Below are 115,343 nucleotides of genomic sequence, written 5' to 3' on the forward strand. Positions count from 1 at the left end.
AAGTGTTTTATGTCTAAATTCTTATTAGTAATCCGTTCTCTTAAATAATATAGTACTAATTCATGAAATGCTTTGACATTAATTTTATTCTTAGATAGCATCTCAGATTTATTTGTTGGCTTTTTTGTTTCAATTAAAACGCCAACACTACTTTTCGCCTTATCTCCGTTATGTATTACTAAATCTGTTTTTCCTTTAGTATTTACAAAATGATTCGGTTCGTAATATGTTTTTTTTAGAAAGTCAATAACTAAATTTTTGTGGAATTCCTCTGATTCAGTATCATTAGTTCTGTCAAGTAATTGAATCAAGTTAATCTTAAAACTTTCAATTTCAGTTCTTTTTGGTTTTATTTTTAGGAAGGCTTTATTAATGGCCTTTCTTGGTTTTAAGATTTTTAATTCCATATAAAGTATTCTCAGTAAGTTTTAAATTTAATTATTTCTTATCGTTATTAGTGGAGTTTATCGATTGTTAAACGAAGTTATCGTTTTTTTCTGGCAAAGTCAAGTGCTACTTAAGCTAGGTTAAAAATATTAAAAACTCAAAGCTCATCTTCTTTAAAAGGATTCAGTTTATCAATAGATAAAATAGTAGCATTAGCCTTTACAAACTGAAATTTACCAAAATCCTTTCCTTTAGGTATAAACTCTCCTTTTTTAAAAAATTCTTCACAGGATATCCACCCAAGAATCCAGCCTTTACTGTAATCATTTAAAATTCTCAGAAATATATAAAAATCGGCGTTTTGTTTGTAAACGCCAGACAAGTCATGCGAATTAACCGTACACCAATAATCGTCTTTTGGTTTAAACTTGCATGTAATGGTTTTAACCTCAAGCCTTTTTCCTTTGTTTGATATTAAATCATAATGGTATTTATCTTCGTCATTTTGAAGTTTTAGATACTTCATGATTATTCTTTCGCCAATATAGCCAACTAAAATTCTATTTCTTTCAGAACCAAATTTGCTAAGGCCTAAGTTATCACGGGTGTTTACATGCTCTAATTTGTTATTGGCATAATCAATAATATCCTGTGTTATTGAAATTTCAATCATAGATTCTTAAACAGGCTCTAAATAACTTTTAATTGCCAACGCAACAGCTTTTGCCAACAAGGGAGGTACGGCGTTACCAGTTTGAACCCTGGCTTGAACCGTTCCGCCCTTCACAACAAAGTCATCTGGAAAACTCTGTATTCTGCATCGTTCTCTTATGGTTAAACCACGATGATCTTGTGGGTGTCCAAGTTGAAACTGAGGTCTAATCCCCCCAGAAACCTGAGTAGGACTTTGAATATCCCAAGCTAAACGAATACGTTGCTTAAACCTTTCATACATGGGTTCTCCGGGGGTTGTGTTTTTAATTTTTTCAATTGTAGTTAACGGATGATTTGGAGCAGTATGCCCTGTTACACTTCCATTGGTGTTTAATCGCATTAACTCTTGAAAATCGCTAAAAGGTTTTTTCTGATATTTGGTTTTGGTTTCTTTGGTTTTTAAGGACGGTAAATCGCCTATAGCATCTTTTATGGTTACATACTCTTTTTCTGTTTCAGGGCCGTGTGTTTTGAGGATATCCTCAAAATCAAATGCTGCATCTCTAATACCAACAAATACGAGTCGTGTTCTTTTTTGGGGGACACCATAATCTGGAGCATAAAGCAATTTGCTTTTAACGGTCATTTGTCCAATTTTACTGAGATGAGTTTCTATATCTGTTACAAAATTGCCTGTACTTTTCATTCCAGAAACGTTTTCAAGAACGACAACTTTTGGTTGTAAAACCTCGACAAAACGCGCAAATTCCTTGTACATAAAATTTCTATCGTCATTCTCGTGTCTTTTTCTGTTATTTAGTGAAAACCCTTGGCAGGGAATCCCGCCAATAAGCACATCCAATTGTCTGCCATTCAATAATTCCTTTATGACTTCCGGATTCACCTTTTTTACATCTCCTGTAATTGTTGCGCAATTTGGATGATTGGTTTGAAACGTTTCAATAGATGGCGTATGAATATCACAACCAAGAACAGTTTCGAAACCAGCCATTTCAAAACCCAAAGATGTACCTCCACATCCGCAGAATAATTCTGCTACAATTGGTTTTTCAGTACCAACATTGTTCCCTTTTTTAAATACAGGTTCTTTATTCCAATAATATCCGTTTTCCTCGACTTTTACTGAAGTGTCCCATGCACTTTTTTCAACAACATCAATTTTTTTTAGTTCTGGCATGTTCTGTTTTCTTTTGATAATTTTGTGCTGCTAATTTTAAAAGTGTTCTAAAAGTTTCAACAAAAACCAAATGTAATAAAATAATCGATTTGCTTTTTTATTAAAACTCAAACCGCAACTGCACACTAACACTTTTCTTAACTTCTGGTTTTTTCTTTTTTTCAGTATTCAAATTAGACATAGAAATTCCCAATAAACGCACAGAATTACTTAACTTTTCTTGATACAATAACTCTTTGGCTGTTTCTAAAATTACACTTTTATCACTCAAAAAATAGGGCAAAGTTTTACTCCTGGTCTGTAATGTGAAATCGCTATATTTTATTTTTAGCGTAACTGTTTTTCCAGCAACTTTACTTTTATTTAATCTGCGCGATACCTCTTCAGCAATATGTTCTAGCTTTTCGAGCAGAAAGATTTCCGAAGATAAATTTTCACTAAATGTCCGTTCGGCAGCTAAACTTTTTCTTGTGCGGTGTGGTTTTACTTCGCTGTTATGAATCCCTCTCACAATATGATAATAATAGCGTCCAGATTTCCCGAAGTGTCCATCCAGATATTCTAAGGATTTTTGCTTTAAATCCAATCCCGTAAAAATCCCTTTTTGGTACATTTTTTCGGCGGTCACTTTCCCAACACCGTAAAATTTTCTGATATCAAGCTCCTCTAAAAACTCTAAAACTTCCTCAGGATTGACTGTTTTTTGTCCGTTAGGTTTGTTATAATCGCTCGCTACCTTAGCAATAAATTTATTGATAGAAATACCTGCCGAAGCCGTTAAACCAACCTCATTAAAAATCCGCTCTCTAATTTCTTTAGCCAATAAAGAAGCACTCGGGTTTCCCTTTTTATTTTGCGTTACATCAAGATAAGCTTCATCCAGAGAAAGCGGTTCCACCAAATCGGTATAGTCATAAAAAATGGTTCTAATTTTCTTTGAGATTTCAGAATAACGTTCAAAATTAGGGCGCACAAAAATAAGTTCTGGACATAATTTAGCCGCCAATCGTCCAGCCATGGCGCTCTTTACACCAAACTTTCTAGCTTCATAGCTTGCTGCACTTACAACCCCACGTTTTCCACCACCACCAACAGCAATAGGTTTCCCTTTTAAATCGGGATTATCCAGTTGCTCAACAGAGGCATAAAATGCATCCATATCTACATGAATAATTTTTCGTTTTGGTAAATCGGCAGTCATACTTAATTCTTGATTCTATCAAAAATAAGATATCTTTGATAGAGATTATGCCAAAGGATGAAACTAATTTATACACTACTTGTCTTAACTATTTTATTGCTTATTTGGTCCGCTATAAAACCTTTTGAATATTTTACTTGGTTTTTAGAAGTCTTACCTGCAATTATTGGCATATTAGTTTTGGCTTTTACATTTGAGTCATTTCGATTTACAAATCTTATTTATGCTTTAGTCTTTGTGCATTGCGCTATACTGATTATTGGCGGGCACTACACTTATGCTGAAGTTCCGTTGTTTGACTGGATTCAAGACACATTCAATCAAACCCGAAACAATTACGATAAAGTAGGCCATTTTGCTCAAGGTTTTGTTCCAGCTATGATTGCTAGAGAATTATTGTTGCGTAAAGAAGTGGTGTTGAAAAACAATTGGCTAAATTTTATTGTTGTGAGTATTGCGTTAGCAATTAGTGCTGCTTACGAATTTATAGAATGGGGTGTGTCTTTATCCACAGGAGAAGGTGGTGACTCTTTTTTAGGCACGCAAGGCTATATTTGGGATACCCAATCTGATATGTTGTATGCAACTATTGGAGCAGTAATAGCATTAGTTGTATTGAGTAAAATCCATAATAAACAATTAAAAGCGATTAAAAATTGATAGAAATAGAACGTAAATTTTTAGTGGTTTCTGAGACATTTAAAACAGATGCGGTTAAATCTTCCAGGATAGTCCAAGGCTTTTTAAATACGCATAAAGAACGAACTGTTCGTGTAAGATTAATAGGTGAAAAGAGTTTTTTAACCGTAAAAGGATTGTCTTCAAAAAACGGATTATCTCGTTTTGAATGGGAAAAAGAAATCACAAAAGAGGATGCCCTAGAATTATTAAATTTGTGTGAACCTGGAGTTATAGATAAAATACGTTACGAGGTAAAAGTTGGTAATCATACTTTTGAAGTAGATGAATTTTTTGGAGACAATGAAGGTTTAATTATAGCGGAGGTAGAATTAGAAAACGAAAATGAAGCCTTTGAAAAGCCAATTTGGTTGGGAGAAGAGGTGACCGGAAATATAAAATATTACAATTCGCAATTAAGTAAGCAACCCTATAAAACTTGGAAATAATGAAAAAAATCATAATACTATTAGCAGTTGTGGTGTTGCAGATAAGCTGTAAAGAAGATCCAAAAATAGCAGTACCAGAAACAAAAGAAGACCCTAAAGAAATTTCAAAAGAAATAGAAGATTCAACACCAATAGAACCAGAGAAAGCAATTGAAAAAGTGATCCCAAAGTCAAGAAAACAAATCAAGGAAGAACTGACTGCAAAAGGTTTTAAAACCTTTGATTACGTAGATGAAAAAACTCAAGACACCATTTTAATGCAACAGTACTTTATGGCGTTTTTAAAAAGAGGGCCTATTCGAGGGCAAAATGAAGAAGAATCCGCAGAACTTCAAGAGTTACATATGGCACATTTAAAAAAGATGTATGATTTAGGTTATGCCGATATTTCTGGACCTTTTGGAGACGATGGAGATATTCGAGGGGTTACAATTTATAATGTCCCTACATTTAAAATGGCGGATAGTTTAGCAAAATTAGACCCAATGGTAAAAGCTGGACGTTTAGAAATTGAAATTCATCCTTGGTGGGCTGGTAAAGGGTTTTCGTTGCGCTAGGACATTATTCCGAAATCACAAACCGTCGTTTAGCTTCATTCCCAAATTCATCAACTACGGTAATCATATGCTTCCCCTGTCTTGGTTTAACTCCAAGTTCATGAATATCTTTTGTGCTCCCGATATAGGTTTCATCAACATACCAAAACACGGTGCTTTCTGGTTTTGAGTGCGCTATTTTTAAAATGAGGTCGTTGGTTTGTCCATCAAAGTCTTTGGGTAAAAAGATGCTGTTATTTGCTTTCGGATAAATAAATTCAATCGAAACAGAATTTTCCCCAATACAATCTGTCCTAAATTTAGGCAATGGTTTGTAAAACGGATTTTTAGTTTTATAATAATATGCCATTAATGGCGGTAAAATAAACCATGATTTATGTTCAATATTACTCAAATCTTCACAAGAAGAATTCACTTGAAAGCTTTTAGTTTTATCCAGATGAATTAAAACATGATACGGACAAGGTTTCGTTTTCAATCCACTTAATTGCACAAATTTGTCTTCAATGTCATCACAGTTTTGAGACGCTCTATGCCCGCTTTGTTTACAAATTGAAACTTCCTGCATTTCATCAAAAGGTTTCGCAAACCAATCGCTATTTGGTAATACATCAAACACATCAAATAAAATGGGAGCTGCTGTTTGCACGCCTACTAAACCCGGGCGTCCTTCTCCATCGGCATTGCCAACCCAAACACCAACCACATAATCTTTTGTGGTGCCAATGGCCCAAGCATCCCGAAACCCAAAACTTGTTCCTGTTTTCCAAGCTATTTGTTTTGAGCCATCAAAAAACTCCCAACTTTCATCACTTTCGGGCCTATTTACCTCTTTTAAACTTTCATAAGTTAAATAAATGGAAGCGGCATCAAAAAGTGTTTTATCAGCCGTTTTAGTGCCAAAATCAATAGTTTCCGAAGTTAAAAAAGTAGGTTCACAAAACTCATTTGAAAAATAGGCACTAGAAGATTCAGAAAAATGATTTAAGGTTGAAGATAGTGCCGCATAACTTTTACATAAATCCCAAAGGTTACTTTCAGCACCACCCAAAACCAAGGATAATCCATAATGATTCGCGCCGTATTTTAAATCTTTAAGTTTTAAACGTTTTAGATAATGATGAAACCGATCTAATCCGAATTCCTGTAACATCCTTACCGCAGGAACATTTAAAGACCTTGACAAAGCCTTACTTGCGGGAACAGCTCCATCATAGGTTTTATTGTAATTTTCTGGGTTATAACTTCCAAATTGCGTAGGTACATCTGCCACTAATGTATTGGGTAATAAATCGCCACTATCTAACATGGCGGCATATAAAAAAGGTTTTAAAATACTGCCAGTACTTCGAGGTTTATCAATAATATCAACATCTTTTTGATGTGCTTTATCGGTTGGTGTATTGCCTACATAGGCTAGAACTTGTCGCGTTTTAACGTCTAAAACCAAAACAGCAGCGTTGTGAATTTCATTCTGACTTAATTGATTATAGTGCGTTTTTATAATGAAGTTTACTTGTTCTTGAAGGTTTTTGTCAACAGTTGTCTCAATGCGCTTTCCATAGTGAGATTTGGCTACTCTCTGTAATAAATGCGGCGCTATTTGCGGTAAAGGATACGGTTTTTCAGGCAATCCTTCAGCAATAGATAATTCATAAGTAAGTGTATCGATAATTGAATTGCTTAACAGTTTTTCTAAAAGTCTATTTCGTTTCTTTAATAAGCGTTGTTGATTTTTCCCAGGGTAAATTAGGCTAGGCGCATTTGGTAAAACGGCAAGTGTTGCACTTTCTGCCCAGGAGAGCTCATTAGCATTTCTATTAAAATACCGCCATGATGCAGCATCCAGTCCAACTACATTTCCGCCGAAAGGCGCATTGCTGCTATAATATCCTAGAATGTCATCCTTAGAATCCCGTAATTCCAATCGAGTGGCAAGAATAATTTCCTTAATTTTTTCAAAATAAGTTCTGGATTGTCCTTTCCTAGATAGTCTTATAACTTGTTGGGTTAGTGTACTTCCGCCTCGTTTTATGGTATTCGATTTTAAATTGTCTCTTAAAGCCTTAAAAATAGAAACAGGGTTAAAACCGGGATGTTTATAAAAATATTCATCTTCAAACTGAATGATGCAGGTTTTAAATTTTTGTGGAATAGAATCGTTATGAGGAAATCGCCATTGGCCATCTTTTGCAATTTGAGCACCTAATAAGTCGTTTTTTGAACTTGTTATAACTGTTGCCGTTGGGTCTTTAAAAAGTTGGTTTGGTAAACAAAAAAAGTAGATAATTAGTAAAACGGCAATTATCGCTGATTTAATTTTATGCCTAAATATGAAGTTTTTTAATCTTTCCACTAAAGTATATACTAGCCCATTATTAATTTAGATGCTTTTTAAGAAAAATTTATGCTTACTAAATCAACAACGTAAGGAATTAGTTCTACTGTTTTTTGTGCAGTTTCTGCTAAAATACGTTTAATTTTCAGGTTAAATTATGGTACTATAGCTATTCATAAATTATAGTTATTTGAATTCGATAATGAGCTACCTCGACCCAAGGGCACGTGTCATTATGCATTCACTTTGTCCACAATAGATTTACAAGCATCATAATAAATACCAACATCCACGCCATAAGAAATATATTTAACCCCAAGTTCTATCCATTGTTTTGCGGATTCTGGACTTTCAACAAAAGTTCCTACTACTTTACCAAGAGGTACAGCTTTTTCCACAATTTCCTTAATCGTTGAAATCACTTTTGGATGATTTATTTGTCCGGGCACACCACAAGATTGAGACATATCATAAGGGCCAATAAAAATAACATCAACACCTTCAACTTTAAGTATTTCATCTATATTATTAAAGGCTATATTTCCTTCAATATGAATGATAACACCTGAGTTTTTGTTCGCATTTCCGAAATAATTTTCCTTTGGCATTGACGCATAATCTGCGGCTCGAACATATCTACAAGCACCTCTTGCGCCTTCTGGAAAAAACTTAGCAGCTTTAACAGCACGTTTTGCATCTTCTGCCGTTTCAATTTGCGGCACTTGTACATAATCGGCTCCAATATCCAAAGCTTGAGAAATTATATTTTCATTAATTTCAGGCACCCGAATTACAGATACAATATGCTTAGCTTGAGCAGCTCTAACATGATTTTGCACCGTTTGAATGGTGTTTGGCCCATGTTCCAAATCTATAATAACAAAATCGAAACCTGCAAATGCAGCAACCTCAACCAAAGCAGGATCGCTCACTTTCATAAATGGTCCCACAACAAATTTTTTATTTTCGAACAATTTCATTTTTCTATCTATAATTTGAGCTAAATTAAACTTTTGTAGTCAATTTTTCTTGAATTTCTTCAATGGTCAGGTTTTTGTTTCTGGTAAAGATTTATAGCGTATAATTAAACCGGCAAATACAAAACCTCCGTAAAACATAAATAGTGAACTAGCCCCCTCCTTCTTTTGAGATTTCCTGAATATTTCATAAATAGGTTGAATTTGTGTCCACTTATTTCAGGACAAGACAAGAAAACAAAAAAGCCTTCACATTTCTGCAAAGGCTTTACAATTTCTAGTAGTGGTCCCACATGGACTCGAACCATGGACCACCTGATTATGAGTCAGGTGCTCTAACCAACTGAGCTATAGGACCGAAATTGGAGTGCAATATTACTACTTATTTTAATTGTTAGCAAGAAAAATTATTCCTTTATCTCTTGACATAGTTCTATTAATACACCATTGGAAGATTTAGGATGCAAAAACGCTACCAACTTATTATCAGCTCCTTTTTTGGGTGTGTCATTTATCACTTTAAAACCTTCTTTTTTCAAACGTTTTATCTCAGCTTCAATATCATCAACATCAAAAGCGATGTGATGAATCCCTTCGCCTTTTTTATCAATAAATTTTGCAATGGGACTGTCCTTTTTTGTAGCCTCAAGTAATTCGATTTTATGATCGCCAACCTTAAAAAACGAGGTGTTAACACCTTCGCTTTCCACTTCTTCAACTTTATAATGCGGCTCGCCAAAAAGTTTAGAAAACAAGGCATTGGAATCTTTAAGATTTTTTACTGCAATTCCTATATGTTCAATTTTGTTCATCGAAAAGCTTTTTTGTCATTCCCTCGAAGGAGGGCATCTTTTAAATAATTCGTTTTTTTATTTCTTACCACGTCTAGATAGCAGACAGGAATACCAATACTTACTAAAAAATACTCTAAAATTGAGTTTTCACAACTAAAATCAATTTTTCAATTCCATATCAAAATACGAAAATCAACATTAAAAGTAACATAATGTTTAAATATCCGTTATTTTTGTACCATAAAACTTAATAATGAGCAACGTAGAGGAAAGTCAAAGACAAAAAAAAATAGGTTCGGTCTTGCAACGCGATTTGGTAGATGTACTGCAGAAAGCAGCAACACAAGGCGGTATGCGTGGCATTATCATATCTGTTTCTAAAGTAAAGGTTACGGTAGATTTATCGGTAGCTAAAGTGTATTTAAGTATTTTCCCAAACGATAAGGCTAAAGAACTCATTGTAGGCATAAAAAGTAACACTCCTTTAATTCGTCACGAATTAGCACAGCGCACAAGAAATCAACTCCGTCGTATGCCGAATTTAGAATTCTTTGTTGATGACTCTTTAGAGTACATCGACAAGATCGAAAAATCTTTAAAAGGCAAAGAAAACCCCATTGAGAATCCAGATTTATTAGACAAAAGAAAAAAATCGTAATTGGATATTTCTTTATATATAGCCAAACGTTACCTGCGTTCTAAGAGCAGTAACAATGCTATTAATTTTATTACCATAATCGCACTTATTGGTGTGGTTTTAGGTGCTGCTTCTCTATTTATTGTACTCTCTGGTTTTGCAGGATTAAAAGATTTTACATTACAATTCTCTAGCGTTGTAGATCCCGATCTTAAAGCCGAAACCACCATCGGGAAATCCTTTATTTTAACAGACGAACAAAAGAAAAAACTCAACACTATTGAAGGTGTCGCCCTCTATTCTCAAGTTATAGAAGAACGTGTGGTGGTGTATGCCGATGGTAAAAACTATTTGGCAAGCATTAAAGGCGTAGATGGTAATTTTAATAAAGTTAACGCTATCGATTCTGTAATTCCTCAAGGGAGTTGGTTAGCACAAAAAACCAATCAAATCGTTTCAGGTTGGGGTGTTGCCCAAAATTTATCCTTCGGTGTTTTAGATTATGGCAAAACAGTAAACATATATGTGCCAAAACCAGGAAAAGGGCAAATAACGTCCACGAAAAATGCCTTTAATACCGTTAGTGCCATAAATGTTGGCATTTTCGATATCAACGAAAAACTCAACGATACTTACGTTTATGCCTCAACGAGTTTAGCACAACGTCTTTTAAATTATGAGCCCAATCAAATTTCGGCAATTGAGTTTAAGCTGAAAAACGGTGCCGATGAAGCTGTAATAAAATCAAAAATTCAAGACATTTTAGGCGAAAACATCGTCCTAAAAAACCGCATGCAACTTAACGATGCACTTTATAAAATGCTCAATAGCGAAAATTTGCTTATATACTTGTTGCTCACATTGGTTTCGGCACTTTTAATCTTCAACGTCATCGGGTCTATCATCATGATGATTTTAGAAAAAAAACAGTCGTTAAACACACTATTCAATTTAGGTGTTCCCATAAAAAACATGCGTAAAATTTTCTTTTTGCAAGGGTCTGCCATCACGCTAATAGGTTGTATTATTGGTTTGTTTTTGGGTTTTATAATCGTACAAGTACAACAAACATTTGGGGTAGTACCCATCACACCATCGCTGGCGTACCCTGTAAGCCTAAAGTTAGAAAACTTTATTATTGTGTTTTTAACCATTTCGGTTTTAGGTGTGGTGTCCTCTAAAATAAGTGCGACTAGAGTTACTGAGAAACTGGTTACTGGTTTTTAAAATTTTTTGAACGAGTTTGCCAACTTTCTTTTCGATGAATAAATTCTGTTTGTTAGGACAATGCTTTACATTTGCTGAGCTTCATGCGGAAAAAATATTTCAAGAATTAAACAAACAGCATGCTTTTTAACTCTATTGACTTTGCTATATTTTTGCCAATTATATTCGTGCTCTATTGGTTTGTAACAAACAAAAATCTCAAACTTCAGAATTTTTTAATAGTTAGCGCAAGCTATCTGTTTTATGGCTGGTGGGATTGGCGGTTTCTTTCGTTGATATTATTCAGTACCATTGTTGACTATTCCATTGGAATTCTACTTTCAAAAGAAAATAAGAAAAAAAACAGATTAATATTACTTTGGGTAAGCATCCTAATAAATCTAGGGTTTTTAGGTTTCTTTAAATACTACAACTTCTTTCTAGACAATTTTAGTACTGCATTTACCTTTTTTGGTGCTGATATAAAAACAGACTCTTTAAATATCATATTGCCAGTAGGAATAAGCTTTTACACGTTTCAAACTTTAAGCTATACAATTGATGTTTACAAACGGAAACTAGAGCCAACAAAGGATTTTATTGCCTTTTCTGCTTTCGTGAGCTTCTTTCCACAATTAGTCGCTGGACCCATTGAAAAAGCTACAAATTTATTGCCTCAATTTTATAAAAAAAGAACTTTCGAATCCGAAAAAGCAATTGATGGCATACACTTAATACTTTGGGGATTATTTAAGAAAATTGTTATTGCAGACTCATGCGCTATCTATGTGAATGAAATTTTCTCTAACTATGAAAGCATGAATTCATTGAGCTTACTATTAGGAGCCATCTATTTTGCATTCCAAATTTATGGCGACTTTAGTGGCTATTCTGATATAGCCATTGGAACTTCAAAATTATTTGGAATAGATTTAATGCGGAATTTTGCCTTTCCCTACTTTTCAAGAGATATTGCTGAATTCTGGAGAAGGTGGCACATCTCTTTATCAACATGGTTTAGAGACTATTTATATATTCCCCTAGGCGGAAGTAAAGTTTCAAAACTATTAAGTTTTAGAAATATATTTATAATTTTTATCGTTAGCGGATTTTGGCATGGTGCCAATTGGACTTTTATTATTTGGGGATGTTTAAATGCTATCTATTTCATCCCATTATTTCTAACAAAACGAAATCGAAATAATCTAAATATAGTCTCACAAGGAAAAATATTTCCGAGTTTTCATGAGTTAATTTCTATGCTAACAACATTCGTTTTAGTTAGTATAGGTTGGATATTTTTTAGGGCAGACGCCATATCAATTGCTATAAATTACATTAAAAAATTATTCAGCTTCAATTTTGATAACGGTTTACAATATTTATCAATTGAAAGATATGCTCCTGAATTAATGCTATTAATTTCTTGTTTTATACTCGTAGAATGGCATTCAAGAGCACAAGAACATCCGTTTTTTGGAACCTGGAGAAATTTTAAATTAATTTCTGCTTTGGTGGGACTAATTACACTCGGTGTGTATTCCAATGTAACAGATTTTATTTATTTTCAGTTTTAGGTTTATATGGCACATTTTACAAAATATTTAATTTCAATTTTAATAGGCACTTTATGCTTATTGTATGTATGTGATTTTATATATACTCAAGTTTATTTACACAGTAATCCAAGAAATAAATTACAATATATTTTAAATACAACGGGAGAGCATTTTGATACCGTATTTATGGGTTCATCTAGAGTTGCAAATCACGTTGACACTAAATTATTTGATAGTAAATCAAATAGCAAAACAATTAATTTAGGAGTTGAAGGTGCTGGGCTAAATGACAATTTACTGCAATTAAAACTTCTTATTTCCAACAACACCATTTCTAAGGTTTTTTTACAAATTGACACCAATTTTGAGTCCGATACACCTTCTAACATAGCGATATCAGAAGCAATGCCTTTTTTGAATCAGAATAAAATAATTAACAACCATATTAAAACGTATTTAAATAATTCCACAAAATTAGAATGTATTCCTTTTTATAGATACGCCATAAATGATCCAAAAATTGGCTTTAGGGAAATGTTCTTTTCGGTTTTTAATAAAAAGCCGAAGACTGATCCTAGCATAGGGTTTACGCCTAAACTTGGAAATAGACGTCCTTTAATTCAATATAAGCTTCCTAAAGCTATTAAAAATAAAAATAGTGTACTTGAAGAAATAATTCACATTTGTTTAAAAAATAAAATTCGATTAATTACTTATATTTCTCCTTACTGTAGCAAAATTGAGAATAGAGATTACATCGCTAAATTGAAAACAAAAATCCCCAATCTTATTGATTTATCAAAAGGTTATGATGATACATTATTTTTTAATTGTGGTCATTTAAACAATGAAGGCGCAAAAATATTTACGAATAATTTATATGATGTAACGAAAAATAAGTACTAGTATCTGGGCGAGTTGCCAGTTGCCCAAAAAATCAAGAATTTAATCTGTGAAAATCTGTGTAATCCGTGTCCAAACTTACTCCATAAACTGATAGCCAGCAAACTTCTCCAACACGGCATCAAAAGCAGCAAAAACATCCTCGGAATGATCGCTAGTTACCATTTTCATACGGTATTCCTTAAAATGTGGAATGCCTTTAAAGTAATTGGTGTAATGGCGTCGGGTTTCAAAAACACCTAAAATTTCGCCTTTCCAATCAATAGCCATTTGTAAGTGTCGGCGGGCAGCTTCCACACGTTCTTCTAAAGAAATGGGCGCTAAATGTTCGCCTGTATTAAAAAAGTGTTTTACTTGTTTAAAAAACCAAGGATTGCCGATACTGGCACGACCAATCATGGCACCGTCCAATCCATAAACGTCCCGCATTTCCATCGCCTTTTCTGGGGAAACTATATCGCCATTTCCAAATACGGGAATGTGCATGCGTGGATTGTTTTTTACGGCTGCAATAGGTTTCCAATCGGCATCGCCTTTATACATTTGTGCGCGCGTACGCCCATGAATCGCTATGGCTTTACAGCCTACATCTTGGAGTCTTTCGGCAACCTCAACAATTTTTATGGAATCGTGGTCCCAACCTAAACGGGTTTTTACGGTAATGGGCAAATTGGTGCGTTTTACCATTTCTGCAGTCAGCTTTTCCATCAAACAGATATCTTTTAAAATACCAGCTCCTGCGCCCTTACTCACTACTTTTTTTACGGGACAACCGAAATTAATGTCAATGATATCTGGATTTGATTTTTCAACAATATCAATGGTTTGCAACATGCTATCCAAATTGGCTCCAAAAATTTGAATGCCAACTGGTCGCTCTTTTTCATAAATATCCAATTTCATGACGCTTTTTGCAGCATTACGAATTAAGCCTTCACTAGACACAAACTCTGTATAAACCACATCGGCACCTTGCTCTTTGCATAACGCCCGAAACGGAGGATCGCTCACATCTTCCATAGGCGCTAAAAGCAATGGGAAATCAGGAAGTTCTATGTTGTCTATTTTTACCAAAGGGTTTTATTTTGGCGCAAAATTAAGAATTATTTCTTGATAATCTTTTTGATGATTATTCTGTTCGAATTAAGCCAGATTTTAACAATATATATACCAGGACTAAAAGAAGACATATCAAGTGAGGTATTGGTATCGTTTCCTGCATAAAGCCGCGTCATTTTGGTATCAAATAGTTCTATAGAAACCATTTCTAAACTTTTAACTTTTAAAATATGGCTTACAGGATTTGGGTATAATACAACCTCATGTTTATCTTTAAAAAATGGGTTAGATAATTCAACATCGCTAGTTGAAAAAGCCATGAGCTTTGCTGTATCTGTGAACGTAAGCCCACCAACCATTTTATTAAAAAATTCAGAGGTTATTAAATACCTGTTGGCGTCAACATGTGCTATTGCTTCAATTTGTTCTTGTCCAAGAGAGGACAGCATGGTCTTTATATTAGTTCCAGAAAAAACTTCATTAGCATCAAAATTAGAGCATTCCCATACAAAAGGCAATAACAATTTGCTATAACCAACTAAATATAGTTTTCCTGTAAGTCTGTTAAATGTTCCTCCTGTAGTGAGACCATCGCTTTCCAAAGTTTGAGATAACGGACTTACAGTATATGTTCCGGCAGTTTTTGGAATTACATAACCTTTTGTAACACCATCAACCCAATTTTTTGTGAACAGTATTAAATTATTGTCGTCAAAAGAAATTAAGGCTTCCGCATCCCAAATAGTGTTATTTGGATTTGAGGTAAAATCTGTTTGGTCTGAATAATTAAACGCAATAGTTTCAGCCATTATACCTGTGGAACTCGTGTAATCAGACTTACTAATTTTGTAGATTTTTAAATCGGTTCTAGTGCCGTTATTGTTTCCAATATCGCCGATATATATTGAGGTGTCGTCTTGCGTAATGGCTTCCCAGTCACTATTTGTTGCGTTGGTAATGCTAACTGCTCTTGTTACCAAACCAGAAATAGTGTCTAGTTCATACAATTTATTTTCGCCTCCAGAATCGGTATGCGTTATCAAATTGTCATTAAAAAAAATAGCACCGGAAGATTCAGTTAAATTTACAGGTAAGTCAAACTTTTCGGCAATATTTGCTATTTGACCAAAAGCACAATTTATCCCTAAAACAAAAAGCAATATTGAAATACCTGTTTTCATAAATGCAATTTCCGCTAAATTATAAATGTAATATAAAAACGGTTATATTTAAGAAAATTTCTAGTATTTGGATATTCCTTTTGAACCTCAGGTTTTTGGCTACAACATAAACATTCATCTTGTTTTAGAATACCTGGCATTTTTTATTGCTTATAGGTATTATGTGTTTTTAAGACGGAAATCTAAAGACCATATTTCATCAAACAACCGCTTATCTATTATTTTAGGAGCTGCTTTAGGCGCATTAATAGGCTCTCGATTGGTTGGTTTTTTGGAAAACCCTATAATTGAATTTTCACAAGAAAATTTGATTCAGTTACTAAACACAAAAACAATTATGGGCGGTTTGTTTGGTGGTTTATTAGGTGTAGAATTTGCTAAAAAGCGCATTGGAGAAACACAATCTTCGGGGGATTTGTTTGTGTTTCCTATTATTTTGGGAATTTTTATTGGGCGTATTGGGTGCTTTTTATCGGGTGTAAACGAATTTACTTATGGTGCCAAAACCACATCAATCTTTGGAATGGATTTAGGCGAAGGTGTTTTACGTCATCCAACATCACTTTACGAATTGGTGTTTTTAATACTGCTTTTTTTCAGCCTAAAACACATCAAAAAAACTTCAGACTTAAAAAATGGCGACCTCTTTAAATGGTTCATGATTTTATATTTCGGCTTTCGATTTTTTATAGAATTCTTAAAACCTAATGTGTTTTACGTGTTTGGATTGAGCACCATTCAAATATTATGTATAATTTGTTGGCTGTATTATAAGAGAACAATATTGAAGCCCCTCCTAGCCTCCCCAAAAGGGAAGAACAACGGCGGGTATAAAAATTAAACCAAGCTACTTATTCCCATCCTTTGGAGGGGTTAGGGGAGGCTTTAAAACTAAAACATGCCCGTTAGAAAATATACCTATTACGATTTTACGCTAAGCCTCTGTCCTGAATGTTTAAAGCGCGTGGATGCCAAAATTGTATTCGAAAACGGCAATGTTTATATGCTAAAACGCTGTAACGAACACGGCAATTCCAAAGTATTGATTGCAGATGATATTGAATACTACAAAAACATTAGGAACTACAATAAACCTAGTGAGACGCCTTATAAATTCAATACGCAAACGCATTATGGTTGTCCGTATGATTGTGGGTTGTGTCCCGACCACGAGCAACATTCTTGCTTGACGGTTGTGGAGGTTACCGATCGCTGTAATTTAACCTGCCCAACCTGTTATGCAGGATCTTCGCCAACATACGGGAGGCACAGAACTTTAGATGAAGTTAAAGCCATGTTGGACACGGTTGTGGCGAATGAAAAAGAGCCTGATGTGGTGCAGATTTCAGGTGGAGAGCCGACTATTCATCCTCAGTTTTGGGCCATTATGGATTATGCAAAATCACTTCCTATTCGGCATTTAATGCTGAATACGAATGGGATCAAAATTGCAAAGGATCTCGCTTTCGCGGAACGACTAAAAACCTATGCACCAGATTTTGAAATTTATTTACAGTTTGATTCTTTTGAAAATAGCGTGTTGCGCGAGCTTCGTGGTGCAGATTTAAATCATATTAGGAAACAAGCCATTGCAAATTTAAATGCTGTAAATCTTTCCACGACTTTGGTTGTAACACTTCAAAAAGGATTGAATGACCATGAAATTGGAAAGATTATAGATTATGCCTTAAAGCAGAAATGTATTAGGGGTGTAACATTACAACCTACACAAATAGCTGGACGATTGGAAAATTTTAATCCAGAAACGGATCGGATGACGCTTACCGAAGTCCGTAGAAAAATCATGGAACAAACCGATATCTTTAATCCGGATGATTTATTGCCCGTACCTTGTAATCCTGATGCTTTGGTTATGGGTTATGCTTTAAAATTGGATGATGAAGTGTTTCCGTTAACACGGTATATTAATCCGAATGATTTATTGGACAATAGCAAAAACACCATTATTTACGAGCAAGATGCCCAGTTACAAGATAAAATGATTGAATTATTTAGCACGGGAAATTCGGTTGAAGTTGCAGAAGAAAACCTAAAAAGTATCATGTGTTGCTTGCCAAATATTGATGCGCCAAATCTGGGTTATGATAATTTATTTCGTATTATTATCATGCAATTTATTGATGCTTATAACTTTGATGTGCGTGCCATTAAAAAATCGTGTGTGCATATTGTTGACAAAGACAATAAAATTATTCCTTTTGAAACCATGAATTTGTTTTATAGAGATGATAAAAAAGCGCGATTGGAGGAACTTAGAAATGAAATCATATGAATACCTTATTAATAGAAAGTGATGCCCTAGGCAGGTATATTCTCCTAATGATTTTCCTCATATTTGGAGTGCCAATACTTTTATTGATTCTCGGTCTTGCTATACGGCCTAAAAAGAAAAAAGTGTCTAACGTCATTCTTATTATAATAGCTGTTTATGCCATCGTCGGTTTAGGCATATGTGGTGCTTTAATGATTTAAAACTATAAAAAATGACATTGCTTTTAGAACCAAATTTAGATGGTTTGCTTTATTTAATCATTGCCATCATGTTAGGGCCTGCTATTTTACTGGCTCTTATTGGATTTTTGGTGCGTGGTAAAAATAAAAAAGCAGCAAAAGTATTGTTTATTCTTGCGGTTGTTTATGTCCTTATCAGTCTAGGTGTTTGTGGTGCTTTGGTCTCTGGATTTTAAAACCCAAAGCCCGTAAAACCCTAATACTAATTCGCCTAGTGTTCCAAATACATAACCACTAGTGGGTATGCCGTCAATAAGTAAGCTTAAAACCCTACCAAACCCCAATCCTAACATAAAAATCATGTTACTTACCAAGGCCAGTTTAAGGTAATCTTTCTTAAAAAGTCCCAAAATCCATAATGCCGAAAACCCCAAATACAAACCCATAATCGCTTTAAAAGCATTGTGTTCGTCAATAGTATTCAGTTGAATATCGAATTGGGAATCTGGACAAAACCCATATACAATTGCAATGGGAATAACTACGGCTATGGAAACCACTAAATGAATTTTTGTAATAAAATCTCGTTTTGTTTTTAGCATAGCCACGTTTCAACTGAATAAAAGTAGTGAAGATTCTAAAAACACCTCATTTAAATCTTCTATATTTGCACAATCTTTTTGATAGAGATAATTGACTATGAAGAACATCCGAAATTTTTGCATCATTGCACATATAGATCACGGTAAGAGTACGCTTGCAGACCGTTTATTGGATTTTACGGGATCGGTAACCGCTAGAGAGCAACAGGCGCAACTGTTGGATAGTATGGATTTAGAGCGCGAACGTGGTATCACTATCAAGTCGCACGCCATTCAAATGGATTATGAATTTGAAGGCGAAAAATATGTTCTAAACCTAATTGATACGCCTGGACACGTAGATTTCTCATATGAAGTATCTCGTTCCATCGCTGCTTGTGAAGGTGCATTGTTAATTGTAGATGCTGCACAAAGTATTCAAGCGCAAACTATTTCTAATCTCTATTTGGCTTTAGAAAATGACTTGGAGATTATCCCGGTTTTAAACAAAGTGGATTTACCAAGTGCCAATCCTGAGGAAGTTACAGATGATATTGTTGACTTGCTAGGTTGCGACCCAGAAGAAGTGATTCACGCTAGTGGGAAAACAGGTTTTGGGGTCGATAATATTCTAAAAGCAATTATAGAACGTGTTCCGGCACCAAAAGGAGATCCAAATGCGCCATTGCAAGCTTTAATTTTCGATTCTGTTTACAACACGTTTAGAGGTATTGAAACTTATTTTAGAGTGTTTAATGGTGAAATTAAAAAAGGACAAAAAATTAAATTCGTCGCTACAGATAAAGAATATTATGCCGATGAAGTTGGAACTTTAAAATTGACTCAAGTTGCAAAACAATCTGTAAAAACTGGTGATGTTGGTTATTTAATTACCGGTATTAAAACCGCTAAAGAAGTAAAAGTTGGGGATACCATTACAGATTTTGACAACCCAACCACAAATATTGTTGAAGGCTTTGAAGATGTAAAACCAATGGTGTTTGCAGGTATTTATCCCGTGGATACTGAAGATTACGAAGAGCTTCGTAATTCCATGGAGAAATTGCAGTTAAATGATGCCTCCTTGGTATTTCAACCAGAAAGTTCTGCGGCACTAGGATTTGGTTTCCGTTGTGGGTTTTTGGGGATGTTGCATATGGAAATTATCCAAGAGCGTTTAGAACGTGAATTTGATATGACGGTAATCACAACTGTACCAAACGTATCTTACCATGCTTTCACGAATAAAAATCCAGATGAAGCTTTTATAGTAAATAACCCCTCGGATTTACCAGAACCATCTTCTGTTAATCGCGTTGAAGAACCTTATATAAAAGCAACCATCATTACAAAATCAGATTTTGTGGGTAATGTAATGTCGCTTTGTATTGAAAAACGTGGCATGATTATCAATCAAACCTATTTAACACCCGAACGTGTTGAATTAACGTTTGAAATGCCTTTAGCGGAAATTGTTTTCGATTTTTATGACCGATTAAAAACAGTTTCAAAGGGCTATGCTTCTTTTGATTATCATCCAATTGGTATGAAAGCCTCAAAATTAGTACGTTTGGATGTTTTATTAAACGCGCAGCCAGTTGATGCACTTTCGGCTTTGATACATGCTGATAACGCACACAACATTGGTAAAAAGATGTGTGAAAAGTTGAAGGAACTCATTCCGCGTCAGCAATTCGATATTCCAATTCAGGCTGCTATTGGTGCCAAAATAATCGCAAGGGAAACTGTAAAAGCGCTCCGTAAAGATGTAACCGCAAAATGTTACGGTGGTGATATTTCCCGTAAACGTAAACTTTTAGAAAAGCAGAAAAAAGGTAAGAAACGGATGCGTCAAGTGGGTAATGTAGAAATACCCCAACAAGCGTTCATGGCTGTTTTAAAGCTGAATGATTAACCAATTCCTTTGAAAAAAGGTATCTCCTGGTCAAAAAAACAGAGCTTATCAATGCCTAAAAAATTATAACCTTTTTTCTGAATTTTAAATTACAATATGTCGCCATTATTGAGATTCCTGCCTGTGTAGAAATAGTAATGTAGAAATACCCCAACAAGCGTTTATAGCAGTTTAAAGTTGAATGATTCATTCAGGTAAATATTCTCACCATAAAACCATATTTAATCATTTATTTTTGTCATAAATATCTGTCTTTCAAATAAAAAGAATTGTTTCCTAAATATTTTTATTGTAACTTTTCAAAGTAATTGCTTCAAATTATCATGTGTTCTATCCTGCTTAGTTAAAAAAAAGTAACTAATCAACCCACATATAATTATGAAAACAAAACACCTTAACTTCGTTTGCGTTTTATTACTATTTCTTTTTTCCAGTAGCCTGTTCGCTCAAGACAGTATGTTCAAACTCATAGCTGATGCTACTGAAAACACATTTACCATTGAACCTTACATCGCAGAAAATTTAGATACTGCTCAAGAGGATTTATTTGCGATAACTGATGAGTTCAGGGAGTCTTATACTCTAGAGCCACATGACATTGATGGAGCGCGTACTCTTGCAGCCACTATGTTGGCAATTGGAGCTGGATTTGGTTTTGGGAGCGACCAATTTCTATACTGCCTGCATGCTGCATATTACCTTCAGCTTGCAACTATGGGCAACTCTTTTTTATATGGTGCTTTAGGCTTGGCCTTTAATGGCTTAAGCAATGACTTTTTGACAAGGTCGTTTTTAGAGTTTCAATTGCGGCTTTTGATGTTTTCACCCATTACGCAATTTAGCCAAGTCTATTTTCTTTACGGATTGCTCTTAGCCTATGGTATTGGAACAGAAAAATTTGATAGTGGAGGCAAATATGACCTTACTGCATTTACCGCTGCCTTTGTAGTTGGTTTAGCCATTATTCTGACTTCTCAATTAACCTTTATGGTGCAAACAAATGCATTGGCGCATGTAAGGCAAACCCAAAAACCTGATAATGGCGGGGCTAAAATTGAAAACAACAATACTTGGGGCGCAATCAATCAAAACAACCTCATCTTAATGTCTTTAGTTTTTAGATTTTAGTCTATGACCAAGACCTAACTTTCGATACATATAATTCTAACAAAAGCCTCCATATGTTATATGGGGGTTTTATGTTGCCTGAACTTATCTAATAAATAAGGCATACAAAGGATAAATTAATTTTCTTTAACCTTTTTCACTACCTTTCTTAGAGTAGATTGCTAGCATGGAAAACCAACCAAAAAAAATTCTCATATGCGAAGACCATCAAATTGTTATTGATGGGCTACTTTCTATATTCAAAAATCAACCCGATTATCAGGTATTAGGCCACATTACCAATGGCGATAATGTGTTGCCAACAGTAAAACTTAATACGCCTGATGTGCTTTTATTGGATCTTAATCTTCCAAATAAGAATGGTATTGATATACTTCAAGAATTAAAACAGTCTTTTCCTCAAGTAAAAGTTATAATTCTTACCATGTACAACAAAGAAAGCATTTTAAAAAAAGTAAAGCAATTTCATGCAAACGGGTTTTTGCTAAAAAATTGTTCTTCTGATGATTTACTAAATGCTTTGGATGCTGTTTTTGAAAGTAACAAATTCTACATAGGTAAAGGTGTAAAGCATACTGTAATTGAAACTGATGGCTTTCTTGAAAAAATCAAAATTACCCGTCGTGAAAAAGAAATAATTACAGAATTAATGAAAGGACATAATGTGCCTCAAATAAGTGAAAAATTGTTCATTAGTGCTCATACGGTTGAAACTCACAAGAAAAATATTTTCAAAAAATTAGATATCCACAATTCCATTGATCTTGTAAAACTTGTAAATGAAAAAAATCTATTGTCATAAGTGCATTGTTTTTTTGTTGCTTTTATACTTTGGGTTTAGCATAAGTTTAAAAGCTCAAGGAGACACCTTATATATTGGTTCAAATTTCTCAACGGTTAACCTTAAACCATTTTCAGAAGTAAATAAAGGTTCCCAAAATCAGATTGTCGATGAAAGAAGTTACTATTATTTCAGTTTTAACAAAACAATCAACACCATTGATTTCACACTTAAAAACAAAGTTGATGTTCCAAAAAAAGTCATTTTAGAACTATCGAACGCCTTCATAAAAGAAATTGTTTTTGGCAAAGTAGAAAACAACATATTTATACCAATAGCCACCACAGGCATAGAACATCCTATTTCAACAAAACCACTTGAAAACAGACTCTTTTCTTTTCCAATTAGTTTAAATGCAAACGAAACGGCTTCATTTCAATTGAAATTAAAAAAAGAAGGTGGCAAACCTTTAGTAACAACTGCTTGTATAAAAAGCGAAAACACATTTGTAAAGCAAAGTTTTGTTCAGCAAATTATTATAGGTTCTTATTTTGGGGTTAGTGTATTATCTGTCATTTTTAGTTTGTTCATCTTTTACTTTTTGCGACAAAGTATTTATCTAATCTATGCAGCTTATGTTATCTCATTAGGGCTTTTTATCAGTTCTTATATTGGGGTATTTTCACAACTATTTTTAACAGAAAATGATTTTGTAAACAAGTACACGCATTATGTGTTGTTTAGTGAAATCTCATTACTATTATTCGCATTATTATCACAAAAAATACTTGAAGCTGAAACCTATATGCCAAAATTAAAACGAGGTATTGATGTGCTTTTAACCGTTCTTATTGCCTTAAGGTTGCTGCTTCATTTTGTATTCACAAAAGTTTTTGAAAGTGCAGTATCTGTTTTCATGAATATTTGGTATGCCATATTTTTAATTTTAATAATTATAATTGTTATTGAAATCACCATATACTTCCGCAAAAACAATAAACGCACTTCCTTTTTTGCCTTAGCCTATCTTTTTATGATTATTGGCACTTTGGCAAGCATACTCTACCACAGCTACGGTTTGGTAAACACATATGTTTATGATTTGCCGCTACTATTCTACTCATCATTTTTAGAAATATTGTTCCTAACCTTTACCGTTGTTTTAATGGTGAAAGACATTTACGATGAACGCAATATCCTATCGGAAAAAATAGTGATTGAAGAAAAGAAAAATCTAACCGCATTTATAAAAGGGGAAGACCAAGAACGCAAACGCATCAGTAAAGAGCTGCACGATAATATTGGAAGTCAACTCAGTTATTTAAAACGTTTTGTTTCAGATAAATTTAAAGATGAAGACGTCACCGAGACCATTGATAGTATTTGTAACGATGTTAGAAATTTATCGCACGATATTTCGCCTTCAGATTTAAAAATTGTGGGGTTTAAAAATGCCGTTGAAGATTTATCACAAAATATTTCCAGTCAAACAACTCTTAATGTAGATTTTAGTAGATATCATTTTCCAGAAACATTGGATGATGATATTGCTACACAATTGTATCGTGTCGTTCAAGAAGCATTCAATAATATTTTAAAGCATGCCAATGCAAAACATATCGATTTGCAACTCATGGGGCATCAAGATTCCATTACCATTTCTATAGAAGATGATGGCGATGGATTTGATACCAAACATAAAAAAAGTGGTATTGGATTGAAAAACATGCAATCGCGAATTCATCAAATTGGTGGCACGCTTTCTATAGATTCTCAAATTAACAGAGGCACTTCCCTACTTATTACACTTCCTATCTAAAACACAAATCTACCTGAACTCTGGTATTGCGCCTTAGTAACCTAATGTTATAGTTTTACTGTAATCAATTTAAAACTTTATATCATGAAAACGAAATTACTTTTAGCAGCGCTACTTTTTTTCTGCTTTCAAACCCATGCACAAACAAATGGTTGGTACCAATATCATAGACCAACCCAAATAATTAATCTTGATGTAGATGCCTCTGGTAATCTGCATTTAGCAACCAATGGTGGGTATATGAAGTACAACACCACAACCAATATGGTTGAAGATTATGCTAACCTTACTTCCCAAAGTGCACCAATAGGACAATGTACTTCAGTAAAAGTAAATCCAGTAAATAACCATATAACTTTAGGCTTTCCGTCAGGTCAAGGTATTGCTATTTATGATGGTACAAACTATACCATTTACTATTCTGGCAATTCCAATTATGATGATTTTTCAAACCCACAATTTCATTATACAGATAGCGGCTTACTTTATATTTTCGATACAGGGGATACAAAATACCAAACCTTTGAAAATGGTGTTTTTAACCCCGTTCAGAATATTACATTTAGACCACAAGCTATTATTGAAAATGCTGCCGGTAACAAAGTATATTTTGCAGGGCAAACTCCTGGAGGTTTAATTGATGGCTTATATATGCTTGATAAAACTACCGATACGTTTACCAAATACACCACCTCAAATTCTGGTATTCATTCAAACGGGCCAGCGTGTTTTTTTAGGGACACCAACGATTTGCTTTACATTGGTGGCCACAGAGGCATTAGCACTTTAGATGCTATGGGGAATTGGACAACCTATCAAGAACCATTACCCATAAACCCATCACTATTTTATAGTGTTTACAGTATCGACAAGTTTAGCGATGGTACATTTTTGGTTAACAATTCACAACCAAACACGTCTTCTCAAAATGGGTTTTCAACAGTAGATTTTTCAACAAATACATGGACGCATTTTGATAGTTCTGTTTTTTGCGATAGTGCCAACGATGTACAAAATTTAGTTATCGCCAATGATATGGTTTATACACATTTTAGAAAATTTGGTTCAATAACATTCAATAATAGACTTTGGGCTTTTGATACGTCAAACAACACCTGCGAAGAACAAAACATCAATCATTTAAATGTAGATGATTTAAATCCATATGGTCCAGCAGGATTAGCCATGAGACAAAGTTCTACTAACGCAAATGCTATAGAACTATTATGGACTAACAACAGTGCATTAATAAGCATGGATGTAATGCCAAATGCAACATTTTCTAATGGATTCCCAAGCACTAATACGCTTTTAACATCTACAAAGCAACTAAACAATATCAACCCTGTTACTATAGAAGATGAAGCTGTTCTGCTAGTAGGCGATGATGATGGTGTATGGTTTGTTGATGCGTCCAATGCTTCCACTCACGTACCGCATGGTTTAGATTTTAGAATGACTACTTTCGATATTGGTTTCAGTTTAAATAATGGTACAAAATCTTTAGGCGTAATAGGCGGCTGGAACAGTAGTACTTTTGATTTTGAAGTGCGAACAATAGAAGCGAATGGTGTAGCTGCAAATGCTGGAAAAACATCAAAAACAGGTTTTAATAATAACTCAATTCGTATTTCTGGCCCAACAAGTTTTGGTATTGAATATGATGGTGTGGTAAAAACGGACTGTACTGAAGATGAAAACGGAAATCTTAAATGTACAGCTTCTGGACAAACCTCATTACCTGAAAGATATTTGATTGATTTTACCGCTACACCTGAGGATAATACAAACAACATGCTGGCAAACCCGACAATATTTGATCCTGTAGAGCTAGACGAGACTTTTCCTCCCGATCCCAATCATAGCGATCTTGATAAAGATGGGAAAAAAGACCTTTGGTTTCAAGACGAACTTGGTAAAATAAATTATTATAAGAGAGACCCTGACACAAAAAATATAACAGTTCAAAATTATTCAGTAAGTCTAACTAATGATAGTGAAAATGATCAAATTCAATTACCAAGAATTAGCAAAAAACCCAATCCTGATTCTGGATTCTATGCCACAATAGATGAAAACGAAATTGCTGCTGTATTAAACAACCAGATACAAAACGACCCAAATATAGACGAAAACACCAAATTTCTATATCAAGCAGCTTTTGATTTAAGGGATGAGGCATCTCCAGGTTCAAAAAACAACCAAATGGTCTTGAATTTTGATATAATACCAGACGCAACCCTTGAAAATCTCCCCTCAGATTTTTATGTATTGAACTCAATAATTTTTGTTTACAGTCAAACACATTACGCCTCAGTTTTAAGCACCACACATGGTTTACTTATCAATACAGCAATAGACTATTCGTCACTTGCATTGGGTGTTGATGAATTTGCCTCAAGCAATAATCTTAAATTATTTCCTAATCCCGCAAACGATATGGTGTCTTTTTCAGATGGAAACATAAAGAACATAACTGTTTTTGATATAAATGGTAGAAAAGTTTTGAGTGATTGGTCAAACTCAATCTCAATAAAAACGCTTTCAAACGGCATTTATATTGTAAAGGGCATCACTTCTGAAGGTATATCAATTTCCAAAAAACTCATTAAAAATTAAAAGATGCTATTAATCAATTCTTAACCCAGTTAAGTTAACCAACCTTCAAGATGTATGTTTTAAATTGATTGAATATTATCTTGAAAATGAGAGGTTTCAATGTAAGTTGAAGCCTCTTTGTTTTTAAAAAAACTTCATATTCAAACCTAAAATCTACCTGAACTCTGGTATTGCGCCATAGTCTAATTGTGGTGTAGTTTTACTTCAATCAATTTAAAACCATATATTATGAAAACCAAACAAGTACCCACACGTCTTATAGTTTTTTTGCTTTGCTTATCCATGTCAAGTATGTACGCGCAAGTAGCTAATATAAACAACGCCGAAAAATATAATAAGGAACTGGAAGAGGCATTTAAGTACATGGTAAAAAATGCTAAACTCTTAACTTTAAATAGTGGAAAAGAATGTAAAATTCAGGAGATCGTGGACAGACTTGATGTCCCATCCTATATGTATGCGAATATTCCATTTCTTACGCATTCCAGCTTAACACTTGCAACCAATTTTGAAGCTGATTTAAACTATATTAAAGAAGATACTTTTAACAAAGGAAATTTTAAAACAATTAGCGAAAAATCACTTAATGCTTTTAGCAATGCTAATAACTTTAGTGATTATGTAAAGGGTTTAACAGGAAAAGATATAGGAGATATAAAAGGGGAGCATATTTTTGCCCGTATTGATGAAAATGGTAACGACATAGACCCTTCAATAAAGGACATTGACACTCTTAAGCGTATTTATGATTTTTACAAACGCCTATTTAATTCAGAACATATTATTGAAAAACAAACCCCATTTACATCAAACGGATGCTGGGTTTATCCGATATCTAAAATAAAAATTGAAAAAATTGACTATCCGAACATTACTTATACAATTAAAACAGAAGGCAGATTAGACTGCGAATGCGAATTTCTTGGAGAAAACAGAACTCTTAGAAAAGGAACATTTGAATATAAAGCTACTGTTACAGGACTATATACGCATTCTAAAACATCTATAAATTTACCCAAAAATCCTACACTTACAATTACTTCCATTGATTGTTGCCCTAAAAAAGAAGAACCCACCGAAACCGCACTTGCCGATGATGGAATTCAAGATGTAATGCCAGATCAATCTATAGGTGGAGGGGCTGGTTTTGGTGCTACCCAAGATTTCGAAGACATTTCATATTGTGTATTCGCTGAATATCTTAAAAGAATAAATTATGGAAGCGATAATGGTCTGTACTGGGGGCTTGAGGGATCTTATTCTAATTTGAGTTTTAATGACGCTAGTTCCAACAGGTTTAATATTGGTACAAAACTACAATATCACATACCTGCCACTCCAAGTCAACAAACACAATTTGTTGCCGGAATAATGGGTAGTTATAACTTTGGAACCAATGATAATGGATTCTCTAAAGATGACGTATCCGGAATTATAGCTTGTGTATATGGCGGTATTAATATACGTGTTTGCGAAGATTGGTCGTTTTTTTGTCAGTTCCCAGTCTTCATCTATGAAACCTTTACGTTTAAACCAGAGTCTGGTGGCGAGTTTAAAACAGATGGTACTTCTTTATTGTTAAATAAAGATAATCCCGTAAAATTAGGTTTACGATATCATTTTTAAGTTTAGTTTCAAAACAGCAGTCCTTTATCATTAATTAAAGGGCTGCTTTTTTTCTACAGTATTATAAAAAATTCGTTTATTAATTTTAAATGCCACTTTTTACCCATTCTAATTATTCAACTTAAAACAAACCCAAATAGTACCTACTAGATACTTCATTCAAATTCTTTGAATGATTTAAACCAAACTTAGGGATTTACACTTTTTTTTGTTGATAATGTCCTATTATCTAAAAAACACCTATTTTTTCATAAAAGTTTAACATCACCAAATTTGTTAATAATTATTTTTGTAAGTTTATAACTGTGATACCGAAGTGTTAAAAACCACTTACTCAACCCTTAAAAACATTAAGGTTGGCACAAGTCTAATTTTTACATTAATTTTAATTATATTTCGTAATTGTTATTAACAATTTTGCGAATTTTAGACTGTAAATTGCTTCATTTCAAATGATTATAACCTGCAAAAATGATTTTTATAATTTTTTAAAGTTCCATTCAAATGGAATTTAGAGGGTCTATCGATTCTTTTTTTAACATGAATTAAACCAAAACTGACAACAATTTAAATATGAAAGCACTTTTTTACACTAGAGAATTCCCGCCATACGTTTATGGTGGTGCAGGAGTACATGTTGAATATTTAGCTGGAGAATTGGCTAAATTAATGGAAATGGATGTAAGATGTTTTGGTGATCAGGATGATAAATCTGACAGCTTAACAGTAAAAGGTTTTCCGTTTGATGATGGTGTTTTTGAAAACTCAGATGATAAATTAAAATCGGTATTTAAAACATTGAGCACCTGTTTGCATATGAATGCAGATCCTATTGATGCAGATATTGTACATTGCCACACATGGTACGCACATTTTGCAGGAATTGTAGCCAAACTGTGTTATGGCACGCCTTTGGTGATTACAACGCACTCCCTTGAGCCTTTAAGGCCTTGGAAACGTGAACAATTAGGGAGAGGTTATGATGCCTCTTCTTGGGTAGAAAAAACAGCTATTGAAATGGCCGATGCTTTAATTGCTGTATCTGAAGAAACAAGGGAAGATGTCATCAAACATTTTGATGTAGATGAAAGTAAGATTCATGTCATATATAATGGTATCAATCTTCAACAATATATTAAAACGGCAACATCATCAACCTTAGACGAATATGGCGTTGATAAAGACAAGCCTTACGTACTTTTTGTGGGAAGAATTACGCGCCAAAAAGGAATTATACATTTGGTAAACGCTATAAAATATATAGATCCGGATACACAAATCGTATTGTGTGCCGGCGCACCAGATACCAAAGAGATTGGTAAAGAAATGGAGGACGCTGTTAACGAAGTCAAAAAGACCAGAGACAACGTTATTTGGATTGATAAAATGGTAACCAAGGAAGAAATTATTGAGCTCTATTCTCATGCTGATGTATTTTGCTGTCCTTCAATTTATGAACCTTTCGGAATTATAAATATTGAAGCCATGGCTTGTGATACGGCCGTTGTAGCAAGTGCTGTAGGAGGTATAAAAGAGGTTGTTGTTCACGGCGAAACAGGTATTTTAATTCCTTTAGAACAACAAAAAGAAGCCCCTTTTGAACCTATTGACCCTGATAAATTTGCAAGAGATTTAGCAAACGGGGTAAATAAAGTAATTGGCGATAAAGAGCTTAGGGAAAAAATGGCAAAAAACGGACGAAAACGTGTTGAAGACTACTTTGATTGGGTTGCTATTGCAAAACAAGTTGAAGAACTATATAAATCATTAATATAAACTAACTTAAAAAACTAAAAGATATGATTAACAATAAAGTTTTATCCATAATATTAGGTGGTGGTCAAGGATCAAGGCTATATCCATTAACAGATAGACGTTCAAAACCAGCAGTATCAATAGCAGGGAAATATAGATTAGTAGATATCCCTATTTCAAATTGTATCAATGCAGACATCAAACGTATATTCGTACTGACACAATTCAATTCTGCCGGACTAAATAAGCATATAAAGAACACCTATCACTTTAGTTTTTTTAGTTCTGCTTTTGTGGATGTACTAGCCGCTGAACAAACTCCTGAGAGCAAAACCTGGTTTCAAGGAACGGCAGATGCAGTAAGACAGAGCATGCACCATTTTTTACAACACGATTTTGAATATGCCTTAATTTTATCTGGTGATCAATTATACCAAATGGATTATGATAAATTAATTGAGGCACATGAAAAAAGTGGTGCCGAAATTTCTATTGCAACCATTCCCGTAAACGCTAAAGATGCTCCAGGATTTGGGATTCTAAAAGCTAATGACCACAATATTATTACTTCATTTATAGAAAAACCAGATACTGAACTTTTACCTGAGTGGACATCGGAAGTGAGTGCTGAAATGAAATCCCAAGGACGTAATTATCTGGCTTCAATGGGTATTTATGTATTCAATAAGGATTTATTGGTAGAATTAATGAAAAACCCTGATACAATTGATTTTGGTAAAGAAATTATACCACAGTCCATTAATTCACACAAAACGTTAAGTTATCAATATGAAGGCTATTGGACCGATATAGGGACCATAGAATCGTTTTTTGAAGCTAATCTAGGATTGACCGATGATATTCCTCAATTTGATTTATATAATAGAGAGAAACGTATCTACACGCATGCTAGAATGCTACCCACAACAAAAATTGCTGATACTGTATTAGACAGAACTGTAGTTTCCGAAGGTTGTATTATAAGTGCTACAAGAATAGAAAAATCAGTAATTGGTATTCGCTCAAGAATAGGTAAAGATTCCACGATAGTTAATACTTATATGATGGGAGCTGACTATTATGAATCTCTAGAAGACATGAATAACAATAAAATTGAAAACCTAATGGGTATTGGAGAGCGTTGTTCCATTAAAAACTGCATTTTAGATAAAAACTGCCGAATTGGTGACGATGTTAAAATTGAAGGAGGAAAACACTTAGAAGATACAGAAACAGACACCTACTGTGTTAGAGATGGTATTGTTGTTATTAAAAACGGAGCAACAATCCTTAAAGGAACCAAGATCTAAAATCACATAAATTTTTATTTTTTTATTATACTAAAAAGAATGCAAGACCAAAGAAGAGTTGTAATTGATTATGTTTCGCCTAGTGTAAATTGTGGTGAGTATTATATAAAACGCGTAGTAGACGAAATTGTAAATGTTAGAGCACATATTCTTGCCGACGGACATGATGTTTTAGGAGCATCTGTTTATTATAAGCACGAAAATGGAAGGGCCTGGAGAAACACCAGAATGGCGCTTGATTTTAACAATGAATGGCAAGCCGCCTTTACTGTTGAAAAACAAGGGTTTTACAATTATAAAGTTGAAGCCTGGGTTGACTATGCATTAAACTGGAGACACGGCATTATCCGAAAGATAGACGATGGACAATATGTAAGTTCTGAACTCTTAGAAGGTGCCGATTATGTTGCGGCTATTATAGATAAAGTAGCTTCAAAAGAAGACAAAGCCTATTTAGAGAAAATCCATGCTATTTTTAAAGATGAAGACAGATATGGCGAAGCTATAAACGAAGCGACTTCAGAAAAACTCTATACTATCTTTTACAATAATCCTGTAAAAATTCTTGAGAATGTTTCAAAAGAATATCAGGTTTATGTAGATAGAAAAAAGGCGCGATTCAGCACCTGGTATGAATTTTTTCCACGTTCAGCTTCAGAAAAAGAAGGTGTTCATGGCACATTTAAAGATTGTGAACGTTTATTGCCACGTATTAAAAATATGGGATTTGATGTGGTTTATTTGCCGCCAATCCATCCTATTGGAGAAGTAAATAGAAAAGGTAAAAACAACACTACTGAGGCAAAACCTGGTGATGTGGGTTCTACATGGGGCGTTGGTTCTAAACATGGCGGACATAAAGCCATTCATCCAGAATTAGGAAATCTCGATGATTTTAAATCCTTAATCCAACGTGCTAAAGACAACAACTTAGAAATTGCAATGGACTATGCCCTACAAGCCGCACCAGATCATCCTTGGGTAAAAGAGCATCCATCATGGTTTAAATGGCGACCGGATGGTACTGTGCAATATGCCGAAAATCCCCCTAAGAAATACCAAGATATCTTGCCTATATATTGGGAAAGCGAAGATTATCAAGCCCTATGGAACGAGTGTTTAGATACTTTATTTTATTGGATCGATTGCGGTATCGAAATCTTTAGAGTAGATAATCCACATACCAAACCTTTCTATTTTTGGAATTGGATCATCACTAAGGTCAAAGAGAAAAATCCTAACGTTATCTTTTTGGCAGAAGCATTTACCGCACCAAAAGTAATGCAACAATTAGCCAAACAAGGCTATACGCAATCTTATACTTATTTTACATGGCGGAATTCTAAACATGAATTAACCGAGTATGTTGAAGAATTGACCCAAACCGAGTTAAAGGAGTACATGCAGCCTAATTTTTGGCCAAATACCCCAGATATCAACCCGTTTCATTTACAAGCAACTGGAGAATCCAAACACATGCAGCGTTATGCACTTGCCGCAACACTAAGTTCCAGTATCGGTATTTACGGCCCTGTTTTTGAATACATGCTATCGGATTCATTGCTCGGAAAAGAAGAATATTTAAATTCTGAAAAATTCCAAATCACACATTATGATTGGGAAATTAAAAATAAACTCATTACAATTATTGCCAAGATAAATTATGTAAGGCATCATAACGAAGCCTTACAGCAAACCAATAATATTAAGTTCTGTCATGTAGATAATGATAATATAATGGCATTCTACAAATGGAACGATGCAAAAACAAATCATATTCTTGTAATCATAAGTTTAGATGCCCATAACTCGCAACAAGGTACTGTACAACTGCCGCTTCAGGAACTGGGAGTGCATCCTGGTCACCATATTGAAATGCATGATGTAATAACAGATAGCCGTTACACTTGGCATAACGAATGGAATTTTGTAGAATTACATCCTACGTTACCATTCCATATTTTTCATATAAATAAATAATGTATGACTGAAACTACTTCTGAAAATACCTTAAAAAAACCTTTAGTTTTTGATGGCACCTGGGAACAACTCTTGGATGACACAAACTTTCTATCGGTTTTTTTATCTGATGTTTTAGAAGAGTATGTACAAAAACAACGCTGGTATGGCGGAAAAGCAAGCAAATTAAAATATATTGAACTCTCCGAATATTTTAGAATTCAGCAAAACGAAGAAGTCTATTATGGTTTAATTTTAGAAGTTAATTTTGTTGAGGCTTTTTATCAACATTACTTTTTGCCCATTGCTTTTGTAACAGATGATTCTTTTGCAGAACAGGATAAAATATTACCGGTAAGTATCGATGGTAAAAGCGGCCATATTATTGATGCCATCAATCTTGAAGCATTCAGGAAATTGGTGTTTGAACGGATCATTACTTCAGAACCCATAGACCGCACAAAAGTACAATACCATAAAAGCAATCTTCTTGAAGATAATGCTTATGAGTCCTCTAGGTTTATGGGGCTAGAACAGAGCAATACCTCTATCATCTATAATGAAAAATATGTTTTAAAATTTTTCAGAAGAATTTATGCCGGTAAAAACCCTGACTATGAAATGAGCAGGTATTTATCTGAAAAAAGAGACTATAAAAACACACCACCATATCTAGGAAGCATAAACATTGATGATGCGGGAAGGGAGATTATTACCATAGCTTTGATGCAAAAATTGATTCCAAATCAAGGCGATGCCTGGGATTATATGCTGAAGGAATTCGACAGAATATTCAGGGCTTTAGACACAAAAAAACTAAACCTCAAAGAAATTCCAGAAACGGAACGTTTTTTAAAATTAAATATAAACGACATCCCTCCCGTTTTAATAGATTGGGTAGGTTTAGATTTTCTAAAAAAAATACAGACCTTAGCAAAACGAACCGCTGAAATGCACATTGCGTTAGGTTCAGAATTTGAGGAAACCGCTTTTACACCTGCGCATTACAATGGCGATTACGAAGTTTGGTTAAAAAATCGATTATTGTACCAATTTCAAAACAGACTAAATACTGTTGAAAACAATTTGGATAAGCTGGACGATTTAGCACTAAAAATGGCAAAAGAATTTTTGGATAAGAAAAACTTAATTAGAAAACGCTTTGTGAATTTTGATTGGACCAAACTTAAAGGCCAGCGCATCCGAGTTCATGGCGATTATCATTTGGGCCAAATCTTGGTGAAAGACAACGATTTCTATATTCTGGATTTTGAAGGAGAACCAGAAAGCACCATTCGTGATAGAAAAGTTAAACAACCTCCCTTAAAGGATATTGCAGGCTTGTTTAGAAGTTTCCATTACGCTATTTACACCACTATTTTTAACAATTTAAATAACTATAACAACGAATCAGAAAAACTTTTTGAAGCAGGCGAATTATTGTATAATTATAGCATCGGATTATTTTTAGGAACCTATGTTTCCCAAGTAAGAGATGCCAATTTAAATATAGGTTATAATCAAGAACGTATTTTTCTGTTGAAATATGCGCTGCTCGAAAAAGCCGTTTATGAATTGGGTTACGAATTTAATTCACGTCCGCAATGGGCAATCATTCCTCTTAAGGGAATTTCTAATATTATTAACAACTAACAAACTATGGCACACGTTAAACCTTTCAGTTTATTCACAGAATTTGATATTAATCTTTTTAAGGCCGGAAAGCACTTTAGACTTTACGAAAAATTTGGATCGCACCTCGTTACCGTTGACGGTATAGATGGCGTTTATTTTGCGGTTTGGGCTCCTTCAGCAAAACAAGTCTCGGTAATTGGCGACTTTAATTATTGGATGGAAGGCGAACACCAATTAAACGTTCGCTGGGATTCAAGTGGTATTTGGGAAGGCTTTATTCCTCTTGTGGAAAAAGGTGCCACCTATAAATACAAAATACAAAGCCATAACAACGATATAAAAACCGAAAAGGCTGATCCTTACGCAAGACGTTACGAGCACAATCCAAAAACGGCATCCATAGTTTGGGATGATAACTATAAGTGGAAAGACAAAAACTGGATGAAAAACCGTAAAAAGAATAACGCCATTGATGCGCCTTTTTCTGTTTACGAAGTGCATTTAGGCTCTTGGAAAAGGCACGCCGAAGAAGACCGATTCTTGTCTTATTTTGAGTTGGCCGATGATTTGGTAAAATATGTGAGCGACATGAATTTTACGCATGTAGAATTTATGCCAATTATGGAATTCCCATATGATCCGTCTTGGGGCTATCAAGTTACAGGTTATTTTGCGCCAACATCACGTTTTGGATATCCTGAAGAATTTAAATATTTAGTGGATAAATTGCACGAAGCGGGCGTTGGAATCATACTGGATTGGGTACCATCACATTTCCCAGAAGATGCACACGGATTAGGGTTCTTTGATGGATCGCACTTGTATGAACACCCAGACAAGCGCAAAGGCTATCACCAAGATTGGAAAAGTTTAATTTTCAATTATGAACGTAATGAAGTGCGCTCATTCTTAATAAGTAATGCCGCTTTTTGGATGGACCAATACCATGCAGATGGTTTACGCGTAGATGCCGTTGCGTCCATGTTATTTTTGGATTATTCCAGAGAAGACGGAGAATGGGAACCAAATATGTACGGAGGCAGAGAAAACCTAGCCGTTATCAGTTTCTTAAAAGAATTGAATGAAGAAATATATGCATCGTTTCCTGATGTGCAAATGATAGCTGAGGAATCCACAGCGTTCCCAATGGTTTCTAAACCAACTTTTGTAGGCGGTTTAGGCTTTGGAATGAAATGGATGATGGGCTGGATGCACGATACCCTAGAGTATTTCGCTTTAGATCCTATATATAGAAAATACCACCATAACGAAATTACATTCAGTTTAGCCTATGCATTTACTGAGAATTTTATGTTGCCATTATCTCATGATGAAGTGGTGTATGGTAAAAATTCTATTTTGGGAAGAATGCCAGGTGATGAATGGCAGCGCTTTGCAAATTTGCGTTTATTATACGGTTACATGTTTACGCACCCAGGTACAAAACTCTTGTTTATGGGTGGGGAATTTGGACAATATAACGAGTGGAATTTCCAAGAAAGCCTAGATTGGAATTTATTGGAATTTAAGCCACATCAAGACATGCTAAACTATTATAAATCGTTAAATGCTGTCTATAAAAATACACCAGCATTATACGAAAAAGGCTTTAGTGGCGAAGGTTTTGAGTGGATAAGTTACGACGATCATGAAAACTGCGTGATTTCATACATCAGAAAAGGTTATAAAGAAGCACAAAATGTAGTGGTGGTTTGTAATTTAACGCCGGCAGTAAGAAAAGACTATAAAATAGGGGTAACCTCAAAAGGGAAACTCGTGGAGATTTTTAATAGTGATTCAGAGGAGTTTGGAGGAAGCGGTATTGCTAACAAAAAACAAATTACCATTAAAAAAGAATCTTGGAATGGTAAAGATTATTCAGCAGTAATAACATTACCCCCACTGGCAGTTACTATTTTTGAGTTTAAATAATAACTCTTAAGTTTTACATTTTTTCGGTTATTGAATGAGACATCATATTCAATAACCGAATTTTTTTTTTTTGTTGAAATCTGATATAGCGCTTTTCACTCCAAAGCTTTTGACGATAATCATGTTAAATTTTCATATTTAAAACTCATTTCAAATTTAAAAAAAGAGGTTTATGTACACTTTATTAAAAATTAAGTAATTAGAAGGCTGATTTATTAAATTTTATATAATTAATTAACCGTTTTTTTAATAAAAATAAACCAAACAAGCACTAAAATTTTAGTAATTTCGCTGATTAATTTTAGTACCTGTTTTTTTATGATATTAAATACTGAATTAGAATATAAAGGAAATCTGTTTCCTTCAAAAATAATTAAATACGAGAAAAACCTTAACGTTCTCTCTTTTACCACTGCAAACGGTGTAGTTTTAGAGGTTACGGTTCGTAGAGATAGTATTCTTCGCTTTAGATTTACAACTACGGGCATTTTTGAAAATGACTTTTCTTATGCCATTACAAAATATGCAAGTAGAGGTTATAACCACCTAGAAGTAACTGAAGACGATAAAAATTACATAATTACAACATCAAAACTTATTTGCAATATTTCAAAATTAGATTTAAGAACGTCTATTTTTGATGCCAAGGACAAAACTTTAATTTGTGAAGATGAATTGGGGTTCCATTGGGAAGAAAGTTACGAGCATGGTGGCGATGTTGTAAAAATGTCCAAAACTGCCCAAGCAGGTGAGAGTTATTTTGGTTTAGGAGATAAACCAGTTGATAACAACCTAAAAGGAAAACGTTTTGAAAACTGGGTAACAGACTCTTATGCCTACGGCAGGGATACCGATCCCATTTATAAGGCCATTCCTTTTTACACCGCTTTACACAATAAAAAATCTTACGGTATATTTTTCGACAATACATTTAGGTCGTTTTTTGACTTTTGTAGTGAACGCAGAAATATTACAAGTTTTTGGGCGCACGGAGGCGAAATGAATTACTATTTCATATACGGTCCCGACATGTCAGATGTGGTAGTGAACTATACTGATTTAACGGGAAAACCACATGAAATGCCTGCGCTTTGGACGCTTGGTTACCACCAATGTAAATGGAGTTACTACCCTGAATCTAACGTAAAAGAAATCACTTCTAAATTTAGAGAACTAGAAATCCCTTGTGATGCTATTTATTTAGATATCGATTACATGGAAGGATTTAGATGCTTTACTTGGAGTAAGGAATATTTCCCTGACCCTAAACGCATGGTTAAGGAACTGGCTGATGATGGCTTTAAGACCATCGTTATTATTGATCCGGGAATTAAAATAGACATGGACTATTCGGTGTTCAAAGAAGGGCTTGATAAAGATTACTTCTGTAAACGTGCCGACGGTCCATACATGAAAGGTAAAGTTTGGCCAGGTGAATGTTATTTCCCGGATTTCACAAATCCAGAAGTAAGAGAATGGTGGTCTAATTTATTCAAAGAATTAGTAGAAGATATAGGCGTTAAAGGTGTTTGGAACGATATGAATGAGCCAGCAGTAATGGACGTTCCCGGAAAAACCTTCCCTAACGATGTCAGACACGATTACGATGGCAACCAATGTAGCCACAGAAAAGCGCATAACATTTACGGAATGCAAATGGCACGCGCTACCTATCAGGGTTTAAAAAAGTTTTCATACCCAAAAAGGCCTTTTGTAATTACAAGAGCAGCTTATTCTGGAACACAGCGTTACACTTCTAGTTGGACTGGAGATAATATTGCAACTTGGGATCATTTAACCATTGCAAATTTACAAGCCCAACGTATGTGTATGTCTGGATTCTCGTTTATAGGATCTGATATTGGAGGATTTGCCGAACAACCAAACGGTGAGCTATATGCACGTTGGATCCAGTTAGGTATTTTCCACCCATTTTGTAGAACGCACTCTTCTGGAGACCACGGAGATCAAGAACCTTGGGCTTTTGGAAAAACCATTACCGATGTCGTAAGAAAGTTTATTGAAATAAGATATCAATTACTACCTTACTTATACACCGCATTTTGGAGATATGCCGAAGATGGTGTTCCAATCTTAAAGTCTTTGGTACTTTACGATCAAGAAGACACTCAAACACACTATAGAAATGATGAGTTTATTTTTGGTGAAAAAATACTAGCTTGTCCTGTTACCGGTCCTAACCAAAAAGGGAGACGAATGTATATCCCAAGAGGGCAATGGTACAACTACTGGACTGATGAAGTTGTAATCGGAGGTCAAGAAGTTTGGGTTGATGCCGATTTAGATAGCATGCCAATTTTTGTAAAAGAAGGTGCTATTATTCCTAAATACCCAATTCAACAGTATGTAGGCGAAAAAACCATTAATGAGTTATTATTGGATGTATATTATGCAGAAGGTAAAGAAGAATCCATGGTTTATGAAGATGCCACCGATGGTTATGATTATATTAAAGGTAGATATAGTTTAAGAAACTTCAAATTGTCTGGAAAGAAAAAAGAATTGATTATTCAGCAGCACAAATCCGGTAAGTTTGTAACCACTTATAAAACCTTTAAGTTGAATTTACACGGCTTGCCATTTAAAATCTCTAAAGTTGAAGTAGATAACGTAGAAATTCCACTAAAAGATTTAAAACTAAAAGGAGACGATACATTAGTATTAACCAAGGAGTTTAATGAATTGCATATTATAGGTTAGAAAAAGACCTTTTTCCAATTATACAAAAGCCTCGTTTTTTTAAAAAAGTGAGGCTTTTTTTGGCTATAATAAAATCACGAAAAGAGGAACGAAACCTCCTCTTATCATCCCAAAACGAAACAAAATTGTGAATAAAACCTTATATTTATCTTCATTTAATAAGTTACCCTAAAAACATAGGGCTTTGCCCCATGCGTTTATATGACATCCCTTTGGGATTAGTGTTAACCAGTCCCGAAGGGATGCAGCATAGTAAGGATGGAAGCATTCCATCCGATAAGGAAACAACCAATAAAGACCCTGAAAGGGTGCTATAATTATCCGGGACTAATAACACATCATGGTTATAACGCCCCTTTTGGGCTAGGACTAATTTCCTTAATTAAAAGCGTAGGGCTTTGCCCCATGCGTTTATATGACATCCCTTTGGGATTAGTGTTAACCAGTCCCGAAGGGATGCAGCATAGTAAGGATGGAAGCATTCCATCCGATAAGGAAACAAACCAATAAAAACCCTGAAAGGGTGCTATAATTATCCGGGACCTAATAACACATCATGGTTATAACGCCCCTTTTGGGCTAGGACTAATTCCCTTAATTAAAAGCGTAGGGCTTTGCCACATGCGTTTACATGGCATCCCTTTGGGATTAGTGTTAACCAGTCCCGAAGGGATGCAGCATAGTAAGGATGGAAGCATTCCATCCGATAAGGAAACAAACCAATAAAGACCCTGAAAGGGTGCTATAATTATCCGGGACCTAATAACACATCATGGTTATAACGCCCTTTTGGGCTAGGACTAATTCCCTTAATTAAAAGCGTAGGGCTTTGCCCCATGCGTTTATATGACATCCCTTTGGGATTAGTGTTAACCAGTCCCGAAGGGATGCAGCATAGTAAGGATGGAAGCATTCCATCCGATAAGGAAACAAACCAATAAAAACCCTGAAAGGGTGCTATAACCATGGGACAATCACTCGTAAAAAACTATGTACATATCGTGTTTAGCACCAAGTATAGAGAAAAATTAATCTTTCCACCTTACGAGCAAGAGCTACATGCGTATTTAGGTGGCGTATGTAATGAGCTAGAGTGTCCTGTTTTAATCGTTGGTGGTTATACAAATCATGTACATATTCTATGCATGCTATCCAAAAAAATAGCTTTAATGACCATGGTACAAAAAATAAAAGCCAGTTCATCCAAGTGGTATAAAACCAAAGATAAAAGTTTAAAAAACTTCTTTTGGCAAGATGGCTACGGTGCATTTTCAGTAAACCCAAGTGAAGTAGATGTAGTGATTGGTTACATTAAAAATCAGCATGAACACCATCGTAAAAAAGGTTTTAAGGAAGAATACAGAGGTTTTTTAAAAAAGTATAAAGTTGCATATAATGAAGACTATGTTTGGGATTAATTATAGCGCCCTTTCAGGGCTTCATTATTGCACATCCTATTCGGCAGGACTTCGCCCTTACCTCAGCGTATCTCATCCCTTCGGGATTAGTCCTGAAAGGACGGGATATTTTAGGGTTGGATGCAATCCTTCCCGTAGTAGAAGCCACGCCCCGTTTTGCAGATTACGTTTTAGAATACAAAAACAGGAGAATAGGTGCTGTAGAAGCTAAAAAAAGAGATGAATACTAAACGCAAGGCGTTGGTCAAGCCAAAGACTATGAAGAACGTTTAAATATTCGTTTTACCTATGCTACGAATGGGTTGCAAATCTATGGTATAGACATGGTCGAAGGTACGGAAGGTGATGTATCTAAATACCCAACACCAGACGCCCTTTGGGAAATGACCTACCCAACACCAAAAGAAGACTATAAAGTTGAGATTGCTGATTGGGCAGCACGCTTGTTTGCCATTCCTTTTGAAGATAGAGGTGGCACTTGGCAACCCAGATATTACCAACAAAATGCCATTGCCAAAGTTTTAGAAGCCATTTCAGGGAAAAAGGACAGATTACTTTTAACCTTAGCTACAGGTACAGGAAAAACAGCCATAGCCTTTCAAATTGCTTGGAAATTGTTTCATGCCAAATGGAATTTAAGACGTGATGGGTCTAGAAGTCCTAGAATCTTATTTTTGGCGGATCAGGCCTTTAATTCATTCAATGCTTTTGATGAAGATGCTTTCGTACGTATATCGCCCTTTGAAATTAGAAAGAAAGGTAAAGTGCCCAAAAATACATCTCAGAAATTGGAAAAAGATAACAGGTAAAACTGTTGCCAAGCCGTATATAATTCATTACTATTTCTAGCATACTTACGGAAAATCCATAGGGTTTTCCCCTGATTCGTTTTCTTTTACTAATTTAGTTGCTGACCAACGCAACGAGCGAGCACATTAGCGCCAATCAATTCAAAATCAAATAAAAATGAAAGTTACCGCCGAAAAAAATGAAAATGTTGCCAATATGATCTTTGCATCCATTTATCCTCTTTACCTGAACAGGTTGGAGAAAAACGGAAGAACAAAAGAAGAACTCAATCAAGTAATTAAATGGTTTACTGGTTTTGATCAAGATGCTTTACAAGCACTTATTGATGAAAAAGCAACCTTTAGAACATTTTTTCAAAAAGCTAAAATAAATCCAAACGCACACTTGATTAAAGGAGTCGTTTGCGGTTATCGAATTGAAGAAATAGAGGACGAATTTGAATTGTATAAACAATGTAGGCGTATGGAAAAGCTGATTGATGAATTGGCAAGAGGTCGTAAAATGGAGAAAATTTTTCGGAAAGAAGAGGAATAAAACTGGTGCCAAAAAAGTGCATCAATAATAGTTGTTTAACCGATAAAACGAAAATATAAACTTAAAACCATAAATGTTATCATTATTCATACGAAATCTACTTTTCACAATCCTGCAACCTGGATTAGTAGCAGGACTGATACCACTATGGATTACAGGTTTCAGGATAAATAATTTGTTTGGTAAAGTTTGGCAATTGCATCATTATATCGGGATAATTGTATTTCTGATTGGCTTTGTAATAATGCTTTGGTGTATCATAAGTTTTGCCATCAAAGGACGAGGGACGCTTTCTCCTGCCGACCCAACAAAGAGATTAGTTGTGGCTGGACTTTACAAATTTTCACGTAATCCAATGTATGTTGGCGTGACATTGATACTGATTGGGGAAGCCATCTTTTTTCAATCAGTTGAGTTATGGATTTATTTACTCTTAGTCTTTATTACTTTCAACATTTTCGTAATACTCATTGAAGAACCTCGTTTGAGAAATGATTTTGGAGAGGAGTATCAAAGGTATTGTGAAAAAGTAAGGAGATGGATTTAATATTCTTGAACACAAACGAATTTCAAAAGACAAATATGACCGCACAACAACGGTAACCGTTGCACAACACTATAAAAACCTGCCGGCAGGCGGGAACGCTCCAAAATTGATGTACGACTGATTTTTTAAGGACTTTTAATTTCAAAATAGTATGCAAAGACTTCCATTCCCTTTTCTTTTCTGTTAACTACACGCTCATAACTTTTACGTCACGAGCGTGACACTCTCGCTAACGGAAATATGTTTAATTTAGAAAACACTAAGTCGCAGGCACTCCCTCCACATCAATCGGCTTCCCTAAATACACCAATTGAAACCCCTCTTCAATAACAGTATCAACCTCTAAATTATAGGAAGAGATAATATGAAGTTCTCCTTCATTGTCTTTAATAAACAAAGGAACAATGTCGGCATCGTTTTTTGTGATTTCAATCAAGCTTTCATAATGATCTTTGTCTTCCAAATCTATCTCTTGGATGGAAGGATGTTTCCGAGTCACTTCTGTTAAAGAATTAAAATCATCTTTATGGGAAAATAAACCTTCTTTAGGGTTGTTGGTATCGTCTAGCATTTCCTGAGTGGTTACCAATCTAAAAGAACCATTTTCGCCAAATTGGTTACTGAATTTGTTAATGGCAAACTTATTAATATCAGGATTACCCGTTAACGCCATTAAATAACCTACATCACTAAGTTCAATATTATCCATTAAAGTATCAGAGTAAATATTTGTGCTAATAGCCTCTAATCCCAATTCCTTCGCTTTCTCAATGTTCTTTTCGTTGCTATCAATAAGTACAACATGTCTTCCGTTATTTAAAAGATAATGCCCTAATAACCTTGACACTTTAGAAGCACCAACAATTAAAACACCTTCAGATTTTTTCAAAAACACACCAACTAATCTCGCAAATAATCGTGCTGTGGTCGCATTTAACAATACCGTTCCCAACACGATCATAAACACTAAAGGCGTAATGTATTCAGCACCTTCAACACCCTGTTTTATAAGCTTACTACCAAATAATGATGCGATACCTGCAGCAACAATTCCACGAGGGCCTACCCAACTGATAAATAACTTTTCGTTTAAATTTAATTTGGAACCATAGGTACTTGCAAAAACAGCTATTGGACGTATCAAAAAAACCACCAAAGCAAAAAGCAAAGCTGTTTTCCATGTGTAAAGCAACTCTAAATCTTCAATATTAATATTTGCGGCAAGCAGAATAAAAAGTATGGAAATTAATAATACACTCAGAGATTCTTTAAAATAAAGCAACTCCTTTAAATTATTTAATTTACTATTTCCTAAAACCATGCCCATGACCACAACGGCAAGTAAACCCGACTCGTGCGCAAAAATCTCAGATTCAACAAAAACCAATAATACCGTAGATAACGACACCACATTTAGTAAATAATGTGGAATCAATTTTTTGTTAATGGCAAACGCCAAAGCATGCGCAAATGTGAACCCAAAAGTAGTACCGAACAAAACAATTTTACCAAACTCGATCAATACCGTTTTAGTAAACCCACTATCGCCCTCGACACTAATAAACTCAAACACCAATACTGCCACCAAAGCACCAATCGGGTCTATCAAAATACCTTCCCATTTTAATACCGTTGAAATATCTTTTTTAAGCGGAATGTTTCTTAGAATTGGAGTAATAACCGTTGGTCCCGTTACTATAATTAATCCTGCAAATAAAAAGGACAGTTGCCAACTTAAGTCAAAAATAAAATGTGCCAAAAGTCCTGCACCAAAAAACGTAATTGCAGAACCCAAAGTAATTAACTTGGTAATTACGGGACCTACGGTTTTAATTTCGGAGCGCTTTAACGTTAGTCCACCTTCAAAAAGAATAATACTTATGGCCAAGGACACAAAATAGTACAAACCATCGCCAGGGAATAATCCCTTTTTGCCATTCCAAATTGGTTCTATCCATTTTGTACCATCTTCACTTAAAAACTGTGCAGCTATTGGGCCTACTAAAAGACCGATTAAAATTAAAGGTAAAATTGCGGGAATTTTAAATTTCCAAGCAAACCATTGGGCTAAAATTCCAAGAATAATAATACCAGCAAGCTCTAACATAAACCTTTTTTATTTTAAAAACACTAAAATAAATAAAAACAGACTATTTCGTCTTATTAAATTTTTTTAGTTTCAATCGGCAAGTTACCGCACTAATTCTACAAAAAATACTATCTTTCAACTTTTGACCAATTTTTTCTAATTTGAGTTTAAAACCGTTTAATAGCATAGGCATTGGGGTGGCGTTTTCGCCCAACTTAAAAGCCAACCTTTTTGAAGCAGCTAGACTATCTGTGTTTTTTAAATCGAAATTGTTTCTAATTCATGTTGGCGAGAACTCAAAAGACAAAGTAGATATGCTTGGTGTTATTCTAAAATCTTTCGAAAAGGATAATTTAGAGTATGAAGTTGTTTTTAAACCTGGAGATCCGGTTGATGTTATCTTATCGGTTTCAGAAAAAAAAAAAATTGACCTGCTCATCTTAGGAGCAGCCAAAAGAGAACGTTTCTTTAAATACTATATAGGGTCTATCGCCCGAAAAATTACCCGAAACGCCAAATGTTCTATATTGCTTTTAATCAAACCTTCGGTAGAACGAATCCCTTGTCAACACATCGTTGTAAACGGATTAAAAGATCCAAAAACGGAGCAAACCATAACCTCAGCCTTTTATGTTGCGGAACAGCTTAAAGCAGAAAAAATAACAATTGTAGAAGAGATTAAACAAGAACAGGTATCGGTCAAGGTAGAAGACGATAAATCCTTAAGACGTGCAAACATTATTAAAGAGCGCATAAGAAGGCGTGAAAATTCAAGGATAAAAGAGATTATCAGTCATATTCCAGAAGCTTATACAAAAGACAAAACCATAAAATTACAACCCATTTTTGGAAAACAAGGGTATTCCATCGGGCATTACGCCCAAATTTCTAGAGCAGATTTATTAGTGATGAACCCACCAAGTAAAATGACATTCTGGGACCGTTTATTTCCGCATGATATAGAACATATTTTAACCGAATTACCAACAGATGTACTAATTCTTCAATGAGTTCGAAGAAAAACAACATAACAGCATTTTTTAAGGCACTACCAAAAAACATTTTTTCTGGTTTTGTGGTAAGTCTTATCGCATTACCATTGGGCTTAGGGCTTGCAATGGCTAGCGATGCGCCACCAATTGCAGGTATTATTGCCGCTATTGTTGGTGGTGTTGTGGTGTCTATTTTTGGAGGTAGCCACGTCACGATTGCTGGTCCGGGTAACGGGTTGGTTGGTGTGTTATTGGTGGCTATTACAACTTTGGGGATAGAAAGTGCTTATGCTGCAATTATTTGCTCGGGTGTTTTAATTATGTTGCTTGGTTTTTTTAGAATGGGTAAACTGGCAGATTTTTTCCCATCTTCTGCCATACAAGGCATGTTGGCGGCTATTGGGCTTATTATTTTAGGAAAGCAATTTCATATTATGTTTGCCCATAAAATTAAACGGGAAGGTACCCTCGATTATCTTTTTGAGATTCCTTTTACGATAAACGACGCCCTACACTATGACAAAAAAGGGCTTATTTATGCAGCTATAGCAGGAGTTTTAAGTTTCGTTATTATGCTATTTTATTCTAAGATTAGAAACAAATATTTGCAATTGATACCCGCTCCTATGTGGATTGTGATTCTCTCAATAGCTTTTAGTTATTATTTCGAATTTATAGTACATGAAGTAAACCCTATTGATAAGGAGTATATGATTTCCGGAATTCCTTCCATTCAACAAATTATAGCAGATATGCACCTCCCAAATTTCTCAAGTGTTGGTACTTTTTCGTTTTGGGGCAGCGTTTTTGCAATTACACTTATTGCGAGTATAGAATCGTTATTAAGCATCAAGGCAGTAGATAAACTTGATCCTGAGAAAAGACGTTCTAACGTTAACCGTGATTTAAAAGCATTGGGGTTAGCAACCATTGGAAGTGGGTTTTTAGGTGGATTGAACGTGGTTACAGTAATTGCACGTAGCTCTGTTAATGTAAATAATAATGCAAGTAATCGATCTTCCAACTTTTTTCATGCGACGTTTTTGGTGCTATTTATTGTGTTGTTTAGCACGCAATTAACCCGTATTCCGTTGCCCGCTTTAATGGCAATTTTGGTATATACGGGCTATAAATTAGCCTCTCCTGATGTTATAAAAAAAATAAGCCATATCGGCAAGGAACAGCTTATCATCTTTTTTGTAACGCTTTTGGTAACGCTTAAAATAGGACTCATATCTGGAATTTTAGCGGGAGTTTTAACCACGCTCATTATTCATGTTATCATAAATAAAACATTTTCATTGTTTGTTAGAAATGTTTTAAAGCCCAATGTGTTGATGTTTCAAGAGGCAGGCCATGAAGATTTTTATGTGAGCGTGAAACATTTTTGCAGCTTTTTAAATTACCATAGGTTAAAAGATAAATTAGATGCTGTTCCAGAAGATCATGACGTCATTGTTGATTTTTCATTATGCGGTTTTGTAGATCATACCGTTATGGAAAACATGCACAACTATCAAGAATTATTCAAAAAAAGAGGAGGTCATTTTGATGTAATTGGTTTAGATATGCACGATACCGACTCTAAACACCCCTTCGCTTTGCGTCGTTTGTTACCCGTTCCAAAAATTATTAAAAAGAACCTCACAAGAAGACAAACCAGTATTGAGGAATTGGCAGAAGATTACGGGTTGACTTATAAGCCAAAAAAACAGAAGGACGTAGAGCATTTATACAATTTTCATTTCTTCAACACTAAAAACATCAATCATATTTACAATAATTTGATGTATAATAACGATACCATTACTTTATTTGATATCGAATTTTCCGAGGGAGAATTTATTGCAAAAGAAGTGGTAAGATCCACAATGCTTTATATAAAGTTAAAATTTGATGCCCCGGAATTTACTTTGGATAGAGAGGGGTTTTTAGAAAAAGTATATGCCTTTGCCGGATTTAAGGATATTCCTATTCAAAACCATTCTGATTTTTCTGATCGATTCTATTTACTGGGAGACAATGAAAAAGAAATAACAGAATTTTTCAATGATGATGTGACGCATTTCTTTGAAAGCAACCCTTATTACCATGTTGAATGTAATGGTAAAGCCTTATTAGTCTTCGGAAAAGAACGCCTGGCAAGTGTTAAAGAAATAAAAGCACTTTTCGATTTTGGCAAACGCCTCCGACAAGTGATTTCATCATAAATTCTGAGAGGTAAATTAATAAGCCACAAATCGCACTAATATAAAAATCTGAAGATTTTTTCAAAAATTAGTGACTATTAGCAACATTCGTGGTCAAAAAAAGAGATTGATTTCAATCCCTTTAGTCTTAATATATTCTTAACAAATCTTATCTTTTACTGCATATTTCTTAATTTTGCAATCCTATGAACTTATACCCCATTAATTCTGGAAATTTTAAGCTTGATGGTGGTGCTATGTTTGGCGTAGTACCAAAATCGATATGGCATAGAACCAATCCTGCCGATGCCAATAACATGATAGATTTAACGGCGAGATGTCTGCTTATTGAAGATGGCAACAGGTTGATTTTGATTGATACAGGTATGGGCAACAAACAATCGGATAAGTTTTTTGGATACTATTACCTATGGGGCAATGATAGTATTGATGCATCTCTAAAAAAATATGGATTTCATCGGGATGATATTACCGATGTGTTTTTAACCCACTTACATTTTGACCATTGTGGAGGCGCCATTCAATGGAATACAAACAGAACAGGCTACGAACCTGCTTTTAAAAACGCACACTTTTGGAGTAATGCGGCTCATTGGAAATGGGCAACCCAACCCAACAAAAGAGAAAAAGCTTCATTTTTAAAGGAAAACATTATCCCAATTCAAGAAAGTGGTACACTCAAATTTACTGATGTTCCCAAAAACGATATTTTACGAAATTCCACATTAGGTTTCGACATTTTTTTCGCCAACGGACACACCGATAAACAAATGATTCCTATGATAAATTATAAAGGAAAAACCATTTGTTTTATGGCCGACTTATTACCGACTGTAGGACACATTCCGTTACCATATATTATGGGTTACGATATGCGACCGCTATTGACTTTAGATGAAAAGGAAAGGTTTCTAAATATAGCAGCAGACAATAATTTTTATCTGTTTTTAGAACATGATGCGCACAACGAAATAATTACCGTAAAACATACCGAAAAAGGCGTAAGGTTGAATACTATTTTAACCGCACAAGAGGTATTTAATTAAGAAAGACTAATTCAAATATAAAATGAGGACAATTAAACAATTAACACTCGCAGTAGTCACGTCTGCATTACTTTTTGGTTGTGGAAGTACGGGAGAAATTCTATCTACACCAGTTGAAAACATTGATACAATTCCATTAAAAGTTTCAGATTTAACTGAAGCTGAAAAACACAATTGGGGCCATTTAGATTTGGTAAAAGATACAGTACCAGGAATGAGTGTTGATAAAGCTTATGCTGAAATAATTAAAAAGAAAAAAGGAAAAAAAGTAATTGTTGCCGTTATAGATTCTGGTATTGATATTGACCACGAAGATTTAAATGATGTAATTTGGACTAATAAAGATGAAAAACCTAACAATGGAAAAGACGATGACAACAACGGCTATATTGATGATGTGCATGGCTGGAATTTTTTAGGCGATGGCTATGACGAACAATTAGAATATGTTAGAATTTTAGCTAGCGGGAATACCAACCATCCCGATTATACTAGAGCACAGGCAGAATATGAAAAGCAATCACAAAAATGGCTGCAAAGAAAAACACAATATGAGCAGGTTTCTCAGCAAGTAAAAGATGCAGATGAAACATTAACAAAACATTTTGGGAAAAAAGATTATACACAGAAAGAAGTTGGCGCAATAAAAACCGAAGACCAAGCTTTAAGTCAAGCAAAGCAAATTGCACAGTACATGTATGGTAATGGTGTAGCATCTATGGCAGATGCGGTTAAAGAAATAAATGAAGCCTTAGAAAGTATCAACGACCGCTTAAACTACCACCTAAACAAGGATTTTAAAGGTCGTAAAAATGGTGACAATCCAGATGATATGAGCACCAAATTTTATGGCAACGGCAATGTTAAACCCGTTAAAAAAACCGAAAGCCATGGTACGCACGTAGCTGGAATAATTGCTGCAGAACGCAACAACGGTAAAGGAGCCAACGGTGTCGCTAATAATGTTGAAATAATGAGTATTAGAACCGTTCCTAATGGTGATGAATATGATAAGGATGTGGCTTTAGCCATTCGCTATGCGGTTGATAATGGGGCGTCTGTAATTAACGGAAGTTTCGGGAAAAGTTTTTCGCCTCATAGCGATTGGGTAAGAGATGCCATTGCCTATGCTGCAAAAAATGATGTTGTTTTTGTGCATGCTGCTGGAAACGATAGCAAAAATGTGGATATAGAACCAAACTTCCCAGATGATAACGTAAACGGACAGGAAATTTCAGATACGTATATTAGAGTGGGTGCTTTAGCTCCAAAATATGGTTCTGGTTTATTGGCAGGTTTCTCAAACTATGGAAAAAACAACGTAGATGTTTTTGCGCCAGGAGCAAGTGTCTATTCTACAACACCAGAAAACGAATATCAAACAAAAGGAGGCACTTCTATGGCTGCTCCGGGAGTTGCTGGTGTTGCTGCTTTAATCCGTTCTTATTATCCTAAGCTTTCTGCGGCACAGGTAAAGCAAATTATTATGGATTCTGGCTTACCAATTAAAACAAAAGTTATCGTTGGTGGAGACACTAACAATATAAAACCATTTGCAGATGTCGTAAAATCCGGTAAAATTGTTAATGCTTATAATGCGTTGATAATGGCAGCAAAAATGGCGCAGTAAAGTCTATTGTCATATTGTGCGCAGTCGAAATACATCGATTTTCTGAATATTAAGACTTCGACTGCGCTGAGTTTGACAAGTACTGGTTACTTTTTGGATAGCCTCTAGATAGACCTTTCTTAAATTAATAACATTCAAAAAAAAATTCTATGAAACGTTTCTTTATTTTCATTCTGTTTGTTTCACTAATTATATCTTGTAACAGTCCAAAAGAGGTGGTGGTTTCAAATACACCACAACCTCCTATCGCGCCATCAAAAGCAACATCATCCTATTGGCAACAACATGTGGATTACAAAATGGAAATTGATATGGATGTGAATAATTACCAATACAAAGGAAAACAGGTTTTGGTATATACCAACAATTCCCCTGATGTGTTGCACAAAGTGTTCTATCATTTATACTTTAATGCGTTTCAACCGGGAAGTGAAATGGATGTGCGCTCTAGAACCATAGCCGATCCTGATAGGAGAGTTATGGATAGAATTAGCAAATTAAAACCTGATGAAATAGGGTTTATTAAGGTGAATTCATTAAAACAAAACGGAATAGATTTAAATTATGAAACCGTAGGAACTGTTTTGGAAGTCGCTTTAGCAACACCGATCCAACCAAGAGAAAGCGTTAGGTTTAATATGGATTTTGACGGACAAGTACCTGTTCAAATCCGACGTGCTGGACGCAATAATAAAGAAGGCGTAGCATTGTCCATGGCGCAATGGTACCCAAAATTAGCAGAATATGATTTTGAAGGTTGGCATGCACACCCTTATATTGGACGAGAATTTCATGGTGTTTGGGGCGATTTTGATGTGAAATTAACTATTGATAAAAACTACGTAGTTGGCGGAACCGGCTATCTACAAAATCCAAACGAGATTGGTCATGGATATGAAACTTCAGAAGTAAAGCCTACCAAAAATGATAAATTAACATGGCACTTTATAGCACCTAATGTTCATGATTTTACTTGGGCAGCAGACCCAGATTATATTCATGATACAGCACAAGTTCCTGATGGCCCTCTATTGCATTTTTTCTATAAAAAAACCATGACTAGTGAACAAAGGAATAATTGGAAGCGAATTCAGCCTAAATCTGTTGAGTTTATGCAACACTATAGTGAAACCGTTGGTAAATACCCTTATAAACAATATTCTATCATTCAAGGTGGCGATGGCGGTATGGAATACGGTATGTGCACCCTTTTACTGGGAGAAGGCACTTATGAAGGTATCACAAAAGGCGTGATTTCTCATGAAATGGCGCATACGTGGTTTCAGTTTTTATTGGCAAACAACGAATCGAAACACCCGTGGATGGACGAGGGTTTTTCGACTTATATAGAATACCACGCTGTTAATATTCTTTTTAACGAAGGTAAGACAAACCCTTTACAAGGTGTTTATAATACCTATATCGCTTTGGCAAACTCTGGGAGAGAACAACCGTTGACCACCCATGGCGATCGCTATGTATTTAACCGTTCATACAGTTTGGCATCGTACTATAAAGGATGTGTGTTTTTAGCCCAATTAGGCTATATTATGGGTCAGGAAAATTTAGATCTTACCATTAAAAAATATTTTAACGATTTTGTTTTTAAGCACCCAAAACCGTTAGACATTATTAGAACCGCAGAAAAAATATCTGGCTTGGAACTAGATTGGTATTATACAGATTTTGCACAAACTACGAACACCATAGATTATGCTGTAAAATCTATAACAGATAAAACGATTGTATTAGAACGCATAGGATTAATGCCAATGCCTATAGATGTAACCGTAACCTATGTTGATAACACAACTGAAGATTTTTACATACCACTACAAATGATGCGCGGTGAAAAACCAACGGCAGCAACTATTGTTCCAGATTGGGCTTGGGCATATCCTACGTATTCTTTTGATGTAAAAAAAGCGGTTAAACATGTGGAGATTGACCCAAAAGGGATGATGGCAGATATTGATAAAACCAATAATAAGAAGTAGAACGAATCATGTAGGCTCATAGAAGGTTTCTTTTTTAACTTAAAGTTCGATTACAACCTCTCATCCTTAGCCCATTTTGTGTTTTTATACAACTCTATCTTGGCAATCCGTTCGCGGTTATAGAGGTACACATAGTCTTCTGTAATTTGTCGGCTTCTATAACCCAATACATGAAATAATGGTTTTGCTAAAAACCTTGTTATTTTCAAGTTCGATTTTAATACGCCCTTTTTTTTATCATGCCAATAAATACCCATTAGGGCAATTAACAGTCTATCTGCTTTAAAACGCCTCAGGATACGAGACAGTTTTAAAAAGAACCACGGAATGGATTTAATGATAAAAAACCCTTCACTTCCTTTGTTTTGATATAAAGGCATAAAGATGCGCCCGTTGTATTTTGAACGAATCTTAGAACCATTAAACCGCCCTATCGGCGTACCTTTTACAATAGGTTGAAAACTTTTAAACCCATCGTACATTTTAAAAGTATCGCCAGATTTAATCCGTTGTAAATGAACTATTTCAAAAAAACGGCTTACATTTTCGGAAGCGTGTCTCAGCTTTTCAAAATACATATTGAAATCTACTTCATCCTTATCTATAATTTCAGCAAACACTAATGCTAAATGTATAAACGCAATATTGTTTTCAACAGAACTTATATCGGTATGCTGCCCCGATTCAAAGCCAATGGATACATATCCTAAAGTATTGATATAACTCAATAGCGGACCTTCTAAATATTCCTCAATACCTAACACAATGGGTACAGGAAAAAGCTTTGAAAAAGCCCTGTTGATCATGGCGTCATTTATGGTAATAAATGGCACCGTTTTACTTGAAGTAGTGTGCAAATCGATAAAATAAAGCGGACCTGTATGTAAACTTAAAATATGCTCAAGTTGTTTGAATAACGCTTTTAATTCCTGCTCTTCAGTATGTAGATGCTCTTTTGTTAGAATTTCGTCTATGCTGTCTTTGGTCCACAGTCTGTTTAAATCTGCATCAATATATCTTTGGTTGGATTCCAAAGCCTTAAGATTTCCCAAAACACCATAAACATTACCTTTTAAGCCCTTTTGGTCTAACCTGTTATACACTTGTTTTAGTGCTACAACACCTGCCTTTTCGTTGCCATGAACGCCTGCAAAAAAAACAACCGTAGGGGCATTGGTGTCCTTTTCAAATTGAAAAAGAATCCTTTTGCTTTTCTTTTTTATAGGAGCTTGTAGGCTTTTGGAATTCATTAAAATTACAAATCGTTTGAAGTGATTAAACCTATGAGCTTATCTTTCCTGATTACTGGTAAAAAGTTGATGTTATTGCTTTTCATAACTTCCCGTGCTTCTTGTATAGTGCTTTTTTCGCTTACCACAATAACGTCTTTTTTCATGATTGCGTCAACGGAATGGTGATGCTTGTCCTTCGAGGTTAAATACGCTTTTACATCTGTCCAGGAAAGCACACCCAAAAGTTCTTTGGAGTGGTTTATTACGGGCAAATGATGAATGTTTTTCCACTTCATAATGTTCAGTACCAACTCAACGCTATCATTTTTATGGACAGAAAAAATATCCGTCCTCATAATATGTTTTACTATCCTCTTGCGCTCATCGGGCAGTTGTTCTGTATCTTTTAATATTCGCCATGTAGAAACAGGATAATCTCTCTCTTGCTTTTCGTATAGCTTAGAGGTTAAAATTTGCATCGCCTCAAAGCGTTTATGGCTTTTTAATAAATGCCGATAACTTCTAACGGTCCACTCTGCACCATTCAATGTCTGTACCCTATCTTTTATAATGGCCAAATAATACTCGGCATCAGATGGTGCTATCCCATTTCTATACAATCCTTTGTATGCCATTGGCAATAATTCATCTAAAATTAAATCCTGACAGGATATATACTTTCCATCCCAATAAATTTGGGCCGCCATGCCATAACGGGCAGCATTAAAGAAATTGTTCTTTACATCCTTAAAATCCCAAGAGTTATGGATGTTGTCATACTTTTTCGGTTTCCCCATCATCACACCTACCCAAAACACCATATTTGCAATTTCATCAGCAACCGTAGGACCAGATGGAATATATCTGTTTTCAATACGCAAATGTGGCTTATCACTTGATATGCCATAACATACCCTGTTCCACGGATACACCGTGCCGTTGTGTAATTGTAACGCGAGTAACCTTGGAATTTTATTGTTTTCCAATAAACTCACACTATCATGAATAAAATTAGTGGTCAAAAAACTTCTAAAACGGGAAATATTGTCCTTAAAAATATCGGTAACCGAACCTGTGTACCAGTTTCTTCCAAAACTAACCCTAGATTGGTTTTCGTTCAAAAAAAAGGAATTGGCCCGTGTATCTATACTTTGCGTGAATAATGCGATTCTTGTTTCGCTCCACAATTCTTTTCCAAATAATAGAGGCGAATTAGTACACGCACTCAGCACAGGACCAGCTATGGCCTGGGCCCAGTTATACTTATCAATAAAATTATTGGGGCTTACTTGTAAATGCATTTGGAAACTGGTGTTGCAGCCTTCCAACATTACCGAATCAAACAATAAATTAAGTTCATCCACACCTTGAATATGGATATTGAAATCTTGCTTTCTAGTGTCCTTAATTGCTTCATTTAAAACCGTATATCGTTGTAGCGGCGTCATTTGGGCTTCACCAATATTATCCAGCCCTATGGAAGGTAAAATTCCTGAAAGTATAATTTTGGTGTCCTTTTTATTGGCTACTGCTTTAGCCTTTGCGAGCAGCGTTTTTAGTTCTTTATGCAAGTCCGAAAAGCATGTGCCTTCAAGTTCCACAGGATCTAAATTGGCCTCCAGATTGTAATTTCCTATTTCGGTGGCAAAATGCGGGTCATCAATCTCCTTCAGGATTTCAAGAGCATTATCACTTGGTGAAAAATCAGGCTTTACCAAACAAAACTCCTGTTCTGCACCAATTCTTATGGGATGTGTTTCAATCATCCCTTTTTCTAACATGATATCCAAGGCCTTAATATCGTTTAGCAAATGGTGCACATAATTCACCCGATCCTCTTTTTTAAGTTTTGAAACATTTATATCTCCCATAACCAATAGATTAAACAGTTATAAAAAGATAAAATTACTACGAAAACGTAACATATTCTATGATTTTGGTCATAGACCTCACGATGATTTCATCTTTCTGAACAGATATTACTACTTTTGCAGCAATGACCAAACTGGAAAGACATACATACCCCAAAAAAGAAAAACTCAAGAGCAAAAAACTGATAGATCGGTTGTTTGCAGAAGGGCAATCGGTTTCTGCATATCCGCTGCGTTTGGTATATCTCGGCACTACTTTTGATGATAAAGTCGTAGCGAAAACGGGCGTTTCTGTCAGTAAACGTAATTTTAAAACTGCTGTTGACCGAAATCGCATAAAACGCTTGTTAAGAGAGGCTTACAGATTAAATAAATCGATGTTTTTTAACAATTTAACAACGCAACATGCGTTTATGATTTTGTACATTGGCAAAGACAAACCCACTTTCGTCCAAGTTGAAACCAGTATGAAACGTTTGTTTGAAAAATTTTCAAATAAGGTTTCAGAAAAATAGATAAGATGTTTATGAAATTATTCAAAACCAAAATAATTATTCCAATAGTATTATGTGTAGTGTTTTTAAGCACCACCGCATATAAAAACGATTTTTTTGAAATAGCGAAACAAATTGAAATTTTCACAGAGCTATACAAAGAAATCAACATGAATTATGTGGATGATACCAATCCTGGGGATTTAATGGATGTGGCAATAAAAAGCATGTTGGAAGAGCTAGATCCCTACACGCGTTTTATGAACGAACAGGATGTAGAAGCTGCAAGAATCAATAATACTGGAGATTACACAGGTATTGGCGCAAGAGTAAAAATCCAAAAAGATAAACTCATCATCATAGAGCCATACAAGGATTATCCTGCGGACAAAGCGGGTTTAAAAGCGGGTGATGAAATTATAAAAGTGGGAGATGTACTGGTTTCTGATTACAAAGATGATGCGGGAAACCTTTTAAAAGGCACTTCTGGAAGTTCTGTTACTGTAACTTACAAGCGTAATAATAAAACCGAAACAGCAACCATAAAACGTGCAGAGGTTGAAATTAAAGCAGTACCCCATTTTTCGATGGTAAACGACCAAACGGGATATATTGTTTTAAATAAGTTTAACAGTAAAGCGTCTGCAGAAACCAATTATGCGTTACGGGATTTAAAAGCTCAAGGCGCAAAACGCATTATTTTAGATTTAAGAGGCAACCCAGGAGGTTTACTTAACGAAGCGGTTAATGTCGTGAATTTATTTGTGCCAAAAGGACAATTGGTAGTCACAACAAAATCTAAAGTAAAAAAGTACAATCGTCAATATTTTACTAAAAAAGACCCAACGGATATTGAAATTCCATTGGTGGTTTTAATTGATGGTTCTAGTGCTTCGGCTAGCGAAATTGTTTCAGGAACATTACAGGATTTAGACCGCGCCGTTGTTATAGGTTCTCGTAGTTTCGGAAAAGGTTTGGTGCAGCGTCCAAAACGTTTAACCTATGGTACGCAGGTAAAAATTACTATTTCTAGATATTATACGCCCTCGGGGAGATGTATTCAATCTTTAGATTATTGGAATAGAAATGATAAGGGCGAAGCGGTTCGTGTAAAACAAGAAAATTACAACGAATTTAAAACCAAAAACGGACGTAAAGTATTTGATGGTGGTGGTGTTTATCCTGATGTTACCTTCGGAAAACTAAAAAATTCTACCATTACAAAAGCCATTATAAACAGCGACTTGATTTTTGATTATGCAACGGCTTATTATTATAAAAATCCATCAAAAGACATTAGTAATTTCACATTAACCGATACGGATTTTAAAGATTTTAAAACGTTTATGGACAACAGCAATTTTTCATTCACAACAGATACAGAAAAAGCACTCTTTAAAGCCTATGAAGTTTCCGTAAAGGAAAATTTGAACGATGATATTGAAAGCGATTATAACACGCTTATTTCTGGATTAAAATCTTCAAAAGATAAAGCCATTGATGCACATAAAGAGTATATCTTAAAAATGCTTACCGAAGAAATTGTAAAACGATATGCATATCGAGAGGGTTTGTACGAGTATTATAAAACCCATGACGAAAATATTAAGAAGAGTACGCAAATACTCGGAAATACAATGACTTACATGGATTATTTAAGGTAGGTTTACAAAAAATAGTATCTTTAACTTAATTAATTACTCCCCATAATGTACAAGTTACTTGCTGTCATAATTGTATTCATTCAAATAAATATTGGGTTTTCCCAAACACAATACACACACGATGTGTATTTTAATACCGATGAATATAAAGTGCCAAAAACCGAAGAGAACAGGTTGCTTTTATTCATATCAAAACTTCAAGATATTGAAATAGATTCTATTGCTATTTATGGTTTTTGTGATGATGTTGGGGCAGATACTTATAATATGAAACTCTCTCAACAACGTGCAGACGCCATAAAAACTATTTTTTCTAACAACGAAATAAGCGAATCTTTAATTAGTAATGTTGACGGCAAGGGAGAAATTCTTCTAAAAATAGTCAATGAAAAAAACATTTTAAAACTAAGAGGTCTTAATAGAAAAGTTGAAATAATTGTTACGGAAAAGCAGCCAGAACAAATTGTTGAAGAGGTAGTTGAAGTACCTACCGTTGTTAAAAAGAAAACCATTCCAGAACAGATAAAAGGCAAATTAAACGTTGGCGATAAGATCATTTTTAAGAATATTTTGTTCAAAACAGGCTATAGCACCGTTACAAAAGATTCAAAGAAAATTTTAGAACATATCGCCAAAGCTTTAGTTGAACGAGAGGATATTTATTTTACCATTCAAGGGCATGTATGTTGCACCAAGTTTAGTCGAGATGCCATTGATAAAAAAACAAAACAGCGTAACCTATCGGTTGCCCGCGCGAAATATGTGCATGATTATTTTGTAAAAAAAGGCGTTGATAAAAAACGCATGAGATACTTAGGCATGCGCCGTAAGTTCCCTTTAGGTGGCGACCCAAAATACGATAGACGCGTTGAAATTTTGATTACCTATGTGGGTGAAAATGAAAGTAAATAGGTTATGTTTAATCGCCCGTTAATCTTCTTCTTTATTTTTTCGATACATAATATTTGTGTCTCCCAAAATACTTTTGTACCCGATGATAATTTTGAGCAAGAGCTAATACGATTGGGTTATGATGTTGGTCCGTTAGATGATTTTGTACCAACAGTAAATATAAACGCCGTAACTAGTTTGGTTGTTTCTAAACTAAACATCAACGATTTAACAGGTATTGAAGATTTTACTGCTTTAGAGGTTTTGGATTGTTCAGAAAATAAATTAACCCATCTAGATGTTTCTAAAAATTTAAATCTTGAGCAATTATTCTGCGCGTTTAATACTATTTCAAGTTTAGATGTCTCTAACAACACATCTTTAAAAATACTCTGGTGTAATTTTAATAAGCTTACCAACTTAGATCTGTCTAAAAATGCAGGGTTGCTATCTCTTATTTGCAGTAACAATTCAATTTCAACTATTGATGTTTCAAAAAATTTAGTTTTAAACACTTTTATTTGTGTGGATAATGGCATAACCAACCTGAATGTTTCTGTTAATTCACAATTAAAAATATTTCATTGTGGCAATAATAAACTAACAACTATTGATGTTTCACAAAACCCATTGCTTGAGATTTTTAACTGTGAATACAATGCTTTAGAAAACCTAGATGTTTCACAAAATAAAAATTTATCGCAACTGTTTTGTTTATCAAATAAATTGACATCTATTGCCGTTTCTAACAATAAAGCATTAAGTATTTTGAGTTGTGGCAACAATCAATTATCAGATTTAAATGTCGCCCAAAACCTAAATCTTACAGAACTGTATTGTCACGATAACCTTTTAGAATCTTTAAACCTCTCAGCAAATAGCCTATTAACAACTGTTGATTGCCGTAACAACAATCTTTGTCTGCTTAATTTGCAAAATAAAAATAATACCAATATGGTTACTATGGATGCCAGAGGAAACATGGACTTATCCTGTATTTTTGTAGATGATGCTGGTTATAGTAATAGTAATTGGATACATATTGAACCTACATCAAATTTTGTAAACACACAGCAGGATTGTGAGATCTTTGCAGATATTCCGGATGTGACTGTGTTGGATGATTTTATTGGTTCTCAATATGTTTTACCAAGTATAACTGATGGTTCCTATTTTACACAATCTGAAGGTAATGGACAACAACTGTTTCCAGGTCATATACTATCAAATTCACAAACTATTTATATTTATATTAGTTCTGGATGCTATTCTAACGAATCTAGTTTTAATATTATTATTTCAGACAAAACCCATGCTATCCCTAAGTATTTTACACCGAATAATGATACTGTTAATGATTTTTGGCAGGTTATAGATCCAGATAATACTGTGAATAACATTACAATTTACAACCGACAAGGAAAGCTTCTAAAACTCTTAGACCCTAAATCTCAAGGTTGGGACGGTACTTTTAATGGCAACCAATTACCGACAGATACTTATTGGTACGAAATTGTGTTGAATAGTCGTGAAATTATTCGAGGGTATTTTGCCTTGAAGCGCTAATCTATGCTTTAATCATCGCAATATGCGGAATTCCATCTTCAAGATATTCTTCTCCAATTTGAATGAAACCTAAATTAGAATAGAACTTCTTTAAATATTTTTGAGCTGAAATTTTTATAGTGGTTTCATTAAAATGTTTTTTTATCGCTTCCGCGGAAGCGTTCATAATAGCATATCCATAGTTATAATCTCTTTGATTTTTAGCCACCACTACCCTACCAATACTGGCTTCATCAAAATAATCGCCTGGTTTAAAAATACGTGAATACCCAATTAGTTTATCATCTTTATATCCCAAAACATGTAATGCTTTTTCATCTTTTCCGTCCATATCTTGATACACGCAGTCTTGTTCTACTACAAAAACTTCGCTACGGAGTTGGAGTAAATCGTAGAGGTTTTGTGTAGTTAATTCTGAAAAGGTTTTGACTTGTATTTTTAACATACTATGCAAATTAATAATAGCCACTCCCACAACTTCGAGACACGAATATTTATGCTTTTTTATTTTTTAAATCTGTGTTAATCCGTGAAATTCGTGTCAAAAAAAATTTTATGAGATTCCTGCATTCGCAGGAATTTAGTCCTGAACAATAACCTCCTTAGCATCATCCTTTCCATACTCAGGTTGAATGTTTACATGGTTGATATCATATTTATGAAACACCAATTCTTCAATATCCTGTAAAATAGTATCAAACTGAGACAAGGTAATATCTTGATGAAAATCAATGTGCGCCTCTAAATGAATTTCTTCTTCATTCAATTGCCAAACATGCACATGATGCACATTTTTTATCGCTTTAAACGCGTTAATTTCATCTACAATTTTTTGAATAGGAATGGTATCTGGGGTAAATAACATCAACACTTTTGTGGAGTTTTTCAATAAATCGAAACCCATCCAAATCAAATACAAAGCAATTGCTAAGGTTAACACACTATCTACCCAATAGAGCTGATAATATTTCATGAGTAATCCGCCTATTAACACCGCAACACTCGCCATCATATCGGTTAATAAATGCAGATAGGCACTTTTCATGTTCATATTAACTTCAGAATCTTTTTTTAAAAGCAACACACTAAATCCGTTGCCTAAAATTGCAACTATGGATAACCAAATTACTAAATCAGATTCAATTTCTTGCGGATTTTCAAAACGTTCAACAGCTTCAATAATCAGTAAAACTGCAACGATCATTAAAGTAGCAGCGTTTATAAAAGCAGCTAAAATTTCGGCACGCTTATAACCAAAGGTTTTTTGTACAGATGCCTTTTTCTTGGTAAGTCTGTTAGCGATGTAACTGATAATAAGCGACAAAACATCACTAAAATTATGTAATGCATCACTTAATAAGGAGAGACTTCCTGAAATTAAACCACCAATAACCTGGGCAACTGTTATTGCGATGTTTAATAAAATTGAAATGATGAGATTACGACCTTTTAAGTCGCCATGATGATGATGCGAGTGATGATGATCATGTGAATGTCCCATTGTAGCATTTTAAAATTATACTAACAAGATAATGGGATTTTATCAATTCTGGCTTGATGGCGACCACCTTCAAATTCAGTTTTCAAAAACGTTTCTACCATTTTTAAAGCTTGCGGAATAGCAGTAAAACGGGCAGGAATACATAATATATTTGCGTTATTGTGTTGTCTTATAAGTTCAACTATTTCATTGGTCCAACATAAACCAGCTCTTATTTTTTGGTGTTTATTAGCTGTCATCGCCACACCGTTTGCGCTTCCACAAATTAAGATTCCAAAATCGGCTTTACTTTTTTCTACATCTTCAGCTACAGGATGCACAAAATCTGCATAATCTACACTATCGTTGGCGTCGGTGCCGTAGTTATTAACAGTATGTCCTTTTTCTTCTAAAAATGCTTTGATTGCAAATTTATAATCGGTGCCTGCGTGGTCGTTTCCTATAGAAATTTTCATGATTTATTATATTATTATAAAGGCATAAAGGTAATAAATATATAAGAAATTTTAGTTAAAATACCATCCAATAACACGTCTAAAATAGTAGCATAGTATTTTTTTAAATATCATATTATTATACTTTTTTGATATTTAATTATTATTTTATGATATATTTGCATGGTTAATATTTAAAAAATAATGATTAAAAGACAGCTGCATAAAGAATTATCAAGTTTACTTTTTAAAGGAAAAGCTATCCTAGTTTTTGGTGCTAGACAAGTAGGAAAAACTTCATTAATTAAAAAGACTATTAAAAGTCATTCAGTACTATGGTTTAATGGCGATGAACCCGATATACAATTACTATTAGAAAACATTACTTCAGATAGATTAAAAGCTATTATAGGAACGCACAAAATTTTAGTGATTGATGAAGCGCAAATGATTCATAACATTGGATTATTGATAAAACGAATGGTTGATAATTTTCCTGAAATTCAAGTTATTGCTTCTGGCAGTAGTGCTTTTGAACTGGCAGATAAAACCAAGGAATCTATGGTTGGTAGAAAAGAGGAATTACAACTTTTCCCTTTAACGTTTTCTGAAATGGTTAATCATACCAATTTTGTGGAAGCGTCAAGATTAATGCCGCATCGTTTAATTTATGGTTATTATCCTGAAGTTGTTTCTAATCCTGGAAAAGAGGAAAAAATACTCAACGATTTGGTAGATGCTTTTTTATATAAAGACATTTTAAATTTGGAAGGCATCAAGAAATCGGCAACCTTACAACGCTTGGTCCAAATGTTGGGGTTTAAAATTGGAAGTGAAATTAACTATTCATCTTTAGGAAATGATTTAGGTATTAATAGATTGACCGTTGAAAAATACATTGATATTTTAGAGAAGAATTTTATAATTTTCAGTCTTAATGCATTTAGCAGAAATCAAGATAACGAACTAAAAAAAGGCAGAAAGGTATATTTTTGGGATATAGGCTTACGCAACCGGATTATCAAAAATTTTAAACCTATTGAGTTTCGGGATGATGTTGGAGCCCTATGGGAAAATTTTATTATTAGCGAACGAAAAAAGAAATTGGCTTATGATGGTAATTTTTCCGATACCTATTTTTGGAGAAACACCCAACAAGCCGAAATTGATTACTTAGAAATTAAAAATGAAGCTATTGACGCTTATAAAATTAAATACAACCCTAATAGAAAAGTGATTTTTACAAAATCATTTACAAAAAATTATGCACCTAAAACCACCCAAGTAATTCATAATCAAAACTATTGGGAGTTTCTACTATAGCTTCATTTACAAACAACCGAAATGTTCATTACCCTTGCTATAACTATTAGCAACTTGTTAATATCTAGGGATGGTTTTTTATAAAAATAATTAGGAGAATCCGATTATTTTTTCAATCCATAACATATAATTAACATGCAAATAAGTTAATGTAAATTTTTAGTTAATTTATAAGCACTAAAATGTGTACTTGTAAGTCCTATTATCTATAATACTTATTAAAAATTCTTGTTAATAGCAGTTTCTAACAATTGTTAACAGTAATTTTAAATAGCTTTAAAATAAAAGAGTTAGCTATTTAAAAACTGTTCATTTCCTATCAACAACATTCTATAAGAAACATATCAAAATAAATCTCAAAAAAGTTATACCGCTATCAACACACTATAATAACCATCATTGTTTTTTTAAAATTTAAAAGAAAAATTAATTATATAATATAAAATGTGGATAACTTCAATTTTATCCTGAAATATACCTAATTCTGGGTATTGTAATACTTGTATGATATATATAGTTTTAAAAACTATAAATTTTGAAATTATGAAAACAAAATTACTCATATTATTTACGGTTGTTTTAATTGCTTTAAATACCTATTCCCAACCCAATACCGCAGATTATGTGTCTGGTTTAGTGGATCCTTCAGGAATTGTTGTAAATGGTACGGATTTATATGTGCATGGGCCGGACAATATTTATAAAATTGATACAACTGCTCCAACACCTGTAGCAAATTCTATTTATACTTCTGATACTGATTTTTCTATTGTAAATTTTGTAATTAATGGAACTACCATATATATGTCGCAAGAAAATTATATAGAATCTACTGATACTTGGTTGGGTAGTCGAATAGTATCATTGGACTTAACTAACCTAGCAGCTCCAGTTGAAGTTATTTTTAGTAATTCTATGGAGTATATTAGTGGACTAACAATAAACGGAAACACACTTTATTTTTCTTCAGAAACTTTAGTTAACCCTCCAGATTTTGAACCTTTTTTTACGCATATAGATAAAATAGATATTACCCAAACAAATCCTACGGCTGTTAATTTAGTACCCAATTTGAGTAATAATGGCGTAGTTAAAGCCATGTTGTTTATAAATAATGATTTACTGATATCTATAACAGATGATCAAAAAGTTTATAGTATTGATACTTCCGTAAACAACCCTACTGTTGAGACTACTATTAACGGATTAGGCTTCAACAGAGGAATTTTTAAAAATGGAAATGAATTATATATTGCAGATGGTAATCGAACGCGAAAAATAGAATTAGATAATCCTTCAGCAAGTTTAATTGATGTGGCTTATAATACCACTTATGAAGATACTCATAATGGCTCACCCTTTTATGCAAATTTTAGAGATGTAGCATTAATTGGTAACAGAATGTACATGTCTTTACAGAGCCAAGGTAGAATAGTTAGCGCCATAGATGTTACTATGTCATCAGAAGAATTTGCTATATCTCAGTTTAGTTTATATCCAAATCCTGTAAAAAGCCAATTTACAATTCAATTAAATACTTCAGTTCAATTAGAAAAAGTTACTCTTTACAATACTTTAGGTCAATATCTGTATTCAGCAAAAACATCAAAAGTAGATGTCAGCAATCTAAAAACGGGCATTTATTTTGTAGAAGTAGAAACCAACAAAGGAAAATCTGCTAAAAAAATAATAGTAGAGTAGTTATTTTAAAACATATAATTTTCAAAAGGTTTACATGCAAAGTTGTGAACCTTTTTTATGAATAAAACTTAACGAAACATTTATTTAATATTAAAACCCTAACTTTGTAAAAATAAATAGCAATTTCTTCACCTAAACAATGCTATTTAAATAATGAAATTTCCTCCCGAGACTTCGGGATTAGGAAAAGAATAATGATTACACAAATTAAATGACAAAAAACAAAAAAAGGAAACCTTCAAACAAAGGCATTTCCAACCTTACAAATACAATCTTAAGTATTTTAAAAAAAGAAAGAAACCAAACCTTTAACTACAAACAAATTGCTGCTAAACTAGGTGTTAACGATGCCAGTAGCCGCAATCAAATTATAAAGACCTTGGCTAAACTTGCTAAAAAAGAAGAGATTATTCAAGTGGAACGCGGTAAGTTTAAGGCTATAGTAAATACAGAGTACCATACAGGTATTCTAGATATGGCAGCACGGGGATCGGGCTATATTATTTCCGATGATTTTGAAGATGATGTGTTCATTGCTTCAAACAACATCAACAAAGCTTTAGATGGCGATGAAGTAGAATTTTATGCTTACAAACGTCGCAAGAGAGGAAAAATTGAAGGAGAAATAACCAATATCATCAAACGTTCAAAATCAGAATATGTGGGTGTCATTCAAATGCAGAAAAACAATAATTATGCGTTTGTAGTGCCTGATAGTAACAAAATGTACAAAGATATTTTTGTACCGATTAACAAAACCTTGAATGCTGATGATGGTGATAAAGTTTTAGTATCGCTCGAAGATTGGCCGGAAAAAGCAGATTCTCCCAACGGAAAAGTGTTAAAAATACTCGGGAAACCAGGAGAGCACAACACAGAAATTCATGCAATTTTAGCTGAATACGGATTGCCAATGGAATTCCCGCATGAAGTAGAAGCATTTGCAAACCAAATAGACACTTCTATTACTGAATCTGAAATCGTAAAACGACGCGACATGCGTAAGGATTTAACCTTTACCATAGATCCAAAAGATGCCAAGGATTTTGATGATGCCTTGTCTTTTGAAGTGTTGGATAATGGCTTGTATGAAATAGGAATCCATATTGCCGATGTGTCGCACTATGTACAGGAAGGCACTATTCTGGATGATGAAGCTTACGAGCGTGCAACTTCTGTTTATTTAGTAGATCGCGTGGTGCCGATGCTTCCAGAAGTGTTATCAAACAATGCCTGTTCGTTGCGTCCGCATGAGGAAAAATATACCTTTTCTGCGGTATTTCAAATAAATGATAAAGCTGAGATTAAAAAGGAGTGGTTTGGAAGAACTGTAACTTATAGTGATGCACGTTATGCTTACGAAGAGGCACAAGCGGTTATCGAAAATAATCATGATTTTGTCATTCCTGCGAAGGCAGGAATCTCATTAATTGAAACACTTATACCACAAGAAGTTGCACTTACAGGAAAAGCATACAATACCACACCAGAGTTAGCAAAAGCTATTTTAACTCTAGACAAACTCGCTAAAATCATGCGCAATCAACGTATGCGAGATGGCGCGATTTCTTTTGATAAAGTTGAAGTAAAATTCAATTTAGATGAAGCAGCAAACCCAGTAGGCGTATTTTTTAAAACCAGTAAGGATGCTAATAAACTGATTGAAGAATTCATGCTATTGGCCAACAGAAAAGTATCGGAATTTATTGGAAAACAAACCCCAAAAAAGACATTTGTATATCGTGTACATGACGAACCCGATGATAGTAAACTAGCAGCATTACAAAATGTAGTAGGTCGCTTTGGGTATAAATTGGATTTTAAAGATAGAAAGAGTACAACCGCATCCTTAAATAATTTATTACAGGAAGTTGCTGGCAAAAAAGAGCAAAATCTAGTAGATACGTTGACCATAAGAAGTATGAGTAAAGCCGAATATACCACACGAAATATTGGACATTACGGTTTAGCGTTTGATTATTACAGTCACTTTACATCACCAATTCGTCGTTATCCAGATGTTATGGCACATCGTTTATTACAGCATTATTTGGATGGTGGAAAATCTGCCAACGAAGAAGTTTACGAAGAAAAATGTAACCACTCCAGTAGTATGGAAGGTTTAGCAACTCGTGCAGAACGCGATTCTATAAAATACATGCAAATTCGTTTTATGGAAGACCATAAGGATGAAGAATTTGTTGGTGTGATTACGGGTGTAACCGATTGGGGAATTTATGTTGAAATCATTCAAAATAAATGTGAAGGTATGGTAAGTGTTCGCGATATGAAAGACGATCATTATGCCTTCGATCAAGACCAATATGCTATGGTTGGTAGAAATAATGGTTTAGTATATCAACTTGGAGATGAAGTGGTTGTAAAAGTTAAGAACACCGATTTAGTGAAGAAGCATTTGGATTTTAATTTGATAGGGAAGCCTGAAGATTGATTTTTAATACTGTAAATCAATTTAGTTTATAAAAAACAGTAAATTTACTTTTGAAATAATGCCATACAATTAAACATACATTAAAAGGTTAAAATGAGTAAAGTTCAAAAGATAATAGTCGATGATGTACAAATATCTTTAACTAAAATAAAAGATGAAGATTATATTTGTTTAACAGATATGATTAAGGCAAAAGATGGAGACTTCTTCATAAGTGACTGGCTTAGAAATAGTAATACTCTTGAATATCTAGGAGCATGGGAAGTTATGAATAACTCAGATTTTAATTATGGCGAATTCGCCATAATTAAAAGTGAATCAGGTGTAAATAGCTTCAAAGTAAGCGTAAAAGAATGGGTATCAAGAACAAAATCAATTGGAATTACGGCAAAAACTGGTAGATATGGAGGAACTTATGCTCATAAGGATATAGCTTTTAATTTTGGAATGTGGATAAGTCCAGTATTCCAATTATATATAGTAAAGGAATATCAACGCCTGAAAGAACAGGAAAAAGACACTTTTAATCTTGAATGGGATATAAAAAGAGTTTTGAGTAAAGTAAATTATGGTATGCATACTAATGCAATACAAGAACATATAATTCCAAAATCAAAATTACCAATAGAAAAACGGGGTATAGAATATGCTAAAGAAGCAGATTTATTAAATCTAGCAATGTTTGGGTGTACCGCTAAAGAATGGAGAAATGTTAACTCTAATCATGTAAAAGATGGAAAAAACATTAGAGATTTTGCAAGTATAAATGAATTAATGGTGTTATCCAACATAGAGTCCCTAAACGCTGAAATGATAAAGTTTGGAACTCCAAAAGCCAATAGGTATAAAATACTTTATGAGACTGCTCGTAAGCAATTAGAACAATTAAAAGGCGTTAATATAATTAAAGCAGTCCGAAAGCAAAGTAGCACAACGTATATAGAAGCGCAAGAAATGACAGGAGAAGAATTAGAACGAGAGACTTCAAAATCAATATTAGAAAAAAATAAGCAGGCGTTATCAGAGTTTAAAAAAAAATCAAAAAAATAAAGATTTGATTTAAACGTAATAAATTATTTTTATCCCACAAAAGCACTAACATTCAATGATTTAATATCATAGATAAGCTCATCTCTATTAAACTAACACATTTTTATTTCTTTATTTCAATCACAAGAAGTACCGTAAAAATCATCATAACTTAATATTTTCCTAAAGTAAATACCCAACGTAATAATTAGTGATAGTTTTGCGTTACCGATAAAATTTAAAAACGAAAAATGAAACATTCCATAGCCACAGTATTAGTACTTCTTTTTACCATGTCAGCAATCGGCCAAAAACCCATAGAAAAAACCGTTGGGGAATTCAGCGAATTAAAAGTATATGATTTAATAGAAGTAGAACTCGTAAAATCTAAAGAAGACAAAGTTGTTATAACAGGAAAAAATGCCAAAGATGTTATAGTAAACAACAAAAATGGCACTTTAAAGATTAAAATGAAGTTGGAAGAAGCTTTTGATGGTAACAATACCAAAGTAAAACTGTATTACACAAATGTCGATGTCATAGATGTCAATGAAGGTGCCAATGTACATTCCAAAGGCGTTATTGAACAATTTGAAATAGATTTAAACGCCCAAGAAGGCGGAAAAATTAATGTTGTTCTAGACGTGAAGTATGCAAATGTTAGAGCTGTAACAGGCGCGGATATTGTAGCTTCAGGTGCAGCCAAAAACCAAGATGTATCCATTTATACAGGCGGCGATTACGATGGTAAAGACTTAAAAACAGAACATACCGAAGTTTCTATTAGAGCTGCAGGCGAAGCCAATGTAAATGCTTCTAAAAAAGTAACAGCTAAAGTAAGAGCAGGCGGCGATATTTTTATTTACGGTAACCCTGAACATGTTGATGAAAGCAGAGTTCTTGGCGGAAGAATAAAAAAAATAGTGGAGTAAATTCTTTTGTAAAATAAATATTAAAAAAAGCTATTGAAAATCAATAGCTTTTTTTGTTTTATTTAAATACAGGAATTAAAATAATAGAGGAAAAACCATATAGTAACCATACACGAACCATACAGAGTTGTTTTTAAGTCTTGGTTTTACTACCTTCGATATACAACAAACTATATATTCCGGTGAAAAGCACCAATTACATCTCCCTGCTTCTATTATTTAGTTTTTCATTTATTTTAAAAGCTCAAGAGCGACCCCCTATCAATATTTTTTACTCAAATGACTACGGTGGGGAGTCTCAAAACTGGTCGGTTTCGCAATCGGAAAAACGTAATATATACGTTGCCAACAATAAGGGTTTATTGGAATATAACGGTGCAAAATGGAATTTATACGAATCTCCAAACCAAACCATTATCCGTTCCGTAAAAGTAAAGGATAGTTTAATTTATACGGGCAGTTATCGTGATTTTGGCTATTGGAAAAGAAATAATTATGGTGTTTTAAATTATACTTCTCTCTCTAAAGAACTCGGCATAGAATTTTTAGAAGATGAAGAGTTTTGGAATATCATGTTTCTTGATAAGTCAATACTATTTCAATCTCTAGACCGTATTCTTATTTACAACACATCCACAAAAGGGTATAGCACTATTGGTTCTGAAACTAAAATTTCTAGATTATTTAAGATTAGTTCAAATTTTTATTTTCAAAGTTTAAACAAAGGTTTGTACAAAATTGAAAATGGTAAAGCACTTTTGGTTTCAGATCATGACATATTAAAGAGCAATGTGATTGTCAATATTTTTAATCATAATAATGCTACTTTAATACTAACTCAGGATAAAGGTTTTTATAACCTCAAGGATAATACTATAATACCTTGGAATATCCCTGCCAATAAAACACTAGCCGATGTAAGTGTTTTTAGTTGTATTCAACTGAAAGATAAGAGTTATATGTTGGGGACTATTTCAAACGGAATAATACATTTAGAAACTACAGGCAAAATAAATTACCAGATAGCACAGGCAAATGGGTTGAGTAATAATACAGTGCTGGCGATACACGAAGATTTAGATAATAACATATGGCTTGGTTTAGACAATGGGATCAATTGCATAAACATGAATTCGCCTTGCACTATTTATTTTGATAGTACAGGAAGAATAGGTAGTGTATATACTTCTAAGGTTTATAATGACATGCTGTATTTAGGAACCAATCAAGGGTTGTTTTGTAAGCCATTAAAAAATAATGGAGATTTTCAGTTTGTAGAAGGCACACAAGGTCAGGTTTGGTTTTTGGATGTTATTGATAAAGTTTTGTTTTGTGGTCATAATTCGGGCACTTTTACAATTAAAGATAAAAAGGCAAATAAAATTGCCAACGTTCAGGGCACATGGCAAATAAAACCAATAAAAGAACATGATAATTTGTTGATTCAGGGAAATTATGATGGCCTGAATATACTTCATAAAAATAATGGACAATGGCAATTAAGAAATAAAATAAAAGGTTTTGATATCTCTAGCAGATATTTTGAATTTTTAAATACTGAAGAAATTTATGTAAACCATGAATACAAAGGTGTTTTTAAACTGAAATTGAATACTAATTTTACGGAAGTACTGACATTTTCTAGAGATACTTTAGTAGTAAAAGGTTTAAACTCTAGCCTTATAAAATATGATGGAAATTTGTTATACACGATTAGAAAAGGTGTTTTTAACTATGATACGCTTGATAATAAATTTAAAAAAGACACTTTGTTGAGCCAGTTAATAGAGAAAGCAAATTTCACTTCTGGTAAGTTAGTATCTGATAATAGTACCAATAAGTTATGGAGTTTTTCTTCAAGGGGCATCAATTATTTAACGACATCAAAACTTAGTGGAGAAAAAAAAGTAAATGCAATTCCTTTTCCTGAAGAGATTAGAAAAGACGTCGTAGATTATGAGAGCATAACCCAATTAAAAGAACAAAAATTCTTGTTGGGATCCACCAGCGGATATATCGTTGTTGACTTAGATAAAATTGTAAACCACGAACATGAAATTAATATCAATCAAATTTCTGTAAGTAGATTAAAAAATAACGATTCTATCAGACTTGTTGATATCACAACTAGGGCAGAATTTAAAAACAAAGAAAACAATATCAAGTTCTCCTATAGTATATCAGAGTTCTTTAAAACCCAAAAACCAGAGTACCAATACAAATTAGAAGGTATTTATGATACGTGGAGCGATTGGACATCTAATGGAGATGTGTTATTTGAAAACCTTCCTTACGGCAATTATAAATTTGTTGTAAAAGGAAGAGTAGGTAATCAAGAAACTTCAAATACGGCCTTTTATACTTTTAATATAGACAGGCCTTGGATGCTTTCAAATATTGCAATTGCTGCATATGTTATCGGTCTATTGCTCTTCTCTTTATTAATGCATAACATTTATAAAGGTTACTACAAAAAACAAAGAGAACGTTTAATGTTAAAAACAACGAGGGAATTTGAATTAAAAGAACTAGAAAACAAACAACAATTAATGCGTTTTAAAAACGAAAAGCTTAGAGAAGATATAGATAACAAGAATAGAGAATTAGGGATTTCCACAATGAACCTCATTAAGAAAAATGAATTTTTAAGCAGCATTAAAAAAGAATTGGAAACTATAGATGACAGCAGAAATATAAAAAATGTCATTAAAATAATTGATAGAAACTTAAACAATAACGACGATTGGAATTTGTTCCAAGAAGCTTTTAATAATGCCGATAAAGATTTCCTTAAGAAAATTAAACAAATACATCCAGCTTTAACAGCTAACGATTTGAGATTGTGCGCCTATCTTCGTCTAAACTTATCTTCAAAAGAAATTGCTCCCTTACTTAATATTTCTCCAAGAAGTGTAGAAGTGAAACGTTACAGGTTGCGTAAAAAAATGGAACTACCTCACGAATCTAATCTGTCTGACTATATTTTGGAAATTTAATTTCTACAACAAACCTGCTTTTTACCCATACATTACCGCAACATTTAGGGGCTTTTGTCACTTTAGTGTATAATTCCACCACGAATAAAAATCAGTAAAGCCAAGAGGTTATTTAGGTTATTCATAAAATACACCCTGTTTTTTTGTCATGTATATTTTTTGTAGCGGTATAAAATGTGGATTTCTTAAAGTTCGGCATTAATTTTAAACAAATCTTAAAACTAAACTAAATATGAGACAAAAACTCTTTAAAATTCTAATGTTCTTATGTTTTTCCTATGCAAGTGGGCAAACTATAGAGGTTAGTGGAAATGTACAAGACAATACAGGTGTTCCCATACCTGGTGTTAATGTGATTGTTAAAGGCACTAGCACCGGTGCCGTAACAGATTTTGATGGTAATTTTACTATTCCAGATCTACAAACGGGCGCTACTCTTGTTTTTAGCTATGTTGGTTATGTAACCAAAGAAATTGTTGTAGCTAATGCTACTAAATTAACCATTCAATTAGAAGAAGACCTTGCCCAACTCGATGAGGTTGTTGTTATTGGGTACGGTACTCAAACCAAAAAGGAAATAACTGGAGCAGTAAGTGTAGTTTCAAGTGAAACTATTGAAGCTCTCAAACCAACACGTGTTGAACAAGCATTACAAGGTCAGGTTGCTGGTGTTAATATTACTTCACAATCTGGTTCTCCCGGAGGAAATGCTACTATTAGTATTAGAGGGGTTTCTACAAATGGCGATAGTCGTCCGTTAATTTTGGTCGATGGTAATGTGATTGAAGACTTAAGTGTTATTAACCCAAACGACATTGAAAGTGTAAATGTATTGAAAGATGCTACGGCTGGTATTTATGGTGTAAGAGCGGCAAATGGTGTTATTTTAATTACCACTAAAACTGGTAGAAAAGAAATGCCATTGACTATTGAATATGATATGTACGCCGGTTTTCAAGAAACAACCAGAAAAATACCGGTCTTAAATGCTACCGAGTATGGTGCTTTAGTAAATGAAGCTTTTGCTGCAGGTGGACAAACACCTCCTTTTAGTGACTTGTCTCAATTAGGAATTGGTACAGATTGGCAGGATGAAGTGTTTCAAAAAGCACCAATTTTTAACCATAGTATTACTTTTAAAGGTGGAAAGGAAAAATCAACCTATTCCTTTAGCAGTTCGTTTATTACCCAAGACGGTATTGTAGGTGGCTCAAAATCTAATTTCACACGTTTTACGCAACGTGCCAGTTACAACTTAGATTTTTTAGAAAATTTTAAATTTACCTCAGGATTGTTTTTCACAAGATCCAGCAAACGGAATTTAGTAGAATCAGCATTGGGTTCTGTACTGTTTAATGCCTTGAATATGGATCCTACGTTATCGGTTTTTGATGAAAATGGAGATGCTACTATAGCGGAAGGCTTAGGTAACGAAGTTGTAAACCCTATAGCCCAAACCTTTAATGCGAATGACTTGACCAAGACCATTCGATTAAGTGGTAACGCAGGATTATCCTATAATTTTTTAGACCATTTTACAGCGCAAACAAACATTCAATTTAATTACTCTGAAGTGGATGGAAATGTTTTTAGACCTGTACAGAACTATGGTAGTGGAAAAGTGTTTAATGTAGATAGAAGTGAGATTGTTGAAACCTTAAATTATTTTAGGGATTATACTTTTGATGCATTTGTAAAATACGAAAACACCTTTAAAGACACTCATAATTTAAATGTACTTTTAGGGACTTCAGTCTTTAAGACAACTGGGGTTTTTACTGGGTTTAGAGGTTTTGATGTTGGCAGAACTGCAAGCATTGATTCAGCAGAAGAGGTTGAAAGTGTAAATGTCAATAGAGGTTTTGACCCTAGATTTGATTCTAGATTATTATCATATTTTACAAGAGTTCAATACGATTACAAAGGAAAATATTTGTTATCAGCAGTTGTTCGTAGAGATGGTTCCACAAAATTTGGACCAGAAAATAGATTTGGTTATTTCCCATCAGGTTCTTTAGGTTGGATTGTTTCAGATGAAGATTTCTTAGCAGATAGCAGTAGCATTAACTTCTTAAAGTTAAGAGCATCATACGGTATTCTTGGTAATGATAGAATTCCAGATTTTAGATACCTGTCTCTATTAAGCGGCGAGGGCACATATGTGTTTAATGATGCTGTAGTTTCAGGTGCTGCTCTAGGCCCTGTGGCAAACCCAGAAATTCGCTGGGAAAAGCAAAAAACCATTGATATTGGAGTTGATTTAAAATTATTTGACAATAAAATTGATATTACAGCAGATTACTTCAAGAGAACAACAGAGGATTTATTAGTAGTACCCCAGGTTTCAGGTATTCTAGGTGTTGGTGCTCCTGGAGCAGGCCCGCCTGTAGTTAATGGTGGAGAGGTTGAAAATAAAGGTTTTGAGTTCGCTATTGGATATTCAAATCAAATTAATGATAATTTCAAATTTGGAATTAAATATAATGTCACTACCATAAAAAATGAAGTATTAAATGTAAATACGGACGGTGGATTTATTGCCGGTGGTGCTTTTGGTGTGGGTCAAGATCCACCATCAAGAATGGAAGCGGGCCAACCAATTGGTTATTTCAGGGGGTTTAAAACTGATGGAATATTCCAGACCCAAGCAGAGATAGACAATGGTACTCCAATTAACAACCAAGTACTTCCGGGCGATATCAGATTTGTAGATTTAAATAATGATGGCGTTATTGATGATGATGACAAGACATACATTGGAGATCCGCTTCCCGATGCTACAATGGGGCTTAATATTTCAATAGACTATAAGAACTTTGATTTTCTAGCATATGCTTTCGCTTCAGTTGGAAACGAAATTGTTAGGAATTACGAGCGCAATCAACCCTTAACAAATAGAAGTGTAACCTTTTTAGACCGTTGGACGGGTCCTGGAACTAGTAATAGTACGCCAAGAGTAACTTCTGGAGCAACTTCAAACGGTTTATTTTCAGATTTCTTTGTAGAAGACGGATCTTTTATTCGCTTACAAAATGTACAGTTAGGATATACGTTCAAAAAGTTAATTGAAAATTCAAAACTTGATAAATTGCGACTGTACGTGTCTGCAAGCAACCTGTTTACATTAACAGAGTATAGAGGTTACGACCCAACAGCATCTTCTGGTGCACCAATTGGAGGGGGCATAGATCAAGGCTTCTACCCAAACCCAAGAACATATTTATTTGGAGTTAACTTAAAATTTTAATGTACTATGAGACTTATAAAAACTAAATACACGGTACTTTTTACCTTATTGCTTATGTACTCTTGTGGAGACGATTTTATTGATGTTGACCCACAAGACCCTAGTTCAAACACTTTTTTTAATACTGAAGCTGAATATAGATCGGCTCTGATCGCAGCATACGATCCCTTACATTCTACATATCTAAATGTAATGCTTGGTGAGATTGCATCAGACAATACTTTGGCTGGTGGCGAAAGCGCTACTGATGTTCCAGGTATTCAGGAAATAGATGATATGATTCACACGCCTGTAAACCAACAGTTAAGAGATATATGGAGTTGGATGTATGGTGGCGTTAATAGAGCTAATTTTATAATGGAATTTCAAGATAAAGCCGATTTCTCAGGAAAAAATGTTGTTTTGGCCGAAACACGCTTTTTAAGAGCCTACTACTATTTTGAACTTGTAAAATGGTTTGGTGACATTCCTTTTGTGGTTGATAGAAGATTTATCTTAGGTGAAGAATTTGACTTGGATAGAACGCCCAAACAAGAAGTTTATGCACTTATTGAGGAAGACTTAATATTTGCGTCAAACAACTTACCTGCTGTTCAGTCAGAAATAGGAAGGGCTACAAAAGGAGCAGCTCAAGCATTATTGGGAAAAGCATATTTATTCCAAAATAAGTACAGCGAAGCTGCTACTGTTTTAGAAGATGTAATTGCTACTGGTCCATATGATTTGCTTACGGATTATTCAACAATGTTTGAAAATGACAATGAAAACAATATTGAATCTGTTTTCGAAGTCCAGTATTCTGATGCTCAAGGAGCCGGGTTTGACTGTTTACAATGTAGTGAAGGAAATGTAGCTGTAGGGTTCAACGGTATTAGAAACTATTCTGGACCAGAATTCGAATCTGGTTTCAGTTTTAATGTTCCTGTCCAAGAAGTTGTAGATGCTTTTGAAGATGGAGACCTTCGTAAAGATGTCGCTATTCTAGATATAGACGCATGGGCCGAAGATACTGGTGCAACATTCGCTACTGGATATGAACATACAGGATACTTTAACAGAAAATATATTTCCCGTCAAGGAGATTTAAATACTGGAGATCCTAACTTAACTAACCCCAATAATTACAGGGCAATTCGTTTTGCCGATGTATTGTTAATGGCTGCTGAGGCATTAAACAAGGGAGCTATAAGCGACACGAGAGCACAGCAATACTTAAACCGAGTTAGAAATAGAGCTGGTTTATCTAATGTAAGTGTTACAGGAACTAATTTAACCAATGCTATTTATAAAGATAGACGTGTAGAGTTGGTCGGAGAGGGACATCGTTTTTTCGACTTGGTAAGAACCGGAAGAGCAGCCCAAGAGATAGATGGGTTTGTAGCAGGAAAGCATGAAGTATTTCCTATTCCATTAATTGAGATACAATTAGCAGGTAATAGATGGCAACAAAATCCACAGTATTAAAATAAAAAATTGAAAATATGAAAACAATAAAATATTTATTTAGCTTAAGTATTGTTCTGCTCTTCTTTTTGGGTTGTGCTGAGGACGATAACGATTTAAGTTTTGTAGCTGAAATTGCAGCACCATCTGATGTGTCAGCAGTTTTTAACATAGAACAAGACAATAGCGGAAAGGTATCAATAACACCAAACGCAACAGGAGCTTCAAATTTCAATATCACACTTGGAGACGCAACAGAACCTGTAAATGTCAAACAGGGAGAGAGTATCGATCACGTATATGCCGAGGGCGCCTACACTATTACGATTGTAGCAGTTGGACTAAACGGATTGACGGCTGAGACAACGGAACCGCTAGAGGTATCTTTTAAAGCTCCAGAAAATATAGAGGTAGTTATTGAAAACGATGTAGCTGTTTCCAAAAAAGTAAATATTACAGCAAATGCAGATTTTGCCATAATGTATGAATTTTATTCAGGAGAAGATGGGGTTACGCAACCAGTTTTAACGGGTAATATTGGAGAGACAATTTCTTATAACTATGAAAATGCTGGAACCTATGATGTTAGAGTCATTATTAAGGGAGCTGCAATCGAAACAACAGAATATACCGAAACGTTTGAGGTTACTGAGATTTTAGCACCGATAACATCTGCACCAAGACCAAGAAACAGACCTGAAGAAGATGTAATTTCAATTTATAGTGCTGTTTATATGGATGTTCCAGATACTGACTATTTTCCAGATTGGGGACAAGGTGGTCAAGGTAGCTCTTGGGCTGAGTTTGATTTGAATGATGATAAAATGTTACAGTATATAAACTTAAGCTATCAAGGCATTGCTTTAGCGGATGGAATAACTGTAGATGTTTCGAATATGGAATACTTGCATCTTGATGTTTGGACTGCTAGTGAAGGTATGCGAATAGAGACTTCCCTAATAAATAATACAGCTGGTGGAGCTACGGAGGCGCCGGTTTGGAGCGATTTAACTACTGGAGAATGGACTTCCATAGAAATTCCTATTTCAGATTATACAGATCAAGGGTTAACAGTTACAGAAATTTTCCAGATGAAATTTGTTGGAGAACCTTGGGCTGAAGGCACAGTATTTATTGATAATATTTATTTTTATAAAGAAAGCTCGGCACCATTTAATGATGGTTTATTGACCAATGGGGATTTTGAATCAGGAAGTGATCCTTGGATTGTAGGCGTAGATGACAATACACCTGTAACTGTAGTAACAGATTCTGGAAACACCTATTATTCTGTGAATGTAGCTGCTGCAGGAAACCCTTGGGAAGTTAATATGAGCCAGAAAGTTGAAATTATTCAAGACGAAACATATACGCTCATTTTTGATGCTTGGTCAGATACGAACAGATCTATAGTATCTGGAATTGGCTTAAGTGCAGATCCGTGGTCCAGTACCACAGAAGCAGTTACTATAACGCCTACAAAAACAACCTATTCATTAACATTGGTTGCAGGAGGTTTTGGTGCCTTAGATGCAAGAGTAATATTCGATTTGGGAGCAGATGCAGGTATGGTAAACATAGATAATGTCTCTTTGTTTTTAGGAGATGGCCCATTTGATGATGGTTTATTGACCAATGGCGATTTTGAAGCTGGAAGCGATCCTTGGATTGTAGGCGTAGATGATAATGCTCCAATAACTGTGGTAACAGATTCTGGTAATACCTATTATTCAGTAAATGTAGCTGCTGCAGGAAACCCTTGGGAAGTTAATATGAGCCAGAAAGTTGAAATTATTCAAGACGTAACCTATACGCTTACGTTCGATGCTTGGTCAGATACAAACCGATCTATAGTAGCTGGAATAGGTTTAAGTGCAGATCCATGGTCTAGCGAAACAGAAATTGTTGACATTACAACCACCAGAACTACTTACACACTAACACTCACCTCAACAGGTTTTGGAGCCTTGGATGCGAGGGTTATATTCGATATGGGAGCAGATGCAGGTATGGTAAATATCGATAATGTCTCTTTAACCTCTAATTAAATATTAATACTTAAAAGGCAATTATGAAAAATTATAAATATATAGTAACATTTATCTTAAGCGCACTTGTTTTAGTTGGGTGTCAAGATGAAGATCAGGAATTAGGAGAATTAATTGCTCCAACCAATGTCCAAGTAACTGCTGAAATTGTTGGTCAGGACACTAGCAATCCTTTTGGAGACGGCTCTGGACTTGTGAAATTTGTAGGTTCATCGGATAATGCGCTTACCTACAGATACGATTTTGGAGATGGTTCAGATGTAGTTTCTGCGCCATTAGGGGTTGTTTCGCATGTATTTGCAAAAACAGGTGTAAACACATATACGGTTACAGTTTTGGCTTCGGGCACAGGAGGTATTACTACTTCTATGAGTATGAACATTGATGTGTTTAGTTCTTTCGAAGATGAAGAAGCCAGAGACCTATTAAGTGGTGGCGCTGGACTAAGTAAAACATGGTATTGGGCAGCAGATAAACCTCAAAATATTGGTTTAGGACCAAATGAAGTTCAAGCAGGTGGAGAGCATACATTCAATGCGTGGTTCCAATCTACAGCATGGCATTCAGACAAATTATGTATGTATGATGCAGAAATGGTGTTTTCACAATCTCCTGATGGAGACTTAACATTTGAGCAAATAGCAGGTCAAGCATATCTTCCCGGTGGTTTCGCAGGAGAATTAGGTGTTGCTGGAGATACTTGTCATGGTACCGACGTCGTACCATCACTAGTGGGCGTTAAAAATGTTCAACTCGTACCTTCTTCTTCTATTGCTACTATAGATGGTGGTTATAGAGGCACAACTATTAGTTTTACCGATGGAGGTTTCATGAGCTGGTATGTAGGCAATAGTAACTTTGAAATTATAACAATTACAGAGGATAGATTACACGTAAGGGTTACTGAACCAGGTTTTGCTTGGTATTGTGTTTTTCAAACAGATAACCCAAACGATTAGGGAAACACTATTAAGTGAATTTATCCTTAAAAATGTTTGCCAAAGAGGGAGTCATATGGCTTCCTCTTTTTAGTTTTAGTAACTATACAAAAACAGATTTATTCCGCATTAGATAATTATTATAAACAATACATTTAATATAGAAAATTTAACCTTATCTCAATTAATTGCCTGTTTCACTAAAATAGAAGAAAACCAAAACATACAACAAACCTATTACCGACCTATACATTACCACAACAATTCTACTATTTTGAGGCAAGCCCTCACAAACCCTTAATAAAAGTATAATTCAACAAAACACTATGTTTATTGATGTTTTGTCTAAATATGGCATGTTTTTTTATCATGTATGCTTTTTGTTGCGGTAAAAAATGTCGATTTAATAATAGTATGGGTTAAGTTTACACTAATCAGGCTTGCCTTCTTACAAGTCAGGATTTAAGTTTTATTCAAAGCAGTAAAAACCAACAAAAACTAATCGACATATATTAATTATGAATGTTACGCAAAACAACTTTTTAAAGTTAATCTTCATGTTATTTGCCACAACATTATTTGCACAAGCAGATAAGGTCGTTGTTCAAAGCAATAGTGATGGCATGTTTCTTACCGTTAATGGTGAAAAAATGATGATTAATGGTATGAATTGGGATTACTTCCCAATCGGCACCAACTACAACTACAGTCTCTGGAAACAAAGTGATGATATTATTAAAGCAGCATTGGATGCTGAAATGGGATTACTTAAAAACATGGGTGTAAATACCATTAGGCAATATACTGGTGTGCAACCTAAATGGATCAAATACATCTATGAGAATTATGGTATCTACACAATGCTTAACCATTCATTTGGACGTTATGGATTAACTCTCAATGGTGCATGGGTTGCTGTAACAGATTATAGAGATCCAGCAACGCAAGAGTTGTTGTTGTCTGAAGTCACAGAAATGGCTGAAACTTATAAAAACACCCCAGGACTGTTGTTATTCCTTTTAGGTAATGAAAATAACTATGGTCTGTTTTGGGCAGGTGCCGAAACAGAGGATTTTCCAGATGAAGAAGATAAAAAACGTGAAGTTGGGGAAAAACGTGGAAGACCCATGTATAAATTGATGAACGACGCGGTTCTTAAAATGAAAGCAATAGACAGTAATCATCCCATGGCAATTTGTAATGGAGATTTCTTGTTTGCAGATATTGTAGCCGAAGAATGTAAAGACATAGACATCTATGGTGTAAATATGTATCGTGGTAAATCTTTTGGAGATGCTTTTGAACGTGCAAAAAATGAACTTAATAAACCAATTCTATTTACAGAGTTTGGTTGTGATGCATTCAATGCCATTACAAACAAAGAGGACCAACGCATGCAAGCATTTTTTATGGTGGAAAACTGGAAGGAAATCTATCAAAATGCAGCTGGCTTAGGAAAAGCGGAAAACTCTCTTGGAGGTTTTACATTTCAATTTAGTGACGGTTGGTGGAAGTACGGGCAAACGAAAAACTTGGATGTTCACGACAACAACGCATCTTGGGCTAATGGAGGCTATTATCTCGATTTAGAACCAGGGGAAAATAACATGAATGAGGAGTGGTTTGGGATTTGTGCCAAAGGGCCAACAAACGATAGAGGGCTTTACGATTTATATCCAAGAGCTGCATATTACGCATTAAAGGAAGCGCATAGTTTGGATCCTTATGCTAAAGATGTAAGTGCAGATTTTGTGGAAAATTATTTTAATAATATAGAATTAATGGAAGCGGTACTTAAAGCTAGAGGCGATAAGGCAGCTTTAACTGGTGGTAGTTCAGGAAAAATTCGTGTTAGTAATTTAAGAGCCGAGTTTACAACTTATAATACTGGTGGTACTTTACTAGAAACTCCAGATAGTCCAGATCCTGATGCTAACACATATCCAGATCAGTTAGGTTTCGACCATATGCAATCTTATTTTATCGGAATAGAAGGCAATCCTGCTCCAAATATGAGAGCAGAGGTGAATTTCAATATCCTTGGAAATGTGGCTTCAAATCCAATAGACGAAATTTTTTATGAAAACAGAGGGCGTCCTATAACAGTTGAAACAGATGAAGGTCCGGTTGTTATTGCAGATCCTAACCGTGTTCAAATTTATAATGCGTCTTATGAATGGAGTACTAAGGGTTTTGATATCAGAGGATTTTACAGAACCGGACACTACCATTGGGGTTATGATGGTGATTTCTTCGGTCTGTATCCTGAAGCTAATTACGGGCCTAACTTAGACATCTATAACGGTGAAGTTTCAGGTTTTGAAATAGATGGAAAAAAAGCATTAAAAGGATTAAAAGCTGCCTTTGGTCCTCAATTATGGTGGGGTGCAAACCCAGCAGTACTTTTAAAATACAGCACTAAAATTGGAAAGTTTGATGTAACTGGCGTATATCACGAAGATATTGATGATATAGGTGAAGTAGTAACTTCAAATGCAATTCCAATGCCTAAAACCCGTAGGTTAGGATTGCATATTGAAAGAGAGTTTGGACACTTCGGAATTGAATTAGGAGGTCTTTGGGCTGGTGAACCATTGAACGGTAGAGAATTTCAATTTACAGAGGGAGAGCCAGGAAACTATACCGTTTTTACGGATGAAATTAATTCAGATGACAACTGGGGCGCTAAAGCAAAAATCACATATTCTAAAGGAGGGTTTAATTGGTACGCACAAGGAGCAGCCATGGGATTGGTTGCTAATGGTGGCGCAGATGCTACGAGAACTTTTACAGGCTGGAAACTTAAAGATAGCGGAAGCGGAAACCAAACAAATTTCTTGACAGGGTTTGCATTCAACGCAGGTAAATTTCAAATAGCACCAAACTTTTTATGGCAAAAACCAATTGTTGGGCCCATGCCAAACGATGTTCAGGCTCCAGGAAGATTAAGAAATATATTTAACGATCCATTTGCTGTAAGAGGAAATAGAGAAACCACAGCAGGCGAGCTTTTAATAACCTACGACCCTACGCCGGGAACTTGGATGTACGAATGGGATAACGATAGGGCCGAAGATGCCAAATTAGCATTTAATTTAGGTTTTGTCTTCAGGCACCACCCAACGGCTCAAGATGCGGCAATAGGATTTTTAAGCAATCGTACATTATTTGCATTCCCAAACTCAGCTCCGGCTCAAGATTTATGGGAAGCACATACACGAATCGTTTCAAAAGTACATCCAGACTTAGGGCTTATCGCAAATTTATATGCAGGTAATGCACAAGCTAATGGTAGTGACGACAGATTAATTAAGCGAGTAGGTGGAGATATTAGGGTGATTTATAACAAATTAAAATTGACACATTCTTTTAAAATTAACGATTGGGGACCTTTTGATTACCATCGGGATTTCAACTTAACCTATCCCGTGCAGTTAATGTTAGACCTTTCGACAACACTAGGAAAACCAAAATGGTTTGTGCTTCCAAATACTAAGGTTGGTATTCGAGGTACGTGGCGTTCTTTGAATGAGAATTCGCCTAGATATGCACCAAATGCTGTAGCTCCCAACACCTTTCCTCCTGTTCCAACCGCAAGTACTGTTGGTTTTGATGATGGAAGTGAGTGGGAAATAAGAACATATGTACACATCAACATTGGAAAATAAAAAAGATATAGAAATGAAAAACATAAAATTTATATATGCAAAAGCAGCATGTTTACTAGTATTGGCATGTATTGCCTTTGTAAGCTGTGAAAGAGATCCTTCAGATGAAGTAGAATTTGCTCAATTTCCAGCAACTGCTGAAATATTTATAGATGCACCAATTGGTTTGGGTACCGATTTTTATTTTCCTTACGGAGGATCAAAAGCAACGGCGTGGTCTGTGGATGATGAAGTAAGTTATAAGGGAACTGCATCCATGAGATTTGATGTACCGGATGCAAACGATCCTGAGGGAAACTATGCAGGTGCTATATTCAGAATAGATGGCGAAGGTTCTGGTAGAAATCTATCAGGATTTGATGCCCTAACTTTTTGGGCAAAAGCATTACAATCTGTTACAGTCGGGGAATTTGGTTTTGGTGAAGATTTTGGTGAAAACAAATTTTTAACCACAAGAACCAATGTAAGCTTAACCACAAACTGGAAAAAATACATTATCCCTATTCCAGACCCTTCTAAATTAATTCAAGAACGTGGCATGCTAAGATATTCTGCAGGTGGTATTGGACCAGTTGGTGCAGAAGTAGGATACACATTTTGGATAGATGAAGTACAATTCGAAAAACTGGGCACTCTTGCACAGCCCCAACCAAAAATGTTAAACGGTGTTGACGTTGAGGAAACTACTTTTATTGGCACTACAATAAATTTAGCAGAACGCGGACTGACACAAACTTACAATTTAGAGACAGGTGTGAACCAAGTAGTTACTGCAGCACCATCTTATTTTACATTCAACTCTACAAATCCAGAAGTTGCAAGTGTCAATGAGTTTGGGATTGTAACTGTTTTAGGTTCTGGAACTACTAAAATAACTGCTACAATAGCTGGTGTTGAAGCTAAGGGCTCATTAACTATTGAATCTATTGGAACTTTTCAAGCTGCTCCTACGCCAACACGACCCCAACAAAACGTAATTTCTGTTTTTAGTGATGCCTATACAAATATTGCAGTAGATTATTATAACGGATTTTTTACCCCTGATGGGCAAACAACTTTAGGCGGTGCACCACCGGCAACATTAGGTACTGGACAAGTTATTAATTATACCGCATTGAATTTTGTGGGTATCGGATTTTTTCTAAATGTCGCATCAGTCAACGCCACAGGAATGACACATCTCCATGTGGACATCAACGTACAAGAAGTAGTGGATCCAGGGGATTTTATTAGAATCCAATTGTTGAATTCAGTCGGAAATAACGAAACATCTGGAGCTGTAACCCTGAACAGTTCTCAATTAATATCCGATCAATGGGTAAGTTTCGATTTACCATTAGCAGATTTTGCAGGTTTATCAGCTAGAAATGAACTTGGGCTTCTATTCTTCATTTCAGATTCTACCATTTCCAACATTTTTGTGGATAACATTTATTTCTATAAAGAATAACAAGCGGATTATAACATTCAAAAATAAAACAATGCATAAACTAAATATACATACAATGAGAATAAGAGCAATAGCTATTACATCTTTTTTGCTAGTGTCATTTTTTGTAATCTCTAGCTGTTCTACAGACGAAACTCAAAGAGTAACAAACTTTACCAAATTAACAATGTTTGATGAGTTTGATACAGACGGCGCTCCAAATTCTGAAATCTGGAATTATAACATTGGTACAGGTCAAAACGGTTGGGGCAATAACGAATTACAATATTACACAGACCGAACAGAAAACGTTACCGTACAAAACGGTGTGTTAATAATAACAGCCAAAAAGGAAGATTTTAATGGATCTTCATACACTTCAGCAAGACTTTTAACGAGAGGTAAATTCGAACAAACTTACGGGCGTTTTGAAGCACGCATAAGGTTGCCTTACGGAAAAGGTATTTGGCCAGCATTCTGGTTATTAGGGGACGATTCTGGTGGTACGGAAGTTTGGCCGCAAATAGGAGAAATAGATATTATGGAGTATGTAGGAGATAAACCTAATAGCATGTTCGGCACCGTTCACGGCCCCGGTTATTCTGGAGGGGAATCCGTAAGTAAATCTTTTGTTTTACAGAATGATAGATTCGATACCGGCTTTCACATTTTTGGAATTGAATGGGGCCCAGATTATATCAATTATTATGTAGATGATGTGCTGTACAACCAAATTACACCAGAAGATGTTCCTGGAGAATGGGTGTTTAATCGCGGACCATTCTATATTATAATAAATATGGCGGTTGGTGGCGCTTTACCGGGAGCTCCAAATGCCGAAACACAATTTCCACAGACCATGCTTGTAGATTACGTACGAGTGTATGAAAGAAACAACTAATTCAAAATAAAAATATACAGGTTACTTAATTCAACTTTAAAATTAAAAATAACATTATGAAAAAATTAATGAGCACTTTTAAATATATATCAATTTTGATAGTAGCATTAGCCTTCGTAGGATGTGAGGAAGATGATGCTGTTTTACCTAAAGTTGAAGCAGGCTTCACATATACGCTCAACGTAAATACTGGAACCGTAACTTTTATAAACATTTCTGAGAATGCAAATGCCTACGAATGGGATTTAGGAGACGGCACGAGTTCTACATTGATCAACCCCGTAAAAACCTATGCAAACGGCACCTATACCATTGTTCTAAAAGCAAAAAACGTTGCAGGGGCTTTTGATACGTTTGAAGACACAATCACAATCGCAATTCCCGAAGTTGTAGCTTTTCCTATTACGTTCGATAATGCCGATGTTGACTATGGCGCTACGGTTTTTAACGGAACAGCTTTTCAGATTGTCGATAATCCAGCACTTTCTGGGTCTAATGCAACTGCTTCTAAAGTAGGCGAAATAACTAATAGCGGTGCAGCATTTGAAGGTGTTGCTTTTGAATTAGGAGAAGATTTAGATTTATCTACTGACAAATCTGTAAAAATGAATTTCTGGTCAGATATCCCAATTTCTATTTTATTGAAACTGGAAATTACCGAAAGTGATGCTGTTGAAACAACAGTAAGTCACGGCGGTACTGGATGGGAAGAGTTATTATTTAGTTTTAGTTCGTCAAAATCGTACCCTAAGATTGTCATTTTTGTTGACGGGCCTGGTACTACATCTGGTAAATTTTACATCGATGATTTGACTCAGGTTGAAACACCACCATTACCATGTATTGCAGAAACGATGCAGTCTTTAAACGCAGCAGATTTCAACTTAACATTTATGGCTGATCCTTCTGCAAGTGTTATCGAAGACAATACGACTTTTGAATATGCAGACAATCCAGATGCATTAACAGATGCAAATAAGAGTTGTAAAGTTGGTAAGGTTACAAACAGCAACCAAAATCCTTGGGATAATATGCAAATTGATTTAGCAGATAAATTAACCTTTACTTCTGGGTCAAATTTCACTATGAAAGTTTATGCGCCACAAGCTGGTTATAAAGTTACTTTAAAGTTAGAAGAAAAAGGAAATGCAGGAAATGCTAAAGAATTCCCTTCTACTGAGGCAACTACAAAAACCAACGAATGGGAAGAATTAACTTTTCCTGTTGAAGCTACAGACAGCAATAAATACGACAAGATTGTCATATTCTTTGATTTACAAACACAAAACGGAAACACTTATTTCTTCGATGATTTAAAATTAAACGCTGGAACTGGTGGCGGCGGAGGCGGTGGTGCTTTTGACGACGGATTGTTAACAAACGGTGATTTTGAAGATGGCAGTACTGCTTGGATTGGAAACGCAGTTGATGTTCAAACAGAAGGTGGAAACTCCTTCAACTTTGCGAATGTGATGACGGCAGGTAATCCTTTTGATGTCAACTTAAGTCAAGTAGTGCCCATCACTCCTGGAGCAACTTATGCACTTTCCTTTGAAGCTTCATCGGACGGTAATCGTACAATGTTGGCTGGAATTGGCTTAAACCAAGACCCATGGAGCAATAATGTATCTGAAGTTAATTTAACAAGCACACCGCAAACTTTTACATTGGAACTTAAGGCAACAGACCCAGCTTCATCAACGGATTTTGGTGGTGCAAACAGTCGTGTCATATTCGATATGGGAGCTGCAACAGGTGTTGTAGTTATAGATAATGTGTCCTTATTCTTAAAAACCGGCACAGGTGGTGGTGGCGGAGGCGGTGGCGCTGAAGGAGAGTTTACCACAAACGGAGATTTTGAAACTGGAGATACATCAGGTTATACCATATTTGATGCAAATGGTGGCGTTTTTACAGTTACCAACGAAGAATCCAATGGTGGAAGTTTCTCAGGAAAGTTAACCTCTGGAGAAGGTACAGAAGTTGTTGTAAAACAAGCCAATATTGGTATTGGAACTGTAACACCAAATACTGAAGTTACGATTACGTTTGATATGAAGGGCACTTTGATGGGTGCTGGAGGTGTTATTTTTGTTGAGTTTTTCTCTGAGTTAGCAAGTGAGGGTGTTTCTAAAGCTGAAATATTAAGTGGAGGACCTTTGGCGCCTACAGCCGAGTGGCAGTCTTTCTCGTTCACAACTACAACTGGAAATGATGTTAGCGGAGGCGTGACAGTACAATTAAAAACCGCTTGTGGCCCAGTTAGCGGTTGTGGTGTAGAAGCTTATTTCGATAACGTTTCAGTAAAATTCGCCAACTAGATTTCGATGAAAATAAAATAAAGGGCTAGTTTAAACTAGCCTTTTAAATATTCAACCAACCATAATTAGTTAAATGAAAAGTACAATTTATAAAGACGACATAAAAACTTCAAACCAAATGGATAACATCAAAGGAGAATTGATCACTTTTGAAAATGAATCTTATTACAAGATTTCCAACAGCGATAAAATGCGCCCATTCTTTATGAGCATTGTTAGTGATTCAAATCATTGGATGTTTATTTCAAGTAATGGTGGTTTAACGGCAGGACGTAAAAATGCTGAATATTCATTGTTTCCATATTATACAGACGATAAAATAACAGAATCGGCAGATATTACAGGAAGCAAAACCATTTTTCAAATTCACGTTAAAGGCAAAACGTATGTTTGGGAACCTTTTTCTATAAGACAGGCAGGGTTATACCGCATCACTAGAAATTTATACAAGAATAGTTATGGTAATAAAGTTGTTTTAGAAGAGGTCAATACAGATTTAGGACTTACCTATAGATACCAATGGAGTTCTAGTAATCAATTTGGGTTTGTAAAGAAATCAACCATTATAAACAACTCTTTTAAAACTATAAGTATTACGTTTTTAGATGGGTTACAAAATATTTTACCTGCCACCGTAACTTCAGATTTACAAAACAGTAGAAGTAATTTAGTGGATGCTTATAAAAAAAGCGAATTACTACCCAAAGTTGGTTTAGGTATTTATGCGCTAAGTGCTGTTATTGTTGATAAAGCTGAACCTAGCGAAGCTTTAAAATCAAATATTGTATGGTCTGTAGGAGCAGAAAACCCTACATATTTAGTGTCGTCTTTACAGCTTGACAATTTTAGAAGAGGAAATAATGTGACACAAGAAACAGATATTAAAGCAGAAAAAGGGGCGTATTTTATTTCTTCAGATATTGAACTAGAAGAGAATTCAGAAAAAAACTGGATGTTTGTTGCAAATGTAAATCAATCTATTACAGATGTTGTTCAAATTTCAGAAACCATTAAAAACGAAGAAGATATCATGCATCTTGTTCAGAACGATATTGATACTGGTACACAAGCCTTAATTGATTTAACAGGAGCATCCGATGGATTACAACGTTCCGCAGATACATTAACAAATACAAGACATTTTTCAAACACACTTTTCAATATCATGCGCGGCGGTATTTTTGATGATGGTTATTCAATTGAAAAAGGGGATTTTGTAAAATACTTTAGTAAAGCCAATAAAACCGTTTTCAAGGAAAAGGAATCTGTTTTAAATAGTTTAAGCGAAATAGTTACTTTAAAGGACATTCGAAATCTTGCCGAGAAAGATGATAATAAAGACTTTCAACGCCTATGTTTTGAATATTTACCTTTAAAATTTAGCCGAAGACATGGCGACCCCAGCAGACCTTGGAACAAGTTTTCTATTAACACAAGAAGTGAAGTTGATGGGTCTAAAATTTTGGATTACGAAGGCAATTGGCGCGATATTTTCCAGAATTGGGAAGCATTGGCACTCTCCTACCCCGAGTTTATAGAAGGCATGATTCATAAGTTTTTAAACGCAACAACTTTTGAAGGTTACAATCCGTATCGCGTAACTAAAGGTGGTTTTGATTGGGAAATTATTGAAGAAAATGACCCTTGGTCTTACATAGGCTACTGGGGCGATCATCAAATCATATACCTTTTAAAATTTCTGGAAATTATTGAAGACCACTACCCCGGCACTTTAGAAAAGCGTTTCAATCAAGACATATTTGTGTATGCTAACGTGCCTTATGTCATAAAAAGTTACGAAGACACTTTAAAAAACCCTAAAGACACCATTGATTTTAACCATAAGTTAGATGAGGAAATCAATAAAAGAAGAGCTACTATAGGAGTTGATGGCGCCTTATTACAAGACCAAAACGCTAACATTTATAGAGTTAATCTAGTTGAAAAGCTATTGGCTACAGTATTGTCGAAAGTTTCAAATTTTATTCCAGAAGGCGGCATTTGGTTAAACACGCAACGTCCAGAATGGAACGATGCCAACAACGCATTAGTTGGTAATGGTGTCTCTATGGTAACATTATATTACATCTATAGATTCTTAAATTTCTTTGAAGCTATTGTTTCAAAAGCAGAGACAAAAGAGGTCAAAGTATCCCAAGAAATGGCAGTTTTCTTTAATGAAGTTGCTGCTACACTTCAAAATAAAGCTAGTATTTTATCAGGCACTATTTCCGATGAAAATCGTAAAACAGTGCTTGACGGTTTAGGAAAAGCAGGAAGCAAATACCGAGAAACTATTTATACTAAAGGATTTTCAAACTCTAAATCTGAGTTAAGTTTAGAATCAATTTCCAGTTTTATCGAAGTCACTAAATCGTATTTAGAACATAGTATAGATGCGAACAAGCGCAATGATAACATGTATCATGCCTATAATTTAATGACTGTTGAAAATGAAAAAGAAGTGTCTATTTCATATTTATCAGAAATGCTGGAAGGTCAAGTGGCCGCATTAAGTTCGGGTTACCTCTCTCCTACCCAAGCTTTGAGTTTGTTGGACGGCTTAAAAAATAGTGCGCTGTTTAGAGAAGACCAATACAGTTATATTTTATATCCAGATAAAAACTTATCACGATTTGACAAAAAGAACAATATACCATCTGAAAAAGTAGCACAATCTACGCTTCTAAAAAAATTAGTTGCAGATGGCAATAGGCAAATTGTTGAACAAGACGTTCATGGGGATTATCATTTTAATGGCAATTTTAATAATGCGAAAAGTTTAGAGGATGCCTTAGATAATTTGGATGCTTCATACCAATTTTTGGTAAAAAAGGAAGAGGCGTTATTGCTTCAAACTTTTGAAGACATTTTCGACCATAAATCGTTCACAGGACGTTCAGGAACATTTTTCGGTTACGAAGGCCTGGGTTCTATTTATTGGCACATGGTCTCTAAATTGTTATTGGCAGTTCAAGAAAACTGTCTATTGGCTATTAATACCAATGAAACTGATGACGTCATAGGAAGATTATTAGACCATTATTACGAAATAAATGCAGGTATTGGTGTGCATAAATCGCCGGAATTATATGGTGCTTTCCCAACAGATCCGTATTCGCATACACCTGCCACCAAAGGTGCGCAACAACCAGGAATGACGGGGCAAGTTAAAGAAGATGTGTTGAGCAGATTTGGTGAATTAGGTGTTTTTGTTGAACGTGGAAAATTAAGCTTTAAACCCAATTTATTGCAAACAAAGGAATTTTTAAAAACAGCTTCAACATTCAGTTTTACGAATCTTAAAAAGGAAACGCAAGCTATAGCATTGGAAGCGAACTCTCTATGTTTCACTTATTGCCAAGTTCCTATAATTTATACCCTTTCGGATAACGAAAAAATAGAAGTGGTTTTCAACAACGATGCAAAAGTTGAGTTTGACAAAATGCACCTTGATTTAGAGGTTTCCAAATCTATTTTCGAACGAAAAGGAGACGTAAATCACATCACGGTTTCAATTAAAAAATAGAAACGCAATGTTAAAACGAATCAAATTTATAACACTTTCAATAGTAATATTAATGCTAGGATGTAATGATATGCCAAAAGAGAAACAAAAAATAACGGCAGCAGATATTTTAGGAAATCCAGAGTATTTAGCGATTTCATACGGCGGCTATCGTCAAAAAACACGGGATATTCAACCCACAATAGATGAGCTGAAAGATGATATGAAACTACTATCTGCTATGGGAATAAGAATATTGCGAACCTACAATGTACAGTTGGCTCAGGCTTCAAATTTACTAAAAGCAATTAGTGAATTAAAAACCGAAGACCCAAATTTTGAAATGTATGTGATGCTTGGTGCATGGATTGATTGCCAAAACGCTTGGACAGATAAAGCACCAAATCACGAAGTTGAAAGTGAACAAAATGCAGGAGAAATAGACCGTGCTGTAGCATTGACAAAACAATATCCGGACATTGTTAAAATAATAGCAGTAGGTAATGAAGCCATGGTAAATTGGGCAGCAAGTTATTTTGTACGTCCAAATGTGATTTTAAAATGGGTAAACCATTTACAAAACTTAAAGAAAAAAGGAACACTTCCAAAAGATTTATGGATTACCAGTTCTGATGACTTCTCGTCATGGGGCGGTGGAGACCCTAGTTATCATACAAAAGATTTAGAACAACTCATCAAGGCAGTAGATTATATTTCTATGCATACCTATCCTATGCATAACTCTCACTATAATCCTGCCTTTTGGTTGGTTCCTGAACAAGAAGTCAATCTTACGGACGACGAAAAAATCGAGGCCGCCATGCAGCGTTCCTTAGAGTTTGCTCAAAAACAACACGATAGTGTTTCAAACTATATGAAAAGTTTAGGTGTAGATAAACCCGTTCATATTGGAGAAACAGGTTGGGCAACGGTTTCAAACGGGCATTATGGAAAAGACGGCTCTAGAGCAACTGATGAGTATAAATCAGGACGCTATTATAAGTTACTTAGAGAGTGGACCAACAAAAACAATATTTCATGTTTTTATTTTGAAGCTTTTGATGAACAATGGAAAGACGCCGCGAACACATTAGGTTCTGAAAATCACTTTGGATTGATCAACCTAAAAGGGCAAGCAAAATATGCCATTTGGGATTTAGTTGATAAAGGCGTTTTTAAAGGGTTGACCAGAAATGGCAAACCCATAACAAAAACCTACAATGGAAATAAGGAATTGTTAATGAAGGAGGTATTAGTGCCTCCAATGGCTCAAGAATTGGCACATTAATGTGCCTAAAATAGACCCTTCAGGTTTTAAAAACCTGAAGGGTCTGAAAACTTACAAATAAAGACCTGCGAGGTTTTAAATCACGAAGCTTCGGGACTGAAGGGTCTCAAAAACAGACTAAAATGAAACTAATAAAATTAAATATCATCTGTCTTTTATTAATTGTAATGAGTTGTAACGAAACAAACAAACAATTGCAGGTTGAGGTTTTTGAAACTTCAGCAAAAGGAAACAAACTCACTAAGATTTCTGAGTTTCAAACGGCTGATAGTTTGGTAACCATCAAACTAAAACCAGAGGAAACCTTCCAAACCATTACTGGGTTTGGAGGTGCTTTTACGGAGTCTTCAGCTTACTTATTGAATAAGCTAAGCCAAAAAAACAGAGACACCATTTTAAAGGCATATTTCGCGAAAGATGGTGCTAATTATTCGTTAACCAGAACACACATGAATTCTTGTGATTTCTCATTAACAAATTACTCATATACACCTGTTGAAGGCGATAAAAACCTAGAGCATTTTACCATTCAGGAAGATATGGACGATTTAATCCCGATGATAAAAGATGCCATAGCAGTATCTGAAGACGGATTTAAAATCTTCGCATCGCCTTGGTCTGCTGCGCCTTGGATGAAAGACAATAACAATTGGGTTGGCGGTAAATTACTTCCTGAATATTACGACACTTGGGCATTGTTTTTTTCAAAATATTTAGACGCTTATAAAGCTGAAGGGATTGAAATTTGGGGATTTACGGTTGAAAACGAACCACACGGAAACGGAAATAACTGGGAAAGCATGCATTTTTCGCCAAAGGAAATGACCGATTTTGTGCAATTTCATTTAGGTCCGAAATTGGAAACCGATGGCTACGGCGATAAAATTATTTTAGGCTACGATCAAAACAGAGCAGATTTAAAAGAATGGGTAGATGAAATGTACCGCGATCAAGCGTCCTCAAAATACTTTGATGGTACAGCGATTCATTGGTATGACAGTACCTATGATTATTTTCCGGAGGAATTACAATATGCGCACTATAAAGCACCAAATAAATACTTAATTGAAACCGAAGGCTGTGTAGATTCTGAAATCCCACATTGGCAAGACGATGCATGGTACTGGAAAAAAGAAGCCACAGATTGGGGGTGGGATTGGGCATCTGCAGAAGATAAACACTTACACCCTAAATATGCACCAGTAAATAGATATGCACGAGATATCATTGGTTGTTTAAATAATTGGGTTGACGGTTGGGTAGATTGGAATATGGTTTTAGACAGACAAGGCGGCCCAAACTGGTTCAAAAACTGGTGTGTTGCGCCTGTAATAGTAGATCCTGATGCAGATGAAGTGTACTTCACTCCTATTTACTATACCATGGCGCATTTCAGTAAATACATAAGACCAGAAGCCAAAATTATTGGATTGGAAAACTCGGATGTTAAACTGATGGTAACTGCAGCACAAAACCCAGATGGTTCAATTGCTGTTGTGCTTTTTAATGAATTTGAAATCCCAAAATCCGTTACCCTATCATTGAATGAAAAAAATGTAGAAATTACAATAGATGCGCGAGCCATCCAAACTATTATGATTCCTAAACTATAAAAAAGACTAACTAAAATAAATCAAGTAATTATGTCAACAACCACAACTAAAGTACCATTCGGACAAAAAGTTGCCTTCGGCGTCGGTATGCTTGCCAATCAAATGTTTCCAGCAGTACTCGGTATTTTTATGGTTGTGCTTGTGCAAGACCTTGGATTTCCCGGATGGATGTGGGGCGTGATCTATTTTTTTCCTAGAATTTTCGATTCCATAACAGATCCTATCATGGGTTTTATATCAGATAATACAAAATCACGTTGGGGACGAAGAAGGCAATATGTTTTTTTAGGTGCAATCATCATGGGCATTTCCTTTGTAGTTATGTGGCAACTATACAGAGAAAATGGCGTGGATTATAATTTCATGTATTTTATACTTTGGTCGTTTGTGTTTTATCTTGGGTTGACCATTTTTAGTGTCCCCTACGTTGCCATGGGCTATGAAATGAGTAACGATTTCCATGAGCGCACAAATATCATGGCTGTTGCACAATGGATTGGGCAATGGGCGTGGGTAGTCGCACCTTGGTTTTGGGTAGTAATGTACGATCCAGATCTGTTCGAATCGGCCGATGTTGCTACAAGAACGCTTTCCGTATGGGTTGGTGTGACCTGTATGATATTTGCTATGATTCCTGCTATTTTTATAAAGGGAAAATCTACTTTAAATGAAGATTACTCGCCGCTTAGCTTCAAGACCATTGGAGGGAGTCTTAAGGAAATACTGGATGGTTTTAAAGAAGCTTTTGCATTAAAACCTTTTAGAAAACTATGTATCGCAACGTTTTTGGTGTTTAATGCCTTTAATACCATTGCGGCATTTTCATTTTTTATAATTGTATATCATCTTTTTGGCGGCGATGCTGGAGCAGCAGGCATTTGGCCCACACTTTTTGGCTCTTTGGGAGCGTTGGGAACAACCTTTTTAGTAATTCCTATAGTGACTCGAATGTCAAAAAAATTGGGTAAAAAGAAAGCCTTTATCTATTCTCAAGGCATATCAATTTTGGGTTATTTGATGTTGTGGTTTCTATTTATTCCAGGTAAACCCTATATGTTCATATTTGCTTTGCCTTTTTTCGCCTTTGGTATAGGGAGTTTGTTTGTACTGATGATGTCAATGACTGCCGATGTTATCGATTTAGATGAACTCAATACAGGAAAGAGAAGAGAAGGCACCTTTGGAGCCATTTATTGGTGGATGGTAAAATTTGGTTTTGCCATTGCAGGAGGTTTAAGTGGTGTAATTATGAGTTCCGTTGGTTTTGATTCTGGGGCTAAAATCCAACCTGAAGGCGCGATTGATGGTTTGAGATTGTTTTTCTCTGGAGTACCTATCGCAGGAACACTTATCGCGATGTGGGTCATGCGTGATTATAATGTGACGGAAGAACGCGCTGGAGAAATACGAAAAGCTCTTGATGATCGTAAAAGTGATTCTGAACCAATAGCACCTTCATATTATCAAATTGATAAATTATTATCGTTTTCAAACGTAGATTTAGATTTGGATACAGACATAGATTTTACTTCAAAATCAAAAGCAGAAATCAAAAGCCATTTTAAAGATACTTTAAATAATGGTTTACACGGATTATGTTTTAGTCCGTACCTCGAAGGCCAGGATATTGGAGATATACTTTCAGAAGCACAGATACTTCAAAGAATGGAAGTTGTTAGACCTTACGCAAAATGGGTACGTTCTTTTTCTTGTACTGATGGTAATGAATTTATTCCGAAAGTAGCCCATAAATGCGGCATTAGAACCATGGTTGGTGCTTGGATCGGTAGTGATAAAACTAAAAATGAAGTGGAGATTAAAGCACTCATAGATTTGGCTAAAAAAGGACATGTAGATATTGCGGTAGTTGGTAACGAGGTGTTGCTTAGAAATGAACTATCAGAAAGCGAAGTCATTAATTACATAAAAAGAGTAAAAAAGGCAATACCAAATATTCCTGTTGGATATGTTGATGCTTATTATCAATACAACGATCACCCAAAACTTGTGGAGGCATGTGATGTTATTTTGGCCAATTGCTACCCGTTTTGGGAGGGTGCTAATATAAACCAAGCGTCTGCATATTTAAGGCAAATGTATGCCTTCACGAAAAATCTAGCCAACGGAAAACCTGTTATTATCACGGAAACGGGATGGCCTAATAGAGGCGATAGTACTAAAAACGCTGCGCCTTCAAAGGAAAATGCCATGAAATACTTTATAAAAGCAAACGCTTGGGCTCAAGAAAATAATATAGACATGTTCTATTTCTCGTCGTTTGATGAATCATGGAAAGTGCATCACGAAGGAGATGTTGGGCAACGATGGGGATTATGGGATAAAAATGAACAACCAAAATACAGCTAATTATGTCATACAGAGCAGATAAAATAATGTCTCTTTCGGGAGCCAACCTTAATGATAAAACATCAAAAGGGTTAGAAAACTTATTCAAACGTGTACTTAAAAACGGTATGCATGGCATATGCTCCAGTCCTTATGAAGAAGGGCAGGAACCCGGAGATCAACTTACAGAAAAACAGATTAGAAGACGTTTAAAAATCATCAAACCTTACACAAAGTGGGTCCGTTCTTTTTCTTGTACAGATGGGAACGAATTAATTCCTAAAATAGCAAAGGAATTTGGTATAAAAACGCTTGTAGGAGCTTGGTTGGGCGACGATGCCGAAATTAATAAAAGAGAAATTGAAGGTCTCAAACAATTGGCAAATAATGGCTATGTTGATATTGCTGCGGTTGGTAACGAAGTGATGTATCGTGGAGATTTAAGCGAAGAAGAACTTCTGGATTTCATCTATGATGTTAAAAAAGAGATTACAAATGTACCCGTTGGATATGTTGACGCTTATTATGAATTTACAAAAAGACCAAAAATAACCGAAGCTTGTGATGTTATTTTAGCAAACTGTTACCCATATTGGGAAGGTTGTAGCATTGAGTATTCTTTAATTTATATGAAGGATATGTATAACCAAGCTGTAAAAGCGGCAAACGGAAAAAAAGTAATTATTACAGAAACTGGATGGCCAAGTGAAGGAGAAGGGCTAGGCGGGGCGTTCCCGTCAACTGCTAATGCCATGAAGTATTTCATCAACGCTCAGCTATGGTCTAAAGAAGACGCTATCGAGATCTTTTATTTTTCATCTTTCGATGAGTCATGGAAAGTTGGTAACGAAGGCGATGTAGGTGCGTTTTGGGGTTTATGGGATAAAAATGAAAAGCCTAAGTTTTATAGGAACCCCATTGGGATTAGGAAGTAAAAGATTATTCTAGTAAGTCTGAGTTTATCACTAAAAATAAAAATATTGCTGTGCAATGAGCAATAGATACAGGCCTTAAAACATTATCATTTAATGTTTTAAGGCTTCTTTTTGTAAGTGATTAAAAATCAAATCTATACAAACTTACAAATCACTACAACATTACCACAACATTACCATTAACCCCATTGGTTTTAACGCCTTAGCAAAGCATTCGATAATCCATAAAACATCAACCATAACAGGGTTTTGTTGATAGATTGTTAAAAAAACAGAACTTTTTTTGAGATGTATGTTTTTTGTATGGGTATCTCATGCTAATTTATCAATGGTTGCATCTTAAATTTGGAATTCAACAAAACTGAGAATTTATTAATATTAATTTAAAACTATTTAAGATGAAAAAAATTACATTATTACTTTTATTATTCACAGCATATTTTGGATATGCACAACCAACTACTGATCCAGCAACACCGCCGATGCGAAATGCAGGAGATGTTATTTCTATATTTAGTGGTGAATATACAGATGTAGCAGGTTCGGATTTTAACCCTAATTGGGGCCAATCGGGATTTGGTACAGCAAATACTGCATTCGACACAGGATCTGGTAACATTGTTCTAGCCTACCCTAATTTTAATTATCAGGGAGTGCAATATGGATCTCCTCAAAATATATCGGCAATGGAATTTTTACATGTAGATATATATATAACGAGTGCCATGAACCCTAATGTTTATGTAATTAGTTCTGGAGCTGAAATTGCTCATCCAATTACAAATACAGGAGCTAACACTTGGATAAGTGTAGATATTCCAGTTTCTGGAATTACCGGTGATACAACAAATGCCATACAATTTAAGTTTGATGGTGGCAATGGTACAACGGATGCTATATATGTAGATAATTTATATTTCTGGAAAGCTGCTGTAGATCCTGCAACAGATGCAACATTAAGCGATTTACAAATTGATAATGTTCAAATCCCAGGTTTTGGACCTGGAACAACTACATATAATTATGCAGTTGCACCAGGAACTGTTGTAGTGCCTCAAATTACTTTGGCTACTACAACTAATGCGGGCGCAACACGTATCATCAATCAAGCAACTAGTATTCCTGGAACAGCCACAGTAGATGTTACTGCTTCAAATGGTACAGATATGCAAACTTATACCGTAAATATTTTTGCCAGTGGCCCTCCAACAGCTGCGCCAACGCCACCCGCTAGAGCTGCAGCCGATGTAAAATCAATTTTTAGTGATGCATATACTGATATTGCTGTTGATACTTATGATACGCCTTGGTGCCCAGGAACAACTACTGAAGAAAGTATTGGTGGTGATGCCGTGAAAAAAGTTAGTGGCTTAGGTTGTGAGGGTGTAGAGTTCTTAACAGGTAGATTTGATGCAACAGCATTTACTCACTTCCATATGGATATTTTTACTGAGACAGCAACTATGGATAAAAGTTTCAATGTAAAATTTTCTAACTGGAATGGCGGAGGCGGAGAAGCTAACGCTATAGAATATTCTGCGACCAATGCCAATATTTTACCTAATCCAAATCCAGGAACGTGGATATCTATAGACCTTCCCTTGTCTAGTTTTACAGCTGGTAGTAGAAACGATTTGGTGCAGTTTATAATTTCATCTGATTTAGGAACTGTTTACTATGATAACCTATATTTATACAAAGGCAATCCTTTAAGTAACGACGATTTCAACAAAACAGCGTTTACAGCATACCCTAACCCAACACAGGATAATTGGACAGTTAAAGGACAAGATGCTAAAATTGAGACTATAAATGTATTTGACATTTTAGGAAAGCAAGTGTTAAGACTTTCTCCAAACAATAGAGAAGCACTAATTGATGGTTCTAGCTTAAAATCTGGTATCTATTTTGCGCACATAAAGACATTGACTGGGATTAATAGCGTTAAGCTAATCAAGCAATAGTTAAATTCAAAAAGTTTAGTTTAATTAAAAAGAGTGCTTTTTTTTAAAAGCGCTCTTTTTTTGTTTATGCTTTTATTTCTTTACTTTGTGAGAAGATTTATTTTACATAGATGTTTGACGATATAATTACAGCAATTCCATTTGGTATTATACTGGCCTTTACTATAGGTCCAGTATTTTTTGTGCTTCTTGAAACTAGTGCTACCAAAGGCTTTAGAAGTGCTTTAATTTTTGATTGTGGTGTTATGTTAGCCGATATTTTATTCATAATTGTTGCTTTTTATAGTACAAATAAATTAATGGAGAAGATTAAAGATGATCCTAACTTTTTAATATTTGGAGGTGTGCTTTTAGTTGCTTATGGATTAATTTCATTTATAAAAACCTCCAAATCCTTTCGAGAGATTGTTAGAGAGTACCATAAAGTTGAAATAAAAAAGGGCTACGGAAAACTGTTTTTAAAAGGTTTCTTGCTTAATTTTATAAATATTGGCGTGTTGCTGGGTTGGGTTGCTTTTATAGTCTTAGGAAACTCCCTAACTGAATCTGAAAATGGTGTTGTTACATTTCTTTCAACCATACTTATCGTTTATTTTTTGGTAGATTTAATAAAAATTGTAGTTGCTAAAAAGCTTAAAAATAAACTCACGCCCCGTTTAATTTTTAAAACAAAAAAAGTAATCGCTTTGGTGATTCTAGGTTTTGGTGTATTACTTTTAGTGCAGGGCTTCTTTCCAAAGGAAAAAGAACTTATTAAAGAGAAATTAGATATAATTAATCCTATTAGGAGTAAACATCCAAAGTAACTCGAAAGCTTTTGTTGGGGTGTCGAGCGGTCTCCAAGTTTTGGGAGAACCGCTATATCATTGGTTTTAAAGATGTAAAACAAAAAAGCTTCCAGAATAAACCGAAAGCTTTTGTTGAGGCGTCGAGCGGAATCGAACCGCTGTAGCAGGTTTTGCAGACCTGTGCCTAAGCCACTCGGCCACGACGCCTTTTTTTCCTGCGGAAGCAGGAATCTCTTAAAGAGAGCACAAATGTAAAAAATTCTGGGACTTTAATTAATAAAAAATCACTTTTTACGCTTATCGGTCATTTTTATGGTTACTTTTTGAACATCACCACCAATTGGAGGGTTTAGCTTACTTACCCAAACAGTTGCTTTTTTTACCAATTTATCTTCGTTAAAAATACGATCCAAGATCCGTCTGCAAACGGTTTCAAGCAAGTGGGAAGGGATGTCCATTTCTTCTTTAATTACTTTATTTAGAAACACATAATCCACCGTGTCACTTAATTTATCGCTTTTTGCCGAGGCTTGTAAATCTGCTTCAACCTGTAAATCTACACGATAATCACTACCTATTTTTGTTTCTTCCGTTAGGCACCCGTGATTTGCAAAAATTCTAATGTTTTCGACTTTTATAATTCCCATTACAACTGATTTTAAGTCGGTAAAATTACCTAATTTTGCCTATATTTTTGTTTAATTAAATGAGTTTCTATTTAGAAACTGCGAATTGCAACATACTTTTATGTCTGAAGAAAGAAAATCACTCAATTTTATAGAGCAAATCATAGAAGAAGATTTACGAAATGGCATGTCTAAAGAGGACTTGCGCTTTAGATTTCCGCCAGAACCAAACGGCTATTTGCATATTGGCCATACAAAAGCCATAGGTATAAGTTTTGGCTTGGGCGAAAGTTATAATGCACCGGTAAACCTTAGGTTTGATGACACCAATCCGGCAAAAGAAGAACAAGAATATGTAGATGCCATAAAAAAGGATATTGCTTGGTTGGGCTATACATGGGATAAGGAATTGTTCTCATCCGATTATTTTCAGCAACTATACGATTGGGCAGTACTTCTTATTAAACAAGGAAAAGCCTATGTTGACTCTCAATCTAGTGAAGCCATGGCAGAACAAAAAGGCACACCAACGCAACCAGGTATTGATGGGCCATATAGGAATAGGAGTGTTGAAGAAAACCTTGATTTGTTCGAACGCATGAAAAATGGCGAGTTCGATGAAGGCAAACATATTTTACGTGCAAAAATAGACATGCAACACCCAAACATGTTGATGCGCGACCCGATTATGTACCGCGTGATAAAAAAAGACCACCATAGAACAGGGAATAATTGGTGTATTTACCCCATGTATGATTGGACGCATGGCGAAAGCGATTATATAGAACAAATTTCACACTCTTTATGTTCTTTGGAGTTTAAGCCCCACAGAGAGCTTTACGATTGGTTTCTAGACCAAGTTGTAGATGAAGATAAGTTACGCCCTAAGCAGCGTGAATTTGCGCGCTTAAACTTGAGTTATACCATTATGAGTAAACGAAAGTTGTTGAAGCTGGTTGAAGATGGTGTTGTAAACGGATGGGACGATCCAAGAATGCCTACAATTTCTGGTTTGCGTAGAAGAGGCTACACACCTACTGCAATAAAAAAGTTTGTGGAAACCGTTGGTGTCGCCAAACGGGAGAATGTTATAGATGTGTCGCTTTTAGAATTCTGTATTCGTGAGGATTTGAATAAAAAAGCACCACGTGTAATGGCGGTTTTAAACCCTATAAAATTGGTAATCACTAATTATCCTGAAGATAAAATAGAATGGCTTGATGCTGAAAATAATCAAGAAGACGACAATGCTGGTTTTAGAAAAGTACCTTTTTCCCGTGAGTTATATATTGAAAAAGAAGATTTTAAAGAAGAAGCTGGTAATAAGTTTTTTAGATTGAAATTAGGAGGCGAAGTGCGCCTTAAAAACGCCTACATCATTAAAGCTGAAAGTGTTGAAAAGGATGCCAATGGCGACATTACAGAAATACATTGTACGTATTCTGAAGACACAGAACGCAAAATAAAAGGGACATTACATTGGGTATCTATTGCGCATGCTATAAAAGCTGAGGTTAGAGAGTATGACAGATTGTTTATAGATGAAGCTCCAGACAGTCATCAAGGCAAGGACTTTATGGATTTTATCAACCCTAATTCCTTAAAAATTAGCGATGCTTTTGTGGAACCGAGTTTGAAAGCAGCTAAAATAGGAGACAGGTTTCAGTTTCAACGTTTAGGGTATTTTAATGTGGATGATGATGCAACATCAGATAAATTGGTTTTTAATAAAACGGTTGGTTTGCGTGATACTTGGGCTAAAGTAAAGCCTAAACAAGCTACAAATCAAAATCAGCAAAAACAACTACAACAAAATAATAGACCTGCCATTGAGCAAATAAAATCTTATGGTAAAAAGTATGATAGATTGCCAGAGGATAAGCGAGCAGAGGCTAAAGCTGAAATTCAAGAATTAGCTAAAAATGTGAGTTATGATGAGGTAGCACCGTTGTTTAATACATCGGTTAAAAAATCAGGAACACGTATTATTACTATGATTACATTGGGTGTTTTGCTTAAAAACGGTTTAGAGAAAAACGAAGCAATCAATGAATTCATTTCAAAGGCTAAAGAAGATAAAAATGAATTATTAGTGGCTGAGGCTCAGTCTCTTTAATCACTCTTAATTCAATGGGGGAGGAATTAAAAATAATCGCTCTATTAAAATTTTAGCTATATTTAACTACTAACTATAATATTTTAAGATATGGAATTATTTAATTTTCCTGCAATGCTTGTTGCAGCAGTTTCGGCATTAGTTGTCGGGTTTATTTGGTACAACCCAAAAGTATTTGGAAACGCATGGATGAAGGAAGCGGGCATGACAGATGAGCAAGTAAAAGGCGGAAACATGATGAAAATTTTCGGCCTAGCGCTATTTTTTGCGTTTTTGTTATCAACTGCGCTTCCCGGAATAGTTATCCACCAACTGGGCGCTTTTAGTCTTGTAGGAGGCGACCCATCAACAGCTTTACCATCTTATGAAGCTTTTGTTTCAGATTACTCCGATGCCTTTAGAACCTTTAAACACGGTGCTTTTCATGGTGTTCTAACAGGTGTTTTTATAGTATTGCCTATTCTTGGCACCAATGCGTTGTTCGAGCGCAAAAGTGCTAAATATATATTCATAAATAGTGGCTATTGGATTGTTACCCTTGCTATAATGGGAGCTATTATCTGTGGATGGAGATAATTTTGTAAAGTTTTAACATATTTAAAGACTGAAGCTATTTAACTTCGGTCTTTTTTCATTTTATATTGATACACTATAACGTTTACGAAAGTATAAATAGCGTTCCACAAGACTGGGACAACTTGGTAGAACAGAATATTTTTCTTAAAACATGTTATTTAAAGGCTTTAGAAGAAGCCGCTCCTAGCAATATAAACCTGTATTATATTGGCGTTTTTAAAGACGAAGCTTTGATTGGTGTAGCTCTAATTCAACGTGTACAGCTCTATCTTAAAGATATGTTTCGAGACACGAAAGTGTCATGCATTAAAACTTTTTTAAAGGAAAATATATCAAAGGTGCTTAAAGGAAATATCCTGGTAGTTGGAAATTTAACGCATACAGGGCAACATGGCATGTTTTTTAGTGCTGAAAAAGTATCTAAAACGCAATTTTACGAAGAAATTTTTAAAGGCATTTCAGAAATTAAGCAACTTATTAAGACTAAACAAAGTAAAAAGATTCGGTTAATATTGCTGAAAGATTTTTTTTCTGAAGATACTATGCTGCATACCGAGTTTTTTGAAAAAGAAAAGCTCCATAAAGCTATTGTACAACCAAATATGATCATGCCTATTAGAGATAATTGGCTTCAATTTGAAGATTATATCAAGTGTTTGAACAAAAAGTACAGAACACGGTATAAGCGCGCAAAAAAGAAACTAAATGGAATTAGGAGTCAAGAATTGGATTTGGAGACCATTAAAGATAACTCTGAACAATTGCATCAATTATACTTGAATGTATCTAATAACGCCAAATTTAACACGTTTATACTGCCCGAAAATCACTTTTACGCGTACAAGCTTCATTTAAAAGAAAATTTTAGGGTTTTTGGGTATTATTTAAAAGGCGAGCTGATTGGGTTTTACACGTTAATTTTGAACAACACCCAGCTGGAAACGTATTTTTTGGGATACCATTCTGAACATCAATACCCCAATCAATTGTATTTAAATATGTTGTATGATATGGTAAAATTTGCCATTCAGAATAAATTTGAAACCATTGTGTATGCCAGAACCGCTATGGAAATAAAGAGTTCTGTAGGAGCGCAACCTAAACCTATGGTGTTGTATTTAAAACATACCAATAGTGTTTTGAACGGTATTTTAAAACAAGTATTTAAGTTGATGAACCCGAAACAGGATTGGAGGGAGCGTCATCCGTTTAGTTAAAATAAGGTTTTAATATTACCTGAAATTGATTTGACCTGCAAGTTTTTTAAGACCTCGTAGGTCTGATTAACTTATAGATAGATATCTACAAGACCGGAAAAACATCTTTCAGCAATATTAATCGAGTTCAAGTATTAAGTATTTGATATTATTTTCGACTTAACTCTAAACATTTCATCATGAAAAAAATACTTTTTCTCTTTTTAATAGTTCCCTTTTTGAGTTTCACTCAGGAAATGAATAACGATAAACTTCAAGAAATTTATACATCTGTAAGCGATTCCATCAATGGTAAATCCGGAGGTTGGCAGTTTTTTATTAAGGAAATTCCGTTAATGTGCATTACAGATACTAACCATAATAGAATGCGCATTATATCTCCAATAGCAGATGCCAAAAGCCTAAACGATGAATTGATTAAAGCAGCCTTAGTGGCAAATTTTCATACTGCTTTAGATGTTAAATATGCAGTTTCTGATGGTGTACTATGGTCTGTGTTTATTCATCCTCTAAAAGAATTATCAGACCATCAGGTTAAGGATGCCGTAAGTCAAGTGTATTATGCCAATATTAATTTTGGGACTACTTTTGCCAGTACTTCATTAACCTTTCCTGGAAGTATCAATAGTGAAAAAACTAAAGAAGAGCAGGTAAAAGAAGTTCCAAAGTTTAAGAAGTTGTAACTTAATAATTTTGTCTGACCTGCAAGGTTTTTGAATACCTTGTAGGTCTTATTTGGCTTTTAAAGTTTATCCTTTCAAGTTATAAAACAGGGCTTTCATATTAAATTTGTTCAGTAGTAACTTCGTCTTTGGGAATGTTTAAACCGGTTTTAAAGTTTGGTAAAATCATTTCCTCCATAGCTTTGTCTTTTAGTTTTTCAGCTTCTAAGAAATACCAAATCTTTTTATCTTCACTATAGATGCCCAGTAAATAACTTTTTGATTTTATGCGCATGTTATTCATTTTTATCTGGTTGAGACTCTCAACATAGCAACGGTATTGGTCATCTTCAAAAACCACTTCAGAAACGCTAATTATATCAGATTTCTCAAAAATTAAACCTTGTTCTTCTATTTTCTTAAAAGTTGTTTTTAATAATTCTAGAGCTTTCTCCTTACCACCCATAACTTTAATAATAGTAGGGTAGGTGTGCTTAAAAACGGTTTCAAAATCTTTTTTAAGAGTTGCTTCAGCAGTTATTTTGGCATCTCTTAGGGCAAATTTCTTTAATTCTTCCTTTGTTTGAGCAAAAGAAATGCTGCTAACAGAAATTAGCAGCATGAGTAGTATTGAAGTTATTTTATGCATCTTTCTTCTTTTTAGCAGCTTTCATGGCTTCGCCAATTTGGTTACTCGCGGCAAAGCTGGCCACCATATCATTCAGCATATTACTGCCTGCTTGTGGCGCATTTGGCAATAAAATTAAATTACTATTTGTTTCTTCTCCTAAAGATTGTAACGTATCATAATGTTGCGTTACAACAATAAGCGCAGAGGCTTCTTGACTGTTAATGCCAACACGATTCAACACTTCAACCGACTCTTCCAAACCACGTGCAATTTCTCGACGTTGGTCTGCAATACCTTGACCTTGCAAACGCTTGCTTTCAGCTTCGGCTTTTGCCTTTTCAACTATTAAAATACGTTGCGCATCGCCTTCAAATTGTGCTGCGGTTTTTTCTCTATCGGCAGCATTAATTCTGTTCATGGCTGCTTTTACCTGTGCATCAGGGTCAATATCTGTTACCAATGTTTTAATGATATCGTAACCATATTCCATCATCGCATCGTTCAATTCAGCTTTTACGGCTAAGGCGATATCATCTTTTTTAACAAAAACATCATCCAGTTTCATTTTTGGTACTTCGGCACGTACCACATCAAATACATAACTTGTAATTTGATCGTGCGGATAATCCAGTTTATAAAAGGCATCATATACCTTATCTTTAATTACTTTGTATTGCACGGAAACTTTTAGGCGTACAAATACATCATCTAAAGTTTTGGTTTCAATAATAACATCCAATTGTTGAATTTTAAGGCTTAATTTACCCGCAATTCTATCTACCAACGGAATTTTCAACTGTAAACCAGACTGACGAATACTTTGAAACTTACCAAAACGTTCTATAATAGCTGCGGTTTGTTGCTTAACAACGAAGAATGACGAGATTAAAATTAGTAATCCAAAAAAAATAATGGGGATTAAAAAGAAATTCATAGTTGTGTTTTTAAATGGTTATAAAATGGAGTTACTAATTTAAACTATATTTGGGCATTAAACCCTAAAATACTATGAAAATTAATAGGCTTATACTGTTAGTAGCATTTCTACTATGTTTTGTTACAAAAAGTTTTTCCCAGCGTGGTAATTACCGCATCAATAATGGTTTTTCTATATTTGGAGGGGTTACAAAATTTGATATTGCTACCGATAATTTTGAAACGTCCCAAGGCGATGGTTTTTTGGGCGGAATGACGGCTACTGTTGATATTCCTTTGCGTTGGTATAACGTTAGTTATGGCATGCAACTCTCTGAAAGTAATATTGATATTCTTGGAAGACCAGCTTTGATAAGTACACAAGATGAATTTGTAAATTACAAAATGTTTGCAGCACAAATTGCGATGCAATTGCACGTAAAAGTAATTCCAGATTATTTTACAATTGATTTGGGACCGATGTTACAATACAATGGCGAATTAGAGTTTAAGGATAAAGCCCAAGAAGACTATTATATAAATAATTATACAACTCTATCTGCAAAAGACATTACCAAGATTTCTCAATTTAATTTTAATGGTGTTGTTGGTGCTTCGGTTGGGGTTAAAAACTTTAATCTGAAAGCACAGTATATTTACGGATTTACCAATATTTTGAAGAAACTTGAGAAGGAAGGCTTGGATACTTTAGGCGGAAATTCTCGTTTTAAGGGCCATCAGAATATGTTGGTTTTAGGAGCTATGATTTCGTTTTAACTTTGTCATTCCTGCGAAGGCAGGAATCTATTACTGAGTATAATTCAAAGTCTCCTCAATAGCTATATCTAATTGCTTTACTTTTTCTTTTGTAGGTTCTATAGCATCAGATTTTACGGTTTCTCCTCGTGTATAGCCAATATATTTTAACCAACCATCTGACCGGATTTTTCTGCGTTTAGAAATCATTACATATGCAGTATCTTTTTTTAATTGCGTTGTTTCTGAAACCACATCGTCAATACTTATTTTAGGGTAGAGGTCTGCCAATATTTTTTTCGCCATATAGAAATGCCCAATTTCGTTGGGATGAACACCATCTGGAATAAAAGTACTGTCCGATTTTTGTGTTTTAATAGCCACTAATTCTTCATTTAAATAGCTGTTTAAATTGATGACTTTTGTAGCGCCTAAATCCATCAACCAATTGGAATAATCTGCTAAAACCCCACCGTAATTAAAGTACGGGTTTTTATAAGAATGAGGTTCGTCATCAAAAGAAATGCGATCTTTAATTGGGTCTGGATCAAAGGGTGTAGGCGTCAAAAAAATGATTTGAGCACCTGTATTTTCAACGTTACGCATCAGGTCTAAAATACCCATTTTATAGTTCTCGAAACGGGTTTCATCAAAATTAGAAAAAACACCATCGTTCATGCCGTAACAAGCCAACACTACGTCTGGTTTTATGAGTTTTAAAGCGTTATCTAATCTAGAGTGAATGCAAGGTCGAGGATAGGGATGATTTGCTTCAGAATCTCCCGAGGCTGTTTCACTAGATAAACCAATGCTTATGATATCTAAAGTTTTTTGAGGATGATTTTTGCGTAAGTAATATTCTAAAAAATCGACGTATTTGCCGTTTTGTGTGATGCTGTTGCCGAGGATTAGAACTTTTTTGTTATGGAGTGGGAGGGTTTGGTTTTCTTCTTTTTTGCAGGAGAAAATGATAAGTGTAAATATGAATAAGTAAATGTAGTTTTTCATGTGAAAGGAAAATTATTGCTTATTGATTTCCAACAAGAGTTCTAATTTTATCCAGATAAGATTTGGCTATTCTAGCTTTCTTTGAGCTAACGTGGTAATTGCTATATCGACAGGTTTTACATAAATCATGTAAATTTCGATATAAAGTACCAGCACCATTTATTCTTTGTTCTACTAATTTGATAGTGGACTGGTTCTTAGATATTCTCACGCCTTCATCTCTGCTTTTCGAATAATATTGCTCAAAGCTAGAATATTCAAAAGCTTCGTCATCCCTAAAGGGAAATATGTCTTCTTGAACTAAGTGTAAAGCAGAATAAAAAGCAGTCGTAATTACCCAATCTAGATAGTTTCCATCTTTTAGTAGAAATTCACAAGCTTCGTAATTGTGCTGAGAATGGGATTTAGGCATTAATTGAACTCATTTTATAGTCCATAAAAAAGCCATCAGACACTAATAAATTAGTATTAAAAACTTCCTCTTCTCTATCAGAAAACATAAACATTACATTGTAATACTTGTCTTCAATAATTTCTTCTTCTAATGAAGCTGCAAAATCATAACTAATCAAGAAATCTTCTGAGATGAATTGCTTTTCTGGTAAAGTAATTAGGATTATAAAATCGTCGTAAGATTTAATCTTTAAATGAGCAGAAATAGGGTTTAATTTATGCTCTATCATAAATTCTAGCATCCTTTGAGTAAAAGTTGCCGATTTATTGATATTTTCATTTAGCTTATCAATATATAGTTGGTTAGATTCAACACGACCTTCTTTTTTACCTTTTAAATAGGCGTTGATAACGTCATCATTGGTAAAAATAGAATCTTTGTCAACGGAAACCTGCCAAGTGTGGGATTCGTTAGAATCTTTTTTGGAGTTTTGTGTGGTGGTGCTCATAATTTTTGATAAAAAGTGATTAAATTAAGCTATTAATTAATATCTTTTTACTAAGCGAAAGTACAAAACTTATACCAAAGTAAAATAAATTTTATATGATTTCGTATTTTGAAAGTGAGATTTTCCGATGAAATAGATTTTTAAAGAGATAAAACAGCGTACTCAATCCGCTTAACAGTCTCCGCTTTCCCAATCATAAACATAATATCAAACACATCAGGACCTTGTAAAGCACCTACCAATGCTAAACGCAATGGCATCATCACTTTTCCGAAACCAATTTCGTTTTCTGTTATCCAGCCTTTAATATCTTTTTGTAAGGCTTCAACAGTAAAATCATCAATGTGTAAAATGATGCTTTTTAGTTGTGTCATCAATTCAGAAGTCCCTTCTTTTAAGGCTTTTTTAGCAGCCTTTTCGTCATAAGACGTTGGTGCAGTAAAAAAGAAATGACTTAATTCCCAAAAATCTGAAACAAAGGTTGCACGCTCTTTAATGAGGCCAATAACCATAGAGATGTAATTTATGTCGATGTCATGACGAGGAGCTTGCGACGTGGTAATCTCATTATTTGATTGAGATTGCTTCGTTTCACTCGCAATGATATTTAGCTTTTCATCTACAATTGGCTTATACAGCTCAGCTAAAACATCATTATCCTGTTTTTGCATGTAATGATGGTTAAACCATTTGGTTTTATCAGGATCAAAACGTGCGCCCGCTTTGTGTACTTTCTTCAAATCGAAAGCTTCAATTAATTCATCTAGAGAGAAAATTTCTTGCTCTGTTCCTGGATTCCAACCTAAAAAAGCTAAAAAGTTGACCATGGCTTCAGGGAAATAACCATCTTCTTTATAACCACGGGAAACAGCGCCAGTTTTTGGGTCTGTCCATTCTAAAGGAAATACTGGGAATCCTAATTTATCGCCATCACGTTTACTTAATTTTCCTTTTCCTGTGGGTTTTAAAATCAAAGGTAAATGTGCAAATTCTGGAGTTTCCCATCCAAAAGCTTGGTATAATTGGTAATGCAATGCCAAAGAAGGCAGCCACTCTTCGCCACGAATAACATGCGAGATTTTCATTAAGTGATCGTCCACAATATTTGCTAGGTGATAAGTAGGCATCCCATCACTTTTAAATAACACTTTATCATCTAAAATATTAGTATCTATTTTAATGTCGCCACGAATAATATCTTTTAAATGTAATGTAGAGACGTTGCATGCAACGTCTCTACATTTAAACCGAATGACATAATCGTCGCCAGTATCCAATTTTGCCCGAACCTCTTCCGCTGAAAGCGATAAAGAATTACTTAACTTCAATCGGTTATGCCAATTATAGATAAAGGTTTTTCCTTTGGCTTCGTGGTCTTTTCTATGAAAATCTAATGTTTCAGCAGTATCAAAAGCATAATATGCGTTTCCTGAAGCAATTAATTCTTCGGCGTAAGCTTTATATAAATGTTTACGTTCACTTTGTCTGTATGACTCTTTTGTCATTCCCTCGAAGGAGGGAATTTGTGGTCCTTCGTCAAATTCTAATCCACACCAATTTAGGGCATCAATAATATACTGTTCTGCACCTTCTACGTAACGTGTTTGGTCCGTATCTTCAATACGTAAAATAAAAGTACCGTTGTGTTTTTTAGCAAATAAATAGTTGAATAAAGCGGTACGAACTCCACCGATATGTAAAGGTCCCGTTGGGCTTGGTGCAAAACGCACACGAACGTTTTTGGTCATGTTTTGTAAATTTGTGGCAAAGATACGATTATCAAGACATTTTTTTAGACACGGATTTACACGGATTAGTTTTGCATGCGCAGATTATTAAAAAAATTGTCTCGCAAAGTCGCAGAGGCGCAAAGAATTTAGAACGTTTTATTAAGTTATTGTAAATTGATTAATGTAAAAGGCTTTGACCTACTCCAAACAAGGGAGATTAATGCGCAACAGTTTCCCTCCTAATAAGGAGGGATTAAGGGAGGTGTTTTTTTTTAATCTGAAAACTTCATAACTATCTTTCATTCAAATGAACACACCCCTTACGCTCCTGGATGCGTCAGGAAGGTTCGCGAGATTTTTTAAGATATAGATTTCACGGATTTACACGGATTAGTTTTTCAAGTGAAGATTATTAAAAAAATGTCTCGCGCAAAGGCGCAAAGGCGCAAAGAGTTTAGAACGTTTTATTGAGTTTTTTGTGATTTGATTAATGTAAAAGGCTTAACCGCTCCTTAATCCACTCCAAGGAGGGGAAACTTACAGGCAACAGTTTCCCTCCTAATAAGGAGGGATTAAGGGAGGTGTTTTTTTTCAATCTTAAATTTCATCACTATCTTTCATTTAAATCAACAATTCCTTCGCGCCTTTGCGCCTTTGCGCGAGATATTTAAGTTTCTTAGTTTGACAAACCCACAATTAACAACCCCTTAAGCATCTTATAGAAATAAAATTGTAGTTTAGTGTTTTAAATGGCTTTGTGTCATGGTATTTACCCCAAATCATGGATAATTTCAAAAACATACAAGAAAAGTTAGAGCGATTCATCAGACGCTATCATACTAATGAATTGCTTAAAGGCGGCATTTTATTTTTCGCCATTGGTTTACTGTATTTTCTATTCACACTTTTAGTAGAACATTTTTTATGGCTTAATACTACCGCTAGAACACTGTTATTTTGGGGTTTTGTTATAGTAGAATTGGGCTTGCTCGCAAAATTTGTGGCAATTCCGTTAGCCAAATTATTCAAGCTTAAAAAAGGAATAGACTACAATAAAGCTGCTAAAATCATTGGAAAGCATTTTCCGGAGGTAGATGATAAACTCCTAAACGTTATTCAGCTTAAAAACAGTAAAGAGCAATCGGAATTATTATTGGCAAGTATTAACCAGAAATCTGTGGCCTTAAATCCAATTCCGTTTAAACTCGCCGTTAATTTCACGAAGAATTTAGCGTATTTAAAATACGCCGTAATTCCTGTTATTATTCTGTTACTGGTTTATATAACCGGTAATTTTAATTGGTTTAGCGATAGTTATAAACGCGTGGTTGATTATAAAACAGCTTACGAACCACCAGCACCATTTCAGTTTTTTGTGGTTAATGATGACATGAATGCCATTGAAGGGAAAGATTTTAAATTACTAGTAAAAACTGCTGGGGAGATTGTTCCAGAAAATGCGCAAATAACTTATAATAATGAAACTTATTTTTTGCAGCAAACGGCATTAGGCGAATTTGAATATGTGTTTTCACAAGTACAGAATGATGTTGAATTTAATTTATCTGCTAATGATGTGAATTCAAAACCATATCAGCTAAATATTGTAGAAGTACCGTCATTACTAAGTTTCGAGATGGTGTTGGACTATCCAAATCACACTAGAAAGAAAGATGAAATTTTAAAAAGTACTGGAAATGCCATTGTTCCTGAAGGCACAAAAGTGACATGGCAACTTAAGACGAAATCTACTGAAAAGGTGTCATTATATTCTAAAGACACCATCAATTTTGCTTTAGATGAAGCAGGCAGTTTTAAAACTTCTAAAAGTCTATTTAACGATTACGATTACACCTTGAGCACCAGCAATAAAAACCTGAAAGACTATGAAAATTTATCGTTTTCTATTGATGTGGTCAAGGATGAATTTCCAGAATTGAACGTACAGATGAAAGTGGATAGTCTGGATTTACAAACACTCTATTTTTACGGACAAGTGAGTGACGATTATGGATTGAGCAAATTACAATTGGTATATTATCCTTCGGAAAATGAAGCGGGTAAGAAGGCCAAATCTATTGAATTAACTGGTTCCAATGTTTCAGAATTCATTTCTGCATTTCCTGATAATCTAGAAATCAAGGATGGAATTTCATACCAATTATATTTTCAAGTATTTGACAATGATAGAGTTAACAAGTATAAAAGCCGAAAGAGCAGTCTTTTTAATTATCGTAAACGCACCCAAGAAGAGGAACAAGGCAAACAATTAGTGGAACAGGGCAAAACCATTAAGGATTTAAACAAATCGCTTCAAAAATTTGAAGAGCAAAAAAAACGGTTAGATGAATTGACTAAAACCGGTAAAGAAAAAAAG

86 protein-coding genes, 2 tRNA genes and 1 pseudogene (2 of these 89 running past the window's edge) are annotated in these 115,343 nt (G+C 34.8%); 64 read left to right on the plus strand and 25 right to left on the minus strand.

Annotated elements, in window-relative coordinates; all coding sequences use genetic code 11:
* The 4 genes from ABXQ82_RS00715 to dinB form a co-directional block, all read right to left on the minus strand.
* Positions 1-407, minus strand: partial view of a DNA methyltransferase gene (locus ABXQ82_RS00715; RefSeq protein WP_367053503.1) — the 5' portion only. It extends 3,250 nt beyond the left edge of the window; the window shows 407 of its 3,657 coding nt (coding positions 1-407); its start codon is at positions 405-407; its stop codon lies off the left edge, out of view.
* A 137-nt stretch (positions 408-544) separates the two neighbouring features.
* Complete coding sequence (locus ABXQ82_RS00720) at positions 545-1,060, minus strand: hypothetical protein (RefSeq protein ID WP_367053505.1); 516 nt, start codon at positions 1,058-1,060, stop codon at positions 545-547.
* Positions 1,061-1,066: 6 nt separating this feature from the next.
* Positions 1,067-2,239, minus strand: a complete 1,173-nt coding sequence (locus ABXQ82_RS00725) for a DNA cytosine methyltransferase (protein WP_367053507.1) — start codon at positions 2,237-2,239, stop codon at positions 1,067-1,069.
* Between the two features lie 100 nt (positions 2,240-2,339).
* Positions 2,340-3,440, minus strand: coding sequence for a DNA polymerase IV (gene dinB, locus ABXQ82_RS00730; RefSeq protein ID WP_367053508.1), 1,101 nt, complete (start codon positions 3,438-3,440; stop codon positions 2,340-2,342).
* 57 nt (positions 3,441-3,497) lie between these two features.
* On the opposite strand from dinB, the gene ABXQ82_RS00735 reads away from it, so the two are divergent.
* The 3 genes from ABXQ82_RS00735 to ABXQ82_RS00745 are packed head-to-tail and all read left to right on the plus strand — an operon-like array spanning position 3,498 to position 5,124.
* Entirely contained in the window at positions 3,498-4,100 is a 603-nt protein-coding gene (locus ABXQ82_RS00735; RefSeq protein ID WP_367053510.1) for a DUF2238 domain-containing protein, read from the plus strand.
* Positions 4,097-4,567 (plus strand): CYTH domain-containing protein, encoded by a 471-nt coding sequence (locus ABXQ82_RS00740; RefSeq protein WP_367053512.1) that lies wholly within the window; start codon positions 4,097-4,099, stop codon positions 4,565-4,567. Before ABXQ82_RS00735 ends, ABXQ82_RS00740 begins: the two co-directional genes overlap by 4 nt.
* A complete protein-coding gene (locus tag ABXQ82_RS00745) occupies positions 4,567-5,124 on the plus strand; it encodes a YciI family protein (RefSeq protein ID WP_367053514.1) in 558 nt (185 codons plus the stop codon). Before ABXQ82_RS00740 ends, ABXQ82_RS00745 begins: the two co-directional genes overlap by 1 nt.
* 4 nt (positions 5,125-5,128) lie before the next feature.
* Here ABXQ82_RS00745 and pbpC read toward each other — a convergent pair whose 3' ends face one another.
* The 4 genes from pbpC to mce all read right to left on the minus strand — a co-directional run bounded on the left by pbpC (position 5,129) and on the right by mce (position 9,251).
* Entirely contained in the window at positions 5,129-7,480 is a 2,352-nt protein-coding gene (pbpC, locus tag ABXQ82_RS00750; RefSeq protein ID WP_367053516.1) for a penicillin-binding protein 1C, read from the minus strand.
* Between the two features lie 215 nt (positions 7,481-7,695).
* Complete coding sequence (locus ABXQ82_RS00755; protein ID WP_367053518.1) at positions 7,696-8,442, minus strand: aldolase/citrate lyase family protein; 747 nt, start codon at positions 8,440-8,442, stop codon at positions 7,696-7,698.
* 281 nt (positions 8,443-8,723) lie between these two features.
* Positions 8,724-8,797 (minus strand) — tRNA-Ile (locus tag ABXQ82_RS00760).
* 49 nt (positions 8,798-8,846) lie between these two features.
* The gene (gene mce, locus ABXQ82_RS00765; protein ID WP_367053520.1) at positions 8,847-9,251 is read right to left on the minus strand and encodes a methylmalonyl-CoA epimerase; all 405 of its coding nucleotides are present in this window, start codon (positions 9,249-9,251) and stop codon (positions 8,847-8,849) included.
* A 235-nt stretch (positions 9,252-9,486) separates the two neighbouring features.
* On the opposite strand from mce, the gene rbfA reads away from it, so the two are divergent.
* The 4 genes from rbfA to ABXQ82_RS00785 all read left to right on the plus strand — a co-directional run bounded on the left by rbfA (position 9,487) and on the right by ABXQ82_RS00785 (position 13,541).
* A complete protein-coding gene (rbfA, locus tag ABXQ82_RS00770) occupies positions 9,487-9,891 on the plus strand; it encodes a 30S ribosome-binding factor RbfA (protein WP_367053522.1) in 405 nt (134 codons plus the stop codon).
* A complete protein-coding gene (locus ABXQ82_RS00775; RefSeq protein ID WP_367053524.1) occupies positions 9,892-11,097 on the plus strand; it encodes an ABC transporter permease in 1,206 nt (401 codons plus the stop codon).
* Positions 11,098-11,216: 119 nt separating this feature from the next.
* Complete coding sequence (locus ABXQ82_RS00780; RefSeq protein WP_367053526.1) at positions 11,217-12,653, plus strand: MBOAT family O-acyltransferase; 1,437 nt, start codon at positions 11,217-11,219, stop codon at positions 12,651-12,653.
* 6 nt (positions 12,654-12,659) lie between these two features.
* On the plus strand, positions 12,660-13,541 hold the full coding sequence (locus tag ABXQ82_RS00785; protein ID WP_367053528.1) for a hypothetical protein: 882 nt from the start codon (positions 12,660-12,662) through the stop codon (positions 13,539-13,541).
* Between the two features lie 75 nt (positions 13,542-13,616).
* On the opposite strand, the gene dusB is transcribed toward ABXQ82_RS00785, so the two are convergent.
* The gene (gene dusB / locus ABXQ82_RS00790; RefSeq protein WP_367053530.1) at positions 13,617-14,612 is read right to left on the minus strand and encodes a tRNA dihydrouridine synthase DusB; all 996 of its coding nucleotides are present in this window, start codon (positions 14,610-14,612) and stop codon (positions 13,617-13,619) included.
* Between the two features lie 29 nt (positions 14,613-14,641).
* A complete protein-coding gene (locus ABXQ82_RS00795) occupies positions 14,642-15,778 on the minus strand; it encodes a T9SS type A sorting domain-containing protein (RefSeq protein ID WP_367053532.1) in 1,137 nt (378 codons plus the stop codon).
* Between the two features lie 67 nt (positions 15,779-15,845).
* Here ABXQ82_RS00795 and ABXQ82_RS00800 point away from each other — a divergent pair, with 67 nt between their 5' ends.
* From ABXQ82_RS00800 to ABXQ82_RS00815, 4 genes are read left to right on the plus strand one after another with little or no spacing between them, the layout of a single operon-like run.
* On the plus strand, positions 15,846-16,619 hold the full coding sequence (locus tag ABXQ82_RS00800; protein ID WP_367053534.1) for a prolipoprotein diacylglyceryl transferase family protein: 774 nt from the start codon (positions 15,846-15,848) through the stop codon (positions 16,617-16,619).
* 57 nt (positions 16,620-16,676) lie between these two features.
* Entirely contained in the window at positions 16,677-18,071 is a 1,395-nt protein-coding gene (locus tag ABXQ82_RS00805) for a radical SAM protein (RefSeq protein WP_367053536.1), read from the plus strand.
* Positions 18,068-18,271 carry a hypothetical protein gene (locus ABXQ82_RS00810; protein WP_367053538.1) on the plus strand — a complete coding sequence of 68 codons (204 nt, stop codon included), beginning with the start codon at positions 18,068-18,070 and terminating at the stop codon, positions 18,269-18,271. Before ABXQ82_RS00805 ends, ABXQ82_RS00810 begins: the two co-directional genes overlap by 4 nt.
* Before the next feature lie 11 nt (positions 18,272-18,282).
* On the plus strand, positions 18,283-18,486 hold the full coding sequence (locus ABXQ82_RS00815) for a hypothetical protein (protein WP_367053540.1): 204 nt from the start codon (positions 18,283-18,285) through the stop codon (positions 18,484-18,486).
* On the opposite strand, the gene ABXQ82_RS00820 is transcribed toward ABXQ82_RS00815, so the two are convergent.
* Complete coding sequence (locus ABXQ82_RS00820) at positions 18,451-18,852, minus strand: DUF4345 domain-containing protein (RefSeq protein WP_367053542.1); 402 nt, start codon at positions 18,850-18,852, stop codon at positions 18,451-18,453. The two genes, ABXQ82_RS00815 and ABXQ82_RS00820, sit on opposite strands and share 36 nt — an antisense overlap.
* A 97-nt stretch (positions 18,853-18,949) precedes the next feature.
* Here ABXQ82_RS00820 and lepA point away from each other — a divergent pair, with 97 nt between their 5' ends.
* The 17 genes and pseudogenes from lepA to ABXQ82_RS00905 all read left to right on the plus strand — a co-directional run bounded on the left by lepA (position 18,950) and on the right by ABXQ82_RS00905 (position 43,340).
* Positions 18,950-20,746 (plus strand): translation elongation factor 4, encoded by a 1,797-nt coding sequence (gene lepA, locus ABXQ82_RS00825; RefSeq protein ID WP_367053544.1) that lies wholly within the window; start codon positions 18,950-18,952, stop codon positions 20,744-20,746.
* 378 nt (positions 20,747-21,124) lie between these two features.
* A complete protein-coding gene (locus tag ABXQ82_RS00830; RefSeq protein WP_367053546.1) occupies positions 21,125-21,874 on the plus strand; it encodes a hypothetical protein in 750 nt (249 codons plus the stop codon).
* 166 nt (positions 21,875-22,040) lie between these two features.
* A complete protein-coding gene (locus ABXQ82_RS00835) occupies positions 22,041-22,676 on the plus strand; it encodes a response regulator transcription factor (protein WP_367053548.1) in 636 nt (211 codons plus the stop codon).
* Positions 22,654-24,474, plus strand: coding sequence for a 7TM diverse intracellular signaling domain-containing protein (locus ABXQ82_RS00840; RefSeq protein WP_367053550.1), 1,821 nt, complete (start codon positions 22,654-22,656; stop codon positions 24,472-24,474). Before ABXQ82_RS00835 ends, ABXQ82_RS00840 begins: the two co-directional genes overlap by 23 nt.
* Before the next feature lie 84 nt (positions 24,475-24,558).
* Positions 24,559-27,093 carry a T9SS type A sorting domain-containing protein gene (locus ABXQ82_RS00845; protein WP_367053552.1) on the plus strand — a complete coding sequence of 845 codons (2,535 nt, stop codon included), beginning with the start codon at positions 24,559-24,561 and terminating at the stop codon, positions 27,091-27,093.
* A 228-nt stretch (positions 27,094-27,321) separates the two neighbouring features.
* On the plus strand, positions 27,322-28,719 hold the full coding sequence (locus ABXQ82_RS00850; RefSeq protein ID WP_367053554.1) for a hypothetical protein: 1,398 nt from the start codon (positions 27,322-27,324) through the stop codon (positions 28,717-28,719).
* Positions 28,720-29,292: 573 nt separating this feature from the next.
* Positions 29,293-30,495 (plus strand): glycogen synthase, encoded by a 1,203-nt coding sequence (glgA, locus tag ABXQ82_RS00855; RefSeq protein WP_367053556.1) that lies wholly within the window; start codon positions 29,293-29,295, stop codon positions 30,493-30,495.
* A gap of 23 nt (positions 30,496-30,518) precedes the next feature.
* Positions 30,519-31,784: a glucose-1-phosphate adenylyltransferase gene (locus tag ABXQ82_RS00860; protein ID WP_367053558.1), complete on the plus strand. Its 1,266-nt coding sequence runs from the start codon at positions 30,519-30,521 to the stop codon at positions 31,782-31,784.
* Between the two features lie 39 nt (positions 31,785-31,823).
* Positions 31,824-33,764, plus strand: a complete 1,941-nt coding sequence (locus ABXQ82_RS00865) for an alpha-1,4-glucan--maltose-1-phosphate maltosyltransferase (protein ID WP_367053560.1) — start codon at positions 31,824-31,826, stop codon at positions 33,762-33,764.
* 3 nt (positions 33,765-33,767) lie between these two features.
* Entirely contained in the window at positions 33,768-35,396 is a 1,629-nt protein-coding gene (locus ABXQ82_RS00870; protein ID WP_367053561.1) for a trehalose synthase, read from the plus strand.
* Positions 35,397-35,402: 6 nt separating this feature from the next.
* Entirely contained in the window at positions 35,403-37,310 is a 1,908-nt protein-coding gene (glgB, locus tag ABXQ82_RS00875; RefSeq protein WP_367053563.1) for a 1,4-alpha-glucan branching protein GlgB, read from the plus strand.
* Between the two features lie 318 nt (positions 37,311-37,628).
* Entirely contained in the window at positions 37,629-40,031 is a 2,403-nt protein-coding gene (locus ABXQ82_RS00880; RefSeq protein ID WP_367053565.1) for a glycoside hydrolase family 31 protein, read from the plus strand.
* Positions 40,032-40,222: 191 nt separating this feature from the next.
* Entirely contained in the window at positions 40,223-40,348 is a 126-nt protein-coding gene (locus ABXQ82_RS00885; RefSeq protein WP_367053567.1) for a hypothetical protein, read from the plus strand.
* A gap of 648 nt (positions 40,349-40,996) precedes the next feature.
* On the plus strand, positions 40,997-41,449 hold the full coding sequence (gene tnpA, locus ABXQ82_RS00890; RefSeq protein WP_367053569.1) for an IS200/IS605 family transposase: 453 nt from the start codon (positions 40,997-40,999) through the stop codon (positions 41,447-41,449).
* A gap of 143 nt (positions 41,450-41,592) precedes the next feature.
* Positions 41,593-42,225 (plus strand): annotated as a pseudogene (locus tag ABXQ82_RS00895) (DEAD/DEAH box helicase family protein); the annotation flags it as partial.
* A gap of 190 nt (positions 42,226-42,415) precedes the next feature.
* Positions 42,416-42,793: a DUF2200 domain-containing protein gene (locus tag ABXQ82_RS00900; protein ID WP_367053571.1), complete on the plus strand. Its 378-nt coding sequence runs from the start codon at positions 42,416-42,418 to the stop codon at positions 42,791-42,793.
* Positions 42,794-42,866: 73 nt separating this feature from the next.
* Complete coding sequence (locus ABXQ82_RS00905) at positions 42,867-43,340, plus strand: isoprenylcysteine carboxylmethyltransferase family protein (RefSeq protein ID WP_367053573.1); 474 nt, start codon at positions 42,867-42,869, stop codon at positions 43,338-43,340.
* 259 nt (positions 43,341-43,599) lie between these two features.
* Here the strand turns inward: ABXQ82_RS00905 and ABXQ82_RS00910 are convergent, their stop codons facing one another.
* Positions 43,600-45,447: a sodium:proton antiporter gene (locus ABXQ82_RS00910; protein WP_367053575.1), complete on the minus strand. Its 1,848-nt coding sequence runs from the start codon at positions 45,445-45,447 to the stop codon at positions 43,600-43,602.
* Between the two features lie 143 nt (positions 45,448-45,590).
* Here ABXQ82_RS00910 and ABXQ82_RS00915 point away from each other — a divergent pair, with 143 nt between their 5' ends.
* The 5 genes from ABXQ82_RS00915 to ABXQ82_RS00935 all read left to right on the plus strand — a co-directional run bounded on the left by ABXQ82_RS00915 (position 45,591) and on the right by ABXQ82_RS00935 (position 53,304).
* On the plus strand, positions 45,591-46,439 hold the full coding sequence (locus ABXQ82_RS00915) for a universal stress protein (protein WP_367053577.1): 849 nt from the start codon (positions 45,591-45,593) through the stop codon (positions 46,437-46,439).
* A complete protein-coding gene (locus tag ABXQ82_RS00920; RefSeq protein ID WP_367053579.1) occupies positions 46,436-48,631 on the plus strand; it encodes a SulP family inorganic anion transporter in 2,196 nt (731 codons plus the stop codon). The genes ABXQ82_RS00915 and ABXQ82_RS00920 overlap by 4 nt, the downstream gene beginning before the upstream one ends.
* Positions 48,632-48,816: 185 nt before the next feature.
* A complete protein-coding gene (locus tag ABXQ82_RS00925; RefSeq protein ID WP_367053581.1) occupies positions 48,817-49,677 on the plus strand; it encodes an MBL fold metallo-hydrolase in 861 nt (286 codons plus the stop codon).
* A gap of 22 nt (positions 49,678-49,699) precedes the next feature.
* Positions 49,700-51,307, plus strand: coding sequence for a S8 family serine peptidase (locus tag ABXQ82_RS00930; RefSeq protein WP_367053583.1), 1,608 nt, complete (start codon positions 49,700-49,702; stop codon positions 51,305-51,307).
* Between the two features lie 149 nt (positions 51,308-51,456).
* Positions 51,457-53,304, plus strand: a complete 1,848-nt coding sequence (locus ABXQ82_RS00935; RefSeq protein ID WP_367053585.1) for a M1 family metallopeptidase — start codon at positions 51,457-51,459, stop codon at positions 53,302-53,304.
* 50 nt (positions 53,305-53,354) lie between these two features.
* Here ABXQ82_RS00935 and ABXQ82_RS00940 read toward each other — a convergent pair whose 3' ends face one another.
* Together ABXQ82_RS00940 and ABXQ82_RS00945 are read right to left on the minus strand one after the other, a co-directional pair.
* Positions 53,355-54,554, minus strand: coding sequence for a succinylglutamate desuccinylase/aspartoacylase family protein (locus tag ABXQ82_RS00940; RefSeq protein WP_367053587.1), 1,200 nt, complete (start codon positions 54,552-54,554; stop codon positions 53,355-53,357).
* Between the two features lie 5 nt (positions 54,555-54,559).
* Positions 54,560-56,407: a CBS domain-containing protein gene (locus tag ABXQ82_RS00945; protein WP_367053589.1), complete on the minus strand. Its 1,848-nt coding sequence runs from the start codon at positions 56,405-56,407 to the stop codon at positions 54,560-54,562.
* A 125-nt stretch (positions 56,408-56,532) separates the two neighbouring features.
* Here ABXQ82_RS00945 and rnpA point away from each other — a divergent pair, with 125 nt between their 5' ends.
* The 4 genes from rnpA to ABXQ82_RS00965 are packed head-to-tail and all read left to right on the plus strand — an operon-like array spanning position 56,533 to position 61,022.
* Positions 56,533-56,922: a ribonuclease P protein component gene (gene rnpA / locus ABXQ82_RS00950; RefSeq protein WP_367053591.1), complete on the plus strand. Its 390-nt coding sequence runs from the start codon at positions 56,533-56,535 to the stop codon at positions 56,920-56,922.
* 11 nt (positions 56,923-56,933) lie between these two features.
* Positions 56,934-58,565: a S41 family peptidase gene (locus ABXQ82_RS00955; RefSeq protein ID WP_367053593.1), complete on the plus strand. Its 1,632-nt coding sequence runs from the start codon at positions 56,934-56,936 to the stop codon at positions 58,563-58,565.
* 45 nt (positions 58,566-58,610) lie between these two features.
* Entirely contained in the window at positions 58,611-59,477 is an 867-nt protein-coding gene (locus ABXQ82_RS00960; RefSeq protein WP_367053595.1) for an OmpA family protein, read from the plus strand.
* 3 nt (positions 59,478-59,480) lie between these two features.
* The gene (locus ABXQ82_RS00965; RefSeq protein WP_367053597.1) at positions 59,481-61,022 is read left to right on the plus strand and encodes a T9SS type B sorting domain-containing protein; all 1,542 of its coding nucleotides are present in this window, start codon (positions 59,481-59,483) and stop codon (positions 61,020-61,022) included.
* Position 61,023: 1 nt separating this feature from the next.
* Here ABXQ82_RS00965 and ABXQ82_RS00970 read toward each other — a convergent pair whose 3' ends face one another.
* The 3 genes from ABXQ82_RS00970 to rpiB all read right to left on the minus strand — a co-directional run bounded on the left by ABXQ82_RS00970 (position 61,024) and on the right by rpiB (position 62,978).
* On the minus strand, positions 61,024-61,467 hold the full coding sequence (locus ABXQ82_RS00970; RefSeq protein WP_367053599.1) for a GNAT family N-acetyltransferase: 444 nt from the start codon (positions 61,465-61,467) through the stop codon (positions 61,024-61,026).
* Between the two features lie 135 nt (positions 61,468-61,602).
* Positions 61,603-62,523, minus strand: a complete 921-nt coding sequence (locus tag ABXQ82_RS00975; protein ID WP_367053601.1) for a cation diffusion facilitator family transporter — start codon at positions 62,521-62,523, stop codon at positions 61,603-61,605.
* Positions 62,524-62,543: 20 nt separating this feature from the next.
* On the minus strand, positions 62,544-62,978 hold the full coding sequence (gene rpiB / locus ABXQ82_RS00980; RefSeq protein ID WP_367053603.1) for a ribose 5-phosphate isomerase B: 435 nt from the start codon (positions 62,976-62,978) through the stop codon (positions 62,544-62,546).
* A gap of 183 nt (positions 62,979-63,161) precedes the next feature.
* Here rpiB and ABXQ82_RS00985 point away from each other — a divergent pair, with 183 nt between their 5' ends.
* The 21 genes from ABXQ82_RS00985 (at position 63,162) to ABXQ82_RS01085 (ending at position 101,845) form a co-directional block, all read left to right on the plus strand.
* A complete protein-coding gene (locus ABXQ82_RS00985) occupies positions 63,162-64,280 on the plus strand; it encodes an ATP-binding protein (RefSeq protein WP_367053605.1) in 1,119 nt (372 codons plus the stop codon).
* A gap of 543 nt (positions 64,281-64,823) precedes the next feature.
* Complete coding sequence (locus ABXQ82_RS00990) at positions 64,824-65,981, plus strand: T9SS type A sorting domain-containing protein (protein WP_367053607.1); 1,158 nt, start codon at positions 64,824-64,826, stop codon at positions 65,979-65,981.
* 211 nt (positions 65,982-66,192) lie between these two features.
* Entirely contained in the window at positions 66,193-68,433 is a 2,241-nt protein-coding gene (locus ABXQ82_RS00995) for an RNB domain-containing ribonuclease (RefSeq protein ID WP_367053609.1), read from the plus strand.
* Between the two features lie 93 nt (positions 68,434-68,526).
* Complete coding sequence (locus ABXQ82_RS01000) at positions 68,527-69,483, plus strand: KilA-N domain-containing protein (protein ID WP_367053611.1); 957 nt, start codon at positions 68,527-68,529, stop codon at positions 69,481-69,483.
* Between the two features lie 230 nt (positions 69,484-69,713).
* Positions 69,714-70,394 carry a head GIN domain-containing protein gene (locus ABXQ82_RS01005; protein ID WP_367053613.1) on the plus strand — a complete coding sequence of 227 codons (681 nt, stop codon included), beginning with the start codon at positions 69,714-69,716 and terminating at the stop codon, positions 70,392-70,394.
* A gap of 182 nt (positions 70,395-70,576) precedes the next feature.
* A complete protein-coding gene (locus ABXQ82_RS01010) occupies positions 70,577-73,390 on the plus strand; it encodes a LuxR C-terminal-related transcriptional regulator (RefSeq protein WP_367053614.1) in 2,814 nt (937 codons plus the stop codon).
* Between the two features lie 232 nt (positions 73,391-73,622).
* Complete coding sequence (locus ABXQ82_RS01015; protein WP_367053616.1) at positions 73,623-76,637, plus strand: TonB-dependent receptor; 3,015 nt, start codon at positions 73,623-73,625, stop codon at positions 76,635-76,637.
* A 6-nt stretch (positions 76,638-76,643) separates the two neighbouring features.
* Positions 76,644-78,101: a RagB/SusD family nutrient uptake outer membrane protein gene (locus ABXQ82_RS01020; RefSeq protein WP_367053618.1), complete on the plus strand. Its 1,458-nt coding sequence runs from the start codon at positions 76,644-76,646 to the stop codon at positions 78,099-78,101.
* A 17-nt stretch (positions 78,102-78,118) separates the two neighbouring features.
* A complete protein-coding gene (locus tag ABXQ82_RS01025) occupies positions 78,119-80,128 on the plus strand; it encodes a carbohydrate binding domain-containing protein (protein WP_367053620.1) in 2,010 nt (669 codons plus the stop codon).
* Positions 80,129-80,151: 23 nt separating this feature from the next.
* Positions 80,152-81,087: a PKD domain-containing protein gene (locus tag ABXQ82_RS01030; RefSeq protein ID WP_367053622.1), complete on the plus strand. Its 936-nt coding sequence runs from the start codon at positions 80,152-80,154 to the stop codon at positions 81,085-81,087.
* Between the two features lie 497 nt (positions 81,088-81,584).
* Positions 81,585-84,734: a glycoside hydrolase family 2 TIM barrel-domain containing protein gene (locus tag ABXQ82_RS01035; RefSeq protein WP_367053624.1), complete on the plus strand. Its 3,150-nt coding sequence runs from the start codon at positions 81,585-81,587 to the stop codon at positions 84,732-84,734.
* 13 nt (positions 84,735-84,747) lie between these two features.
* Positions 84,748-86,184 carry a carbohydrate-binding protein gene (locus ABXQ82_RS01040; RefSeq protein WP_367053625.1) on the plus strand — a complete coding sequence of 479 codons (1,437 nt, stop codon included), beginning with the start codon at positions 84,748-84,750 and terminating at the stop codon, positions 86,182-86,184.
* Between the two features lie 55 nt (positions 86,185-86,239).
* Complete coding sequence (locus ABXQ82_RS01045) at positions 86,240-87,064, plus strand: glycoside hydrolase family 16 protein (RefSeq protein ID WP_367053627.1); 825 nt, start codon at positions 86,240-86,242, stop codon at positions 87,062-87,064.
* A 56-nt stretch (positions 87,065-87,120) separates the two neighbouring features.
* Entirely contained in the window at positions 87,121-89,385 is a 2,265-nt protein-coding gene (locus ABXQ82_RS01050) for a carbohydrate binding domain-containing protein (protein WP_367053629.1), read from the plus strand.
* Between the two features lie 73 nt (positions 89,386-89,458).
* Positions 89,459-92,914: a hypothetical protein gene (locus ABXQ82_RS01055; protein ID WP_367053631.1), complete on the plus strand. Its 3,456-nt coding sequence runs from the start codon at positions 89,459-89,461 to the stop codon at positions 92,912-92,914.
* 7 nt (positions 92,915-92,921) lie between these two features.
* Positions 92,922-94,181: a glycosyl hydrolase family 17 gene (locus ABXQ82_RS01060; RefSeq protein WP_367053633.1), complete on the plus strand. Its 1,260-nt coding sequence runs from the start codon at positions 92,922-92,924 to the stop codon at positions 94,179-94,181.
* 122 nt (positions 94,182-94,303) lie between these two features.
* On the plus strand, positions 94,304-95,794 hold the full coding sequence (locus ABXQ82_RS01065; protein WP_367053635.1) for a glycoside hydrolase family 30 protein: 1,491 nt from the start codon (positions 94,304-94,306) through the stop codon (positions 95,792-95,794).
* Positions 95,795-95,824: 30 nt separating this feature from the next.
* Entirely contained in the window at positions 95,825-98,161 is a 2,337-nt protein-coding gene (locus ABXQ82_RS01070; protein WP_367053637.1) for an MFS transporter, read from the plus strand.
* A 2-nt stretch (positions 98,162-98,163) separates the two neighbouring features.
* Positions 98,164-99,075, plus strand: coding sequence for a glycosyl hydrolase family 17 protein (locus tag ABXQ82_RS01075; protein ID WP_367053639.1), 912 nt, complete (start codon positions 98,164-98,166; stop codon positions 99,073-99,075).
* 398 nt (positions 99,076-99,473) lie between these two features.
* Positions 99,474-101,039: a T9SS type A sorting domain-containing protein gene (locus ABXQ82_RS01080; RefSeq protein ID WP_367053641.1), complete on the plus strand. Its 1,566-nt coding sequence runs from the start codon at positions 99,474-99,476 to the stop codon at positions 101,037-101,039.
* 110 nt (positions 101,040-101,149) lie between these two features.
* Positions 101,150-101,845 (plus strand): LysE family transporter, encoded by a 696-nt coding sequence (locus tag ABXQ82_RS01085; RefSeq protein ID WP_367053643.1) that lies wholly within the window; start codon positions 101,150-101,152, stop codon positions 101,843-101,845.
* Between the two features lie 117 nt (positions 101,846-101,962).
* Here ABXQ82_RS01085 and ABXQ82_RS01090 read toward each other — a convergent pair.
* Positions 101,963-102,034: transfer RNA gene (locus ABXQ82_RS01090), tRNA-Cys, on the minus strand.
* 77 nt (positions 102,035-102,111) lie between these two features.
* Positions 102,112-102,474: a dihydroneopterin aldolase gene (gene folB, locus ABXQ82_RS01095; protein ID WP_367053645.1), complete on the minus strand. Its 363-nt coding sequence runs from the start codon at positions 102,472-102,474 to the stop codon at positions 102,112-102,114.
* 100 nt (positions 102,475-102,574) lie between these two features.
* Between folB and ABXQ82_RS01100 the strand changes: the two genes are divergently transcribed.
* The 4 genes from ABXQ82_RS01100 (at position 102,575) to ABXQ82_RS01115 (ending at position 107,045) form a co-directional block, all read left to right on the plus strand.
* The gene (locus ABXQ82_RS01100) at positions 102,575-104,569 is read left to right on the plus strand and encodes a glutamine--tRNA ligase/YqeY domain fusion protein (RefSeq protein WP_367053647.1); all 1,995 of its coding nucleotides are present in this window, start codon (positions 102,575-102,577) and stop codon (positions 104,567-104,569) included.
* Between the two features lie 90 nt (positions 104,570-104,659).
* Complete coding sequence (locus tag ABXQ82_RS01105; RefSeq protein WP_367053649.1) at positions 104,660-105,145, plus strand: DUF1761 domain-containing protein; 486 nt, start codon at positions 104,660-104,662, stop codon at positions 105,143-105,145.
* Between the two features lie 65 nt (positions 105,146-105,210).
* Complete coding sequence (locus tag ABXQ82_RS01110) at positions 105,211-106,362, plus strand: GNAT family N-acetyltransferase (protein ID WP_367053651.1); 1,152 nt, start codon at positions 105,211-105,213, stop codon at positions 106,360-106,362.
* Positions 106,363-106,541: 179 nt separating this feature from the next.
* Positions 106,542-107,045: a hypothetical protein gene (locus tag ABXQ82_RS01115; RefSeq protein WP_367053653.1), complete on the plus strand. Its 504-nt coding sequence runs from the start codon at positions 106,542-106,544 to the stop codon at positions 107,043-107,045.
* 100 nt (positions 107,046-107,145) lie between these two features.
* Here ABXQ82_RS01115 and ABXQ82_RS01120 read toward each other — a convergent pair whose 3' ends face one another.
* Entirely contained in the window at positions 107,146-107,673 is a 528-nt protein-coding gene (locus ABXQ82_RS01120; protein ID WP_367053654.1) for a hypothetical protein, read from the minus strand.
* Positions 107,666-108,589 (minus strand): SPFH domain-containing protein, encoded by a 924-nt coding sequence (locus ABXQ82_RS01125; RefSeq protein ID WP_367053656.1) that lies wholly within the window; start codon positions 108,587-108,589, stop codon positions 107,666-107,668. The genes ABXQ82_RS01120 and ABXQ82_RS01125 overlap by 8 nt, the downstream gene beginning before the upstream one ends.
* A gap of 74 nt (positions 108,590-108,663) precedes the next feature.
* On the opposite strand from ABXQ82_RS01125, the gene ABXQ82_RS01130 reads away from it, so the two are divergent.
* On the plus strand, positions 108,664-109,347 hold the full coding sequence (locus ABXQ82_RS01130; protein ID WP_367053658.1) for a hypothetical protein: 684 nt from the start codon (positions 108,664-108,666) through the stop codon (positions 109,345-109,347).
* A gap of 30 nt (positions 109,348-109,377) precedes the next feature.
* Here ABXQ82_RS01130 and ABXQ82_RS01135 read toward each other — a convergent pair whose 3' ends face one another.
* From ABXQ82_RS01135 to gltX, 4 genes are all read right to left on the minus strand, one after another.
* Positions 109,378-110,334 carry an SGNH/GDSL hydrolase family protein gene (locus ABXQ82_RS01135; RefSeq protein WP_367053660.1) on the minus strand — a complete coding sequence of 319 codons (957 nt, stop codon included), beginning with the start codon at positions 110,332-110,334 and terminating at the stop codon, positions 109,378-109,380.
* 19 nt (positions 110,335-110,353) lie between these two features.
* A complete protein-coding gene (locus ABXQ82_RS01140; RefSeq protein WP_367053662.1) occupies positions 110,354-110,746 on the minus strand; it encodes a hypothetical protein in 393 nt (130 codons plus the stop codon).
* Entirely contained in the window at positions 110,739-111,236 is a 498-nt protein-coding gene (locus ABXQ82_RS01145) for a hypothetical protein (RefSeq protein WP_367053664.1), read from the minus strand. The genes ABXQ82_RS01140 and ABXQ82_RS01145 overlap by 8 nt, the downstream gene beginning before the upstream one ends.
* A gap of 140 nt (positions 111,237-111,376) precedes the next feature.
* Positions 111,377-112,984, minus strand: coding sequence for a glutamate--tRNA ligase (gene gltX / locus ABXQ82_RS01150; RefSeq protein WP_367053666.1), 1,608 nt, complete (start codon positions 112,982-112,984; stop codon positions 111,377-111,379).
* A 763-nt stretch (positions 112,985-113,747) separates the two neighbouring features.
* On the opposite strand from gltX, the gene ABXQ82_RS01155 reads away from it, so the two are divergent.
* Positions 113,748-115,343, plus strand: partial view of a hypothetical protein gene (locus tag ABXQ82_RS01155; RefSeq protein WP_367053668.1) — the beginning only. 1,818 nt of this gene lie beyond the right edge of the window; 1,596 of the gene's 3,414 nt are visible here — the first part of the coding sequence; its start codon is at positions 113,748-113,750; the stop codon falls past the right edge of the window.

It is taken from the genome of Algibacter sp. 2305UL17-15 (assembly GCF_040720935.1).
Classification (GTDB): domain Bacteria; phylum Bacteroidota; class Bacteroidia; order Flavobacteriales; family Flavobacteriaceae; genus Jejuia.

What these genes read in the sequence shown, in the direction of transcription:
- glgB (WP_367053563.1), top strand. Translation starts at nt 35,403, where the DNA reads ATGGCACACGTTAAACCTTTCAGTTTATTCACAGAATTTGATATTAAT.
- glgA (WP_367053556.1), top strand. Translation starts at nt 29,293, where the DNA reads ATGAAAGCACTTTTTTACACTAGAGAATTCCCGCCATACGTTTATGGT.
- dinB (WP_367053508.1), bottom strand. Translation starts at nt 3,440, where the DNA reads ATGACTGCCGATTTACCAAAACGAAAAATTATTCATGTAGATATGGAT.
- ABXQ82_RS00755 (WP_367053518.1), bottom strand. Translation starts at nt 8,442, where the DNA reads ATGAAATTGTTCGAAAATAAAAAATTTGTTGTGGGACCATTTATGAAA.
- ABXQ82_RS00955 (WP_367053593.1), top strand. Translation starts at nt 56,934, where the DNA reads ATGAAATTATTCAAAACCAAAATAATTATTCCAATAGTATTATGTGTA.
- ABXQ82_RS00805 (WP_367053536.1), top strand. Translation starts at nt 16,677, where the DNA reads ATGCCCGTTAGAAAATATACCTATTACGATTTTACGCTAAGCCTCTGT.
- ABXQ82_RS00900 (WP_367053571.1), top strand. Translation starts at nt 42,416, where the DNA reads ATGAAAGTTACCGCCGAAAAAAATGAAAATGTTGCCAATATGATCTTT.
- ABXQ82_RS00930 (WP_367053583.1), top strand. Translation starts at nt 49,700, where the DNA reads ATGAGGACAATTAAACAATTAACACTCGCAGTAGTCACGTCTGCATTA.
- ABXQ82_RS00870 (WP_367053561.1), top strand. Translation starts at nt 33,768, where the DNA reads ATGACTGAAACTACTTCTGAAAATACCTTAAAAAAACCTTTAGTTTTT.
- ABXQ82_RS01120 (WP_367053654.1), bottom strand. Translation starts at nt 107,673, where the DNA reads ATGCATAAAATAACTTCAATACTACTCATGCTGCTAATTTCTGTTAGC.
- ABXQ82_RS00795 (WP_367053532.1), bottom strand. Translation starts at nt 15,778, where the DNA reads ATGAAAACAGGTATTTCAATATTGCTTTTTGTTTTAGGGATAAATTGT.
- ABXQ82_RS00995 (WP_367053609.1), top strand. Translation starts at nt 66,193, where the DNA reads ATGACAAAAAACAAAAAAAGGAAACCTTCAAACAAAGGCATTTCCAAC.
- ABXQ82_RS01005 (WP_367053613.1), top strand. Translation starts at nt 69,714, where the DNA reads ATGAAACATTCCATAGCCACAGTATTAGTACTTCTTTTTACCATGTCA.
- ABXQ82_RS00785 (WP_367053528.1), top strand. Translation starts at nt 12,660, where the DNA reads ATGGCACATTTTACAAAATATTTAATTTCAATTTTAATAGGCACTTTA.
- ABXQ82_RS01000 (WP_367053611.1), top strand. Translation starts at nt 68,527, where the DNA reads ATGAGTAAAGTTCAAAAGATAATAGTCGATGATGTACAAATATCTTTA.
- ABXQ82_RS01055 (WP_367053631.1), top strand. Translation starts at nt 89,459, where the DNA reads ATGAAAAGTACAATTTATAAAGACGACATAAAAACTTCAAACCAAATG.
- ABXQ82_RS01080 (WP_367053641.1), top strand. Translation starts at nt 99,474, where the DNA reads ATGAAAAAAATTACATTATTACTTTTATTATTCACAGCATATTTTGGA.
- folB (WP_367053645.1), bottom strand. Translation starts at nt 102,474, where the DNA reads ATGGGAATTATAAAAGTCGAAAACATTAGAATTTTTGCAAATCACGGG.
- rbfA (WP_367053522.1), top strand. Translation starts at nt 9,487, where the DNA reads ATGAGCAACGTAGAGGAAAGTCAAAGACAAAAAAAAATAGGTTCGGTC.
- ABXQ82_RS01025 (WP_367053620.1), top strand. Translation starts at nt 78,119, where the DNA reads ATGAAAACAATAAAATATTTATTTAGCTTAAGTATTGTTCTGCTCTTC.
- ABXQ82_RS00840 (WP_367053550.1), top strand. Translation starts at nt 22,654, where the DNA reads ATGAAAAAAATCTATTGTCATAAGTGCATTGTTTTTTTGTTGCTTTTA.
- ABXQ82_RS01135 (WP_367053660.1), bottom strand. Translation starts at nt 110,334, where the DNA reads ATGAAAAACTACATTTACTTATTCATATTTACACTTATCATTTTCTCC.
- ABXQ82_RS00920 (WP_367053579.1), top strand. Translation starts at nt 46,436, where the DNA reads ATGAGTTCGAAGAAAAACAACATAACAGCATTTTTTAAGGCACTACCA.
- ABXQ82_RS00965 (WP_367053597.1), top strand. Translation starts at nt 59,481, where the DNA reads ATGTTTAATCGCCCGTTAATCTTCTTCTTTATTTTTTCGATACATAAT.
- ABXQ82_RS01075 (WP_367053639.1), top strand. Translation starts at nt 98,164, where the DNA reads ATGTCATACAGAGCAGATAAAATAATGTCTCTTTCGGGAGCCAACCTT.
- ABXQ82_RS00815 (WP_367053540.1), top strand. Translation starts at nt 18,283, where the DNA reads ATGACATTGCTTTTAGAACCAAATTTAGATGGTTTGCTTTATTTAATC.
- ABXQ82_RS00745 (WP_367053514.1), top strand. Translation starts at nt 4,567, where the DNA reads ATGAAAAAAATCATAATACTATTAGCAGTTGTGGTGTTGCAGATAAGC.
- ABXQ82_RS00945 (WP_367053589.1), bottom strand. Translation starts at nt 56,407, where the DNA reads ATGGGAGATATAAATGTTTCAAAACTTAAAAAAGAGGATCGGGTGAAT.
- ABXQ82_RS00910 (WP_367053575.1), bottom strand. Translation starts at nt 45,447, where the DNA reads ATGTTAGAGCTTGCTGGTATTATTATTCTTGGAATTTTAGCCCAATGG.
- ABXQ82_RS01020 (WP_367053618.1), top strand. Translation starts at nt 76,644, where the DNA reads ATGAGACTTATAAAAACTAAATACACGGTACTTTTTACCTTATTGCTT.
- ABXQ82_RS00835 (WP_367053548.1), top strand. Translation starts at nt 22,041, where the DNA reads ATGGAAAACCAACCAAAAAAAATTCTCATATGCGAAGACCATCAAATT.
- ABXQ82_RS00990 (WP_367053607.1), top strand. Translation starts at nt 64,824, where the DNA reads ATGAAAACAAAATTACTCATATTATTTACGGTTGTTTTAATTGCTTTA.
- ABXQ82_RS01085 (WP_367053643.1), top strand. Translation starts at nt 101,150, where the DNA reads ATGTTTGACGATATAATTACAGCAATTCCATTTGGTATTATACTGGCC.
- ABXQ82_RS00820 (WP_367053542.1), bottom strand. Translation starts at nt 18,852, where the DNA reads ATGCTAAAAACAAAACGAGATTTTATTACAAAAATTCATTTAGTGGTT.
- ABXQ82_RS01050 (WP_367053629.1), top strand. Translation starts at nt 87,121, where the DNA reads ATGAAAAAATTAATGAGCACTTTTAAATATATATCAATTTTGATAGTA.
- ABXQ82_RS00780 (WP_367053526.1), top strand. Translation starts at nt 11,217, where the DNA reads ATGCTTTTTAACTCTATTGACTTTGCTATATTTTTGCCAATTATATTC.
- ABXQ82_RS01065 (WP_367053635.1), top strand. Translation starts at nt 94,304, where the DNA reads ATGAAACTAATAAAATTAAATATCATCTGTCTTTTATTAATTGTAATG.
- ABXQ82_RS01130 (WP_367053658.1), top strand. Translation starts at nt 108,664, where the DNA reads ATGAAAATTAATAGGCTTATACTGTTAGTAGCATTTCTACTATGTTTT.
- ABXQ82_RS00885 (WP_367053567.1), top strand. Translation starts at nt 40,223, where the DNA reads ATGCGTTTATATGACATCCCTTTGGGATTAGTGTTAACCAGTCCCGAA.
- ABXQ82_RS00865 (WP_367053560.1), top strand. Translation starts at nt 31,824, where the DNA reads ATGCAAGACCAAAGAAGAGTTGTAATTGATTATGTTTCGCCTAGTGTA.
- ABXQ82_RS00860 (WP_367053558.1), top strand. Translation starts at nt 30,519, where the DNA reads ATGATTAACAATAAAGTTTTATCCATAATATTAGGTGGTGGTCAAGGA.
- tnpA (WP_367053569.1), top strand. Translation starts at nt 40,997, where the DNA reads ATGGGACAATCACTCGTAAAAAACTATGTACATATCGTGTTTAGCACC.
- ABXQ82_RS00960 (WP_367053595.1), top strand. Translation starts at nt 58,611, where the DNA reads ATGTACAAGTTACTTGCTGTCATAATTGTATTCATTCAAATAAATATT.
- ABXQ82_RS00935 (WP_367053585.1), top strand. Translation starts at nt 51,457, where the DNA reads ATGAAACGTTTCTTTATTTTCATTCTGTTTGTTTCACTAATTATATCT.
- ABXQ82_RS01145 (WP_367053664.1), bottom strand. Translation starts at nt 111,236, where the DNA reads ATGAGCACCACCACACAAAACTCCAAAAAAGATTCTAACGAATCCCAC.
- ABXQ82_RS01140 (WP_367053662.1), bottom strand. Translation starts at nt 110,746, where the DNA reads ATGCCTAAATCCCATTCTCAGCACAATTACGAAGCTTGTGAATTTCTA.
- ABXQ82_RS01070 (WP_367053637.1), top strand. Translation starts at nt 95,825, where the DNA reads ATGTCAACAACCACAACTAAAGTACCATTCGGACAAAAAGTTGCCTTC.
- ABXQ82_RS01015 (WP_367053616.1), top strand. Translation starts at nt 73,623, where the DNA reads ATGAGACAAAAACTCTTTAAAATTCTAATGTTCTTATGTTTTTCCTAT.
- ABXQ82_RS00720 (WP_367053505.1), bottom strand. Translation starts at nt 1,060, where the DNA reads ATGATTGAAATTTCAATAACACAGGATATTATTGATTATGCCAATAAC.
- ABXQ82_RS00985 (WP_367053605.1), top strand. Translation starts at nt 63,162, where the DNA reads ATGATTAAAAGACAGCTGCATAAAGAATTATCAAGTTTACTTTTTAAA.
- ABXQ82_RS01060 (WP_367053633.1), top strand. Translation starts at nt 92,922, where the DNA reads ATGTTAAAACGAATCAAATTTATAACACTTTCAATAGTAATATTAATG.
- mce (WP_367053520.1), bottom strand. Translation starts at nt 9,251, where the DNA reads ATGAACAAAATTGAACATATAGGAATTGCAGTAAAAAATCTTAAAGAT.
- ABXQ82_RS01125 (WP_367053656.1), bottom strand. Translation starts at nt 108,589, where the DNA reads ATGAATTTCTTTTTAATCCCCATTATTTTTTTTGGATTACTAATTTTA.
- ABXQ82_RS00880 (WP_367053565.1), top strand. Translation starts at nt 37,629, where the DNA reads ATGATATTAAATACTGAATTAGAATATAAAGGAAATCTGTTTCCTTCA.
- ABXQ82_RS00735 (WP_367053510.1), top strand. Translation starts at nt 3,498, where the DNA reads ATGAAACTAATTTATACACTACTTGTCTTAACTATTTTATTGCTTATT.
- ABXQ82_RS01040 (WP_367053625.1), top strand. Translation starts at nt 84,748, where the DNA reads ATGAAAAACATAAAATTTATATATGCAAAAGCAGCATGTTTACTAGTA.
- rpiB (WP_367053603.1), bottom strand. Translation starts at nt 62,978, where the DNA reads ATGAAAATTTCTATAGGAAACGACCACGCAGGCACCGATTATAAATTT.
- ABXQ82_RS00845 (WP_367053552.1), top strand. Translation starts at nt 24,559, where the DNA reads ATGAAAACGAAATTACTTTTAGCAGCGCTACTTTTTTTCTGCTTTCAA.
- ABXQ82_RS00810 (WP_367053538.1), top strand. Translation starts at nt 18,068, where the DNA reads ATGAATACCTTATTAATAGAAAGTGATGCCCTAGGCAGGTATATTCTC.
- ABXQ82_RS00725 (WP_367053507.1), bottom strand. Translation starts at nt 2,239, where the DNA reads ATGCCAGAACTAAAAAAAATTGATGTTGTTGAAAAAAGTGCATGGGAC.
- ABXQ82_RS00940 (WP_367053587.1), bottom strand. Translation starts at nt 54,554, where the DNA reads ATGAATTCCAAAAGCCTACAAGCTCCTATAAAAAAGAAAAGCAAAAGG.
- rnpA (WP_367053591.1), top strand. Translation starts at nt 56,533, where the DNA reads ATGACCAAACTGGAAAGACATACATACCCCAAAAAAGAAAAACTCAAG.
- lepA (WP_367053544.1), top strand. Translation starts at nt 18,950, where the DNA reads ATGAAGAACATCCGAAATTTTTGCATCATTGCACATATAGATCACGGT.
- ABXQ82_RS00925 (WP_367053581.1), top strand. Translation starts at nt 48,817, where the DNA reads ATGAACTTATACCCCATTAATTCTGGAAATTTTAAGCTTGATGGTGGT.
- gltX (WP_367053666.1), bottom strand. Translation starts at nt 112,984, where the DNA reads ATGACCAAAAACGTTCGTGTGCGTTTTGCACCAAGCCCAACGGGACCT.
- ABXQ82_RS00975 (WP_367053601.1), bottom strand. Translation starts at nt 62,523, where the DNA reads ATGGGACATTCACATGATCATCATCACTCGCATCATCATCATGGCGAC.
- ABXQ82_RS00830 (WP_367053546.1), top strand. Translation starts at nt 21,125, where the DNA reads ATGAAAACAAAACACCTTAACTTCGTTTGCGTTTTATTACTATTTCTT.
- ABXQ82_RS00850 (WP_367053554.1), top strand. Translation starts at nt 27,322, where the DNA reads ATGAAAACCAAACAAGTACCCACACGTCTTATAGTTTTTTTGCTTTGC.
- ABXQ82_RS01030 (WP_367053622.1), top strand. Translation starts at nt 80,152, where the DNA reads ATGAAAAATTATAAATATATAGTAACATTTATCTTAAGCGCACTTGTT.
- ABXQ82_RS00970 (WP_367053599.1), bottom strand. Translation starts at nt 61,467, where the DNA reads ATGTTAAAAATACAAGTCAAAACCTTTTCAGAATTAACTACACAAAAC.
- ABXQ82_RS01105 (WP_367053649.1), top strand. Translation starts at nt 104,660, where the DNA reads ATGGAATTATTTAATTTTCCTGCAATGCTTGTTGCAGCAGTTTCGGCA.
- ABXQ82_RS01045 (WP_367053627.1), top strand. Translation starts at nt 86,240, where the DNA reads ATGAGAATAAGAGCAATAGCTATTACATCTTTTTTGCTAGTGTCATTT.
- ABXQ82_RS01035 (WP_367053624.1), top strand. Translation starts at nt 81,585, where the DNA reads ATGAATGTTACGCAAAACAACTTTTTAAAGTTAATCTTCATGTTATTT.
- ABXQ82_RS01100 (WP_367053647.1), top strand. Translation starts at nt 102,575, where the DNA reads ATGTCTGAAGAAAGAAAATCACTCAATTTTATAGAGCAAATCATAGAA.
- ABXQ82_RS00905 (WP_367053573.1), top strand. Translation starts at nt 42,867, where the DNA reads ATGTTATCATTATTCATACGAAATCTACTTTTCACAATCCTGCAACCT.
- ABXQ82_RS01115 (WP_367053653.1), top strand. Translation starts at nt 106,542, where the DNA reads ATGAAAAAAATACTTTTTCTCTTTTTAATAGTTCCCTTTTTGAGTTTC.